The sequence below is a fragment of the Sorangium sp. So ce448 genome (assembly GCF_051520915.1).
Classification (GTDB): domain Bacteria; phylum Myxococcota_A; class Polyangia; order Polyangiales; family Polyangiaceae; genus Sorangium; species Sorangium cellulosum_B.
In genome coordinates, this window is the sequence record NZ_CP150343.1 from 57,256 (window position 1) to 172,598 (window position 115,343).

Genomic DNA, 115,343 nt, shown 5'->3' on the forward strand with positions numbered 1-115,343 from the left:
GCCGCGCCTGCTCGCGTACCAGCGCGCGGTGCTCGCGTTCTCGGAGGCCGTGCGCGCGGCGAGCAGCGAGGCCTCGGGGCAGGTGGACGGCGCGGGCCGTGGTGATGGCAGCGCGCCCCCGGCGTCCGCTCCCTCTTCGCCGCCCGGCGGGTCTGCTCGGCGCCCGGAGCCAGCAGAGGAGCACCTGCGCGCGATCGGCTTCAAGTGCAAGCCGACTCAGGACGTATGGGACGCGGAGCTCGTTGACCTGATCCCGCACCTCTTCCCGGGCGAGTGGGACCCCGTGCACGCCATCCTCCAGGGCATCCAACGAGACGCGATGCTCATCCTGTCGGCCGTGCGAGATCCAGAAGGCGACATGACCCCGGAGGTCGAGATGGGGCTGTACACGTTGAGCCAGCGCGCCGAAGTTGTGCGAGCGCTGTACCAGCGCATCGTGGGGGCGTTCGAGCGACGAGTGCGCGCCGGTGGTGCGGGCAACGATGGAGGCCGCTCGTGAGCCGCGCGTGTGCCGCCCCGCTGCGCCAGCGCACGACATCGAGGCTCACGTCGAGCAAACCGCCCTCGGAGCCGCGCACGGCGCGGGCGCTGCGCCTCGACGCGATCACATACTTCGGCGTGCAGGCCGAGCACGGCGTGATGGTCATCCGGTCCAGCGGAGCGCGCGCCGAGCAGCTGCCCGCGCGCGACGTGGACGGCACCCCCGTGCCCCTCGGGTGGGGCTACTTCGGTACGGGGCCGCTCGAGTTGGCGAGCGCCCTCCTCTCCGACGCGATCGGACCGGAGGCGGCGCGGCGGTTCGGGTGGAGCTTCTGCGTGCTCGTGACGGCGCTGCTGCCAGGCGACGGCGGGTGGTCGCTGACGAGGAGCGAGGTGCGGGCGCACGCGCGCGCCGCAGGGTGGAGGTGACCATGCGGGCGATCTTCGCGAGGAAGTTCAAGAGCGGGTACGAATGCTGGCCGGACGAGGCGGAAGGCCTGTCGGAGCTGGCCGAGTCCTTCCCCTCGCTGGCGGACGCGCCTGGCGTTCGACCGTTCCGCCCGCTGAAGCTCGCGCGGTGGGCGGACGAGAGGCTCCGGAGCGCGAAGGAGCCGCACGAGGCGGAGGGCCGGTCGCTGCTGGCGAGGCATCCGGAGCGGTTCGCGGTCCTGCACCGGGGGCGGCTCGAGGCTTCGCTTCTCGCAGCGGAGCGCGCGTATCAGTCGGCCGCATTCGTGCTCTCGCTCTACCCGGAGCACTACGCGCACGGCGCTGACGAGGATGTGCGGCGCGTGGTGGCGGGCTTCTCGCTGCTCGAGGCGACGCGGCTGCGCTGGAGCACATCGACCGATCCGGCGACCGACGAACCGAGCGACGCGCTGCGGGTCTGGGATCGGGCGCACCGCTCGGCCTTCGCCGCGTGGGCTGCCGAGGCGTGGCGCCCGCGGGGACTCATCCAGCGCTGGACCACGGAAGGAGAGCGGTAGCCATGCCGCGACGCGCGACGGGCAACGTCTACTTCAGCGCGGGGCGCTGGTACGCGCGGGTGAAGCTCGGGGAGAAGCTGCGCCCTAACATCGCCCTCCCGACCTGCACCACGGAGCAGCAGGCGATCGCCCGCAAGGACGTCCTCGCCGCTCTCGCGACGAAGCTGCGGGCCGCGCCTCACGTCGCCCAGGACGTCGCGCGGGGGCTTCTCGAGCGCGCCGCGCAGCGCGACGGGAAGGCGCTCACAGCGGTCGTCGAGGCCGTCGAGATGGTCTGCCGAGCTCACCCGGGGGATCTCCCCGCGGTGGGCCCGGCAGGGCTCTCCCTGTCGCCCTCGATGTCGTTCCAGGCCTTCGCCACGCTCTGGACCTCGGGGGAGCTGGCGAAGCGCTACCCGGACCACGTGAAGCTCAAGCGCAGCGTCTCGGACGACGTCTACCGCCTCGAGGCGCACGTCTACCCGATCGCCGGCGCCGTTCCGGTCGGGTCGTTCCAGCTGGACGACGCGGAGCGCGTCATGCGCTCGCTGCCGAGCGCCAGGGCGGCGAACACGCGGCGGCACGTCGCGCAGCTGATCGGGCGGGTGATGTCGCTCGCCGTCTTCCCGGCGCGGCTCATCACCGCGAGCCCGATCCCGAAGGGCTTCCTCCCGAAGCTCGGCGCGGCGAAGGCCATGGCCTACCTGTACCCGGACGAGGACGGGCGTCTCATGGGCTGCCGGGCGGTCCCGCTGTGCTTCCGCGTGCTGTACGGGTTCCTGAACCGTGAAGGCCTCCGGGCGAGCGAGGCCGCCGGGCTGACGTTCGGCGATCTCGACCTCGAGCGCGGCGCGATCCGGCTGGACGTGAACAAGACGGATGAGCCCCGCGCCTGGGGTCTCGGGCCTGACGTCGTGAGGGCGCTGAAGGCATGGCGCGCGCTCCGGGGCAACCCGCCGGCCGACGCGCTCGTGTTCATCGACACGGTGGGCAGGGCGATCAACGTGGACCGCGGCGCGGAGCGCTTCCGGGGTCACCTGCGCGCCGCGAGCGTCGACCGCGCGGAGCTGTTCGAGCGGAGCGACGCGCGACAGCCCATCAGGATCCACGACGCGCGGGCATGCTTCATCACCGTGAACCTGGCCAACGGCCGCTCCGAGACGTGGATCGCTGACCGGACCGGACACCGCAGCTCGATCATGATCAACCGCTACCGGAGGGCGGCGCGCACCTTCTCGGAGCTCGGCTTGGGGCAGCTCGCGCCCCTCGACACGGCCATCCCGGAGCTCTCACCCAGCGGCGGCGGAAAGGGCGCGGGAAAGGGCGGAGAGGGGGAGAGCGCCGCGAGCGGTTCAGCGCGAAACAGCGGCAATCACCGTGTGGTGCACGAGGGGGGACTCGAACCCCCAAGCCTCCCGGCGCCGGAACCTAAAACCGGTGCGTATACCAATTCCGCCACTCGTGCGCGCGGACGCTTGTGGCACCCTACGCCAGCCTCATCAAGCGGGAAAATCAGTTTGCTGCGTTGCGCCGAACGCGTCAGGGCGGGGCAGCGCGAGCGGTCTGGACATGTGACCCGCGGTACGTCGAGCCTGGAGCAACCGGCGGATCGGCGGACCGCGCCGCCTTGGCGGGGCCGCAAACCTGGGCTGGCCCGTGCGCACGAACCGCCCACCGACGGCGAGAGACGCGGTGGGCAAGCCGACAGGGTGGGGGGGCGCTCTTCGTCGGGGCGGAGAGGCGCTGCGGAGGGAGCGCGAAATGGGCACAGCGGCGGCCCCGGGGTCAGCGGGGCAGCCTCACCGGCAGCGACGCTCGAACGAGCGCGTTGCCGCCGAGAACAGGGGGAAACGAGGCCCAGGCGGCGGCGGCGCCTCGCCTTCGGCACGTGCGTTGCGAAGGGGGGACCGTCCGCGGACGCGGATGCTGCCGCTGAACGACGGAGGGGGCGCGCTCATCGCCGTCCTCGTCGATGCGGCGCAATTCGACTGCAAGCCGCAGGGATACCCGATGACGTACCAACCGAACGTTCTCCTCCTCGATCAGGACCATGTCCTCCGGAGGGCCACGGCGCTCCTCCTCTGCAACCGCGGCGCGCTCGTCAGCCCGGCCGCGACCCTGGAGGAAGCGATCTCCCTCTCCCGCGAGCGCGTCTACGACGTCGCGTTGATCGATCTCGCCCCCGGAACGAAAGGCGCCCGGGAGATCCTGGGCCGCCTGCGGCGCGAGGGCACGATGCCTCGGCGGGTCATCTTCTGTGCCGACGAGCCGGTCTCGTGCGACGGCACGGACGACGTCAGCGAGGTCCTGCTCAAGCCGTACGCCTTCGGTCGGCTGCTCAGCACGATCTTCGTCGACCTCAGCCCCCGTCCATCCACGCAGTCCGGGGTCTTTCCTCGCCTCCGCCTGGTCCAGGGCGAACGCGCCGACCTCGAGGGGAGCCGCCCGAGCGCGCCTGGTGCTGCGGCGGGGGGCGCTGCGGCCGGTCTGGAAGGCGTGGAAGGCCACCCCGCCGAGCGGCGCACCTTCATCGAGCCGAACGGCGCCGCGGTGTACCGGCTCCAGCGCAGGCCACGCAGCGGCCCCTCCGGGCGGACGCTCAGGCCGTCGCGGCGAGCGCCTCGAGGTGCTCGCCATCCCGGATGACGATCCGCCGCCGGTCGAACGCGATCAGGCCGGCGCGCTTCAGCTTGCCGAGCAGCAGGGTGACCGTCTCGCGGGTGGACCCGATCAGCAGCGCGATGTCCGCGTGCGTGAACGGGGCCGACACCAGCTGGCCGGCGGTGTGGGGCTGCCCCCATCGCCGCGCAGCGGCGCGGAGGAACTCGATCAGGCGCGCTTCGACCGTGCAGAGGAGCAGCGAGCCGAGGCGCGCCTCGGTCTCGAGCTTGCGCGCCACGAGCGCCGCCGCGAGCGCGCCGCGGAGCGCTGCGTCGGAGGCGAGCTGCCGCTCGAGACCGGCGAGCGGCACCACGAGCGCGTCCCCCTCGTCGAGCACCGTCGCGCTCTCGGAGGAGACCGCCGCGCCCGCGAGCGCGCCCTCGCCGACGAGGTCGCCAGGCCCGCGGTGCCCGAGCGGAACCACCCGGCCGTCGGCGACGCGCTCGACCTTCACGCGACCCGCCCCGATCAGGAACAGGTGCCTCGGCGGCGCGCCCTGCTGGCAAAGGCACTGCCTGCGCACGAGCCGCTCGACCCGGCCAAGCTCGAACAGCACCCGCCGGCTCGGCGAGGCCAGCGAGGCGAGGGGCGAGCGAGACAGGATCCGCTCCTTCTCGACATCCTGCGAAGCCCCGCCGCGCACGCCCTCCACCTCCATCCCGCGCCCGTGCGTAGGTCCGCGCACCTTCGGCTTTCCCATCGCGCCTTCGCCCAACCTTTCGGGATTTCAAGCCTCCCGATCGGCGGCCGATAGTGCAACGATCGGCAGATGGGGGCCAATCCGAACTGGCTGCGGGCAGCGCTCCGCGCGGGGCGAAAAATCTACCGCGGCGAAGGCTGAAACCATGTTCAGCGGTGTAGGATGCAAGCCCTGCGCTATTTTTTGGTGCAGACGTGAAAGCAAGACCCGGGCCGCTGCCCAGTTCGATGCTACGTTGGGGGTGAGGCCACCAATGAGACACTCGATGGCACGAACCTCGCGCAATGCCCCGGCCCCCGTTCGGCGGGTGGCGCTGGCGGCGAACTGAGAGAAGGAGCTCCTCATGGGCATGGAGATGAAGCTCCAGTTCAAGCTGTCGCAGCAGCTTGTGATGACCCCGCAGCTGGTGCAGGCCATCCGGCTGCTGCAGCTCTCACGGCTCGAGCTGGTCGACGAGATCAGGAAGGAGCTGGACGGCAACCCTGTCCTCGCGGACGACATGACCGACCCGAAGGCGCGGGACGGCGACAAGGGGGATCAGCGGGGGAGGAACGCGGACCTGCCGACGGAGCAGCGGCTCGAGAACGGCGAGCGGTTCGACCGAGACACCGACATCGCGGCGCGCGAAACGGAGAAGCGGGTCAAGGAAGTGGACTGGGAGCAGTTCCTGGAAAACAGGCAGCTCCAGCAGGCCATGCCCGCGCACCGGGGCGGCTTCGAAGAGCTGCCGCCGATCGACCAGAACCTGACCAAGCCGTCGAACCTGCGCGACCACCTGCTCTGGCAGCTCCAGATGAGCGATTTCGTCGAGAACGAGCGGCAGTTCGCGCTGCTCGTCATCGGCAACCTCGACGAGAAGGGGTACCTCGACCTCAAGGGGGGCGAACGTCCGGACGGCACGAAGGGGCCCGACATCAGCCTCGTGGACCTGGCGCGGGAGGCGGAGCTCCACCCCGAGGACGCCGAGGAGGTGCTGTCGATGATCCAGCGCTTCGATCCGGTCGGGGTCGCGGCCCGCGACCTGTCGGAGTGCCTGCGGGTGCAGGCCGAGGTGCTCGGCTTCGACGCCATCGAGATGGCCATCATCAAGGACCACCTCCACAACGTGGAGCGGCGCAACTTCCCCGCGATCGCGAAGGCGCTGAAGATCCCGCTGGAGGACGTCTACGACGCGGTCCAGGAGATCCAGAAGCTCGAGAGCGTGCCGGCGCGCAACTTCGCCGAGGTCGACGAGAAGACCATCGCCATCACCCCGGACGTGTACGTCATCAAGGACGGCACCCAGTTCGTCGTCACCGACAACGACAAGGGGCTCCAGCGGCTCTACATCAACGAGAACCTCGCCCAGCGGATGCTCAGGGACCCGAAGGCGAAGGAGTTCATCAGCGAGAAGCTCCGGAGCGCGCAGTGGCTGATCCGGGCCATCGAGCAGCGGCGGCGCACGATCATCAAGGTGACCGAGTGCATCGTCGAGAAGCAGCGCGAGTTCCTGGAGCGCGGCGTGGGCTACCTGAAGCCGATGATCCTCAGGGACGTCGCCGAGTCGGTGGGCATGCACGAGTCGACCATCTCCCGCGTGACGTCGAACAAGTACGTGCACACGCCCCAGGGGCTCTTCGAGCTGAAGTACTTCTTCAACTCATCCATCCACAGGGTCGCCGACGAGGACATCGCCTCGGAGAGCGTCAAGCAGGCGATCAAGAAGATCATCGTGGCCGAGGACAAGTCGAATCCCTACAGCGACCAGGCGATCGTCAAGATCCTCGAGGAGACGGACGGCATCAAGATCGCCCGCCGCACCGTGGCCAAGTACCGCGAGATGCTCGGCATCCTGAGCTCGTCGAAGCGCAAGAAGATGTTCTGAGCCGCGGCGGCCGGCCGCGGCCGCCCGCCCCTCTGCCACGCCGATCCTCACGGCCCCGAGCCATGCCCGCCGAACCGATCACGGCCGCCCAGATCTTCGAGCGCTTCTTCGCGCCGCACTACCCGCCCGACGCGCTCGCCGACCTGGCAGGCGCGCGTTCCACGGACGCGAACCCGGCTGGGAACCCGTCGATCCTGGCCCAGATCGACCACGCAGCTGAGGTGTTCGCCCGCCTCGCGCCCGCGGCGTTCGGCGCGCCCGATCTCGGGCTCGACTTCTCCGATGCGTCGGTCCACCGGCTCGGCGCGGCGCTGACGCGCGAGCGACGCGACGCCTGGCTCGCGCCGGCAGGCGGCCCTTCCGATGCGCGCGGATCGAGCGGCGCGTCGTCGGCGAGCGCGGGCGGAGAGCCTCCCATGCTCGTCACCCTCGTGACGCACGGGGCGCTCTACGTCGGGGCGTGCGTCGTCAAGAATCACGGCGGAAAATGGCAGGTCCGGAGGCCCCTGTGGGAGTCGCTGGTCCGGCTCGAGTCGAGCGCAGGGACGGGCGATCTCGCGATCTTCCAGTGGTGGCTCAAGGCGCTCAGCGACGAGGAGATCGGCCGCGGCAGGCTCGTGGATCGCTACCGCACCCACGTCGAGGTGCCGACGTTCGACGCGGAGCGGCTGCCGATCCTCGCCGCGGGCGACCGGCGGATCCCGAAGCTCGCGAAGGTCCGTTACGACACGCTCTACAAGCACCTCCGCGCGCACCTGCCGGAGCTCAGGTCCGTGGGCGACGATTTCCCCTCCCCGGAGCGCTTCGAGGAGCTGGGCTTCAAGAGCATGGAGTTCGCGTTGCTCGGCGGCGGGCGGATGCTCCTCATGCACGGGGCGACCGCGGACGGGGTGCACCTGCTCTGGCTCGACGCGAGCGGCTTCGTGAAGTCGCTTTACTACCCGGCGGACAGCTTCCCCGCCCACGTGGTCCAGATCGAGGGCCAGAAGATCCGGGTGATCGTGCCCGTCCGCGGCGAGAGCCAGGTGCACGAGATGCTCTGGTGGGGGGCGTAGCCGGCTCGCGCACGGAGCGCGCCGGCGGTAGGCTCGGCCCCGTGCTCTCGCCCGACGTCCGCTTCGAGGGGTTCACCGCGACCGACTGGGTTCGCGTGCTGTCGTTGTTCCGGCCCAGGCGCGCGGGCATCGACGAGCGCGAGGTGGGCCGGCCGCGCGGCGGCGTCGTCGCGGTCCACGCGGGCGGCAAGCTGAGAAAGCTCGTGCACACGGACGCGGGCCGGCTCCGGATCGACGACGCGCAGCGCGCCCTCCCGCTCTCGGCGGAGGAGCTCGCCGCGAGCCACCACGCGAGCTGGGCCGCCGTGCTTGAGGCGGGTGTCCTCGAGGCCATCGTGGAGCGGTTCGGGGCGCGGGTGCGGCGCGGCGACGATCTCATCGGCCAGTCGCTCCTGCTGCTGCAGCTCGCGCGCGAGGAGCTCCTCGCGGGGAGGATCGATCTCTGGCCGGCGAGGCTGCGCGGCGTGCCGATGCCCTCGGCGGGCGTCGTGCGCGGCACGCTGGAGTCGCTCGCGGGGGTCGGCAAGACGGTGGTGATCGGCCTGTTCGAAGGCGGGGAGCTCTGGACGAGCGTCGCGCTCCGCCGCGACGCCCGCGGGATCAACCTGATCCTCGGGCCGGACGAGGTGCGGGAGGACATGGGGCTGCTCGCGGGCGACTGGCGGCGCGACTACCGGCACCTGTCGCGCGCCATCGAGGAGCGGGCAGGGGAGCTGTCGCTCGGCTGCTTCGCGGAGGCGGAGACCATCCGGCAGCTCGAGGTCGACCCGAGCCCGGGCGCCTGGGCCAGGGCGGTGGCGGTGCGCGACGTGATCCTCGCGCCGGTGCCGGCGGCCCTCGCCATCCCGCTCGGGATCGACGCGGGGCGCGCGGCGCTCAGCGCGCTCCGCGCGCTCGTGGAGCGGATCGACCCGATGGGGATCGTGGCGCCAGCGGTGCGGGCGGTGCTGGAGAGGGCCGGGACCGACAGCGACATGGCCGCGATGCTGCCGTTCCACCCGCTGGAGCTCCTCCGCAAGCTGATCAGCCGGGATCGCTGAGCCGGCGCGGCCCCGCCGCAGCGCGGCCGGCTCCTCCAGCGCGGCGCGCATCTCCAGCGCGGCCGCGCTGCCTGGCTCAGGGGTGCGCGGTGCTCGAGTCGCCGCCCTGGACGGCGGGCGCGAGCTGGAAGCGGCGCTCCTCGCAGGCATACGCCGTCGGGGTCAGCTCGATGACGGTGTGCAGCGGGATCGGCAGCGTCGGGCACGAGGGCGCGGGGCGATCCACGAGGTAGGCGTAGAGCGCGCGCAGCACCGCCTGGTGGCCGATCACGAGCACGGGCGAGCGCTGGCGCTCGAGCTGGATGATCAGCGGGTCGAGGCGCTGGATGACGTCCTCGTACGACTCGCCGCGCGGGTAGCGGTAGCGGAACTTGTCGGCCGCGCGCGCGTTGAAGACCTCGGGCATCTGCTGGCGGATCTCCTCGTACGTCATGCCCTCGCAGACGCCCGCGTCGATCTCGTCGAGGGCGCGCCAGGCGACGTGGTTCTGCGTCATCGGGCGCGCGGTCTGGATGGTGCGGCGCAGCGTGCTCGTCCAGACGTTGACGTGCTCGTCGCCGGCGCGCTCGCGGATGAACGCGGAGAGGTTCTTCGCGTACTCGTCGCCGCGCGCGCTGAGATCCGAGTCGCCGCCGAGCAGCCCCTTCTCGTTGAACACGCTCTCCCCGTGGCGCGTCAGCCAGATCGGGTGCGGCGTGAGGTGCATGTTCATCAAGAGCGGGACGAGGCGCGCCGGCAGGTAGCCGTGGATGCGGTTCAGCACGACCTGGCGGCCGACGTCGATGATCTTGATGTAGCTCCGCTCGGGCTCGCCGAGCGGCTCGTACGCGCGGGCGTAGTGCGCGATGCGCGCGCGGAAGTCGCGCAGCGCCGCCTCCGGGTCGACGCCCTGGTAGTCCGGCGAGCGGAGCTTCGTCTCGCGGACGTTGGTCTCGATGATCGACTCGTCGTTGCAGATCGACTCGATGAAGACGACCGGGAAGCCGTGCGCCTGGCAGCGCTCGGTGACGAGGTTCCGGCGAGCACGCGTGCTGTTCGTGGCGTCGTAGATCGCCACCTCGCCGCCGGAGCTGAGCCAGCCGATGAGGTCGTCGAGGGCGGTCATCGCCATGCCGAGGAGCGCCTGGCGTCCCGCGGTGTTGTTGGGGTCGAAGAACTGGTGCGGCTGCGCGGTGCCGAGGTGCGCGCGGCGGTAGTTGCCCACGTTGAAGAGCCGCGTGGGGTGGCCGAGCCACGACAGGTACCTCGCGATCTTGCGGGCGATGGACGTCTTCCCACGGGCGGGCAAGCCCACCATGGCGAGCACGATCGGCGAGGAGTCGCGCGCGAGCGAGACCATGGGAGCGTTCTAGCCGATGACGGTACGGCCGGCGACGATGACGGAGAGCAGGCGGCCGCTGCGCTGTCCGTCGCGCCGGTACGAGAAGAAGCGGGCGGGGTCACACGCGGTGCAGCCGGGGACGTCCTCGACCGAGGTTGCGTCCAGGCCGACCTCGGTGAGCTGGGCCCTGAGGATGCGGCGGACGTCGACGTGGGGGCGCGCGCCGGACGCCCGGCGGACGACGGCGGCGGCGCCCGCGCTGGAGCACGCGGCGAGATCGGCGGCGACGTCGTCGCCGACCTCGAAGCAGCAGGCCTCGATGTGCGGGCCGATGGCCGCGACGAGATCCGCGCCCGGGCCGGCGAGCGAGCGGAGCGCGCGGGCGGCCTCGACCACGACCCGGCGGACGGTCCCACGCCAGCCGCTGTGGACCGCGGCGACGGCGCCGGTCCGGCGATCGGCGAGGAGGATCGGGGCGCAGTCGGCGCTGCGGACACCGCAGCCGACGCCGGGTACGCGCGAGAGGGTCACGTCTCCGACCTGGCGGACGACGTCGTCGCGATCCTCCTCACCTGTGAGGACCCGCGCCTCGACGCCGTGGACCTGGCTGAGGAAATAAAGGCGCGCCGCCGGGATGCCGAGGCGCCGCGCGGCGCGCTCCAGGTTCTGCCGGACGGCGGCGGGGTCGTCGCCGAGGGCGATGGCGAAGCTCAGGGTGTCCCACGGGGGGGCGCTGACGCCGCCGCGCCGCGTGAAGAAGGCGTGCGAGAAGCCGGCGGCGGCGAGGAGCGGGCTCTCGAGCGCCTCGGCCGCCCCCTGGGCGTCAATTTTTACGGTCATTTTGGCTCCACGGCGGGATCCGCTGCGTCGGCTGCTTCGGTCATAGACGATACGGGTGGGTTGCGTGGTATTTTCCGGCTCCACGCATGGCTGCCGGTCCGGACCCGAATATCGGTCGAGATCTGCTCGGAGGGCAGTTCCAGATCCTTCAGAAGATCGGCTCCGGCGGCATGGGGTCGGTCTACAAGGCCGCACAGCCGGCGATGAACCGGATGGTGGCGGTGAAGATCCTCCACCCCAAGCTCGCGAACCGGAAGGATCTCGTCTCTCGCTTCCGCCGCGAGGCGCGGGCGATGAGCCACCTCACGCACCCGAACACGGTCAAGGTGCTGCTCTACGGCGAGCTCGAGGACGGCTCGCTGTACATCGTGATGGAGTACCTGGAGGGCAAGAACCTGAACCAGGTGGTCCGCAAGGAAGGGCCGCTGCCCGTCGAGCGCGCGATCCCGGTCCTCATCCAGGTCTGCGGCGCGCTGCAAGAGGCGCACATCCAGGGGATCGTGCACCGCGATCTCAAGCCCGAGAACATCTTTCTGTCGACCAACGGCGGGCTGAAGGACTACCCGAAGGTGCTCGACTTCGGCCTCGCGAAGGTGACGGAGCGCGAGCTCAGGCCGGGGTCGGTGATGCTCACGCAGGAGGGCATGGTCTTCGGGACGCCGGAGTTCATGTCGCCCGAGCAAGCGCAGGGCAAGGTGCTCGACGCGCGGAGCGACATCTACTCGCTCGCGACCATCCTGTACGAGGTGCTCACGGGCAAGCTGCCGTTCGAGGCGCGCACGCCCATGGAGTACATCCAGCACCACGTAACGAGGAACCCGATCCCGCTCGATGACCGCGTCCCCGGGAAACAGTTTCCGCCGGGGCTCAGCGCGGTGCTCGGCAAGGCGCTCGAGAAGCGGCCCGAGGATCGGTTCGAGTCGGCCGCGGAGTTCGCGGACGCGCTCAAGCCGTTCGCGGGCGGCGCGGGCAAGGGCTACACGGCGATGATGCCGAAGAAGGCGAACGCGGTGCTCGAGCAAGCGTCGAAGCAGCACGCCGCCGCGCTCCAGGCGAACAAGTCGTCCGCGCCGTCCGCGTTCAAGTCGCCCGCGAAGACGGTGAAGATGGTCCAGCAGCCGCCGGCGCCGTCCGCGAAGCCAGCGCCCGCGCCGGTGCCCCTCGCCAAGCCGCCCAGCAAGGCGCCGGCCAAGGCGGAGGCGAAGCCGCTGCTCCTCGTCGGCATCGCGGCGGGCTGCCTGATCGCAGGCATCCTGATCACCATCGTGGCCATGCGGCTGTTCCAGGGCTGATCCTCCGCGAGCGCGCCCCGGATCCAGGCGGGCCTCCGTGGGCGTGCTAGCGTCGCCGCGCCGGCGCGCCGGGCGCTCTGGATGCGCATCGCCTGCGCCAGCGTTCACGGGGACGGCGTCATGGCCTCGGAGCAATCACGGAACCCAGGGGGAAACGAGAACGATCCGGTCAGGAAGACCGATGCGCCGGATCGGGCGTCGGAGCCGCTGCGTCAGGCATCGGACCCGCTGCGTCAGGCATCGGAGCCGCTGCGTCGAGCGTCGGACCCGCTGCGTCGAGCGTCGGATCCACTGCGTCAGGCGTCGGACCCGCTGCGTCAGGCGTCGGAGCCGCCGGCGCGGCGGTCGGGGCCGCCGGGGCGAGGGAGCGAGCCGCCGGAGCGGATCAGCGGGGCAACGCGGCCGGCGAGCGCGCCGCACCTCGAGGGCGCGCAGCGCTTGCCCAGCCAGCCGGACGGCGCTCCCCCGCAGGAGAGAGGCCCCAGGATCGCGACGTGGGCGAAGCGCATCGGGATCGCGCTCGCGGCCCTGCTCGTCCTCGCCGCCGCCACGATCGCGCTCGTCATCCGGCACTACGAGGCGGATCTCCCCTCGACCCACGAGCTCAAGGACTACCGGCCCCCGCAGGTGACGCGCATCCTCGCGCGCGACGGGACGCGCCTCGGCGAGGTCTTCACCGAGCGGCGCACCGTTGTGCGCATCGGCGAGATCCCGAGCCAGGTGAAGCTGGCCGCGCTCGCCGCCGAGGACGCAGGCTTCTACGAGCACGCAGGGCTGAACTACCTCGGCATGCTCCGCGCGCTCGCGGTGAACCTCCGCTCGACCCGGGCCCGGCAGGGCGCGAGCACCATCACGCAGCAGGTCGTGAAGAACGTCCTGCTCACGCCGGATCGGACCTTCAACCGCAAGGCGCGCGAGATCATCCTCGCCCGCAAGATCGAGCAGGAGCTCACCAAGGACGAGATCCTGGAGCTCTACCTCAACAAGATCTACTTCGGCCACGGCCGCTACGGGGTCGAGGAGGCGAGCCGCTACTACTTCGGGAAGGGCGTGCGCGACGTGACGCTCGCCGAGGCCGCGCTGCTCGTCGCCATCGTGAAGGGGCCTTCGGTGTACTCGCCGCGGGTGAACCTCGAGCGCGCCGTGGCGCGGCGCGACTTCGTGCTCGATCAGATGCAGCGCAAGGCCTTCGCGGACGAGATCCAGGTGGCGCAAGCGAAGCAGGAGCCGGTCGTGCTCGCCATCGAGACCGAATCGCTCGCCGAGCTCGCGCCCGAGGTCGTCGGCGAGGCGCAGCGCCTGTTGCGTGAGCTCGTCGGGCCCGCCGCGCAGCAAGGCGGCTACACGATCACGACCACGATCGATCCGGCGATGCAGGCGGCGGCGCGCGCGTCCGTCCGCAAGAACCTCGACGCCTACGCGAAGCGGCACAAGCTGCTCGGCCCGCTCGCGCGGAGCAAGAAAGAGCCGCCGGCCTTCGAAGGGACGCCCGCCGGCCACAAGGTCTTCCGGGGGGTCGTGACGGGCGCCGACGACGCCCGAGGGACGCTCTCGGTGCGCGTGGGCACGCTGGAAGGCACGGTCACGCTCCGCGGCGCGCAGCGGTACAACCCGAACGGGCTCCCGCCGAGCAAGTTCGCCGACGTCGACAAGGTGGTGCGCGTCAGCCTGATCGGCCCCGCGCCGGAGCCGGTCGTCGAAGCAGCCGCCGCAGGCCAGGAAGAGGACGAGGACGCCGCTGGAGAGGCAGGGCGCGCCCCGCCCGCGGGCAAACCGGGGAAGCCCGCGGCTCCGGTGCCGCTGCGGCTCGAGCTCGGACCCGAGGGGGCGCTCGTCGCGATCGACGTGCGCACGCGCGAGATCGTCGCCCTCGTCGGCGGCTACGAGGCGGTGCGCGGCGGGCTCGACCGGGCGACGTTCGCGCGGCGGCAGCCAGGGTCGACGTTCAAGGCGTTCGTCTACGGCTACGGCATCCACGCGCGCACGCTGACGCCGGCGACGATCCTCGACACCGATCCGCTGGCCATCGCCGGGTACAAGCCGCAGAACTACGACGAGAGCGAGGGGAAGTCGCCGGCGCGGCTCCGGGAGGCGGCGGCGCACAGCGTGAACGTGGCCGCGGTGTCGGCGCTGTCGCGCGTCGGCGCCTCGAACGTGGTCGCCTTCGCCGGCGCGCTCGGCGTCCAGTCGAAGCTCGGCGCAGACCTGTCGCTCGCCCTCGGCGCCTACGAGGTCACGCCGCGCGAGATGGCCGCCGCGTACGCGAGCATCGCCGCGGGCGGCGTCCACGAGCAGCCGGTCCTGATCACGAAGATCGTCGGGCCCGGCGGGGTGGAGATCCCGCTGCCGCCACGCCGTCCGGGGCACCGCGTGATGGAGGAGGCGGAGGCCTACGTGCTCACGAGCGTGCTGACGTCGGTCGTGCAGAGCGGGACCGCCAGGCAGGCGCGCTCGCTTGGGCGGCCGATCGCCGGCAAGACGGGGACGACGAACCAGTCGAAGGACACCTGGTTCGTGGGTTACTCGACCGACATCGCGTGCGCCGTGTGGACCGGTTACGACGACGCGGCGCCGCTCGGGAGCGGCGAGACGGGCGCCATGGCGGCGCTGCCGGCGTTCGTGGACTTCATGAAGCAGGCGCACGCGAAGCGCCCGGCCGCCGATTTCCCGGTGCCGAGCGGCGTCGTGCGCGTGAAGATCGATCCGCTGACGGGTCTCCTCGCGCGCGAGGGGCAGGAAGACGCCATCGAGGAGGTGTTCGTCGCCGGGACGGAGCCGACCGAGGAGGCGCAGGTCCCCGAGGCGGACGCGGGCGCGGAGCCGGCGGACGGCGGGGCGCCAGCCGAGCAGCAGGGCACCCCGCCGGCGCCAGGCGAGGGGCCGCGGCCGGTGGAGCCAGGGGCCGCGCCAGCGCCTGTCGAGTCGGAGCACGCGCCGGAGCCGGGTCCGCTGCCGGCCGGCGAGACGGCGCCGCCGCCGTTCTGAGCGGCGCGGGCGCACGAGCGCCCTGATCGGCGAGAGGGGCGGGGAGGCCGAGGCGGAAGGAGAGTCCGCTCCGCCCGGCGCTCCAGGCGCTCGGACCGGCCGCCGCCCTACCCGGTGCCGGGCGCCGACATGCCCGCTCGGATCGTGGCGCCGGCGCCGGCGCCGACCTCGGGAAACGGGCCCATGACCGCCAGCGTGAGGCCGTCCTCCTGCAGGTTCACGAAGAGCGCCTTGCCGTCGGGCGAGGAGCACACGCCGGAGAGCTCTCTCATGCTCCGCGCGTTGCGCGCGAAATCGAAGATCTGCCCGTCCAGCGTCACGCCTCGAAGGTAGTTCCCTCGATAGCCATCCTCCGCCATGAAGAGCTCTCGAAACCAACACATGCCGTCCGGCCGGCCGGGAACTCGGTGCCGAAAGGCACGGAAGGCAATTGCCACATGGGCGCTGCGGGGCCGATGCACGAGAGGAACGCAGGGCCGCGCGCGAGGAGAGGTCGAGTCGGTCAGCGCGCTGGCCGGGACACACGCCACCTTCGTGGCGTCATCCCACCTGGCCTTCGTCACCGACGTTACGGGCCAGGACCTTCGAGGACACCCGGCCGACGAGCCGCCGCAGGACCTGCTTCGCGCCGATCGCGCCGCCAGCGCCCACCGCGAAGACGAGAGGCGCCGCGGCGCCGCCGGTCACCGCGACGAGGCCCGCCGCGAGCAGCACGCCGGCGCCGGTCGCCACCGCGCCTGTCGAGGCCTCCTGCGCCGCGTGCGCGAGCGCTTCCTTCTTCGTCATCTCGCCTCGCTGGTAGGCCGTGACGCCCTCGTAGGCACCGAAGGCGCCGTCGAGCACGAACCCGATACCGGCCGCCTTGCCCGCGCCCTTCAGGATCTCCCGGCCCGCGGCCCTCATCGCCTCGCGGGCCAGCCCCTTCGCGACCGTGGCCGAGACGCCGTCGGTGAGCGCGGCCTGGCCCGCGTGCCGCCCCGCTGCCTGCACGACGATCGCGGCGGCCTGCGTTCCGCCCTGATCCCCGATGATCTTCGCCGCCGTCTGCGCGCCCAGCGAGAGCCCGGGCGCGAGCGCGTCTACGACCGCCGTGGTGTTCTCGACCATCACGCGCCGCAGGCCCTCCCGCGCGCCGTCGTCGAGGAGCCTCTTGCCCGCCGCCGAGAACAGCGCCTCCGCCGCCCCGCGGACGGCGACCGCGCCGCTCCCTGCAATCGAACCAAGGATCTTGTTTCGCTGTGAGCTCATCTCGACCTCCCCGCCTCGCGCGCCCTCGCCTCGATCATGGGGTAGCGCCCGGGTGCGGAAAGACAAGCTCAGCGACGCGCGCTCCCACGCCGCCGTGTCGCGGCGCCGGCCGCGTCCGATCGCCAGACCTCAGAACCTCACGAGCAGGCGCGAGCCAAGGCCGCCCGGGGCTGGCGTGAGGACGAGCTCTGCCGCCGGCTTGCCAGCGGCCGGCGCCGTCGGCTCGGAAGGGCTCAGCAGGAGCAGCGTGACGCCGGCGCCGATCCCGACGAGGCCGACGCCGGCGAAGACGCCGGCGAGCGTCGAGGCGGTCTTGCCCGTGTCGTAGTCGCCCTGGAGCGACGGCGGGCACTCGTAGGCGCCTCCGCCGGCAGGGGAGCACCCCTCCTCGACCGCAGACAGCGCGCCGGCGCGCACGGCCAGCGCCACGACGGTCGCGATCGCGCCAGCGCCGCCGACGCCGAGCGCGACGTAGCCGCCCATGCGAATGCCGCTGGCCGGCGTGCCGGAGGCGCTCGGCGCGGAGAGCGCGTCGCGCGCCGGGAGCGGCGCGGGCACGGTCAGCGTCACGACCTGACGGGCGCCAGGCGTGAGCTCGGCGCGCTCCGCGATCGGCGCGGCGCCGCCGTAGAACAGCTCGACCGTGTGGGCGCCGAGATCGCGCTCGAGCTCGACGCCGAGGAGCCTCGGGTCGAGGGGCTTGCCGTCCAGCACCACCTGGACCGGCGGCCGCCCCTCGGCGCCTTTCAGCCGGACGGTCAGCGTCCCGACCTTGCCGCCGAGCGCCCGGTAGCGGGCCTCGGCGTCATCGCTCCACCCGGCGTACTTCGCCTCGTTGGACTGGAGCGCGGCGCGCCGGAGATCCCACCAGTCGCGCCTCGCCGAGGCATAGCGGCCGAGCTCCTCCTCGCACTCGGCGATGTTCCGGAGCGCGCCGAGCCCCTCGGGGTAGATCTCCAGCGCGCTCCGGAAGGCGAGGACCGCCTGCTCGCACTGCCCGGTGCTCCGCAGCTCGCGGCCCCGGGCGAACAGCGTCTTCGCGTCCTCCTCGGCCCCGACGGCGAGCGCGCGCGCCGGCGCCGCCGCGAGCATGGCGACGCTGCAGAGCGTGATGAGCCGCCGCTCAAAAGGTCTCACTCTTGTCGATCTCCTTGCGGCGCCGGGGCACCGTGGGCGCGGCGGTCGCCGTCGCGCGCGGGGCGGCCTTGTCAGCCCCGAGGCGGCGCTGGGACGAGCGCGGCTGCGCAGGCGCTGCGGAGGAAGGCGGCGCAGGCGCCGCTGCGGAGGCCGGCGGCTCGGTCGTGGCCGGCGGCTCGGCCGCGGCGGGCTGCTGCGGTGGGGGCGGTGAGCGCAGCGCGACCGCCTGGAGCGCGCCCCGCACGCCGGGGGCCATGAGCCGCGCCGGCTGCTCCAGGCGCGGCCGATCGAGCAGGCGCGCCGCCAGCGCGGCGGTCCCCCCGAGCACGCTCAGGCAGGCCAGCACCACGGCGGGCGCCACCCGGGGCCGCCGCGGCGGCGCGACCTCCGCGGGCGGCTCGGGCGGCGGCGCAGAGAGCGCGGCGTGGTACGCCCCCACCATCTCGCGGATCGAGGCGAACCGCTGCGCCGGCCCCTTCGCGAGGGCGCGCGAGAACCAGGCGTCGAGCCCCTGGGGAAGCGACCGCCGGACCTCCGTGGCAGGCTCGAAATCGCGGGTGCTGACCGCCACGATGATCTCCGCGATGCTGTTGCCTTGAAAAGGCGTCCAGTCCGTCAGCACCTCGTAGGCCAGCACGCCGAGCGCCCAGACGTCGGCCCGCGCGTCGACCGCGAGCGGCGAGGCGAGCTGCTCCGGGCTCATGTAGTTCGGCGAGCCCAGCATGACGTCGGCCTCCGTCTCCTGCGGCCGATCCAGGCCCAGATCGCCGTGCAGCGCCTTGGCGATGCCGAAATCCGCGACCTTCACCGTCAGCTCCGCGCCGGGCGTGTCGACGAGCATCACGTTCGAAGGCTTCAGGTCGCGGTGCACGATGCCCATGTCGTGCGCCACGGTGAGCGCGTCCCCGATCTGATCAAGGATGTCCCCGAAGCGCGCCGGATCGATCGGCCCCTTGTGGCGCACCTCGGCGAACAGCGTTCGCCCCGGGATGTACTCCATCACCAGGTAAGGGATGTCGTCGTGGACCCCTGCGTCGTGGACCGCGACGATGTGCCGTGTGCGCGCGCTCAGGCGGGCCGAGATCTGGGCCTCGAACCGGAACCTCTCCAGGACGGTGCGGCTCCGCTCCGCGTCGCCGGTCAGCGAGGCGCTGAGGAACTTCACGGCGAGCTCGGTCTTGAGCGTGACGTGCACGGCGAGCCAGACCTCGGCCATGCCCCCGCGCCCGAGCGGTCGAACCAGCCGGTATTTGCCGTCGACGACCTCGTCGGAGGTGTGCTGCCAGATGTCCGACTCGTCGGCGCCGGCCTGACGAGCCGCCGCGCTCGGGCTGATCCGCACGGTCGGCGGTATGCGGGGCGTGGCGGCGTCCACGCCCGAAGGATAGTGGATGCCGCGCGCGGGACTGGCACTTTTCGACAGCTTTCGCCGCCGTCGCCCTCTGGCCAGCGCGGGATGGCGGCCAGAGGCAGCCGCGCGCCCGGCGAGCGCACGGAGCGCGCGGCCGTTTCACTCGGCGGCGTCGGCGAAGAGCTCCGCAGGCGGCGCGTCGATCGGCGGGGCCGCCCGCGAGGCCGCGCCGCCCACGCCGCGGTCGAGGGCGTCGCAGAGGAGCGCGCCGACGCCGGGGACGACGTTGGCGATCGCCTCGTCGGCCTCGCGCGGGTTCAACCACCAGAACGGGTTCAGCAGCCGGCGGATGTCGCGGAAGGAGCGTGCAGGACGGCTGACCTCCACCGTGAAGGCGAGCGTTCCGAGGTTGGCGTCGAGCCAGTCGTCCATGTCGCCGATCGTGGGGTACCAGTGCGCCGCCTGGCGGATCTCGTACCGCTCGCGCGGCAAAGCCCGGCAGAAGGCGTCGCCGAGGGCCCGGTACAGCGGCTCGCGCGGGTTGGGCATGTCGGTGTGCGCCCACGGGTAGAGCAGGAGGTTGCCGCAGCTGTGAAAGCCGATCGCGAGCGCAGGCCGCGTCTCCAGCGCGACGTCGCGCAGGGCGCGCGACTCGGGCTCCGAGAACGCGTGAGGCCCCGTGTAGTGCGGCGACCACCGGAGCCGCGAGCCCGCGAACGGGTGCAGCGGCCGCGACGAGGACAGCGGCGCGAAATTCCGGTTCAGATCCACGCCGCGGGCGTTGCAGCGCTGCGACGCCCGCCGCTCGCCGCGGAGGCGCTCCAGGTTGTCGGCGAACGCGTCGGGGTTGACGACCGGCACCACGACGAGCCGCGCCCGCGCCGCCGCGCCCGTTCGTCCGCTCGCCAGGATCGACCGGACCGCATCGAGCAGCGCGAGCCCGCCGATCACCTCGACCCCGTGCATGAGCGACGTCAGCAGGAACGTCGGACCCAGCGGATTGCCGAAGTCGTAGCGCCGCAAGGGTCGTCCGCTTGCGGACGTCCCGATCGCTATTTCCCGTCCGCCGTGGGTGCGCGCGAGGCGCGCCCAGGCATCATCGAGCTGCGGGAGCTCGGCGTAGCGGCCGCATAGATCGGGCGAGCGTGTCATCCCAGTGTCTCTTATGTGACACCGGAATGGCGGCGGGCGCCAGCGGATTGAGCGGATTCATGTGTCGCGATTCCGCGGTTCCACGATTCGCGTGGATTCGTCGATTCGCGTCATCCGCGCTGGTCGCGCTGGTCGCCCTTGCGCGTCGCGAGGAGAGCCAGGCCCTCGAACAGGAGGTGCGCGCCGAGGTGGAGGGTGATGTCGGCGTGATCCAGCGCGGGGCATACCTCGACGAGATCCATGCCCACCAGGTTGATCCCCGCGAGGCCGCGGAGCAGCTGGATCGCCTCGCGTGAGGTGAGCCCGCCGGGCACGGGCGTGCCGGTGCCCGGGGCATAGGCCGGGTCGATGCCGTCGATATCGAAGGAGATGTAGACGGGCGACTCGCCCGCGGCTGCCCTGATGGCGGCGGCGATCGCAGGAGCGCCGTCGCGGTCGATCCGATCCATGCCGTACAGGGTCGCCCCGGCGTGCGCCGCGAAGGCGCCTTCCTCCGGGTGGCCCCACGTGGCACGGATGCCGATCTGGTGAAGCGCGCTCCGCCCGATCAGCCCCTCTTCGATCGCGTTGCGGAACGGCGTGCCGTGGTGGAACGGCTCGCCCCACACCTCCGAGGTGCTCGTGTCGAGGTGCGCGTCGACGTGAACGACCGTGACGGGGCCGTGGCGCCGCGACAGCGCGCGGAGCACCGGGAGCGCGATCGAGTGGTCGCCGCCGACGACGAACGGGGCCGCGCCGGCCGCGAGCACCTCGTCGACCGAGGCCTGGATCAACTCGCGAACGGAGTCTGCGTGAAACGGGGGGAAGGGCACATTGCCCCCGTCGAGCACGTCGATCGCGCGGAACACGTCGATGCCGTGGCCGGGGTGATACGACTGCACGAGCGCGCTCACCCGGCGCAGCTCGTAGGGCGCGAACCGCGCGCCCGGGCGGTACGTGACGCTCCCGTCCCACGGGACGCCGAGGAGCACGGCGTCGGCGCCGGAATAGGCGGACGCGCCGGCTTCGTGGAATCCCGCCGTCGGGAGGCGAAAGAACGGAGTCTGCCCGTGCCGCAGGTACGCGGCTGCTCGTTGTTGAGACATGAGATCTCCTACAGGCTCAAGAGGTCCAGGATCACGGCGCGGGCGCGGTCCGCGAGATCCGCCGCGCCGCCGTGATCGCCGAGCGACGGGCCGAAGGCGATGCGGGCGCTCGCCTCTCGGCGGCTGGAGAAGCGGAGGAAATGGGGGAGGAAGGTGTCGTCGCCCGCCCAGCAGAGCTCCGGATCATCGTAGGTGATGGCCGCGGGCACGATGGGGACGCCCGCGAGCCGGGTGACGCCGAAGATGCCTTTCCGGAACGGGAGGACCTTCTCTCCGCGGGTGGTCGAGCCCTCCGGGAAATTCAGCACCGGGACGCCATGGCGCAGGGCCCGGAGCGCGCTCCGGAGCACGCGCGCGCCGCTCGCCGGGCGCTGCCGATCGACGAGCAGCACGCCGAGATCGCGCGCGCGATCGCCGATGATCGGCCAGCTGCCGATCTCCTGCTTCGCGATGGCGGTGCAGGGGGTGAGCGACGCGAGCAGGATCGGATCGAGGTAGCTGACGTGGTTGGCCACGACAACGAACGGCGACGCGGGGAGCGCGCCGGTCACGCGGACGCGCAGGGAGTGCAGCGCGCACAGGTCCCGCGCGATCCCGTGAAGGAGGCGCGCCCTCTCGCGGTGGCGCGAGGCGGGCAGCGTGGGCAGCAGGCTGGTCCGGAACACGGTGTCGAGCGCGAGCCCCATCACGCCGGAGACCCGGCTGGCGATGGAGAGCGCCTCGGTCCAGGGCCGATCGCCCGCCGCCGGCGCGCGGCGGCCGTGGTCGAGCGGAGCGGTGGTCGTCATGGTCCGTCGGCCTCAGGCCACCGCGGCGATGGTGCCGCTCTCCGCCGCGCGCGGCTCCTTCGCCTCGGCCGGGCGATCGACGAGCCCCACCTTCTCGAAGCGGGCCCGGAGCGCCATGAACGCGTCGCGATCGATGCGCGAGATGATGCGCGGGTGTCCGGTTCCATAGAAATCGGGGCGCACCTCGATCTCCTTGGCGCCGAGCATGGCGTGGAGCGCCCGCGCGGCGTGGTTGTCCTCCTCGACGGTGAACCAGCACGACTCCGCCCATCCAAGGATCGACCCGACGAACGCGCGGAGCAGCGTGTGCGTCGCGCGGGAGCCCTGATACTCGGGCAGGACGGCGAGGGTCGTGCAGTAGACCTCCTTGCCGCGCGTGAAGGAGAGCAGGTAGCCCGCGGGCTTGCCCGCGGCCTCGACCATGAAACAAGAGTCCTTGAAGAAGTCGCAGCAAAGACGGATGTAATACCGCCCGAGCTCCCCTTCGCCCGCGCCGCCGAAGAGGGTCGTCTCCAGGTCCATCAGAGTCGAAAAGTCATCGCTCCGGAGCGTGCGCGCCACATAACGGCTCATTGTTGCGCCTCCTTATTTCAATTGAATCGTTGCTATGGGCGCAGCATGCCGGGACTCGGTGGAGAACACGTCACAGGACCCCCGAGGTTGAGAGACACGTCGGGGGCGATGGCGCGTCAAGATGGCTGGGGAATCGCGTACGGAAGGTGCCAGGACGGCAATGTCATCGTGGCCTGAGGCGCTCTGCCGCCGTGGACGGGAGTGTGAGCGCGAGGCCGGCGAAGGCCCGGACGGTGTCGAGGAGCGCGGCGACGCCCGAGGACGCGCGCCATCCGCCGGTCACGCCGGTCCAGTGCTTCATGGGCACGAAGAGGTTGCCGTCGGTGTGCGGCGCCGCGCGATCCAGGAAGGTCGCGCGGAGCGTGTACGCCGCGAACAGCCGCTCCATGAGGCCCGGGAAGGCGACGAACGCCGCGGCGGTGATGCGGCCGGCGGCGCCGACGTAGACATCGCGCCGCGGCCGCTCGGCGAGGGAGACCATCGCCGCCGCGACCCGCTCGGGGTCGACGATCGGCCGGATCGGCTGGACGGCGCGGCCGGTGAAATTGCCGGCGTGCTGGTAGATCGGGGTGTCGATCGTCGCGGGCAGGAGATTGCAGACGTGGATGTCCGGCGTGCTGGAGAGCTCCTGTCTCAAGCAGGACGTGAGTCCGAGGACCCCGAACTTGGAGATGACGTAGGCGCTCATCGTCGGCGCGCCGAACTTGCCAAGAACGGAGACGTTGTTGATGAGCACCCCGGCGCCCTGCGCGCGGAAACAGGGCAGCACCGCCCGCGCCCCGTGCACATAACCGAGCAGGTTCGTCTCGATGACCTGGCGGTAGGCCTCGTAGGGCGCCTCGTCCGCTCGCGTGTAGAGGAACACGGCGGCGTTGTTCACCCAGACGTCGATCCTGCCGAACACCTCGAGGGCGGCGCGGGCGAGCGCCCTGACGGCGTGCTCGTCCCTCACGTCCGTCGGGACGGCGAGCGCCCGCGCGCCGACGCTGGCGCACTCGGCGGCGACCTCCTCGAGGGCCGCCTCGTTCCGAGCGGCGATGACGACCCGCGCGCCGCGCCTCGCGAACGCTAGCGCGGCCGCCCTGCCAATGCCCGAAGATGCCCCGGTGATAACGACCACCGCGTCACGAATGCACTTCCGCATGACTGGCCCCCTCCCGCGCGGTCTGTCCCTCGCCGAGAGGAGAGCAAGGCGCGGGCCATCAGGGCCCGGGGGCCGGGTCGGATGTGGCCGCGGAGCTCGATTGAAACGGCGAGCGTGATGGATGGATGAAGAATTTACAACGCAAAGACGCAAAGGCGCAAAGACGCAAGGAGAAGAAGAAATGAATCTTTCTCTCTCCCTTGCGCCTTTGCACCTTTGCGCCTTTGCGTTTTTTTCTTCTCTCTCTTCAGCCGTAGAAGGGCTTCCCGGTCCTCGCCGCCTCGACGAGCGCCGGGGCGGGCGTCCAGCGCTTGCCGAAGCGGCGCTCGTAGATCTCGATGCGGCGGAGCACCTCCGCGGCGCCGAGGCCGTCGACGTAACGGAACGGCCCGCCGCGGAACGGCGGGAAACCCAGGCCGAAGATCGCGCCGATGTCGCCGTCGCGCGGGCTCCGGAGGATCCCCTCGCCGAGGCAGTGCAGCGCCTCGTTCACGAGCTGGAGCGAGCAGCGCAGCTGGATCTCCTCGACCGGCACCGGCGGGCTGTCCTTCGCCCTCGGCACCGGCAGCCCGAGCACGCCATAGACGCCCTCGTCGGCGTGCTTGCCCTTGCCCTTCTTCTTCGCCGCCGCGCCGTACAGGTACATCCCCCGCTCGTTCTTGCGGCCCCTCCGGTCGTCGGACACCAGCCTGGCCATCGTGGGAGGCGGCGCGAGGCGGTCGCCGAACGCCTCGAGCATGATCGGGCCGACGTGCGCCGCCACGTCGATGCCCACCTCGTCGAGCAGCGCGAGCGGGCCGACCGGCCAGCCCCACGCGACGAGCGCCGCGTCGACCTGCTCGATCGCGACCCCCTCGGCGAGCAGCCAGCTCGCCTCGTTCATGTACGGTCCGAGGATCCGGCTCGTGTAGAAGCCGACTCCATCGTTCACGACGATGACCGTCTTGCCCTGGCGCTTGCCGACCGCCACCGCCGTCGCGACCACCTCGGGCGACGTCGCCTCGGTCCGGATGACCTCGAGCAACGGCATCTTGTGCACAGGGCTGAAGTAATGCATCCCGACCACGTTCTCCGGCCGCCTCGACGCGGCCGCGATCCGGGAGATCGGGATCGACGACGTGTTCGACGCGAAGATCACCCCGTCCTTGCCGTGCTGCTCGACGTCCCGCAGGACCGCTTGTTTCACCGCGAGCTCCTCGAACACCGCCTCGATCACCAGATCGGCGCTCCGGAGGCCCGAGCCGTCCGTCGTCGCGGTGAGCAGCGCGAGCTTCTCGTCGCGCTCGAGCGGCGTGAGCTGCTTCTTCTTCACCCGCTCGCCGAGGATGTCGGCCACGACCTTGAGCCCGCGGCCGATCGACGCGTCGTCGCGGTCCCGGAGCCGCACGGAGATGCCGGCGTTCAGGCTGACATAGGCGATGCCGGCCCCCATCAGGCCGGCGCCGATCATCGCGATCTTCTCGACCTTCCTCGGCTGCACGGCGGGGTCGTCCACGCCGGTGTCCTTCTTCATCGCGTTCGTCGCGAAGAAGAGCTCCATCAGCCGGTGCGCCGTGCTCGACGCGACGAGCTCGCCGAACGCGCGCGCCTCGACCTCCTTCGACGCCTCGAAGCCCTTCTCGGCATAGGTCCTCAGCACGTCGATGATCCGCTCGGGCGCCGGGTAGTGCCCGCCGGTCTTCTTGCGCGTCTGCCGCGCTGCCTGCTGGAAGAGCAGGGCACGGCCGATCGGGTTCCGCTCGAGGGCAGCGCGGGTGAGCGCGGCGGAGTCGAGCTTCGGCGCGCTCGCCCGCTTGGGCCGGAACGGCGGGCCGGCCGCAGCGAGCTTGAGCGCGAGCGCCGCGGCCGTCTCCCTCAGGATGGCCGCGGGGACGACGTCGTCGGCGACGCCGAGCTGCCGCGCCTTCGAGGGGCGCATGTTCTTGCCGGTGAGGCCGTGGTCGAGCGCCGCGTTCAGGCCGGCGCGCTCCGCGAGCCGCTGGAGCCCGTTGATCCCGGGGAGCAGGCCGAGCTGCACCTCGGGCAGGCCGAGCACCGTCTTCCGGTCGTCGCTCAGCACCCGGGCATGGCAGGCGAGCGCCACCTCGAGGCCGCCCCCGAGCGCGGCGCCGTGGATCGCCGCGACGATCGGCTTCGGCGAGCGCACGATCCGCAGGATCGCCTCGTGGCCGGCACGGCACATCGCCTCGGCCTGGGCCGCTGTGGAGACGCTCTTCAGCATCTCGATGTCGGCGCCCGCGATCCAGGTGTCGGCCTTGCCGGACACGAGGATCGCCGCCTTGATGAGCGGGTTGCTCGCGATCTGGCCCGCGATCCGCTCGAGATCGCCTGTGAACGTGGGCTTCAGCGTGTTGACCGCCTCGCCCGGGACATCGTAGGTGACGACGGCCACGCCGTCGGGGCGCACCTCGAGGGACAGCGGGCTCGCGGCCGCGGGGGCCGGCGTGGCGGCGGCGGATGTCGTGGTCATGCGGCCTCCAGGACGACGGCGGCGCCGAGGCCGCCCGCGGCACAGACGGTGAGGAGCGCGTGGTGCCCGCCGCGCTTCTTGAGCTCTCTGAGCGTGGAGAGGACCATGCGTCCTCCCGTGGCCGCGAAGGGGTGGCCGAGCGCGATCGAGCCGCCGTTGACGTTGAGCTTCTCCGGATCGATCTCGCCGACGGGGGCGGACCGGCCGAGCTTCTCCGCGGCGAACGACGGCGACGCGAGCGCCTTCAGGTTGGACGCGACCTGGGCGGCGAAGGCCTCGTGCATGTCGACGAGGTCCATGTCGGCGAGCGAGAGGCCGGCGCGCTCGAGCGCCCGCGGCACGGCGAGCACCGGGGCCATCAGGAGCTGCCAGCCAGGGTCGACCGCCGCGTAGGACCACGACTTGACGTACCCGAGCGGCTGGTAGCCGAGCGCCTTGGCCTTGCTCTCACGCATCAGGAGCAGGGCGCTCGCCCCGTCGGTGAGCGGCGACGCGTTGCCCGCGGTGATCGTGCCGTGCCGCCGATCGAAGGCCGGCGACAGCTTCGCGTAGGCGTCGAGGGTCGAGTCGTCCCGGACCACGTTGTCGCGCTCGACCGGCTTGTCGTAAGGCGGGGGGATCACGTGCATGACCTCGGCGGCGTAGGTGCCGTCGCGCCAGGCGCGCGCGGCGTTCGTGTGCGAGCGGTGGGCGATGGCGTCCTGCTCGGCGCGCGAGATGCCGTTCTGCTTCGCCATCTTCTCGGCGGCCTCGCCCATCTGCTCGCCCGTGGTCGGCTCGCGGGAGAAGCCCGGGATCGGGGGCACGAGGTCCTTGAGCGAGAGGCGGGAGACGATCTCCAGCCGGGCGCCGAGCGTCCTGGCCTTCTGGAAGTCGGTCAGCGCGGAGGCGAGCTTCCGGGAGACGCCGAGCGGCACGTCGCTCATGCTGTCGGCGCCGCCGACGAGGGCGACGTGGTGCTGGCCGGCGAGCATCGCCTCGGCGGCGCTCGTCATGGCCTGGAGCGACGTGGCACACGCGCGCGAGACGCTGAACGCGTCGGTGTCCTTGGGCAGGCCGGTGCGCAGCACGACCTCGCGCGCGATGTTGAGCCAGTCGAGCGTCGGCACCACCTGGCCGTAGACGACCAGCGTGACGTCGCGCGGGGTCACCTCGCTCCTCTGGAGGAGCTCCTTGACCACCGTGGCCGCGAGATCGACGGTGCGAAGCGCCTTGAGCGCCGTGCCCGCCTTGGTGAACGGCGTGCGCAGCCCGGCAACGACCGCCACCCGGTCCTTGCCGCCCTTCCCATTCTTGCCTGAAGCCATGTCGACTCCTCTGCTGCCGGAGAGCCCATCGCGAGCCCGCCCCGCGCGCCCCGCGCAGCCCCCCGGATCCCGGCGTGCCAGCGCACACCGGTTGGGGGTATTCCCTTAGGTGTGCTAACGCGGCGTGTCAACCGTGGGCGGCGAGGGGGTCGCAGGCGGCGAGGCGCTCCACGAGGAAGCGACGTGGGAGGAAGGACGGTTGGGGCAGCCTGGGCGCTAATTTGGCCCACGGTTGAGCTTGCCGATAGCGTGGTTGGCCATGCGGAAAATCATTCTATGCAGTGCGTTGCTCTGCGGCGCTCCGGCGCTCGCCGGGTGTGCGACATTTGCAAGCGACTCGGCGCCGGCGGCGCCGGGTTATGTGTATGTGGCCGGTCACAAGAACAACCAGCCTGCGATGTGGATGTGCCCTGACGCGCCGGGCAAGGCGGAGTGCACCGAGGTCGAGGTAACGACGGAGGCAGGCGAATGAAGCGTTCTTTGATTTTCGGGCTCCTGCTCGCGAGCTTCGGCGCGATCGGCTGTCAGGGGAGCTACACGAGCATCCGGCAGATCGACGGGACGCGGTACCACGTCACGCGCACGAAGCAGGGCTTCTTCAACGCGTACGGCACCGTGTTCGACTGCCAGGCCAAGGGCGACGCGATGACGTGCGTCGAGATCAGCGATCTGTGAGCTCCGCGCGGGAGCGCTGCTCCCGCAGGGTCTCTAGATCGCCGGCCGGTCGAAGAATCAAAAACGCAAAGGCGCAAAGACGCAAAGGCGCAAAAAGACGCCGAGAAGGATTTTTTTTCTCGCTTCTTCTTGCGTCTTTGCGCCTTTGCGCCTTTGCGTTTCATTCTCTCTCTGCAGCTCCGGCGCGCGCGTCACGGGCAGCCACGCCCGCTCACGCCTCGCGCAGGAAGGCCTCGAGCAGCGCCGCCGAGACGTCGAGCAGATCGCGCTCCGTCACGATGCCCACGAGCCGCTCGCCCGCGACGACGGGCAGGCAGCCGACGCGGTGCTCGCGCATGATCCGCATCGCCTCCAGCGTCGGCGTGTCCGGCGCGACGGTCACCGGGTCGGGCCGCATGATCGACGCCACCGTGGGCGGCGCGGATCCGCTCGGCGCCGCTGCGGCGCCGCGGGCGATGAGCCGCAGCAGCGCGCGGTGGGAGACGACGCCGACGAGCCGGCCCTGCTCGTCCTCGACAGGGACATGGCGCACGTGCCGCCAGGCCATGACGCTCGCGGCGAAGTCGACGATGTCGGTGGGACGCACCGTGAACAGATCGGTCGACATGAACTGGCCCACGGTCCGGTAGCTGTCGCGCACGAGGCCGAGGTCGTCCTCGAGCGTGGCGGGCTCCCACGCGTGCACCGGGCGCCCGGCCCCGCCGCCCCGGGCCTCTTCCCGCTGGCGGGCGAGCATCGCGGCGCAGAGGGCGCGGCTTCGCAGCTCCGGGGTGCCCCGCCCGGCCATGGCCGCGAGCGAGCCGAGCGTCCATTGCGCGCCCGTCTGGCCGCGGCGGACCCGCTCCTCGACGACGCCGAGGTACCGGTCGACGTCAGAGGCGTCGATGCCCGCGGCCGAGAGGCCCGCCCGGGCGGCGGGGAGGAGGTGCGAGAGGATGAGCTCCGGGGCAGGGAGGCTCCGGCCGCCGAGCCACGTGAGCTGCGCCTTGAGGCCGTGGCGGGCCGCCGCGAAGAAGTTCGCCTTGGCGTCCTCGAACGGCATCTCGAGGTCGATGCGCGGGTGCTCGTCGGCGAGGCCGGTCATGAGGCCGAAGAAGAAGGCGGCGTTCGCGACCTCGTCGAGGACCGTGGGCCCCGAGGGCAGCGCGCGGCTCTCGATGCGCAGGTGCGCGACCCCGGCCAGGGCCCCGTAACAGGGGCGGTTCCAGCGGTAGACGGTGCCGTTGTGGACCCGCAGGGCCTTGAGGTCCGGCACCTCCCCGCGCGCGAGCACGGCCGCGGGGGGCTCGCCGGGATCGGCGGTCATGATCACGCGGAACCGCGCGATGTCCTCGCGGAAGAGATCGAGCACGCCGCCCTGCACCCAGCCGTCGCCGAAGTGGACGCGGGGCCTCTGCTGCCGGCCCTCGAGAGCGCTCGGGCGGGTGTCGACCGAGGTCTCGAAGAGGGCGATCCGCGTCTCGTGCCAGAGCCGCTGCCCGAGGAGCAGCGGCGAGTTGACAGCGGCGGCGAGGACGGGCGCGGTCACCGCCTGGGCGAGGTTGTAGAGCGACGTGAACTCCCGCGCCCCGACCTGGAGGTGGACCTGGAAGCTCGTGTTGCACGACTCGAGCAGGATGTTGTCGTGGGTCATCTCGAGCTCGTCGAGCCCGTGGATCGAGACGCGGAAGTCGCCCTGGCGCAGCCGCAGGAGCGCGCGGTTGAGCTCGTGGTAGCGAGGCGCCGGCGTGAGGTTCTCGAGGCGGAGGTCGCCGGCGCGCAGGGTGGGGAGGATGCCCGTGAGCAGGACGTCGGCGCCGGCGGCGCGCGCGGCCTCGGCCGCCCGCCCGATGACCTCCGACAGCTCGGCCTCGAGCCGCCGCAGGCAATCGCCGCCGAACGGCAGCGGGGTGAGGTTCGCCTCCAGGTTGAAGCGAGCGAGCTCGGTCGTGAGCCGAGCGTCGGCGGCCCGCTCGAGCACCTCCAGCGCGAGCGGGGCGGGCCGGAGCGCTCGGTCGACGAGGAACATCTCCTGCTCGGCGCCGATGCGACGCACGCCGGACTCGATGCGATCCTCCAGGAGGAGGCGCTCGAGCGCCTCCACGTCGTCGAGCAGCGCCCGCATGAACGCCTTGTGCTGCTCCTCGCTCGCCTGCTCGGAGACGTGCTGCTCGCCCATGGTGATCGCCCCGCCTTTCGCTCGCTCCCGCCCCAGGGAAGCCTACGACGGCGAACGGCAGGGGGCGCGGGGGATCCCCCCGGCGGGGACGGCGGGCGTCTGACTCGGCGCGGACGGCGCGGCGGCGGCCCGTCGCGGTCAAAAGCTGCGGCCGGCCGCGAGCCGCAGGGTGGCGACCTTGTCCTCGGCAAGGCCGAACCCGAGCGGCGCGTCGAGCGCCACGAGCAGCCCTGCCCGGGCGTAGTAGCCAGGCTGCTTCAGCGTGTAGGTGAAGAACGGCTCCATCGCGAGCTGCATCCTGTCGTCGCGGGTGAGCGTCAGCGCGGCCTGGAGGCGGAGCCCGCCGCCGTAGGGGCCTCGGCCGCGCAGCTCGAGCTCGTCGCCCTGCTCGACAACGAGCTCGACGCCGGCCTTGCTGGTCGGGAGGGCGAACATCACCGCGGTGTCCGCGCGGTAAACGAGCCGCGCGGCGAGCTCTGCCTCGACGCCGCCGCGGGCCCTCAGGGGCAGGTGCCCGACGGTGAGCCGGTGCAGGTCGAAGGAGGCGCGCGCGGGGGCGGTCGCCTGCAGCGTGGCGCGGGCGTCGGCGTCGGGGGCGCTGAGGACGGGGATCGAGAGCGCGCCGCCGCCGAAGACGGTGACCTTGCGCGAGAGGGCGCGGGCATAGTGGGCGCCGACCGTGGGGTTGCCGAAGAGAAGGCTGCCGGCGCTGCTGCTCTCGTCGACGCCGAGCCGGGTGGACCGGAACGAGGCGGAGACGTCGCCATAAGCGAGCGGGAGATCCACGTCGAGGTGGAGCCGGCCGAACCACTCGAGCTGACCTCGAAGATCGAAGGTCAGCCCGAACGTGCTCACGTCGGAGGTGACATCGTCCATGGCCCATGAGGCCGACTTGCTCAGGACGTCGAGCTCGAGCTCCGCACGCGAACCCTGGGATTTAGCCCAGCTGTTCTTTTCTGCCGGAGCGGCAGGTGGTGCTGTGAGCCAGAGCGAGAGCAGGAGAGCGGAGGAGAGCAGCGATCTCGCGTTCAATCAGGCCCACTGCGAGGACTACCATGGCTCGGCTCGGCCGTGGTTATCGAACGGCGCCCTCGGCGCCCGCGGCCTCGTCGTCGTCCTCCTCGTCCTCGTCGTCGTTCTCCTCGTCGTCGTCGTCGTCGTCAGCGTCAGCGTCAGCGTCGGCGCTGTCGTCGAACAGCAGGGAGGGAGCGCCTTCGTTGCCGTGCTCCGCGAAGATCGCGTCGGCGGCGATCACGAGCTCCTCCATGCGGTCGGCGTCGACGGGGCCGTACACGGCGAGCGCCATGGCGCGATCCTGCACGAACAGCCACGCGTCGGGGAAGTCGAGCAGGGCGTCGCGGATGCTCTTCGAGAGCCACCGGCCGATGGCCTTCGCTTCGGGTCCCTCGACAAGGAACTGCTCCATGAACTCCGGGTCCTTCTTGAACTGGACGCCGGTGTTGGGGGCACGCCTGCCATCGACGATGGGCAGCGGGCACACGGTGAGCCGGGGCGCAGCCTTGGCCAGCTTTGTGAGGACCACCTGGTACTCGCTGCCGTTCTTCGCGTCCGGGCCCACGACCGCGACGTAGGCGAGCTTCGGGACGAGCTCGTAGCGGGCGAGGACCGCGCCGCCGCCCGTCTCCTGCAGCGTGTGCTCGAGGCTGGACGGCAACGAGCGCACCGGACGAGGGCCTTCGCCGCCGGCGCCGGCCTTCCGGCCGCCGGGCTTCGCGCCGGGGCGGGACGGGGCCGCCTCGGGGGTCATCAGCGCGCGCCAGCGCGCGAGCTCGCGGTCGCGCCGCGCCTCGTGCCGACCGCGCAAGCCGGTCAGGAACCAGACGACGAGCAACGCAAGGGGACCTACGTACCAGAGCCAGGGCATGGGGCGGTGATGCTAGCAAACCTCGCGGAGCTGCGGTGGGGTCGCGCGCGCCCGCGGTGAGGCGAGGCTGTCGTAGCCAGCCTCGCCGCTTCGCGGCGACGCTCAGGGCGCGGGGGCCGGAGCGGCGTCGTCCGGCCGCTCGAAGACGCACCAGTAGCCGTTCTTGCTGTGGCGCACCATCCCGGCCACCTCGTACACGCCCCGGAAACGCCGGTCCTTGCGGAGCTTCTCCTGCGCCGGGAACGGGAGCTTGTCGCACGTGTCGGCGCCGCCGACGAACACGAAGTAGCGCGGCATCTTGTCGAAGACGTGCTGCACGTAGCCGGGGCCCGTCTTGCGCGTGTAGCCGCCAGGGAGCTTGGAGATCACGGGATCGACGAGGCCGAGCAGATCGAGCACCGGGTAGTCGGTCACATACCCGATGTACCCGATGTCGCCCACGGCGACCTCGCCGGGCTTGCCGTGCTCCACCAACCAGTTGGCCACGCCGCCCGCGGCGCTGTCCCAGAACCGCTTCTCGTCGTCGAGGATCCGGTGCTGGGCGCGCTCGATCCGCTGCGCCCGGAAGGCGCCCAGCGCGATGAGGCAGCCGAGCGCGAGCACGCCGGCCCCCGCGGCGAGGGCGATCGCCCCGCCCTCGGGCGCGTCTGCGGCGCGGGCCGAGAGCTGGGCGAGCAGCGGCTCGAGCAGCGCGCGCGCGCCGAGGCCCGCGAGGAGGAAGCAGAACGGCTCGAACGGGCTCATGAAGCGGTAGTACGGCATCCAGTCCCCGCCCACGAGGAGCACGTAGCCGCCCACCGCGAGCGCGAGGGCCGCGACGCAGAGCGCGTCGCGGTGGCGCGCGACGATCGCCACGCAGAGGCCGAAGAGCCCGAGCAGCAGCGCCGGCCACGTGTGCTCCGCGTACTCCGCGAGGTAGTGCTGCCCCCCGGCCAGCTGCTCGGCGAGGCTGCCGGTCTTGGCGCTCAGCGTGTTCGGCAGCCACGTGCCGTAGTAGCTGTGCCGCCAGAGCATGTGGCACGCGATGGGCGCGGCGAAGACGACGCCGCGCAGGAGGTTCTGCCGCCCGAAGAAGCGCAGGCCGAGGAAGAGCATCGGTATGCCGATGAACATCGGCGCTTCCGGGCGCGTCAGGCCAGCGAGCCCGAAGACGAGGCCCGAATACGGGAAGCCGGTCCCCCGGTCGCGCTCGCGGAACATCATCTCGGTGCCCGCGAGGACGAGCAGGACGAACAGCGGCGTCTCCAGGCCGAAGACGGCATATCCGCTCTGCACGATCGAGCTCGCGAACAGCCACGTGGCGATGCAAGGGACCGCGCCGTGCGGGCGGAGCCGGGCCGAGAGGAGGTAGAGCGCGCCGAGCGAGCCGCAGGCGGCGAGCCCGCCGAGCACCTTGGCGACCACGTCGGGGTCGAGGCCGAGCTTGATGCCGCCCGCGAGCAGCACGGTCCAGAGGAAGTTCGTGTACCCCTCGATGCGCTCGCCGGCGTTGTAGACGAGCCCGAGGCCCCGGGCGAAGTTGCGCGCGTACCGGTACGAGATGTACGCATCGTCGATCGTGAACGAGCGCACGCGCACCATGTTCACGACGAGCAGGAACGCCGGCAAGACGAGGCCGAACGCGAGGTGCAGGCGCTCGGAGAGCGGCGCGCCTCGCAGCCAGTCGCGCCAGCTTCGGGCCGGGGGCGCGCCTTCGACCGCGCCGTCGCCCGCCGCTTCCATGTCGCCGTCGGCCTCGCCGCTCGGAGGGGCGACCCCGAGTTGCCCGTGCTCTGCTTCTTCCGGTTCCAGGAAAGCCATGTGAAGCCTCTCCCTACCATGGATGGTTCATTTCGGGGTCGTTTCTTGGTCGAGGCGCTCATCCCAGCTATCCTCGCGACATGCGTGCAGCCATGTTCGCTCTTGCCGCCTCCTCCGCCCTTTTCGTCGCGCCCCCGGCGCTCGGTGCCCGAGGCGTGCCGTGCGGCTTCTATGGCATCGATCCAGGGGCGCCCGTCGACGCAGGGGAGGTGATCCTCGACGACGATCACGCGAAGCGGCTCGCGCGCGCGGGCGCCGGCGCCGTGCGCGTCGAGTTCCTGCTCGATGACGCCGAGGCGTGGGACGACGACAAGCTCGAGCAGTACGACGCCATCATCGACGCGGCGCGCGCCGCGGGCCTCGAGCCGGTCGGGCTCCTCTCTCACCGCACGATCGGAGAAGGACAGGACGTCTGGAATGACGATCCGGACCGGGACGGCGACAACGCGTACGTGGAGGCGTTCGCCGAGACGGCAGAGGCGCTCATGACGAGGTACGCCGGGGACGTCGTCCAGTGGGAGATCTGGAGTCAGCCGAACTGCTCCGAGCTCCCCGACCCCGCGCTCGACCCGGAGCACGCCGGCTGCACCTTCATCCTGCCCCGGGTGCTCGCGCAGATCCTCGCCCAGATCCGCATCCGCAACGAGGCGCTCTTCAATGTCGACGAGCTGTCGCTGACCACGGGCGGCCTGCTCGCCTCGGACGACGCGGCCGCGCCGTTCTCGGGGGTCGATTACCTGCGCGAGCTCTACGCGCAGCCGGTGTGGGACGAGCTCGAGGCGCGCTTCGGCGAGCGCACGCCGTGGTCTCGCCTCGGTCAACAGCTGTTCTTCCATCAGGGCACCGAGGTCGATCCGGTGACGCTCAACGATTATCTCGACGCGCTGCGCGACCTCGCCGACGAGGAGGGGGACGAGAGCCCCTTCGCCGTGACCGGGATGGCGTGGTCGAGCGCGCTCGCCGGCGAGGAGCTCCAGGCGGCGAACCTGACAACGTCGTTCGACGTCCTCTCGGAGCGCGAGGACGTCGCCGGCGTGGTCTGGGCCAGCTTCCAGGACGCGCCGCTCGACGAGCAGCCCTTCGGCCTCGTCGACGAGGCCGGCGTGGAAAAGCTGGCGCTCGCCGCGTTCAGCGAGTCGGCCGACAACTGCGAGCCGACGGAGCAAGGCGGAGGGACGGGGAGCGGCGGCGGGGGGAGCGGATCGAGCGGCGGCGGTGTTGCTGCCGGCTCGCCGCCCGGCACCAGCGGACAGATGGGGCGGCCGATCGACGGAAAGCGGCGCGCGAGCTCCTGCAGTTATGCCGCGGGCGCGACCAGCGGAGGCGGAACGCGGTCCGATGGGGGGTGGCTCGCGTTGTTCGCGATCGGCGCGATCGCGATGGTGCGCTGCCGCCGCGTCGTTTGAAGGCAACTCGAGCGCTCTCGTCGCCGACAGGGGAGGCATGCCTCACAGCTCGGCGCGCTTCGCGCGGCGGATGGCCGTGCACGTCGGACTTTTTCTCTTCAATGGTTGCGGGCGCGACGGCGCGGGCGATCGCTTCGGCGTCTGCGGCGACGGCGTCGTCGACGAGGGCGAGGCGTGCGACGACGTCAATACCGCCGAGGGCGACGGCTGCTCGCCGACGTGCCAGCGCGAGGCGCCGGCGGCGGCCCGCTGCGGCGACGGCGCGCTCGACGCGGGCGAGGCGTGCGACGATGGCAACACGGCGGCCAGGGACGGCTGCTCGGCGGCGTGCGAGATCGAGGTGCCCCCGCGCTGCGGCGACGGCGCCATCGATCCGGGGGAGCAGTGCGACGACGGGAACGTCGCGACGGGCGACGGCTGCGAGGTCGATTGCGCGAAGACGCCGGCCGAGGAGACCGTCTGCGAGGAGCTCTTGCCGCTCGCGCAGGGGACGTGCGAGGTGGTCGCCGGCGCGGGAGCGACGCTGATCCGGGGCGTCGTGCTGGCCCCGGGCAGGGTGTACCGGGGTGGGCGGGTGCTCGTGGACGAGCGGGGCGCGATCGCGTGTGTCGGCTGCGATTGCGAGGCGGCGGGCGCGACGGAGATCCTGTGCCCGAGCGGCGTCGTCTCCCCGGCGCTGATCAACACGCATGATCACATCACGTACACGCAGAACAGCCCGTATACCCCGACCGAGGAGCGCTATGAGCACCGGCACGACTGGCGCATCGGCAACAACAGGCACACGAGGATCGACACGCCCGGCATGGCCAGCGAGGCACAGATCCGCTGGGGCGAGCTCCGCTTCCTGATGGGCGGCGCGACCTCGATCGTGGGCTCGGGGAGCGCGCCAGGCCTCCTCCGGAACCTGGACCGGGCCGACCAGGAGGGCCTGGGCCAGAGCGCGGTCCGCTTCGACACGTTCCCGCTCGACGACGCGGGCGGCCGCGAGCTCGTGAGCGGTTGCGGCTACTCGGCCGACATGGTGAGAGGGAAGGAGGTCGAGGGAGAGGACGCCTATTGCCCGCACGTCGCCGAGGGGATCGATGCGTCGGCGCGCAACGAGTTCGTCTGCCTGAAGGCGGAGCCGAACGACGTGCTCGAGCCGCAGAGCGCGTTCATCCACGGGATCGGCCTGACCGCGCCCGACTACGCGGCGATGGCGGCGGAGGGCACGGCGCTCATCTGGTCTCCCCGCTCCAACATCACGCTTTACGGCGACACCGCCGTGGTCACCGCCGCCGCCCGCCTCGGGGTGCAGATCGCGCTCGGCACCGACTGGATCGCGACCGGATCGATGAACCTCCTGCGCGAGCTCCGGTGCGCGTCGGCGCTCAACGAGACGTACTACGACGGCTTCTTCACCGACGAGGAGCTGTGGAGGATGGTCACCGCAAGCGCCGCCGCGGTCACCGCGACGGACGACGTGATCGGCGCGCTGTCCACGGGGAAGGTCGCCGACATCGCGATCTTCGACGGCAGTGAGCGCGAAGGCCACCGCGCTGTCGTCGCCGCCGATCCCGAGGACGTCGTCCTCGTGATGCGCGGCGGAAAGGTCCTGTATGGCGACGCGGCCGTGGTGTCCGCGGTCCGGGGCGCGGACGCATGCGACGCGGTCGATGTGTGCGGCGTGTCGAAGCAGGTCTGTCTGCGGGACGAGATCGGGATGACGCTGGAGGATCTCGAGCAGCAGGCGGGCGAGATCTACCCGGCCTTCTTCTGCGGCGAGCCCGAGGGCGAGCCGCTCTGCACCCCGTCGCGCGCGGAGAGCGCGCCCCTGAACGCCTCGGTGAACGGCTCGACCGTCTACACCGGGCAGCCGACGGACGCGGATCTCGACGGTGACGGCATCGAGAACGGCGCGGACAACTGCCCGAGCGTCTTCAACCCGATCCGGCCGCTCGACGACGGGGGCCAGGCCGACTTCGACGGCGACGGCGACGGCGACGCCTGCGACGCGTGCCCGCTCGACGCGGGCAGCACGCTCTGCTCGCCGCCGGACCCGAACGACGCCGACAACGACGGCACGCCGAACGGCGCGGACAGCTGCCCGAACCTCCAGAACCCGGGTCAGGCCGACGCGGACGGCGACGGCAAGGGCGACCCGTGCGACCTGTGCCCGGACCAGGCGAACCCAGGGGCCCTGGGCTGCACGGTGGCGATCTACGATATCAAGGACGGCACGCGCGCGGAGGGCGACACGGTGGCCCTGGAGAACGTGCTCGTGACCGGCAAGCACGCGAGCGGCTTCTTCGTCCAGGCGAAGTCGGGCGACCCGGGGTACGCGGGGCCGGCGCACTCCGGCGTTTACGTGTACAGCCCGCAGAGCACGGTGCTGGCCGGCGATCGCGTGCGGATCACGAGCGCGGTGATCTCGGATTACTTCGGGCAGATCCAGCTCGGGTCCGCCGTTGTCGAGGTGATCGCGTCGGTCGGCGAGGCGGCGCCGGCGCCGGAGCCGGTCGCGCCGGCCGACATCGCGGCGGGCGGCGCGCGCGCCGCCGAGCTCGAGGGGGTCCTCGTCGAGGTGGAGGACGTCACGGTGATCGGGCTCGATACGATGTTTCATGAATTCATCGTCACAGGCGATCTGCGCGTGGACGACCTCCTGTACCGGTCCAGCCCCTTCCCGGCGAAAGGCCAGCATTTCGCGAGCATCCGCGGCATCCTCACCCACCGGAACGGCGACGCGAAGATCGAGCCGCGCGGCGTCGATGACCTCGTGACGACCCTCGGGGCGGCGGCCGCGACGGCAGGGCTCGTGATCAACGAGGTGGATTACGATCAGCCGGGCGGAGATCGAGCCGAGTTCATCGAGATCTACAATGGCGCCGGCGCGCCCGTGGATCTCAGGGGCCATGCGCTCGTGCTGGTCGATGGATCCAGCAGCGCGCCCTCCGCCTACAGGACGCTCGATCTGAGCTCCGCCGGTACGCTCGCGGCTGGCCAGTACCTCGTCGTCGGCAGCACGGCGGTGGTCGGCACCGACACCATGCCAGGCGTCGTGGCGGAAGGTGCGGTGACGATCGCCTTCTCGGGCGCGCAGACCGACCGGATGCAGAACGGGGCTCCCGACGGGATCGCGCTGATAAACACGATGACAGGGGCCGTGATCGACGCGCTCTCCTACGAGGGGAGCGTCCCCGCCGTCACGATCGGGGGCGCCAGCGTGAGCCTCGTCGAAGGCGACGCGTTGCCGGCCACGGTGGCGGACGGCGGCATGGCGGCTGGCTCGCTCTGCCGCCTGCCCGACGGGTCGGACACGAACCAGGCCGCCGCCGACTGGGCGCTCTCCGCGACGATCACCCCTGGTGCGGCGAACGTGCCGTGAGCCCGGCCGAGACGCTGTGTTCTTCAGCGCAGCGCGCCTCGACGCCCGCCGTTCGCCCGGCGCCACGCGGTCCACGCCGCGCGCGCCGGTGTATTCGTCCTGTCAGCTGTGTCCGGAGAGAGTGAAGAGAATCTGAGGAGGAATGAGCCGTGAGCGGGCGCTCACAGGCAGCCGCAGAGCGGGTCGCCCGCCTTGCACACGCACTTCCCGCCCTTCTTGGCCGGCGCCGCCGCGCTGGGGCCCCGCGCCGCGCCGGCGCCCCGCACCGCCTTGCCGGACGTCGCCGCTCGGCCGCGGAGGGTTGCGGCCCCCTTGATGTTCGACGTCTTTGCGTCGGCCACGTCCTCGCCCTGCGCCAGCGCCTTGGTCGCCTCCGTCGCCTTGTAATCGGAGAACGCCTTCTGCGCCTTCTCAGCGTCGCTCTTGGCGGCGTCGAGCGCGAGGGTAAGCTCGGTGATCTTCCGGTTGCGCTCGTCGAGCTGGAGGTTGAGCTGCGCGATCCTGTCCTGCTCGGCGACGCGGGCGGCCACCGCCTCGGCCTGAGCCGCCTCGGCTTCCTTCACCTTGCCGGCGAAGGCGGTCACCGCGACCGCGGCCACGGCCGCCACGACCAGACCCATCCCGAACACGAACCGACCCCGCCGCTTCTGCCGAACCCCCTGGGCGATCGCCTCGAGCTCGCGTTCAAGGTCCCCCGTGCCCGACATGGGCGGCACGCTGGCAGCGACCGGCGCGATGCTGGCGGGCCCTCTCGTCCCCTGGTAGAGCACTCCCGGGCTTTGTTGCGTGTTCATCATCGCGCGAGACCTCCTCCTGCGTGAGCGAATCCTCCTCTAAGCAAGTGGGGGGGCCTCCAAGCAAGTGGGGTGCCAGGTGAGCGCGCCCCGATTTGGCACCGTGGGCATCGTCCGTGAAGCAAACGGCGGTGCAAAGCGAGGACTCACACCGCAAAGCGGTGGCTCGCACCGCAAAACGAGGACCCACACCGCAAAACGACGACTCTCGAGGTGCTCCAGAGGCGAGTCCCGGGAGATCCGGGTGGATCAGTTGTTCTGGTGCATGGATCGCTCACCGGACCTCGATGCGTCCCCTGGTCCAGCGGAGGTCCTGCACCACGCGCCGGCAACACCGGTGCTGCCGGCGGGGAGGGAGGGCCGCCTCAGGCAGCGACCGCAATCGCTCCAATTGAGCCAACGATTCCGGCTACTTGCGTCCGTAGACCGGCCACCGCCGCGCCTCCGCGGATCCGAGGACGAGAGCGCTTCGTGGCGAGGTGGCCGTCAGGGCTGCAGCTTGGCGACGAAGGCGTCGGGGCCCCCGGAGCTCATCATGGGGTCCCCCCCGAGATCGATCCTGCCGCTGAAGCTGCCCGTCAGCGCGATGGCTCCCAGCTCATCCACGGCGACGGCCCGGGCGCGCTGCTCCGCCGCGTCGCCGAACGATTTGGCCCAGGCCGTATCGCCGTTCGGCGCGACCTTCGCGAAGAAGGCGTCGTTGCCGCCGAGGGACTGGAGCCTCGGGCTCGGGGGGCCGAAGTCGATGGCGCTCTCGAACTCTCCGACCACGATGACGTTGCCCGCCTGGTCGACCGCCACCCCCAGCGCCTTCTGATCTTCGGCGTCCCCGTACAGACGGTTCCAGAGGTGCTTGCCGTCCGCGTTGAAGGCGGCGACGACCGCGTCGTTTCCTCCGGCGTATCTCCGCGGCGCTCCGTCGAAATTGATCGTTCCCCCGGTGCTCCCTGCGACGACGATGTCCCCCTTCGCGTTCACCGCGACCGCCGTGAATTCCTGGCTCATGGTGTCGCCGAACGTCTTGGCCCAGAGCGGCGTCCCGCCCCCGTCGAGCTTCGCAATGAAGGCGTCGTCGCCCTGAGCAGTGAGGAGCGTCGTCCCGAAGTACACCCTGCCCGCGATGCGGCCGACCAGGACCACGCCTCCGTCGGGCGTGACGGCAGCGTCGTTCGCGACCTCGGCGGTCGTATCGCCGAAGTTCTTGCTCCAGGCGAAGTTTCCGAGGGTGTCCATCTTCGCGACGAAGATGTCCTCTCCACCTTTGCTCGTCAGGCGGTCGCCGCCCAGCGGTCGCCCGCCCAGCACGTCGGCCCAGTCGGTGAAGCTGCCAGCGACGACGATGTTGTCGTCCGAATCCACCGCGAGCCCATAAACTCTATCGACGCTCGGACCGGCGATGGTATTGACCCAGTCCAGGCCGCCCTCTGCGTCGAGCTTTGCCACGAACACGTCCGAGCTGCCTTGGCTCGTGCGCGACATCCCGTCGAAGTTCACTGTGTTTTCGAAGGTCCCGGCCACGATCACGCCGCCGTTCTTGTCGAGCGCCACGCGATTGCAAGAATCCGAGCCGTTCCCCCCGAGCGCCTTCGACCATTCCGTCGCGCCGCCAGGAGCGAGCTTGACGACGAAGCCGTCGTACGCTCCCTGGCTGCTGGCGACGGAATCCAGGCTGGTGCTGAAGGCACCCGCGATCAGGAGGTTTCCTTCCTTGTCGAAGGTGACGTCATAACCGATCTGCTCGCCGTTCACTCCGATGTGGGTGCTCCACTCGTGCGTTCCGGTGCACTCCGCCACACGATCGCAGTTCTCGTCATTCGCCTTCGTCGTACAGGCCTCGGTCCTGGGGAGCACCTCGCCGACGCACGAGCCGCCGCGCAGGCAGCCGTCCTTGCACTCGCCGACTCTCCTTGTCGACTCGGGGCCTGTATAACAAGGATCGCAGGGCTCGCTGCCGCCTGCGCCGCCTGCGCCGCCCGCACCTCCCGCGGCGCCCGCGCCTCCCACGCCGCCTGTGCCGCCCGCGCCTCCCGCGGCGCCCACGCCGGCCATCCCGCCTTGCGCGGCGCCGCCGCCGCTGATGGCGCCCGGCACGAGCACGCCTTGATCGAAGCACCCGCCCAGCGCGCCGGCCACGCCGAGCGCGCCGCAAAGGACCATGAAGCCGTTGCGTTTCATCAAAACACCCCCGCGATCCCGGCACCCCACGGCGATATCCACGGACGGACCGCTGCGCCCTTGGGCCTCGCCGCCGCGGACGGTGCGGTGAGGAGCAGCGCGACGCCGCCCGCGGCGAGCGCCCCGCCCACGATGAACGCCGGCGCAGGGACGAGGCGCAGGTCGTTGTACGAGCCCAGCTTGGCCCGCGTCTTCGGCGTGTCCGGGCACACGACGTCGTCGGTGCACCCGAGGTCGATCAGCTCGCTGCGCCGCGCGCTCGTGATGCCGAACGTGATTCCACCGACCACGAGCGCGGCGGCGCCCGTACCGACGGCGGTCCAGCCGAGCACGCGCTGCGTGGTGCCCGGCGCCGGACCGGTGGGCGGGGGGAGGACGACAGGCGGGGGGGCACCGACGGGGAACTCGAGCGCGAGCGCCGCCTCCTGCCGCTCCTGCAGCGCGACCTCCCGCCGGACGGCGCGCCCCGCCCACGCGGCCTCGACGACGTGCTTGCCAGGATCGACAGGCTGGCTGACCCCCACCAGCGCGGGTGGCATCGGCTTGCCGTCGATGGTGATCTGCACCTCGCGCTCCGGGGCGCCGCGCACCCCCACAGAGAGCCTGGGGATTCGTGGCTTGAGCTCGTCGTACGCTTTCCCGGCGTCGGCGACCGCGGCCTTGAAGACGTCGCTGGCCGAGGCGTCGAGCGAGGTGCGGCTCACTTGCAGGTAGCGCTCGGAGGCCTCGATGAGGCGCCCGAGCTGCTCGAGGCACCGCGCGGCATAGAAGTCGATCGTCGGCGCCTGGATCAGCTGGTCCGCGCGCCCGAACTTGTCGAGCGCCGCCGCGTACTGGCCCTTGTCGAAGAGGTCGAGTCCCTCTTCGGCGAGGGCCCGGGCGGCGTTCATGGTGGCGGGGTCGACGTCGGCCGCCCGCGTGGTGGTCGCGAGCGCGAGCGCGAGCGCGAACGCGATGGTGGCGGTGCCCGAGACCCTCGATCGCGCGCGCATTCGTCTCCTCAGAAGCCGAGGCGGTCGGACCTGGGGCGCGTCGCGCTGGAGGCCGCGGGCGGGGCCGCGGACGAGGGCCTGGGCCGCGGCGAGGAGGACGCGGCCCTGCCCGGGCGAGCGGGCGTCGCCTGGGCGGAGGAGGCGGCCGCGGCCGGAGCGCTGGCCGCCAGCGCGGAGCCGGCGCGGGGCGCAGGCGTCGAGGTCGCCGCGGCCGTCGTGTCCTGGGGAGGCGCGAGATCGGGCGCCCCCCTGGGCGAATTCGCCTCCGCCGGCGGATTGTTCGCGGGGGCGGCGACAGGCGGTGTCTCGAGCGTCCCCGGCGGCGAGGCCGCGCCGGACAGCGGCGGTGCGTGCGGGATCGGGTCGTCCCCGAGCGCGCGCCAGCCGATGAAGAGCACCCCGCCGAGGACCGAAGCCGCGAGGCCGAGCGCGACGGCCGGGATCGGCATCCTGCGGCGAGGTCTCGAGTCGGCCCCGGCCTCGTCGTAGAGGCCCGGCGGCGAGGCGACGCTCCCACCCGGCGAGACGGAGAGCGGGGAGGTGGAGATCGGCGGACCGGAGAGCGGCGAGGCGGAGAGCGGTGCGGCGGAGAGCGGCGCGGCGGAGAGCGGCGGGACGGAGGGCGACGTGGTGCCCGCGCCCCCGGGGATCGAGCTCGCCGAGGCCCGCCCGCCCTCCTGCGCGTCGCTGGGCGGAAAGAGCGCGTCGCGCAGCGCGTCGACCATCGCCGTCGCCGAGGCGAACCGCCCGTTCGGGTCACGGCTGCACGCCTGCATGAACCACTCGTCGAACGCCGGCGGCACGGGCACAGACGCCACCTTCGAGGGGACAGGCAGCGGATCACTGCATATCTCGAGGATCATCGCGCCGGGCGCCTCGGCCGTGATCGCAGCCCGGCCGCACACGCACTCGAACGCGATCACCCCGAGCGCCCAGAGGTCCGACCGGTAATCGACGGTCGCGCCCTGCGCCTGCTCAGGGCTCATGTACGGCAGCGTCCCGATCAGCACGCCCGCCTGCGTCCCGATGCCCTCTTTGCCGGACAGGCGCGTCTTGGCGACGCCGAAATCGAGGACCTTGGCCACCTCCCGGTCGTCGTCGCGGGCGAGGAAGATGTTGTCGGGCTTGAGGTCGCGGTGGACGATGCCGGCGTCGTGGGCCTTGCGCACGGCGCGCGCGACGTCGGCGAAGATGCGCGCCGTATCGGCCGGCTCGAGCGCGCCGACACGCTCGAGCCGGTGCGCGAGGTCCTCGCCCTCGAGGAGCTCCATCGCGATGAAGGGGACGTCGTTCTCGACGCCGTGATCGAGGATCTGCACGACGTTCGGGCTGCGGAGCGCCGCCGCCGCCTGCGCCTCCTGGTAGAAGCGCGCGCGGACCGTCTCGTCCTTCGCATAGAGAGGCCCGAGCATCTTGATCGCGACCGGCGAGCCCAGCGTGAGATCGTCCGCGCGCCAGACGGTGCCCATGCTGCCCGAGCTGAGAGGGCGGAGCAGCCGATAACGGCCGACCAGCACCTGTCCCTCCAGCCCGAACGCGTTCGTCGTCATTGTCGCAGGACCTGTGGTGCGCGCGTGGCCTTCCCTACGCTGGTGGTTGTTCAGTGCTGGTCAAAACAACAACGGGTAGACTGAAAGTCTACGGGGCGTGGCGCGGAGCGTCAATCGGTGCACCCGCCGCGTGCTCGCAGGACGTCGCCAGAGCACCGAACAGGTTGAAACGCCGCGCGAGAGAGAGTTTGAACCACAGAGACACAGAAGCGACAACAACAAAACCTCGGCGCATCCGTGGTTCGTTTCGTCAATTTTTCGATCGGCTCGGTACCCTAGATCAACACGAAGTCCTCGGCCACGGAGACCTCCTCGGCCATGATGCTCGTGGTCTCGTCGTCGCGCTGGACGGCGAGCTTGTAGAGTTGCGCCAGCACGGCCGGGTGATCCTCGACCAGACCCATGAACTCGGTGGCCGGAAGGTACAGCGTCACGGTGGGGTGAACGGCGATCACATCGGCGTTCGCCGCGCGGCGGAGGACCATCGCGATCTCGCCGGCGACGTCGCCGGGGCCGAGCGTCGAGAGCACGAGCGGCTCGACGCGGGCGTCGTCCGCCGCGTCGCGCCGGACGACGGCGACCTCTCCGGAGGCGATGAGGAACAGGCCGGGGGGCCGCTCATCCTGGACGAGCAGCCGCTCGTTCTTCTCGAACGTGCGCGTGCGGAACCGCTTCACGAGCGCGGGCCGGTTGGCCTCGGGCACGACGCGGAGCACGTCGCTCATCCGGACGAGGTTCTCCACCATGCGGTCCCGGCAGTAGGCTGCCAGCTCCAGGCCCACCTCGGGCTCGCGCTGCGCGATGTCGTCGATCGCGTCGCGCTTCACCTCGAGCACGATGGAGGGCCGCGTGGCGACGACGCTCCCGGTGCGCGGGGCCCGGGAGAGCAGCGCCATCTCGCCGAACATGGCGCCGTTCGTGAGCCGGGCGAGGAGGATCTCCTCGTCCCCGCGCCGGCGCCGCGCCTCGAGCTCCCCGCGGGCGACGAAGTAGGCCTCGCTGCGTGCGGCGCCCTGCTCGATCACGGTCGTCCCCGCCGCCACCCAGACGGGCGTGAAGGCGGCGCACAGGGCGCGGAGCGCGTCGCGCCCGACGGACGAGAAGACCGGCTGGGGCGCGATCCCGGGGTGATCGGCCTGGGCGGCCAGCCTGCGCGTGGCGTCGTGGAGGATCTCCGTCGCCTTGTTGAGCAGGAGCGCGCCGGTGAGCACGGAGGCGAGCGGCTGGAACGCCTCGGCGGCCGGCAGGGGGGGCGGCGGCGGCGCGCCCTCGCCGAGCCGCGGAGAGTCCCGGCAGAACGCCTCGGCGATCTGGTCGAGCCCGGGCCCGGCATCGCCGCCGAAGCGCTCGCTCTCGCGCGCGGCCGCCACGGCGAGCGGCAGGTTCTCGAGGTCGATCGCGCGGGCGATCGCGGTGGAGCACGCCTCGCGCGCGGCCTCGTGCCGGTTCAGCTCGCCGAGCAGGCGCCCGCAGAGGCAGAGCGCCGACGGCATCGTCGGGTCGTGCCGGACCAGCGCAGCGGCCCAGCGCAGCGCGGCGTCCCGCTCTCCCGCGAGCGCCAGCGAGAGCGCACGGTCGATCGGCGACTCCGCCTGCTGGATCGAGCCCGGGAGTACCGGGGGGAGGGCCATGTAAGCGTGTATATCAGGGTTCATTGCGCGGCGGCAAAGAACGCGCCTGGTTGACGGCGCGCGCGGCACGCACGGCACGCGCGCCCCGCGCGGATTACCCCGGGAAGGACCGAGGCGTCGTGCTCAGGCGAGGTGCTGCTTCAGGAACGCGATGCTCCGCTCCCAGGCGAGCTTCGCGGCCTCGGGGGCGTAGACCTCGGGGCGCGTGTCGTTCGCGAACGCGTGGTCGGCGTCATAGACGTGGAGCGCCATGGATTGGCCGCGGGCGGCGAGATCCTTCTGGATCGCCTCGGCGGCGGCCGGCGTCGCCCAGCCGTCGCGCGCGGCGAAGTGGGCGAGGATCGGCGCCTTGACGCGCGTGTAGTCGGGCGCGGGGCTCGGGACGCCGTAGAAAGGCACCACGGCCGCGAGCTCGGGGATCGTCGCGGCGGCGGCGAAGCTCAGCGCGCCGCCCATGCAGAACCCGATGACGCCGACCTTGCCGGTCGACCGCTCGTGCGCCGACAGGAAGCGGGCGGCGCCGGCGATCTCCTCCAGGGCGCGCGGCTTGTCGAGCTCGGTCATCAGCCGGTTGGCCTCGGTGGCATCCTTGGTGGTCTTGCCGTGGTAGAGGTCGGGCGCGAGGGCGATGAACCCGGCGGCGGCGAGCCGGTCGAGCAGGGAGCGGATGTGGTCGTTCACACCCCACCACTCCTGGATCAGGACGACGGCAGGCGACTTGTCCCCCTGCTTCGGCCAGACGATCTCGCCGGTCGCCGAGGACCCGTCCTTCGCGGGGAATGAAACCTTCTCGGACATGCGACTCCTCCCTTTCGAGACGGGGATGGGCTGCGCCGTCCTCGTCAGCCATCGGGGATCGGCGTCCGCCGTCCCCGTCAGCCATCGGGGATCGGCTTCGCCGTCCCCGTCAGCCATCGGGGATCGGCTTCGCCGTCCCCTCATGGCGCGGCGCAGGATAACCGCCCCGCGCACGTTGCGTAGCGCAAATTGCCTGGCACGCGCTCCACGCCGGGACGCCGGCGATGTAGATTGACGGCGTGGATGCGCTGGCGGGGCGATGGAGGCGAGCCGTCTCGTCCTTGAAGGAGCTCCGGCTGCGGGTCGCGTTCCTGCGGAGCGAGGTGCTGCGCGCCGATCTCCCCTCCGTCGCCCGCGCGCTCGACGACCTCTGCCGCGACGCCGAGCAGGCCAACCCCCTCGCGCGCGACGTGCTGGGCGCCGTCGTGCCGGTCCTCGTGGATCCTGCGCTCTCGGAGCGCGTCGAGCAGCTCCGCGAGCTCGCGTCCTCCCATGCCCTGCTGCCGCTCTCGCGCCTCCTGCGCCGCAAGGCGCGGCGGCCCGAGGCGCAGCCGGCCTCGACGGCGCCCGACGAGCGGCTCCTCGCCACGTCGAGCGCCGGTCGCACGCTCACGCTCGGCGAGCGGCGCGCGCTGGCCCGGCGGCCGACCCGCGCGGCCTTCGACGCCTTGCTCCGGGACCCGCACCCGCTGGTCATCCGCAACCTGCTCGCCAACCCGCGCTTGACCGAGGATGACGTCGTCCGGCTCGCGGCGCGCCGCCCGGCGAACGCGGAGGTCCTGACGGAGATCGCGAAGCACCCCGAGTGGCCGCAGCGCGCGCGGGTGCGCATGGCGATCGTGCAGAACCCAGGCGCGCCGCAGGAGATCGCGGTGCCCATGGTGCGCCTCCTGCTGCGGCCCGAGCTCCTGCGGCTCGCGGCGGCGGCGGACGTGCCCGCGGTCGTCCGGGCCGCGGCGCGGGAGCTGCTCGAGCGCCGTCCGCCCGTCCCGCACAAGCCAGGCGGCCCGCTGGCGCAGTGAGGCCGCGCCCTGCGCGGGCCGGCGGCGTGCGCGCAGGCCGCCGCCGCGGTGTCGCGATCGGAGAGCAGGAGAAGAGAGCAGAGAGGGAGTGAAGGAGAGAGGGAGTTGAAGGAGAGAGGGAGAGAGGTCGTGCAGGGCGCTCTCGTGAATCGGCGCTCGCTGGCGACGCTACGCGACCTCGGCCCAGCACCGCGCGAGGCGGCGCACGCCCTCGTCCAGGTCCTCGTCGCACGCCACCGAGGAGAAGCAGAGCCGGAGGGCGAACGGGCTCACGGCGCCGTGAGCCCGGAACAGCGAGCCCGGGTCGAAGGCGACGCCGTTCTCGATGGCGGCGGCCAGGAAGAAGGCCTCGTTCGGCTCGGCGTCGGGCTCGACCCAGATCGCGAAGCCGCCGACGGGCGGGTCGAACCGCCAGCCGGGCAGGTGCTTCCGGAGCGCCCGCTCCATGCGGGCGGCGCGACGACCGTAGAACTCCCGCAGGCGCACGAGCCGCTGATCGAAGTCCTCTGTGCGGAGGTAGTCTTCCAGGATGGCCTGCGGCAGGCTGGCCGCCCGCTGATCGGCGGATTGCTTCAGCCGGAGGACCTCGGCCCGGAGCGACCGCGGGGCACGAGCCAGCCGACGCGGAGGCCGGGGCAGAGCGTCTTCGAGAACGTCCCGACGTGGAACACGCGATCGGGCGCCTCGGCCAGGAGCGGCCGCGGGGCGGCGCCGTCAAAGGACAGATCCGCGTAAGCGTCGTCCTCGATGATGGGCCGGAGGGTCGAGAGGACCCTGGCTCGATCGCTGCGCGACAGCATGCGTCCCCGCGGATTGGAGACGGCGGGCATGAGATAATAGGCATCGACGTTGCTGCCGCCATCGACGACCGTCGCGCCGAGCTCCTGGAACCGATCGAGCGCGCCGGGGGAGCTCTCGCGGTCGACGCCGATCCTGGCGCGCGATCCGCGGACCAGCTGCGCGGCGAGGGACACGGCCTGCTGTGCGCCGCTGGTCACGATGACGTCGTCGCGAGCCACCTGCGCGCCGCGCCGGCGCAGCTGCCCGGCGATCCAGGTGCGGAGGTCCTCGTCGCCCTCGGGCGAAGCACACGGGAGCGCCGGGCAGGAGGGGTTCTGAAGAGCGCGAACGAACGAGGCCGCGAGCTTCGAGCGCGGGAACTCGCCCGGGGCGGGCAGCCCGCCCGCGAAGCTGATGAGGCCAGGTGTGTCCGCGGCGCGCCGCTTCAGGGGGTCGAACGGATCGAGGCCGTGTCCGAGCCGCGGTCCGCTCCGCGGCGCATCACGCGAGATCGGGGCCTGCACAGGACGGGTGTGGGACGACGGGGGAGGAGGCGTTGCGCGCGCGGTGGCATCCATAGAGTTCAGGGTCCGAGCGAGGCCATTCAAGGATGGTGCCGCCCGGGCTGCCCGTCTCCCGATGGAGCGGAAGCGCTCGCGTCCCATGATGGGACGGAATTCCATGGAAAATTGGTTACATCGCGGCAACCTGGGACGGGCCGGGGCGTGTAACGGCATGTTGCGGGGTGTGGCGTGCCCGCGCGGCGAGTCAGGCCGCCACTGGGCATCGAAGGGCGTGGAGGGGTGCGCGTCCGCACAGGGCGGTAGGCCCTGGAAGCCAGGTCGGGCTGGTCTGGCCGGCGGGGGCCCCGTCCTGAGATCGATCTCCGGAGCGGACCGTGCGCCGAGGTCCGGCGAGCGTTCGCCCGGGGCGGCTATCGATCTGGAGCTTGCTCCCGCAGGACGTGGAGCTCGTTCTCGTGGCCAGTCAAGGCTCTGTTCCCCAGGCGAGCACGCCGTCGTGGTACACGGTGACCCGCTCAAAAGGCATGAAGGCGGTGTTGGTGCCGAAGGAGTAGTCGTCGGTCTGCGTCATGCGGTCGTAATTGTCGCCGTTGTAGATGCGGATCTGCACATTCCCGGACGTGACGTTCGGGGCGATGCTCCCTGCGGCGGCGAGGAAACCGAGCTCGAGATAGTGATCGGCCTTCGTGCCCGATGCCACGCCGAACGTCCTTGTGACGTTGGCGCATCCACCGCTGATCGACGAAAAGTCGCACATGCTCTTGAGATCCACCTTCTCGACGTCGGCCGTGAACCAGTAGCGAATCGTCAGATCGCTGAGCGCGATGCTCGCATCGTCCGTGTTCTTGACCTGCACCATGAACGACAGATGCTGGGACTCGACCATGGTTTCCCTCGCAGCATATTGCAGCTCGAGCCCCGGTGTGGTCGCGCCGCCGGTGGTGGAGCTCGCGGTGGTGGAGCTCGTGGCGCTGCCGCCGCCGGCGCCTGTCGTGCTGCTCGTCGTGGAGCTGGCCGAGCTGCTCACCGAGGAGCTGGCCGAGCTGCTCGCCGAGGAGCTCGCCGAGGCGCTCACCGAAGAGCTGGCCGAGCTGCTCGCCGTGGAGCTCGCAGCGTCGTCCCCGCCAGCGCCGCCCAGACCCCCAGCGCCGCCGGTACCATCGGCGCCACCTGAGCCCGACGAGCTGCTCACCGTCGCGCTCGTGACATCGCCCGCAGCGCTGGACGAGCCGCTCGTTGCAGAGCCCGTCGAGCTGCTCGTCGCAGACCCGATGGAACCAGCGCCGGTTGAGGAGCTGGGCGAAGGTGCCCCACCCGAGCTGGCGGAGGCGCCGCCCCCACCTCCTGTGTTCTCGCCGTCCAGGCTGGAGCCTTGGGCACATGCCACGAGCGTCAGGAGCGAGATGGCACAGAGCGCGGTGGCTCCCTTCGGCCAGGAGCTCGATCGGTTGACTCGGTTGACTCGATTGCCGCGACTGCCCAGCTGCGGCGGCGCTCCTGCCCTCGTCGACACCTTTCCTCGGGAACCCCAGATACGAGCTGCTCCCGAGGTCATCGGGCCGAGCAGCGACGCACACCTTGCTATCGGTCGCATCTTGAACACCCCTGCGACAGCTCGACCAAGTCGAACGCCGAACGGAAGGAAGTTGAGGTCAACAGCTTATAGAGAACCGCCTGGCATCAGCAAGAGGCTTGCCATGGGAACTTTCCGTTGATGTCGTAGATGATAGGGTATTCGTCTACATGCATTGCCCTCCGATCGTGCGGAGGAATACTGGCCATGCACTGGACGACGTTTCATGTGTTTTGCGGGCGCCGCGCCACGCCGCGCCAGCGGCGTCGGTGGGGCACCCCCCGGGCGTCGGTCATGTGAAGTGACGGGGGCCGCGCTGCGCGTCCTCCAGCGGTGGCGGTGCGTGGGCCAGTTGAACTCGGAGTCCACAATGAACCGCGTTGACCACGGCGCCGGTCTCTCCCCGTCGCCAAACGAGAGCGCCGAACCGCAGAGCGGGTCGCCTGTGCCCTCTGTGGAGGGCGCCCTCCAGCGAGAATATCGGTCCGCCCAGCCGTAGTTCTTGTCCAGTGGAAGGGGGGCATGAAGACCACAGCGATCATCGGTCGACTGGCAGCGTGGGCCCTGAGTGACCTCATCTTGAGCGCGTGCTCGCGGAAGCAAGGGGGAGACGCCGCGGGGGACAAGGGCGGTAAGCCGGGCGGGCGCACGATTGCGCTCCTCCTGCCGGAGTCGAAGACGGCGCGCTACGGGTCCAAAGATCACCCCTTCTTCGAGGCGAAGGCGAAGGCCCTCTGTCCGGACTGCCAGGTCCTCACGAGCAACGCGAACCAGGACGCGTCGCAGCGGAAGGCCGAGACGACGCGGCGCTGACCAACGGGGCCCGGGGGCTCGTCCTCGACGCCGTCGACAGCGCCTCGGCGGCCGTGGAGATCCGGCCGGCAGCCGCCCGTACGCGCCTGAGCGCTGCCTGCCGGCGAGCGCGCGAGGGGGTCAGGTGGCGCGCGCGGGCTGCGAGACCTCGAGCCGCGCCTTTTCGGCGAGCAGCAGTTCGGTGAACGCCGCGATGAACATGCGCCTGGCGAGCGATCCGAGCGGCTTGCCGACGAACGGCAGCGGGATATCGAAGCGCGATGTCCAGTTGATCTCCGTGCCCTCGCCGCGCGGGGTGAAGCGGAGACGCGAGCCCTGGTGCCGGAGCGGCTGCGTGCTCTCGATGATCTGGTAGCCGAACGAGGACGGCCGCTCGAAGGCCGTGATCTCCTCGACGTAGCGGATCCGCTTCCCGACGCGCACCTCGCGGACGGCGCCGAGGCCGTTGTGCTCGGTGAGCCCTGGCCGGACGACCTTCGTGTGGGTGCCGTCCCCGGAGCGCAGGAAGCGTTCGTGGTCAGCCACCGCATTGAAGACCCGCTCGACCGGGGCGTGGATGTAGACGTTGACGTGGACCTCTTGCATGCGGCGACCATCGCACGAGGACCTCGCCGAGCGAGCACGCGGGCGCGGTCTGCCGAGCGAAGGCGGGTGGGGGCGGGTGAGCGGAGAGTTCGCTGGTGAGCTTCAAGATCCGCCCCTGTTGAATATGACGGCGTCGCGCTGAGCTCAACCACGGGGGCGATCGTTGGTCCCCTGTCGGCGGCTCAACCTCGGTCGGCGGCTCAACCTGTCGGCGGCTCAACCTGCGGCTCAACCTCGGTCGGCGGCTCAACCTCGGTCGGCGGCTCAACCTCGGTCGGCGGCTCAACCTCGGTCGGCGGCTCAACCTCGGTCGGTGGCTCAGCTCCGGCAGCTCAACCTCGGTCGGCGGGTCAACCCCGGTGCGGTCGAGGCCGCAGCTGGGCGAGCTGAACCAGGGGGCAGTTGACTGTGGGATGTGTGTCAATGTGAGACATGTTTTGCCTTGATGCCTTGCCAACCGCCCGGGCCCCCCACATAAGGTGAGTGAATGCTCACTCACCAGTCCGGAGGCGGCCTATGACAGAAGCTGTGGATGCGCTGGTCGTCGGTGGTGGTCCGACGGGGTTGACGATGGCCGGAGAGCTTGCTCGGCGCGGGCTCACCGTGCGGATCGTCGACAAGGCATTGGAGCCGCCGCCGGATCACTCGCGAGCGCTCGTGGTGCAGACGCGGACGATGGAGATCTTCACCAGCATGGGGATCGCAGACGCCGCGATGGCGCACGCCACGCGCGTCGGAGGGCTCAACGTCCTCCTCTCGAACGGCCAGCGCGCACGCTTGCCGATCTTCGACTTCCCGGAGCTCTCCACGCCCGTTCCTGGCATCTTCGTCATCCAGCAGTTCGACACCGAGCGCGTCCTCGGATCGCGGCTCTCGGAGCTGGGCGCGACGGTCGAGCGCGGCGTCGAGCTCGCTTCCTATACCCAGGACAGCGCCGGCGTCACATGCACGCTCCGCCGGGTCGACGGGAACACCGAGGTGGTGCGCGCGAAGTGGCTCCTCGGTTGCGACGGCGCGCGCAGCGCCGTCCGCCAGGGCGCAGACATCGCCTTCGAGGGCGACTCCTACGACGATCACTGCATGCTCGGCGACCTCGTCATCGACTGGCCGCTGCCGGACGGCGACATCTATATCAGCCCTTCGCGCCGGGGCCTCGCAGCGGCCTTCCCCGTGCCTGGAAGCCACCGGTTCCGGATCGTCCTTATCCTGCCCGAAGCGTCGCCGGCGCGCGGCGCGTCGCTCTCGCTCGAGGAGTTCGAAGGCGTGATGCGCTCGATGATCCCCACGCCGTTCAAGATACAGAAGGCGATCGTCCTCTCGCGCTACCGGCTGCACCACCGCGTCGCCACGCGGCTGCGCAAGGGGCGCGTGTTCCTCGCCGGCGACGCGGCGCACATCCACAGCCCGGCCGGCGGGCAGGGGATGAACACCGGAATCCAGGACGCGTACAACCTGGCGTGGAAGCTCGCGGCCGTCGAGCAGGGCAGGATGCCAGCGTGGCTGCTCGACACCTACGAGACGGAGCGGCTGCCCGTCGCGCGCCGGCTGATCGACTTCACAGACCGCCTCTTCGGGCTCATGGCCGGACACGGTCTCATGGGCCGGGCGCTGCGCCTCGTCGCGCCGCGCCTGATGATCCGCGCCATCGGCGTCGCTGCCGTGCAACGCCGGATGCTGGGGTTCGTCTCGCAGCTCAAGATCCGATACCGGAAGAGCCCGCTGTCCATCCAGATCGGGCACCCGCCGGAGCGCGGGCCCCGCGCCGGAGATCGCGCGCCGGACGCCTTGCTGAGCAGCGCGGCAGGACAGCAGGTCCACCTGTTCGAGCTGATGTGCGGCGCCGAATCCACGCTGCTGCTCTTCGCCGGTCCACCCCAGGGCAGCGCGAACACCGAGGCGCACGGGCTCGTCCGGCGGCTCGCCGCGGAGCTCAGCAGGCCGGACCTCAAGGTGCTGGTCATCAACGCGCCCGAGGCCGGAGGGTACGCAGATCCGGACGGGCGCGCCCACGCGGCGTACGGCGCCGAGGCGGCAGCCGCCGTCCTCGTCCGGCCGGACGGCTACGTCGGCGTGCGCTGCGATCCGCTCGACGAGCGCGAGCTCAGGAAGGCGCTCGACCGGCTCTTCACCCGCAGGGCCGAGGCCGCCTAGCGCGCGCCGCCCGCAGCGCGCCCGAGCCGCCGCGCGGCGCTGCTAGAAGTCGAGGAGAGAGGACACCGATGAGCCGACGCGCGCGCCCGCACGACACGTTGACCGAGGCGCAGAAGAAGATCGTCGACGCTGCGGTCGCCGCCTTCGCCGAGCAGGGCTTCCACGGGACCGCGACCAAGGAGATCGCGCGGCGCGCAGGGGTCGCCGAGGCGACGATCTTCAAGTACTTCCCGAGCAAGCGGGACCTCCTCCTGGGCGTCATCGGCCCCGCCGTCGAACGGCTCGTCGGGCCCGCGCTGGCGCGGTCCATGGACCCGCTCTTCGACGCGACGTACCCGACCTTCGAGGCGTTCTTGCGGGCGCTCCTCGCCGAGCGCATCGCCTTCGTGCGCGCGCACCCGCAGCTGGTGCGCATCCTCGCGCAGGAGCTGCCGTTCGACGCCGAGCTGCGGCTCGGCATCGCCGGCAGGGTGTTCGCGCCGCTCCTCGAGAAGGGGCTCGCCTTGATCGAGCACTTCCAGCGCGAAGGGCAGATCGTCGGGTGGCCGCCGCCCCTCGTCCTCCGCTGCGTCGCCTCGACGTTCGTGGGGTACATCGTCCACCGCGTGTACATCGCTCCCGATGCGGCGTGGGACGACGAGGCGGAGATCGAGCGGGTCATCACCTTCGTGATCCGCGGCCTCTCGCCCCGCGATCCCGCGTGACCCCGTGCGTGGGTGTGGAGGCCGCGCGGGCGCGCGGCCGCTCAGCTCGTCGTCAGCAGCGAGCGGAGCTGCGACGGCGACACCTGGTAGTCCTTCCCGCAATAATCGCAGCGGATGTCGAGGACCTTCCCGTCCGTGACCATCTCCTCGATGTCGCTCCGCGGCAGGCTCGCCAGCGTGGCCATCACCCGGAGCTCGCTGCAGCGACAGCTGAAGCTGAGCGGCGAGTCCTCGAGCCGTGAGAACGGCATGCCGTAAAGCAGCTCCCCGAGCAGCACGTCCGCCGAGGCTCCCGCGTGCGCGAGCACGTCGTCGAGGCGCTCGAAGTCCTTGAGCCGCTCGGTCATCACCATGAGCGGACCGCGCTCGACCTCCGGGAGCAGCTGCACGAGGTAACCGCCGGAAGCGCCGACGCCGTCCTCGCCGATCAGCGTCGCCACCGCGATCATCGAGACGACCTGCTCCGATTCCTGCATGTACGTCATCAGGCCCGCGGAGATGCCGCCCTCGGCCGGGATCTCGACGACCCCCTGGTGGAGCATGCCGCTCGGCAGCGTGCGCATGACCTGTAGCAGCGACCCTTCGCCGATCTCCACCGCGCTCTCCGCCGTGGCCCCCTTGCCCAGGTTGACCAGGCCGCGGCTCGTGCCGTCCGGGTGCGAGTCGGCCACCAGGCTCCCGTGACCGGCCGCGCCCTTGACGATCGCCTGGACCCGCAGGTTCGGCGCCATCGCCTCGCGCACGAGGATGGCGCCGGTGATCAGCTCTCCCAGCCGCTGCGCGGTCGCGCCGGTCGCAGATTGCACCGCGATGGCCCCCCGCACGGTCTCGGTGGTCAGCGCGGTGATGACGCGAAAAGCGCCATCCATCGTGATGGCGCGGACGACGGAATCAGAAGGTCGGGGCAAGATGCACTCTCCCGTGGGAAAACATCGTTAGGCCACGGACGGCCGATGGCAACCCGCGGCGCATCGGTCGCCGCAGGCGGAGGCGCCCCGCAGGCGGGCGCGCCTCGCATAAAAGCATAGTTATTCCGTTGGCTTGTAGCACAGGCGCCCCCTCCTGCGCGGCGCGGGGGCGCCGCCCGGGGGGGAGAGCTCAGCTGCGCCGGCGGCGCCGGTGCAGCACGGCGGCGCAGGCGCCGGCAGCGAGCAAGGCCCACGGCGCCGAGCGGCTGCCGTCGCCCTCCGCGCCCACCGTGCAGGCGCAGCCGCCGCCTTCCACCACGACGCCCTCACCGGGGAGCGGCGTGGTGCACGGGCCGATCGTGTTGTCGGGGTTGCGGCAACCCGGGACGCACTCCTTCGTCTCCTCGTCGCACACCATCCCAGCGCCGCAAGCGCTGTCCTCCTCGCACTCCGCCGGCTGATCGTCCGCGGGGTTGTTCGGATCGCGCTCGCCCGCGTCGACCACCCCGTCGTGGTCCGCGTCCTCGTCGCCGTCGCTCGCTCCGCCGCCATCGGTGTCGGCCTGCGTCGGCGAGGTCGTCGTCGCCCCGTCGTCGCCGTCCGGTACGCAGGTGGCCGCGTCGGCGTCGGTGTCCTCGTGCGAGCAGCCCTTGCCCAGCTCGGTCCCGTCGAAGAGCCCGTCCCCGTCGCTGTCGGGATCGAGCGCGTTGATCTTCCCGTCTCCGTCCGTATCGACGCCAGGCTCGACCTCCTCGCCGTCGAGCGCGCCGTCGTCGTCGCTGTCGGCGTCGTCCGGATCGGTGCCGATCGCCGTCTCCTCGCTGTTCGAGAGGCCGTCGCCGTCGCGATCGCCGAGATCGTCCCCGGCGTCGTTCGGATCGGTCTCGCCCTCGTCGACCTTGCCGTCGTGGTTCAGGTCCTCTTCGCCGTCGCTCTGGCCGCCGCGGTCCGTGTCGGGATTCACCACGCTCGTCGTGGTGGTCCCGCCGTCGGCGTCGGGCGTGCAGCTCTCGGCCGCGGCATCGGTGTCCGCGTCCGCGCAGTCCTTCCCCGCCTCGGTCCCGTCGAAGAGCCCGTCGCCGTCGCTGTCCGCGTCCAGGACGTCAGCCAGGCCGTCGCCGTCGCCGTCGTCGCTGGGGTTCGGCTCCTCGCCGTCGAGCAGGCCGTCGTCGTCGGTGTCGCGATCTTCGGGATCCGAACCGAGGAACACCTCGAGATCGTCGCTCAGCCCGTCGCCGTCTCCGTCGGCGTTCTGGCTGTCGTCGGCGCCATGGCCGGCGGTCGGGTCCGTCTCGCCGGCCTCGAGCGCGCCGTTCAGGTTGGCGTCCTCCGAGCCGTCGCTCGCGCCGCCCCGGTCGCTGTCGCGGCTCAGCGCCGACGTCGTCGTGGCCCCGCTGTCCCCGTCCGCCGTGCAGTGCCTGGCGTCCGCGTCGGTGCCGGGGCCGTCGCAGGCGAGGCCGAGCTCGGTCCCGTCGTAGAGGCCGTCGTCGTCGCTGTCCACGTCGAGGGGCTGGATGAGCCCGTCGCCGTCCGCGTCGTCCGACGGGTTCGGCTCCTGCCCGTCCTGCACGCCGTCGTCGTCCGAGTCCGCGTCGCCCGGGTCCGTGCCCAGCGTCTTCTCCAGGTCGTCGCTCAGCCCGTCGTCGTCCCGGTCGTTGTTCTCGTCATCGTCGTCGGCGTGCCCGCGGGTCGGGTCGGTCTCGCCGTCGTCCGCGACGCCGTTCAGGTTGGCGTCCTCGGAGCCATCGCTCGTGCCGCCGTTGTCCGTGTCCGCGTCGAGCGGCGACGTCTTCGTGGCGCCGGCGTCCTCGTCCGGTACGCATCGTCGCGACGGCGCGGTGCCAGGGCCGTTGCAGCCCAGGCCGAGCTCGGTGCCGTCGAAGAGGCCGTCGTTGTCGCTGTCGGCGTCGAGCGCGTTGAGGAGCCCGTCGCCGTCCGTGTCGTGAGCCGGGTTCGGCTCGCGCCCGTCGCGGACGCCGTCCCCGTCGGTGTCGGCGTCGTTCGGGTCCGTGCCGAGCGAGACCTCGAGACCATCGCTCAGCCCGTCGTCGTCGGTGTCCGTGTTCTGCGGATCGTCGTCTCCGTGACCGGAGCGGGGATCGGTCTCGCCCGCGTCGAGCACGCCGTTCAGGTTGACGTCCTCGGAGCCGTCGCTCGCGCCGCCGCGATCCGTGTCGGCCTCGAGCGGCGACGTCGTGGTGGCGCCCGCGTCGCCGTCGGGAGCGCAGCTGCCCGCCGCCGCGTCGGTGCCCGGACCGTCGCAGCCCAGGCCGAGCTCGGTGCCGTCGAAGAGGCCGTCGTTGTCGCTGTCGATGTCGAGCGGGTTGATGAGCCCGTCGCCGTCGTTGTCGTCCGTCGGGTTCGGCTCGTCGCCGTCGCGCACGCCGTCGTCGTCGCTGTCGGCGTCGTTCGGATCGGTGCCGAGCGTCCTCTCGAGAGCGTCGCCGAGCCCGTCGTTGTCGGCGTCGGCGCGCTGGTCGTCGGCGCCGTGCCCGGCCGCCGGGTCGGTCTCACCCGCGTCGAGCACGCCGTTCAGGTTGGCGTCCTCCGAGCCGTCGAGCACGCCGCCGTTGTCGGTGTCCGCGTCGAGCGGATCGGTCGTCGTCGCCCCGGCGTCGCCGTCGGGCACGCAGTGCCCCGCCAGCGCGTCCGTCCCCGGACCATCGCAGTCCGTCAAGCCGATCTCCGTCGCGTCGAGCAGCCCGTCGTCGTCGCTGTCGACGTCCCGCGCGTTGACGAGGCCGTCGCCGTCGGTGTCGCGATTCCAGAGCTGCTCGTCGCCGTCGGCCACGCCGTCGTCGTCCGTGTCGGCGTCGTTCGGGTCCGTGCCAGCGGCCTTCTCGTCGCCGTCGCTCAGCCCGTCGCCGTCGCTGTCGACGAGGATCTCCGTGGGCGGCGCGCCCGGCTCCGCGCCGTTGCCGTCCGTCGGATAGTCCTGGGCCGCGCCTCCCTCGGGGCTCCGCCCGGTGATGATGGCCTGGTTCGCGATCCCGCCGCCCGTGCCCGGATCGATGGTCACGCGGAACCGCACCGTCGTTGTCTCGCTGACGCCGAGCGACCCACCCTGGGCCGCGTCGGCGCCGTCGCCGAGCCGGACGCGGACCGTCCGCGTGCCGGCGACGTACTCGCCCTCGTCGTCGCCGGGCGCGTCGGTCACGCCGCCCATGTTCGGGCCCGAGGCGATCTCGAGCGAGCCCGGCACGAAGGTGACCCCGGCGGGCAGCGGGTCGTTCAGCACGACGGCTGCGGCGTTGTCATCCCCGGTGTTGGCGACGAGGATCGTGTATTCGAGCGTGTCGCCAGGCGTGACGCCGCCGCCGTTGAGGTCGAGGACCGACTTGGTCGACGTGGAGAGATCCGGGAGGCGCGTCGGCACCGACGTGATGAGGCCGCCGAGCAGGTAGCTGTCGGCGCCGTTGACGGCCGCCCCGACCTCGGCCTCCGTGTCGCCGGCCATGAGCAGGTTGGCCGGCACCTGCGTCACGTCGATGTCGATGCCGCTCATGCTCAGCGGCCCGCCGGTGAGCCTCGGCAGATCGCCCACCGAGGACATCGGCGCGCCCAGGAACGAGCGGGAGCTGTTGAAGAAGTTGTTCGCCGGGTTCTGCGCGTCGAACAGCGCGGTCCCGTTCCACTCGAGCGCGTCGCCGGTCGAGCTGTCTCCGTCGTACCCGATCACGCCGAGCTTCGCCTGGCCGCCGCCCGAGGGGACGACGAACCCCGAGATCCGCCAGCCGACGGTCGCGCCGTCGATCACCTGATCCAGCCCGTCGAAGACGGCGAGGTTCCGCGCGGGCGCGGTCGTCAGCTCGTAGAGCACGACCATCCACCAGCCGGCGAACGCGATCTGCTGGCTCACGCTGTCCAGCTCGGTCCCGTTGGAGATCCCGCTCAGGCGATACGCCCCCGCGCCGCGCGTCTGCACGATCGACGTGACGTTGGCGACCGTCTGGGCGTGGGCGAGGCCCAGGATCTCCGTCTGACCCGAGATCGTACCGGTCACGCTCGAAGAGAAGCCGCCAGGCCGATCCAGGGTCACGGTGAGATCGGCCGAGGTGCCGCTGTCGCGGCTCACCGTCCAGTAGAGGTACGCGTGGGTCACCCGAGCGCCCGTGGGGAGGCTGAGGACCGCGGTGCTGCGGGCAGCCGCTGGATCGATGGTGTTGTTCGCCTCGGCCTGGCCGGCGAGGGGGCTGTCGCCCCGCCAGTAGATATCGGGCGCGGAGTCCCCCAGCGTCGCGGCCGTGCCGCACGCCCCGACCGTGCCCACCAGCGGCGCGGGCGTGGACGACGCGCAGTCGTGCGCGAGCGTGTTGCCGATGAGGACGAAATCACCCCGCTGCGCCACCTGGACTCGCCGCACCGGAGCCGCGCTCGCGGTCCCATAGAGCGCCCCGAGCAGCGCGGCGCTTGTGAGCCCCGTGAATGCCAATCGCTTTGCCATCGACGCCTCCAGCCTAGGGCTGCTTCTTTTCCTTCTCGATGATGTTGAACTGGACGCGCCGGTTCTTCTGGCGACCCGCCTCGGTCTTGTTCTCCGCGATCGGGACGTCGGGGCCGTAGCCCTTCGCCTGCAGGCGCTGGGCCGCGATGCCGCGCTCGACGAGCGCCTTCTGCACCGACTCGGCGCGGGCCTGGCTCAGCTTCGTGTTGAACTGGCGCGTGCCGCGGTCGTCCGTGTGGCCCTGGACCTCGATCTTGAGGATCTCCGGGTGGTCCTTGAGCACGCCCGCGACCTCGTCGAGCAGCTCGTTGCTCACCGGACGGATGGTCGCCTTGCCGGTGTCGAACTGCACCTGCTGCAGGATGACGATCTCGGTCTCGGTCACCCGGACCGCCACCGGGCACCCGTTCTGCGTCGGATCTTCGTTCGGCTTGCCCTTCTCGTTCGGGCAGGCGTCCTTGTCGTCGCGGATGCCGTCGCCGTCGGTGTCGCCCGGGCAGCCGTTCGTGGCCGGGTCGGTCGTGATGAGGCCGGGCAGATCCGGGCAGGCGTCCGACGCGTCGGGGACCTTGTCGCCGTCGCGATCGGGCGGCGGCGGGCACCCGTGCTGCTTCGGGTCGTCGTTCGCCGGGCCGGCCTGCTCCGGGCAGGCGTCGACGTCGTCCGTGATGCCGTCCTTGTCGCGGTCCCCTGGCGGCGGGCAGCCGTTCTTCTTCGGGTCCGGCGAGGCGACGCCGGCCACGGCGGGGCAGGCGTCGACCGCGTCGAGGATGCCGTCGTGGTCCGCGTCCTTGGGCGGCGGACAGCCGTTCTTCGTGCGATCCGGGCTGCGGACGCCCGGGGTGTGCGGGCACGCGTCGTCCAGGTCGGCGATGCCGTCGGCGTCCTGGTCCTGCACGGGCGGCTTCACCTCGGGCGAGTAGGCGACCATGGCCACCGCGCGGAACGAGGGCGTGCCGACGCCGGGGGTGAGGCCAGGGCCCACGCCGAGCCCGGCCTCGAAGTCGTCCGCGAAGCGGTAGCGCCCGCCGAGCAGGGCTTCCAGGTTGGTCGTGCGCTGCTGGACGTCGGTGACCGTGATCGCGCCGGTGATCTCAGGGCCGATCTGCAGGCGTCGCTCGTCGTCGAGCAGCAGCCCGACGCCGGCGCCCCAGTGCACCGTCATCCCCTGCTCGATGTTGGCGAACTGCTTCGTGGACCGGAACTCCGGCCCCGCGGCGAGCGACCACACAGCGCGATCCAGGTGGCCGCCGAGGAGGAGCTGCGGACCGCCGCGCACGCTGCCGTCGCCTGAATACGCGTCGGGGTCGCCGGTCGGCAGCCACACGTAGCCGCCGAGGGCGATCTGGAACGGATCGAAGTAGCCGCCGAGGAGCGTCGCGCGCGCGCCGAGCCGGAGATCCCCGAGGGCGCTGCTGGTCGGCGGCGGCAGCAAGGCGCCGGAGGCGGCGCCGCCGTCGCCCGACTGGAGCGCGATGGGCAGATCGACGTTCACCGTGAGGCGCTCCCACAGAGAGAGCGATGCGCTCAGGTGGAGCAGGAGCTGGCTGCCGACGACCTTGCCGTCGCCGATGTCCTCGTTCCCCGACAACCGCCGCAACACGAGCGGATCCTGGGCATAATCGCCGAGGAGCATGATGTGGGGTGCGGCGCTTCCTGCCGTGTAGGCGGACTGGACTCCGAACATCCTGTCGCCGGCGGGTGCAGGCTGGAACCTGTCGAGCGCGAAGCCTTCGGGTCTCTCGGGTTCCTGCGCCTCGGCGTGAGCCGCTGCGCCGAGCAGGCACAGCGCCGCCGCGAGCGCGGCCGTCGGATGGGTCCCCTGTGTACGAGCCGGCATGAACGAGGTCGCCTCCTTGCGCGAAGGAACAGCAAGCACCAGGAGTATCGACCGAAACGGCGGCGGCGTTCAACGTTTCACGAGGTTTTTGGGCGCGCGCCGGCCGATCGGGCCAGCTCGGGCGCGGCGCCCTGCGGCGCGGCGCGAGCCGGCGTCCGGAGTTTCCTGCGCGGAAGCTCAGGCCCGATGGCGTCGTGAGTCCGCGGTGTGAGTCGGCGGTGTGTCACGTCGCACGGCAGGGTTGCTACCAGAGAGCGGCAGCGGTAGAGCGGCCACCTGACGCCGCGGCACGCACGGCTTGCGGTGCTCGTTCAGGAGGGACCATGTCACGCGAACCCAAGAGTTTCGACAACCTCCTCGGCGGCAACGCCAAGGGTTTGAGCGACCTGCAGCTCAAGGCGCACTTCACGCTGTACCAGGGCTACGTGAAGAAGCTCAACGAGATCCGGGAGCAGCTTGGCAACGCCGACCGCAGCGCGCCGAACTACTCGTACAACGCGTACAGCGAGCTGAAGCGCCGCGAGCCCGTCGCCTTCAACGGCACGGTGCTCCACGAGCTGTACTTCGAGAACCTCGGCAGCGGCGCGACGCGGCCGGGCGCCCAGTCGAAGAAGCTCATCGAGGCGTCGTTCGGCAGCTTCGACGCCTGGCTGGCCGACACGAAGGCGGCGCTCCTGAGCGCGCACGGCTGGACGGTGCTCGTGTACGACTACCAGGAGCAGAAGCTCTTCAATAACCTCGTCCGGACCGAGCACGATGTCGGTCTGTTCGCGAACACGCATATCATGGTCGCCATCGACGCCTGGGAGCACGCGTACTTTGCGGACTACCAGACCAAGAAGGCGGACTACGTGGCCAACGTGCTCTCGGGCCTGAACTGGGACGTGATCGAGGCGCGCCTCGCGCAGATCGGGCCGCCCGCTCAGCAGGGTTGATTCGTTCCACGGCGGGGGCACGCGCCCCCGCCGGCGAGTTCGGCGCTCCCGCGCCACGCGACGACCACCTTCCCCTCGGGCCGGACTGCCCGGAGACGCGGCTTTCCAGATCATGCCCCGCCCCCAGTGCCCCGCCCGCGTTCGTCCTGTAGACTGGGCGCGGCGATGAGCAAGGCCGAGTCGAGCACCCGCGCCGCCGGGGAAGAGAGCCTCATCTACGTGCGCCGGATCCACCGGCGCGACCTGAACCGGGTCTGGGAATTCCTCAAGAAGGTGTTCCGCGACGTGAACCGGGAGACGGTCGAATACCAGCGGCCTCGCTCGAAGAAGCGGTTCCTCGAGGTCTACGAAGAAGAAGGGGTCGAGCAGCTCCTCTTCGAGGTCCGGGCGGCGCATGGTCAGGAGATCGTCGGCTACGCGGAGTGCGCCTTCGAGATCACCGGGACCGATAACTGGATGAACGAGCGCTACTTCACGAAGCACGACATGCGCCCGCTCTTCGTCGAGGAGCTCGCGGTCCACCCCGAGTACCAGGGCCGCGGCGTCGGCGCCTTCATGCTCGAGCAGCTCGAGCACCTCGCGCGCATCCACGGCTGCACCCACCTCGTGCTGGAGGTGGCCGAGAACAACGACGGCGCCCTCAAGTTCTACCGGAAGCGCAGCTTCTACCGGCTCGACGCCGCGATCTTCATGGCGAAGAAGGTCGCTGTCGACGCGGAGCTCCTGCCGCCTCGGGCGCTCAAGAAGCCCCGCAACCCGGAGGCGCTCGGCGCGCCCGCGAAGCCGAAGCGAGCGCCGCGGCGGCCGCTGAAGGCGCGCGCCGGCGAGAAGAGGTCGAGCGCCCCGCCGCCGGCGTCGCGCCCGCTGCCGGCGTCGCGCCCAGAGGGCCCCCCGACGGACGAGTCGATCGATCCGCTCGACGAGGCGGAGGACGACGGCGGCGGCGACCCGCGGTGAGCCCGAGCGCGGCGAGGCGCGCTCGCCACGGCGGGTCAGGGCCGGGTCAGACCGTGCCGTGCTGGCGCAGGGTTGCCGGCAAGGACAGCGCGTGATCGATGCAGGCGCGGATGTCGTCGAAGCTCGACAGGCCGTACCAGAACACCGTCCAGTTCTCGTTGCGGTAGCTGCCCTCGGCCTGCTGGAAATACCAGGGGTTGATCTCGTTGCCGTTCCGGGCGCGCCAGAACAGCTTCGGGTTCTCGCTCTTCATCCGCGTCCAGAGCGAGCCGCCGATCCCCACGCCCTGCGCCTCCGAGGTCACCGCGAACTTGTCGAGGTACGGAGTGAGCGGGGCCCTCCCGCCCGGATCGAGCGTGAGGATCGCCGTCGCCCGGTAGGAGTCGGACAGGTAGATGCGATAGAAAGGCTTCTTGTCGAAGTAGTGCTCGTCGAGCTTCCGCAGGAAGCACGCCTCGAGCAGATCGCGAAGCCGGTCGCGGTCGATGCCGTCCAGCGTGTCGTGCCGGAGGATCCGCTCGCCGCGGCGGACGAGCGTGCCAGAGCCCGTGTGCGTGAAGAGCTCCTTCGCCAGGTGATCCGGCGACGTGATCGAGACGGAGGAGGTCGCCGGCAGCCCGTCGAGCAGGAGCTTGATCTCCTGCAGCTTGAGGCGCATGCCGCCGTTCAGCGAGGGCTGGGCCATGAGGCCCGCGAAATCCTCCTCGAGGTTGATGGCCGAGATGATGCGCCCGTGCTCGTCGAGGAGGCCACCCGTGCTCGTGAGGAAGATCATCTTGAACGGTTGCGTCGCGAGCGCGAGCTCGCGCGCGGCGACGTCGGCGTTGATGTTGACGATCTGCCCGCCCGGCGTCTCCCCGAGGCAGGCCAGGATCGGCAGGTGCCCGGCGCGGAGGCTGGACCTCACCGCGTCGACATGGACGCGCTCCACCTTGCCCACCAGCCCGAGGCGCGGCTCGTCGAGCAGCGACGCCTCGAAGACGCCCGCGGTGATCGGCCGCGTGCGCGTGCCCATCTCCTCGAGCGCCTCGACGAGCCGCAGGTTCTCGCGGAGGAAGACGCGGCGGGCGATCTCCAGGATGCGGGGCGTCGTGACGCGCAGGCCATTGACCCGCTCCGTCGGGATGCCCGCCTGGGCGAGCGCCCGGTCGAGCTGCGGCCCTGCGCCATGGATGACGACGGGATACAGCCCGACCTGGTTGAGGAACACGAGCGAGGTCGCGAGCGCCTCGAGGTCCTCGTCGAGGATGGCGCCGCCGACCTTGATGATCGCAAACTTCTGCTGATCGACGGCCGCGTACTGCTTCAGGTACTGCTCGACCTCCTTGCGGCTGCCGAGGTTCCTGAGCAGGCGGACGATGACGTCTTGCGTCGAACCCATCGTTGTCACCACCCGTTGGCCAGCACGTCCATCACGGCCTTCTGGACATGCAGCCGATTCTCTGCCTCGTCGATGACCATCGATGCTGGCGAGTCGATCACCGCGTCCGTGACCTTCACGTTGCGCCGGACCGGCAGGCAGTGGGAGAAGAGCCCCCCCGCGGTGAGCGCCATCTTCTGCTCATCGACGATGAAGTGCTTGTTCTTGTCGCGGATGGGCTTCTCCTGCTCCCAGCGGCCGAAGTACGGAATCGCGCCCCAGCTCTTCGCGTACACGACGTGGGCGCCCTCGTAGGCGGACTTGATGTCGTAGGTGATCGAGAGCTTCTGCCCGTTGCCTTCGGCGCTCTTCCTGGCGGCGTCGAGGTAGCGCTCGTCGAGGTGGTACTCCTCGCTGGGGCAGAGGAGGGTGACGTCCATGCCGAGCTTGGACGCGATGAGGACGGCCGAGTTGGCGACCGCGGTGTTGAGCGGGCGCGGGTGATACGTCCAGGTGAGGACGAACTTCTTGCCGTCGAGGCGGCCGAGGCGCTCCTTCATGGCGAGCGCGAGCGCGAGCTCCTGGCAGGGGTGGGTGATGGTCTCGAGGTTGATGACCGGCACGGTGGCGTGGCGGGCGAAGCCCTGGAGCACCTTGTCCTGGCGATCGTCCTCCCAGCGCTGGAACTTGGGGAACGCGCGCACGCCGATGAGGTCGGCGTAGCGGGAGAGCACGCGAGCGACCTCCTGGATGTGCTCCTCCGGCTCGCCATCCATCGCGATGCCTTCCTCGAACTCGATGGGCCAGGCGCTCCGGCCAGGCTCGAGCACGACGGCGTGGCCGCCGAGCTCCCGGATGCCGACGTCGAAGGAGGTGCGCGTTCGCAGCGACGGGTTGAAGAAGACGAGCGCGATGGTGCGGTCCTTGAGGCGCGGGTCGATCGGCCGCCGCTTGAAGCGCTGCGCGCGCTCGAGGAGGCCCTCGATCTCTGCGCGGGTGTAGTCCATCGTGGTCAGGAAGTGCCGCATCGGATGCCTCCTCGTGTGAACGGCGCGGAGCGGGCACTCGCATTGGAGCAAGCCTGGCGGTGATGTCAACGCTGCTCGCGGCGCGCGGCGCGGGCGGGCGATTCAAGGGGGCGGCGCCTCGCCTCCGGCGAGCGGGGACGGCTGCGCGATGCGACGAGAAGCCGGTGAGCGTGGTTCGCTTCGAGACGATGTCGCGAGCGGGAACCGACGCCGGTGGCGGGCACGGTCTCGCGCCGACAGGGCACGGCCTCGTGCCGGCTCCACCACCACCCGCTGGACGGGCTCCGCGGCAGTGTCGGGGATACCAGGATTGCAGGTGCTGATTTCAGGAACGAAAGGAGTACGCAGGTCCCCTAGGGAAAGACTCGCGGAAATCGAAGGTGCAATCCTTGGCCTGCATCCTGCTAAACAGGTAGGGCAGAGCGCCCGTGACGGTTTCCCCCCCCACCGTCGAATGGGCGCTCTTTTTTTTGTGCTTTGGTTGTGGGGTGGCGTGAAGGAGCGCCTGTTCCTGTGACGCTGGTCGTGATCCTCACGGTGCGGTGCGAGGCGCTCGACGCGTTTCGCGCGTACGAGAGGAAGGCCGCGGCCGTGATGGCGCGGTACGGCGGCGCGATCGAGCGGACGGTGGTGACCGCGCCCGACGGCGCTGGGCTCACCCTGAAGGAGATCCACCTCGTCACGTTTCCGGATGAACAGGCCTTCTCGGCCTATCGCGGCGACGCCGAGCTCGGGGAGGTGGCGCACCTGCGGAGCGCGTCGGTCGTTCATACCGAGATCCTGCGCGGGGAAGAGGGACCGGACTACCACGTCGCCCCTGTCTGACCGGCGCCGCGGCAGGGCGCCGCATCACGTTCCGGGGACGGCGCCGCTCTCCGCTTGCGGGGGCGGTTCTGCGATGCACGCGGTGGCGACGCGCCGGAACCCGACCCGCTCATAGACGCGCGCGACGCGGTCGTTCTGCGCGGACAGGAACACGGTGCGGAGCCCGGCGTCCAGCGCATGGCGGGCCAGAACCGCGGTGACCGCGGCGGCGAGGCCGCGCCCCCGGGCCGCCGGCAGCGTCCCCACGCCGACGATCTCGGCGACGTCCCGCGCGTGCTGGTAGCTGCCGGCGCAGAGCGGACCGGCGAGCGCTCCTTCGCGGCCCCGAGCGGCCGCGTGCACAAGCGTCCCCTCGACCAGCGACGCTTGCCACGCGGCCGCCTGTCCGGCCGGGAGCACGGCCGCGGCGGCCTCCCGCTCGGCCGGTCCCGCAGGACCGACCGCGGTGTCGAGCGCGCCGAAGGCGACGGGCGCGACGGCCTGCACTTCGGCGAGATCCGGGTCCTGGGCGGTGATGATCGAGAGCGAGACGTCCTCCGGCAAAGGCGTCTCGTGGGGCTCGCCGCAGAGCACGAGCAGGGGGCAGCGCCGGACATGCAGGCCGGCGGCCTCGGCCGTGGCGTCGAGCCCAGGGGTGGTCTCCAGCACCCACTCGAACGCCTCCGGGATCGAGAGCTCCCGCTGACGCGCGCGCACGGCGGCCACGTCCTCGACCGATACGGGGCCGGGATGGCCGAGGGCGGGGCGGGCGTAGTAGGGCCAGCCGTCGCCGCGGCGAACGAAGAGGGTCAGCGGTCCGTGATCCTCTGCGTCGGCGCACCAGCGAGGGACGGCATCGTAAAACCGCTCGATGGCGGCGAGGAGGGCGCTCACAGGCCGCGATTGTGTCACCGGATGCGCTCCGGTGCGAGCAGCACCGGGCTCCTCGGAGAGGCCCTTGGGTGCTGGCGTCGAGCGGCGCCGGCGCCCGCCGTACACCGCGCGTCCAGGGGGCCGACTCCCGCGGCTCGGGTGTAGACTCGACTCATGTACCGACGTGGCTTTTGCGTGACCTGCGCCGCCCTTGGGCTCGCGACGCTCCACTCCATCGGCTGCGGTCCCTCGCCAGCTCAGCTGTCGTCTGGGGCCGCCGCCCCGGTCGAGCTCGTCCTCCCGCCCTCGCGCCCTGGCGCGCCCGAACCCAAGCAGGCGGCGGATGAGCCGGAGTCCCGGAGGGACGAGACACAGCGCCTGCCCTTCGTGGGCACGTGGGTCAGCGAGGATGACGGCTCGCTCATCGAGCTGAGCGCGACGAGCTTCCACCACCGCTTTCCGTACATGGGCGCTCCGCGTGACCTCTACGCGCGCGTCACCTCGTACAACACCGAGCGTGGCCACATCGTGCTCGAGTACACCCGCATCCTGCAGGATGGAGTCGAGGAGTCGATCCAGGAGCTCGTCGTGTACATGCGCTACGAGATCCGCGACGGCGACCTGTACAAGCACGTCGACGCCGAGGATTTTCCCACCACCGTGGACGACGAGCGGTACGTGCGGACCCCCGGCCGGCGGTGAGCGCCCGTCGGACCCCGGCGCCCTCGGCTCGCCGGGTGACATGTCACAGCCCGCCGGGTGACATGTCACAGCCCGCCGGGTGACATGTCACAGCCCGCCGGGTGACATGTCACAGCCCGCCGGGTGACATGTCACGCCCTTGCAGTGCAGCTGCTCGCGCGGGCAGCGCTCCGGCTTCATGGCGCGACGCGAGGAGCTCGCTTCGGGCTGGATTTCCCGTGTCGAAGAGCTGTGCCGGTCCGAGCTCGGGTGCTCCGCGATGGCCTCGAGGCACAGGGGGCCGGGCTGGGCATCGGCGTTGCTAAGCGCCGCTGCGGCGACGACGAGCCGGGCGAGAGGGTGCTCAACGCGGCCTTGGCCATCTCGGGCCGGACCTGGCTTGATCTGGGTAAGCACTTCATCAATTTCGGTGAAACTATGTTGAAGATTTTGCAAACGACGACACTGGCGGCCATCTTGCTGGCGGGCTCCAACGCGATGGCGTGGTCCACGACCACGATCTCCGGCACCGGTTGGACCGTAGGGAAAAGCGTGCAGCGCTATGCGTGGAGGGACCTGGGGGGCGGCGCCTGGCAGAAGTGGAACAACGTCGCCTTCGCTCAAAACAGCGGAGGTCTCTCGATCGCCCGCCGGTCCGCCTCGAACACCAGCTCGGCGTGGAGCTCCTGGACGGTGGAGGATATCGATACCACCACGCACGACATCGTCGGAGTTTCGGGCGCGATTGGCGATCGGGACGGCGCCGAGTTCGTCTCGTACGTCGATGAATCCACCGATGATCTGATGTTCGCCAGGCGGGTCGGCTCCGGCGCCGGCAATTGTTTCTCCGGCAGCAACTGGGACTGCGTCACGCTCGTTTCCACGCCCGCGGGACAGCGGGTGATAGAGAGCTCGATCGGGGTCGTCTACGACACCTCGATCCAGGATTACGCGATTCACATCGTCTACCATCGCTACAATGACAGCACCGGCCAGTCGAGCCTAGGGTACGCACGGAAGCTCGGCGGGGCCGCGTGGTCTACCGCATCGATCCGTAACACGGCCTTCTTGACGCTGGGTCCTGACGCGCTCGCCATGGTGGGCTACTCGCCGGTCGTCGCCTACGGCGAGAGCGGGCAAGGGCTTCAGGTGAGCGAGTTCCAGGGGCCCGCCATGGGGGACTGGGACACGACCACGGTCGATTCGACCGTCAGCGTCTCCTATGCTGCCATGGACACCTCGCTCCTTACTCGCGAGGTCGCTTACCTTTCCGGCGCCCCCGTGAGCTTGAAAGCCGCCCGGTATAACTGGGTCGTCGGCAGCTGGAGCAAGACCACCGTTGACACCGGCGTGGAAAACGAGGTGTCCGTGGCATTCGATGGCAGCGGGGATCCGCACATCGGCTACAAGAAGGGCGGCCTCCCCAGGCGAGCGAAGCAGGTGAGCGGCGTGTGGAGCACCGAGACCGCGGACTCGACCTCCAGTACGGGCTATGGCCTCAGCCTTCAAATCGACACGCAGCTTGCGGTCGACAAGGCGATCCTGGTCCACAGTAACGGCTTCGGCTCGGTCCGCGTCTCCACGGAGTAGGTGGTCACCTGCGCGCGACGTCGCTGCCGGTAGGCCGCTTCGCCGCTCCTCGGGCGCCTCGCCGCTCCAGGGCAAATCAGGGGCGGGCGCACTACCGACGCTGGCTCCGCCCTTCGAGCCGCAGGTCGCGTTCGCGAAGGCCCTCGCGCACAGGGGCGCCCTCCTGCCCGGATCGAGCAAGGCGCTCTCTCACACCCTGAGCACCACACCTCTGGCTCGCTCCCCCGTCGCCTCGGCGATCGCTCGTACGTAGAGGCGCACCTGCGCCTCCTGCGCCGCGCGCGCCGTGCCCGCGTCGGAGCCGGTCTTGAAATCGACCACGGTCCAGATCCCCACGTCGCCCACGCTCTCGCGGAACGAGAGATCGACGACGCCCTCGGCGATCGTCCCGTCCTCGAGCCGCAGGAGCAGCGGCGTCTCCCGCTCGCACGCGCCGCGCGCCGCGCTCTCCGCCGCGCGCCGGAGCAGCGGGTGATCGAGCGCCGCCACCGCCGCCGAGACCGCCGCGTCGATCTCCTCGGCCGGCGCCCCGAGCATCCGCGCCTGCGCCGCTGCCACCGTCCTCACCTCGTCCTCGCCCGCCCGGAGGTCCACCTCGGCCAGCACCGCGTGCACCAGCGTCCCGAACCGCTTGCCGTAAGGCCGGCCCTCGCGCGCGATCGCGGTCTGCTCGAACGAGATCACCGGCAGCGCGTCCGCCCGCTCTCCCGGCGCCCCGGCGCCTCTCGTCTGCGCGTCCGCCGCCGCTGCCGCCTCCGCCGCCTCGTGGCTGATCTCCGTCGCGGTCTTCACGCGGACCGCCGCCACCGCGCCGTCCAGGATCGCCCGCTGCCGCGCCTCCAACCACACCTCGTGCCCGCGCTGTCCGAGCTCTCCTCCGAGCACGGCGCTCGCGGTTGCCCCGGCGCTTCCGATGATCCCGGCGCCCGCCGTCGCTGCGCCCGCCGCCGCTACGCCCGCCGCCGCTACGCCCGCCGCCGCGCCGCCCGCGTCGGCCTGCAGGATCCGCTGCTGCCGCAGCCCCGCCTCCGGCTCGCGATCCAGATCCAGCGCGCCAGGATCCCACCACACAACGCGGTGCGAGCCCGCCATCGGCGCGTGCTCCCCCGGCGCGACCGCGTCCCGCTCGTCGGCCTCGCACCGCGCCGGGCGCTCCAGCACCGTGTCGGTCCCGAACGGCGGGCAGCCGAGATCCTCGCAACGCCGAGGGCTCCGTCGCTCGCGCGGCGCCGGGTAGAGCACCGGGTGCAGCACGTCGAGCCAGCCGTCGCTCGTGCCGTCGCCCGGACGCGCGTCGCCCACCGCGGGCACGACCAGCAGCTCGCGCGCCCGCGTGGCCGCCACGTACGCGAGCCGCACCGCCTCCTCGCGATCGCGGCGCAGCACCTCGTCGCGGCGCTCGACGAGCTCCGCGGGCACGCAGCCGGCGATGGGCTCCGCCCACAGGCCGAGCTCCGGATCCACGTGCCGCGACGGGAGCTGGTGCGCCGCCGGCGACGCCGGATCCGCCAGGATCACCACAGGGAACTCGAGCCCCTTGGCCCGGTGCACCGTCATGATCCGCACGCCCTCCGTCCCCTCCTCGACCACCGGCGCCTCGGCGACCTCACCCCGCTCGGCGTCCAGCTCGAGCCGCTCCACGAACGCGCGGAACGACGTCGCGCCGGCCGCCTCGAAGCGCCGCCCGAGATCCATCACCCGCAGCACGTTCGCGAGCGCTTGCTCCCCCGTCGGCCAGATCGCGATGCCCGCGTGCGCGCGCGTCTCGTCGAGGAGCCCGCCGAGGGTGTCCGCGATCGGCCGCCGGTTGCGCTCGCGGTGCAGCCGCCCGAGCACCGCGAGCGCCTCCGCGACCTCCCGGAGCGGCCGCGCCCCGCCCTCCACCGCGAGATCGAGCGCCCCGTCGTCCGGCGGTTGAAACAGCGGGTGCAAGCGCCGGAAGCGGTCGCGGTAGAGCAGGAGCACGTCGTCCGTCAGCGCGAACAGGGGCCCGCGCAGCGTCGCGTAGACGCTGAGCTCGTCGTCCGGCCACTCGATCGCGAGCAGCGCGCTCCGCACCGCCATCACCTCCTCGCGATCGTGGAACGACCGCCCGCCCACGAGCACGTGCGGGATCCGCCGCGCCTCGAGCGCCCGCACGTAGGCGCGGGTCGCGTCCTCTCCGAAGGTCTGGAACCGCTTGAACAAGAGGCAGATGTGCCGCGCCTCGAGCGGCACCCGCTGGCCCGGGCGCTCGCGCTCCGTCACCGTCCAGCGCCGCGCGCCGTCGCCGTCCAGCGCCGCGCCCGCGCCGCCGTGGATGAGGTGGTGGACGAAGGCGCCGACCGCGTCCGGGATCGACTGCCGCACCCGGAAATCGGAGATCTTGCCGAAGTCGCCGTAAGGCCGCGGCACCGGGAGCGCGATGACCGTCGGCTGCTCCGGCGGATCGTCCCGGAACCGCTCGAGGGCGACGTACCGCGCCTGGGTCGCCGCGCGCTCGCCCTCCGCGGTGCCTCCCTGCATCAGCGGCGCGAACGCCGCGTTGACGGCCTCCTGGATCGACGGGGCGCTGCGGAAGCTCGTCGACAGGTACAGCACGCTCGCGCCGCACGCGACGAGCCGGGCCTTGGTCGCCTCGTAGAGCGCGACCTCGGCGCGGCGGAAGCGGTAGATCGACTGCTTCGGATCGCCGACGACGAAGAGCTTGCCGGGCACCGGGCGCGCCCGCGTCCAGTCGGCCTCGGAGAGGTCGTCGGCCGCGAGCAGGAGCAGGATCTCCGCCTGGAGCGGGTCGGTGTCCTGGAACTCGTCGACGAAGAGGTGCGAGAAGCGGAGGTTCAGCTCCTCGCGCACGCCGCGGCTCGATCGGAGGAGGTCCCGGGCGCAGAGCAGCAGGTCGAGGAAGTCGAGCTTGCCGGCGCGGGCCTTGAGCGCGTCGTACGCCTCGATCGGCGGCCGGAGCTCGCGCGAGAGGCAGGCCGCGAGATCGGCGCTCGCGGCCGTGAGCACGGCGTCGAGCTCGAGCTTCACGCGGTCGCGCTGCGCGAGCACCTCGGCGCGCGTGAGATCCCCGCCGAACGCCTTGCCCGAGCCCTTCCAGCGCCATTCCTTCCAGCGCGCGACGTCGCCGAGCTCGGCCTCCAGGCCGTCGTGGTCGCGCCCGCCCGTCACCTCCTCGCGGCGGCGGAGCTCCGCGAGGTAGCGGTCGAGGTTCCGGAGGCTCTGCGCGAGGTAGTCGCCCTCCCGGTCGGCCTCGGCGCCCAGGTCCGCGAGCGCCGCGAGGCGGTCCAGGATCTCGTCGATGGCGCGCTCGCGGTCGAACGGATCGCGCCGCCAGGGGCGCGTGAAGTCGCGGTGCTCGGCGAGCCTCCACGCCGCGCTCCGGAGCAGGTCGCGCGGGCCCTGCGCGCCGTCGCGCGGGCGCCGGCGAAGGATCCGGCGCACGCCCTCGGGCGGGTCGTTCAGGGTGCGCTGGAACCAGGCGTCGAAGGCCTGGTCGAAGAGCGCCTCGGCCTGATCCGCGGCCGCCACCTGGAACAGCGGGTCGACGCGCGCCTCGACCGGCCACTCGCGCAGGAGGTCGGCGCAGAAGGAGTGGATGGTGCCGATGCGCGCCGCCTCCAGGTGCGCGAGCGCCTCGTCGAGCCGCGCGCGCTCCGCCGGGCCTGCGCCCGGGTCGCTGCGCGCCCGCTCGATCTCGGCCCGGAGGCGCAGCTTCATCTCGCCGGCCGCCTTCTCCGTGAAGGTCACCGCGACGATGCGATCGAGCGTCCCGCCGCCCTCCTCGGGCGCCCTCCGCAGCACGGCGACGATCCGCGACACGAGCGCGGTGGTCTTGCCGGTGCCCGCGGCGGCCTCGACGACGAGCGTCGTCCGCAGATCGTCGCGGATGCGGCGGCGGGCGGGCTCATCCGCGAGCTCCCGCGCGCCGCGCGATCGGACCGCGTCGGCGGTCACGCGCGCCTCCGCGCGGGCTCGAGGCGCTGCCCGGGGGCGCGCGGCAGGAGCGCGCCGGCCAGGCTCGGGGAGGGGAGGAGGACGTGCCGCACTGGGTCGCGTGGGGAGGCTGTCGGGGGAGTAAGGTGGCGCAGATCGGCGTGGAAGGAAACGCTGCCGTGCCCGGCGGAAGGCGGTCCGTTTTCCCGGACGGGCTCATGTAGCCCCGAAGCGTGGATGTTCTTGTGCTAGCAGCAGGGGGAGCTGATCCATGCGCCTCGAGTCGATGAGCCCTGGAGCGCGGTGGGCGTACGCGCTCAAACCCGCGAGCTGGCCCAAGGTGCTCGTCCCGGCCGCATACGGGCACGCGGTGGGCGCGGCCGTCGCCGGCCGGCTGTCCGCAGGGGCCCTCGCCTTCGGCGCGCTGTGGATGATGGCCGACGTCGCCTTCGTCGTGCTCCTGAACGACTGGGGCGATCGCGAGGTGGACGCCCTCAAGCGACGCATGTTCCCGGACGGCTGCTCGCCGAAGACCATCCCGGACGGCATCCTTCCCGCCAAGGCCCTCCTGCTCGCCGGGCTCGGGGCCGGTGTCTCCGCCTTGCTCATGGCCTGGGGGGCCGGCGTCGCGCTCGATCGCCCGCTGCTGCTCCCCCTGGCCGCGCTCGGCCAGGTCGTCTTCGTCGCCTACACGCTGCCGCCGATCAGGCTCAATTACCGCGGCGGCGGCGAGCTCCTCGAGATGGCCGGCGTCGGCGGCGTGCTCCCCGTGCTGCACGCGTATGCCCAGTGCGGCGTGCTGGCGCCGGCGTGGCTCGTCGCGCTCCTGCCGGGGTTGCTCCTGCTCGCGCTGGCGAGCGCGCTGGCCAGCGGGCTGTCCGACGAGCAGAGCGACCGCGCCGGCGGCAAGCGCACCGTGGCCACGCTGCTCGGCAATGCGGCCACGCGCCGGGCCACCGAGGCCCTCGCCGGGCTCGGCCCGCTCCTCTGGCTCGCGGCGCCCCTCCTCGCCGAGGACGCGCCGCCGCTCTGGTCGGTCGCGCCGGCGGCGGCCGTGGCGCTCTTCTTCAGGGCGCGGCTCCTCGAGAAGAGCCCCGAGGCGGTGACGAACGCCTTCGCCGCGCAGGCGGCCTACAAGCGCGAGCTCCACCGCGCGATCCAGTGGGGCATCGTCGTCCTGTCGGCGGCCGTGCTCGCCGCCGGGCTCCGCGCCGGGGGAGGGCCGACATGACGGGCGTCGCGGTCATCCCCCCGGAGGAGCGCGACGCGCTCGAGCGGCTCACGCTCCTCCTGGGCGCGCGGGCCTCGGTCGCGCCGGGCCGGCCGTGCGCGCCCACCCCCGTCGCCCTGGTCGAGCAGATCGTGAACGGCAGCGAGGACGCCGAGCGGGCGCGCGCCTTTGCCCGCGGGCTCGGCGAGGTGATCTGCGCCGTCGCCGACAACTTCCCCGACAACATCTTCTGGGATGTCGACTACCTGGCCTGCTGCCTGTGGCAGGCCGGGAGCGCGCCCGCGATCGGCGACTTCGCCCGCCGCGTGGTGTCGCTCTGCCTGGGCTTCGGCAACAAGTCGAAGCTGCGCTTCCGCTACGCGCACGACTTCCTCTACGGCTACGACTGGGCGCGCTGGGTGATGCGCAAGCCGGAGGAGCGCGCGGGCATCGGGCCCTTCGACGTCTCGTTCTTCGACTACCTCGACGGCCGGCAGAGGACGCTCGTCGAGCTCGTGGCCAGCAACGACCGCAAGTACTCGCAGCTGAACGGCCGGGAGTACCGCAACCCCTTCTCGTTCATCCGCGAGCCGCCCGAGGAGTCGCAGCTCCACTGCCTGCTCGCCCAGGTCGACCTGATCCCGCTCAAGGCTTGGCGCCTCGACGGCGAGCGCCGCTGGGACCTGCCCTTCACCGATCTGCGCGCCAAGCTGGCCGATCGCCTCGGCCTGTCGCGGGGCGAGGGGCGATGAGCGTCCGGCCGGGCGCGCTTCGAGCGTGGCTCGATGCGTCGCGGCTGGCCTCGCAGCCGAGCATCGCGCTCCCGCTGCTGCTCGGGCAGCTCGTCGGCGCGCGGGCGGCCGGCCGACCGCTCGACGTGGGGACGCTCGCGGCGGTCCAGCTGTTCGGCCTGCTGAACCAGCTCTTCATCGTCTACGCGAACGACGTCGCCGACCAGGAGACCGATCGCCGCAACCGGACCGCCACGCCCTTCTCGGGCGGCTCGCGCGTGCTTGTCGAGGGGCGCCTCTCGCCCCGCGCGCTCGGCGCCGCGACCGTCGTGTGCGCCGCGGCGCTCGTGGCCGTCTCGGCGGCGCTCGCCGCGGCGCTCGCGACGGCCGCCGCGCCGCTGCTCGTGCTCCTCGCGATCGCGGCGCTCCTGCTGCTCTGGGCCTACAGCTACCCGCCGCTTCGCCTGTCGTACCGCGGCGGCGGGGAGCTGCTCCAGATGGTCGGCGTCGGCGCGGTCCTGCCGCTCTACGGGTACATCGCCCAGGGGGGCGACCCGGCGCGCTTCCCCTTCGCGCTGCTCGCGTTCCTGCTGCCGAGCCACCTCGGCTGCGCGATCGCCACCGCGCTTCCGGACGAGCCCTCGGATCGCGAGAGCGGCAAGCGGACGCTGCCCGTGCGCGTGGGCGGCGAGCGGGCGGCGCGTTGCGTGGTCCTTCTGAACGGGCTCTCGCTCGTGCTCGCGCCGGTCGGCCTGGGCGCGGTGGGCCTGAGCCCTGGGGCGGGCCTGCTCGCGCCGGCGGCGGCGGCGCTCGTCGTGCTGCTGGCCCGCCCGGCGCCGCCGGGCTCGCGCCTGCTGCTGGTCCGGGTCGCGGCGGCGGGCGCGGCGACGCTGTCGCTGGTCGGCTCGACCGTCATCGCCCTCGCCGCGCGCTGAGGAGCGAGGGCGCGATGTCGCACGAGTTCCTGCTGCTCTCGTCGCTCTTCCTCCTGCCAGGGGGCGTCATCTGGCTCGCGCGCCCGGATCTGCGCCCCTTGATGAAGCGGATGGCGCTCGCCTCGCTGCCGTTCGCGGCGACCGAGCGGCTGTTCTACCCGAGGTACTGGGCCCCGAAGTTCCTGTTCGACCTGGCCGATCGGATCGGGTTCGGCATCGAGGACGTGCTGTTCGTCGTCGGGCTCAGCGGATTTTCGTCGACCGTCTATGCCGTTGTGTTCCGCCGCGCGCCCGTGCCCTGCGCGGCGCAGGGGGCGCCGCGCGCGCGACCGTGGTTGCGGGCCGGGGTGGTGATCGCGCTCGCGCTCGCCGCGGCCGGGGCGCTGGTCGCGGCGGGGGTGCCCGTCCTCTACGCCGCGGTGGCGGCGATGACGGCGTTCGCCGCGGCGCTCGTGGGGGCGCGCCGCGATCTGCTCGTGCCGGGCCTGCTCGGGGCGCTCCTGTCGGCCGCGCTCTACCTCGGCCTGTGCCTCGTCTTCGCGGCGCTCGTGCCCGGCGTGTTCGAGCGCACCTGGCGGCCCAGCGTGCTGCTGCCGGGGAGGGCGCTGTTCGGCGTGCCGCTCGACGAGGTCCTCTACGGGCTCGGCGCGGGCTTCGCGGCCACGGTGTTCCCGGCGTGGGCGTTCGGGTTCAGGTACGGGCAGGTTGGAAGCGACGGGGATTGAAATTCCCTCGACAGCCGTCGCTCAGTTCGCGGTTACAACGACCTCTGAGCCATTGTAGGTGACCACTTGATCTGGAGCAGCGGTGACGTCGACGCCGACGCCATGATTGGCGCCCACCCGCACGACCCTGAACGTCCTGCTGGCCGGCATTCCGGTATAGCTCCCCTTCCGTGCGCCGATGGTCAACCTCTTGGTAGACTCGTTCCATGTGAATGGAATCGTCGAATATTGGCCGCCCTCGTAGTTGTAGCTGTCGCCCTCGTCCTCGTAGAGGGTGAAGGACCCGTCTTGGCCTGTATAGATCCGGATCTCCAGGGGGTCGATGCTCTGCGTCGCATACTGGATGCTGGGACCCATGGGCACGATCGAGCCCGCTTTGACGAAGAGCGGCATCTCGCTCAGCGGCGCGGGAACTGAGGCCGTACGTCCGCCGTCTGTCGTCGAGCCTGTCCAGAAATCGTACCAGGTCCCCGCGGGGAGATAAACGGAGCGGCTGGTAGCGCCCGCGGTGGTCACGGGGTTGACCAGGAACGCAGGGCCGAACAGGAACTGATCCTTGATGTTGAATACATTCGCATCGCTGGGATAGTCGAAGACCAGGTGCCGCATCATGGTGTAGCCCTCGCTGGTCACCTTCCATGCCAATGAGTAGATGTAAGGCATCAGCCGGTAGCGCAGGTTGTCGATCTTGAGGAGATTGGCCTTGGTGGCGGCGCTCCAGCTGTTGCTGTACAGCTCCCTCGAGCCGCCTCCGTGAATCCGGAAGATCGGGGAGAAGGCCCCATACTGGAACCAGCGGGTGAAGAGCTCATTGTTCGCGCTGGTGGTCCAGTCCACGTTGTGGCCCCAGTACCCGCCGATATCCGTGGTCCAGTAGGGCATCCCCGCGAGCGAGAAATTGAGCCCGGCGGGGATCTGCTTGGCGTAGGTCGCGAAATTGCTGTCGATGTCCCCCGACCAGCACGTCGTGGCGTATCGCTGCTGGCCGGCGAAGGCGCTGCGGGTGAGGACGTAGACCCGCTTCTGCTTGGGGCCGATGCCACGCCAGTGCTCGTACACTCCTGCGGCGTGTGCCAGGGGATAGGCGTTCAGGTACAGCGCCCCCTTGCCGAGCGCGGTATCCGCCGCCCGCACGTTCACGGGGTCCGGGTAGGCCTGGGGTTCGGTGTTGTCTGCCCAGATGCCGTCCCAGCCGTGCGGCCCCAGCAGGCGATCATGGATCTGCTGGTACACCAGGGCTCTGGCGGCGGGGTTGAACGTGTCGTAGAAGCGGTGTGTGCCGCTGCTGGGGTACAGGGCCCCAATTTCATCGAGCGCGTTGTAGTTGCCCATCTCTCCCGCCTTCCGCTCGGTGTTGACGCGTTGATACACCGGCCAGATCGATATCATCGTGTGGACGTTGGCCTTGTGCATCTCGGCGATGAGAGCCGCCGGATCCGGATAGCGGCGTTCATCCATGAAGTGGGAGCCCCACGCGTACGGGGTCCAGTAATCCCAGTCTTGAACGATGCAGTCGACCGGGATATCGTTGTTGCGGTAGCCGTCCTTGATCCTCAGCAGCTCGGCCTGGCTGCCGTACTTGTCCTTCGACTGGAAGAGCCCGTAGGCCCACTTCGGGAACAACGGGGCTGCGCCGGTCGCGGTGCGGTACCGGGCCACCACCTGGTCGATGCTCGGACCATAGAAGAAGTAGTAGTCCACCATGTCGCCGGCTTCGGACGAATAGCTGTACTTGCTGTTGCTCGACCTGGTCCCGTCGAAGTTCGAGGCGGAATAGTTGTCCCAGAAGATCCCGTAGCCCTTGTTGGACACCAGTACAGGAACGTTGATCTCTGTGTTGACGTTGACGATGCGCCGCGTCGTCCCTTTGCGGTTCGCCACGTTGTCCTGGTGCTGGCCAAGACCGAACAAGGCTTCGTCGGCGGGTGAGTTGAAGACGGTCTCGACGCGGTTCGTTCTGACCCCCTCGACGGTCACGGGTGTCAAGGTCTTGCTGTCTTCCGACAGGATGACGCCGTCGTTCAGGTCGGCATAGGTGACGAGGCCGCTGGTCGTGTCGACGTTGACCTTCAGCCGTGAAGTGGTGATGGTCACGGTCCCCTGATTCTCCGCGACGCAAAAGCTCGGTTTGTCCCACTCGTTGTTGACGGATAGCGAGTTCTTGTCAGGGGGCGAAGAGGCGGTGGTGTACTGGACCCTGATGATGCTCTCGTTGCAGACCTCCAACCTCAGCAGGCCGGCCTCCAGGTTGAAGGTGACGCCGGTGGCGTCGGCGGCATAGAGCTCGGTCTCAGGAGGAGCAGGCGGGCATTCCAGCTGGTCGTCGTCGCCTCCCTGGCCTCCGGAGCCGCCGCCGCCGCCGACCCCGGCCGCGCCGCCGACCCCGGCCGCGCCGCCTGCGCCGGCTGTACCGCTGGCGTCCACCCCGCTGGTCGTGGTCGTGCCAGCGGCGCTGGCTGACGCACCGCCGGCGCCCGGACCGGGGTTGCTCGACCCGTCCGAGCACGCGCCGCCCAGCGGCAAGAGGCCGATCAGCGCCGCGCAGAGATAACGGTCCATCAAGTTTCGCATGATTCCTCGCAAGCAACAGAGTTCATGAGTGCTCCCGACTTCAATGGTTCATGCCAGCTGTAAGAGCGCGGACTGTCTCCATGCGGTCGCGGCGCGGAGCTGTCTTCGCCCGCGCTTCGCGCCGCTGAATCAGCATGAGAGCGCCTGGCGACAGCCCGCTTGGCCCCTCGCCCGGGAGAGGCGGAGCGCGCGGCGGAATACGGCACGGAGAAGCCGCTGGCGCCGGACGAACGCTGGGGGCGACCCGAACCGCTGCTTTCGGAGACGGAGCCGAAGGCGCAGTGCGGCCGGCCGCGTACTCGTGATCAGATCGCCCTGACGGGGATCTCGTTCGTGCTCAAGGCGGGGCCATCGAGAGCGCCGACCGCTAGAGATCCGCTACAGCGGCGTGGCTCGCTGGCGCGGACTGAGCGGCTGGCAGCAGGCTGGCGCCCTGGGGCGCACCCGAATACGCGATGTCTGTCGTGTCCTCTGGCGGATGGCCCTTGGCAAAGCGCCAATCACCCTCGATCAGCAATCGCTTTCTCGAAGGCCAGACGAATCGAATCGGTGCAAAAATCGATGAAGAGCGAACAGATGACGAAGATCTCGGTGCCCAAGGCGACCGAGGAGGCCGAAGCGAAAGGATGCCCCTCGACGGCAATGTGAACGTTCACATTGCCGATGTCAATTCCAATCAACCGGCCCGCGGGCATCCTCGAATCCGGGGAAGGACGAGGCTGGCGGGGCTCCTCCGGAGCGCCGCGTCAAGAGGGCGAGCGCTGGATCGCGGTCATCGCCGGACCGCCAGACCCGCCCGCAGCGTCGGAGGCAGCCCGATCAACCGTCAAGAAGGCGTGCGCGAAGAGCGCGAGGGGATGTGGCGGTGCCCGCCGGTGAAACAGCGAGCCTCATCGTGGTGACGGCGGACCTCGCCCATCGCCCTCTCTCGAAGCGCTCTTCAATGGACCAGCGGCCGTCGACGGCACGGATCACGTCGATCGAGCAGGCACGCCTCAGGGCCTGCTCCACCGTCTTCAATGCGGGTCGCGGCCTGGTCCCGAACGTTGTGCTCTCGGGCGCTCCGTGCGTTGGTATCGGGTACGATCCTCGGCGGATGACAGCCGCGCAACGCCGCGGCGGTGCCGTCCTGGAACGCCGAAACGCCGGGAGCGCCAGGGGATCGTGCTTCCCCTGGCGCTCCCGGCGCCTTCGTCATCGGATGGGAGCGGCGGCGCTCCAGCCCGCGGGCGGCGGCGTTTCGCTCGCGAAACCTCCCGCGGTCGGGGGGATCGCCCGCGCCCGTCGCGTCACGGCAGCATCAGGACGCACTCGGTCCGGCAGACGGGGCCGCCGGCGCCGCCGCCGCTCGGCTCCTCGCAGATGGTCCGGATGATCGCGCCGGGGGGGCAGGTGGCTCCCTCCACGCACTCGATCCAGCAATCGCCGGGGGGGTACGCGTCGGCGCCGCCCATGCCGGTGCCGGTGCTGCTGCTGCTGCTCTCGCCGGAGCAGACCTTCTGCTCGATCATGCCCGCGGGGCAGTAGGGCTCGACGGGCACGCACTCGGTCCAGCAATCGCCGGGGTAGGGCATGGCGCCCGCGCCGCCGCCGGTGCTGCCGGAGCTGCCGACAGAGACGGAGCTGCTGCCGCCGCAGACGGTCTGCGGGATGCTGTTCGGCGGGCAGTAGGGCTCGGTGGGCACGCAGTCGGTCCAGCAACCGCCGCCGGGGAAGGGCATGCCACCCATGCCGGTGCCGCTGCTGCTCGTGCCGGGCACGGGCTCGCCGTCCTCGCAGATGGTCTGCTGGGTCGTGCCCGGCGGGCAGTAGGGCTCGACAGGCACGCACTCGGTCCAGCAGTACTCCTGGCCGGGGTACGGGCTGGCGCCGCCGGCGCCGCCGGCGCCGCCGTAGCCGGTGCCGGTGCTGCCCGAGCTGCCGACCGAGACCGCGCTGCCGCCGCAGACGGTCTGCGGGATGCTGTTCGGCGGGCAGTAGGGCTCGGTGGGCACGCACTCGGTCCGGCAGCCGCCCCAGTCGCCGTCATAGGCGCCAGTGCCGCCGACGCCGCTGCTGCTGCTGCCGCTGCAGACGGTCTGCGGGGTGGTGCCCGGCGGGCAGTAGGGCTCGGTGGGCACGCAGTCGGTCCAGCAGCTGCCGCCGGGGGGGCGCGGCGCGGCGAAACCTGGATCGGAGCCGCCCATGCCCCCGCCAGCGGTGCCCCCGCCGGCGCCGCCGGTACCCGCCCAGCCACCCGAGCCGCCGACGCCGACGCTGCTGCTGCTGGTGACGGAGGTGCCGCCGTCGCAGTAGGTCTGCGGGGTGGTGCCGGGCGGGCAGTAGGGCCCGGTGGGCACGCACTCGTTCCAGCAGCCGCCGCCGGGGTACGGCGGGCTCGCGCCCGCATCGGCGCCGCCGGTGCCCGCCCAGCCACCCGAGCCGCCGACACCGACGCTGCTGCTGGTGACGGTGGTGCTTTCGTCGCAGAAGGTCTGCAGGGTGGTGCCGGGCGGGCAATAGGGCTCGACGGGCACGCACTGGGTCCAGCACGGCTCGGAAGGCATCGGCATGCCGCCGGTGCCCCAGCCGCCGGAGCCGCCGACGCCGACCGTGGTGGTGCCGCCGCACACGGTCTGCTCGATCGTGCCCGGCGGGCAGTACGGCTGCGGCGGGATGCACTCGGTCCAGCACTCGCCCGGATCGACGGGGATGGCGGTGCCGCCGGCGAAGCCACCCTGGCCCGAAGAGGTGGTGCCGCCGCTGCAGATGGTCTGCTCGCTCCAGTCAGCAGGACAGATGCTGTCGGGCACACACTGCTCCTCGCACATCTCGCCGATCTCGCACGGTGAACAGACCGTCTCCCAGTGAAAGCCAGGACCGCAGTCGGGCTCTGGTGGCTGTGGGGGCTCGTCCACGCCCCCACAGCCCTGCCCCTTGGCGCCGGTGAGCACAACGAGCGCGGAGAGCGCAATGAGACCCTGGAGAGAGGAGCGAGCGGCTGACGAACGCGAGATAAGAGAGGAGAAGATCGCGAAACGCATGGGGGTACTCCATCCTGCGTGCCTGTGCGAGACACGCGATCAAGGAACGATGGCTCTGCGCCGCAGCATGCGAGCGCTGCTGCGCGCGGCGTCTCAGCGCCGACTCGGAGAGCTCGCGTGGAGATAAAGCACTGGACATGCCAGGCGCGTCCGCCTGCTCGGTGGCGTCGCCGGCCGCACAGAGCGACGCGTATCGGCCGGCTTTTCGCGGTCGCGGGGCGTCCGCTGCGCGCCCAGCCGCGCAGCGAGACGGGGCCGCAGTGTGACGGGGAGCGCTGGCTACGTGTCACGTTGAGCCAACCGGCGCCATGGGGGGTGTCCGGCAGGTAAGGGGACGGAAGGATGGGGGAATTTTCTTCTTGAGTGAGCTGGACCACGCGACCTAGGGGGTGACCTGGATGACCCGACCCAGGTTGAGGTTTGGATGCCCCGACCCTGGATGACCCGACCCAGGTTGAGGTTCGGCGGGGCGTGGGCGTGGTGGCCGGACCCGGGTTGAGGTGCTCGGGGGCGTGGGCGTGGTGGCCCGACCCGGGTTGAGGTGCTTGGGGGCATGGGCGTGGTGGCCCGACCCAGGTTGCGGTGGTAACCCAGGTTGCGGTGGTAACCCAGGTTGCGGTGGTAACCCAGGTTGCGGTGGTAACCCAGGTTGCGGTGGTGCAGGTTGAGGTGGTGAGGCGGTGCTCGCGAGGTGCTCGCGCGCCCCAGGTTGGGGCAGCGCCCCGATCGAGCGCGGAGCTACTGCGCGGAGGCGGCCCGCACGTAGGGCAGCCGCGCCGCCACCTGCCGGACCTCCGCGGCGCCCTCGAGCAGCTGGGCGATCGGATCCCAGGTGCCCCGGATCAGCGACTCGCGCGCGCCCGGCTTGATCGTGAAGGGCACCGCGAGATCGCCCCCCGCCCGGACGACCTGCTCCTGCAGGTCGACCGTGACGGGGGTCTTCGGGTCGGCGTTCACGCGCGCCACGAGCGCGGCGCGGTCCTCGCGGCTCACCGAGACGCAGGGGATGCCGAGCGTCGTCGAGTTGCCGAAGAAGATCTCGGCGAAGCTCTCGGCGATGACGGCCTTGAAACCCGCCTTCGCGATCGACTGCGGCGCGTGCTCGCGCGACGACCCGCAGCCGAAGTTGCGATCGGCGATCAGCACCGTGGCCCCCGTGAAGCGCGGGTCGTTCAGCGGGTGCTCCCGCTTCTCGCCGCGCTCGTCGAAGCGCACGTCCTTGAAGAGGTGCTCGCCGATGCCGTCGAAGGTGACGCACTTCAGGAAGCGCGCCGGGATGATGCGGTCCGTGTCGATGTCGTCCCCCGGAACGTGAACGGCGCGGCCAGTAACGGATTGGATCAGTTCGAGTGCCATTGGGATCTCCCTCGGGTGCGAGCGTCGTCAGATTCCGAACACGTCACGAGCGTCGGCGATCTCGCCGCGGACGGCGGCCGCCGCGACCATCACCGGGCTCATGAGCACGGTGCGCCCCGTGGGGCTCCCCTGCCTGCCCTTGAAGTTGCGGTTGGACGAGGACGCGCACAGCTCATCCCCGATGAGCTTGTCCGGGTTCATCGCCAGGCACATCGAGCAGCCCGGCTCGCGCCACTCGAAGCCCGCCTCGCGGAAGACCCGGTCCAGCCCCTCGGCCTCGGCCGCGCGCGCCACATCCATCGACCCCGGGACGGCCAGCGCGCGCACGTGCGGCGCGACCTTGTGCCCCTGGATGCGCCGCGCGACCTCCCGGAAATCCGAGAGGCGCCCGTTCGTGCAGCTCCCGATGAACGCCACGTTGATCTTCGTCCCCTCGATCGGCTTGCCGCCCTCGAGCCGCATGTACTCGAGCGCCTCGCGGATCAGCGCCCGCTCGGACTCGTTCGCCACGTCCTCGGCCGCAGGGACCTTCTCCTTCACCGAGATCGCCTGCCCCGGCGTGATGCCCCAGGTGACCGTCGGCGCGATCTCGCTCGCGTCGATCCGGACGACGTCGTCGTAACGCGCGTCCTCGTCCGACGCGATCGAGCGCCAGTACTCGAGCGCCTTCTCCCACGCCTCGCCCTTCGGCGCGTACGGACGCCCCTTCATGTACTCGAACGTCACCTGGTCCGGGTTGACATAGCCGACCCGGGCGCCGCCCTCGATCGACATGTTGCACAGGGTCATCCGCTCCTCCATCGAGAACCCCTCGATGGTCGACCCGCCGTACTCGTACGCGTAGCCCGTGCCGCCGGACACGCCGAGCCGGCGGATGATCTCGAGGATGATGTCCTTCGCGTAGACGCCCGGCCCGAGCTTGCCTTCCACCTGGATCCGCCGGACCTTGAGCCGCTGGAGGCTCAGCGTCTGCGTGGCGAGCACGTCGCGCACCTGCGTCGTCCCGATCCCGAACGCGATCGCGCCGAACGCGCCGTGCGTCGACGTGTGCGAGTCGCCGCACGCGATCGTCATGCCCGGCTGCGTGAGGCCGAGCTCCGGGCCGATGATGTGCACGATGCCCTGCTTCCCCGACTCGAGATCGAAGAAGGTGACGCCCTGCTCGGTGCACGCCTTCTTGAGCGCGTCGACCATCCCCTCGGCCAGCGTGTCCTTGAACGGCCGCTTGCGGTTGTCGGTCGGGACGATGTGATCGAGGGTCGCGAACGTCCGCTCGGGCATGCTCACCCGCAGGCCGAGATCGCGGAGCATCCCGAACGCCTGGGGGCTCGTCACCTCGTGGATCAGGTGAAGGCCGATGAAGAGCTGGTCCTCGCCGCTCGGCAACGTGCGGACTTTGTGGAGGTCCCAAACCTTGTCATAGAGACTCTTACCCATGATGGCCTCTCGCGGTGCGCTGGAATCGGGTGAAGGGGGGTGAAGGGGACGGCGTGCGAAGCGAAGCGGACCGGCCCGACGCCGGCGCCAGGGCGCGCCAGCGGCCTCCCTCGAAGGCGGCCGGCCGCCGCCGGTCTGGCGGTGCAACGTCGGGCGAGCGGCATGACTATGCGGGCGCGAGAGAATTAAGTCGAATGAAACTTTTTTCACGATCGATTAAGTAAGGCTACATGGACGCGTCGCTGCTCCCCGCGCTCGAGGACGTGCTGATGGTGGCCCGGTCGGGCTCGGTCGCCGAGGCGGCGCGGCGGCTGCACAAGACGCCGTCGGCGATCAGCCAGCAGGTGCGCCGGGTGGAGGAGCGCTTCGGGGTGGCGCTGTTCGAGCGCGATGGGCGCGGCGTGCGGCTGAGCCCGGCCGGCGAGGCGGCGCTCGGCGCGATCACGCGGCTGTTCGATCAGGCGGAGGGGGTGTTCGAGCTGCTCTCGGAGCTGGCGGGGGAGCCGTCGACGACCCTGCGCGTGGCGGCGAGCGACTACCTCGGCAAGGGGCTGCTCGTGCCCGTGATCCGCCAGATGCTCGAGAAGCGCGCGCCGGTGCGGTTCGCGATCACGACGGCGAACTCGGTCGACGCCGCGCGAGGGGTGGAGCGCGGTGAGGTGGATCTGGGCCTCGCGTCGGCGTCCTCGGCGGGCGGCGACCTCGTGAAGCTGCCGCTGTTCGTGCAGCCGTTCCTCTGGGTGGGGCCGCGGCTCAAGGGCACGGCGCCGGCGCTGCGCGAGCGGCTCCGGCACGAGCCGCTGCTCCGGCTGGCGCCCGGCAGCGTGGGGCGGCGGATGCTCGACGCGTACCTGGATCGCGAGCGGATCCGGCCCATCTCGACGATCGACGTGTCGAGCGTGTCGCTCCTTGTCTCGTACGTCTCCGGCGGGCTCGGCATCGGCCTCGCGCCGGCGCTCGCGCTGACCGAGGTTGCGCGCTCGCGGCTCGACGTCGAGGTCGCGGAGGTCGACCCGCTGCCCGTCGAGCTGATGACGCGCGAGAATTTCCGGCGCAATCCGATCGTCGAGCGCTTCGTCGAGCGGCTCGCCGCCGAGGGGCGCCGCGCGGAGCAGCGGACGCGCGCGCTCCTCGGCGGCTGACACCGCGCGAGGCGCGCCGCCGCCCGTCAGGTGGGCGGCGGCGCGACACGAGGGGCTTGCTTCGTCGACCGGAGCGCGCGCCCCGGGGCGCCAGAGGGACGGCCGGCGCGGCCGGCCTGCGTGGATCAGGGCTCGCGTGTGTTGCCGCGCGTGTCCTTCAGCATCACGTCGTGGACGCCGCCCTCGTGGATGCTCACCGCGGACGCGACGGTCAGGCGCGCGCGCAGGTACAGGTCGCGCAGCGAGGTGGCGCCGCAGTTGCACATCGTCGAGCGCACCTTGGCGAGGGTGACATCGAGGTTGTCCTTCAGCTTGCCGGCGTACGGCACGTAGCTGTCGACGCCCTCCTCGAACTCGAGCTGATCCTTCTTCTTGCTGGTATCGCCGTGGTCGTAGCGCTGCCAGTTGCGGGCGCGGTTGCTCCCTTCGCCCCAGTACTCCTTCATGAACTGGTTGTTCACGCGGACCTTGCGCCCGGGCGACTCGTCGAAGCGCGCGAAGTAGCGGCCCATCATGACGAAGTCGGCGCCCATCGCGAGGGCGATGGTGATGTGGTAGTCCTGGCTGATGCCGCCGTCGGAGCAGATCGGCACGTAGACGCCGGTCCGCTGGAAGTACTCGTCGCGCGCCTTGGCCACCTCGATCACGGCCGACGCCTGGCCGCGGCCGATCCCCTTCTGCTCGCGCGTGATGCAGATCGAGCCGCCGCCGATGCCGACCTTGACGAAGTCGGCGCCGGCCTCGACCAGGTAGAGGAAGCCCTCGCGATCGACGACGTTGCCGGCGCCGATATAGGCCGGCTTGCCGAGCGACTTCACGAAGGCGATGGTGTCGCCCTGCCACTCGGAGTAGCCGTCCGACGAGTCGATACAGAGCACGTCGGCGCCCGCCTCCACCAGCGCCGGCACGCGCTCTCTGTAGTCGCGCGAGTTGATGCCGGCGCCGACGATCAGGCGCTTCTCGTGATCCACGTTCTCGAGCGGGTGCGCCTGGTGCGACTCGTAGTCCTTGCGAAACACCAGGTACTGGAGGTGCTGTCGCTCGTCGATGACGGGCAGGGTGTTGAGCTTGTGACGCCAGATGAGCTCATTCGCCTCCTGCAGATCGAGGCCGACCTTGCCGCAGTGGATCGACTTGAACGGCGTCATGATCTCGCGCACCGGCGTGCTGAGCGGCGTCTTGCCGAGCCGGTAATCGCGGCTCGTGATGATGCCGACGAACCTGCCCGTGGGCGTGCCGTCCTCGGTGATCGCAATCGTGGAGTGGCCCGTGCGATCGGTGAGCGCGAGGACGTCGCCGAGCGTCGCGTCGGGGCGCAGGTTCGAGTCGCTCACGACGAACCCGGCCTTGTAGTTCTTCACGCGCCGCACCATGGCGGCTTCCTCCTCGATGCCCTGCGAGCCGTACACGAACGACAGGCCGCCGCAGCGCGCGAGCGCGATCGCGAGCTCGGCGCCCGAGACCGACTGCATCATCGCGCTGGTGATCGGCACGCTGATCGTGAGCGGCGCGAGCCTCGGATCCGGCGGCGTCGCGCCCGGATCGGCCTTGAACCGGACGACAGGGGCCGTGAGATCGACGTTCGCGGGGACGCAGTCCTTCGTCGTCAGATTCGGGACGAGCAGGTACTCGCCAAACGTCCTGCTCGGCTCATCGTAGATGAATGCCATGTCGGCTCCTAGTGCAGGGATCCCCGGCTGTCAAACGCGAGCGGCGCCGCTCTCCCGTGAAAGTCGTGTGATATCGATGGCTTGTGGGGGCAACGGCGGGCTCTGAAGGGCGGCCCGAGGGACGAGGCGACCGGGGGCCCGGCCGCCCGCCAGCGTTGCGGCGAGGCGGTGCAGGAGCCCGGGCAGGATGACCGGGCTCCCTGGGGGCGCAGCTAGAGCGGGCGCACCGGCAAGCAGAGCTCGCAGCGGAAGTTGTTGGTCTTGGGATCGTGGAACTCGCCCTGGTAGAGCTCGAAGCAGGGCCGATGGTCGGGCTGATAGCCGCTCTCAGGGAGCCACTTCCCGAAGAGCTGGTCCCAGGCGGAGCCGATCGCGCGCGCGTCGCCGACCCATGCGCCCGCGGCGTACTTGCCGCCGGCGATGTCGGTCACGTTGACGTCGCCGTCCGCCTTGAAGTCCTGCGGGATCACGATGGCGGCGTCGAGGCGGCACTTGGCAGGCTCGGTGACCTTGGGGTTGTCGTGCGCGATGTTGAGGCAGATGCGGTCCGGGGTCCACAGATCGCGGGCGCTCGCCCAGCGGATGAGCCGTTGCCAGGCCTCGCCGACGCTCCCTTCCGGGCCATAGGGGCCGACGGTTCGGACATAGGCTACGTGGTAGCTCGGCAGCGTCTTCACGGTCACGTTCATGATCTCCTCCTCGTCTTGGCGGGCGTCCGCGCCCGACGAGGAGGCATCTTGGTCGGGCGCGCAGGGCGCTGCTTTGCACGGATTGCGCTCGACTTCACCCGGCTTGCGATCCGCTTGCCGCGGCTTGCACGCGTCCGTGCCGCCACCGTTGCGCCAGGCGGACGCGCTCATGCCGAAGCGCTCCTTGAAGGCGCGCGCGAAGGCGCTCGCCGAGCTGAAGCCGTTCTCGAGGGCGATCTCGAGGATGTCGGCGCGCGGCCGCTGCACGAGGTGGCTCGCCGCGGTCTCGAGGCGCGTTCGCTGGATGAACTCGCGAAGGTTCTCGCCCGTCATGGACTTGAACACGCGGTGGAAGTGAAAAGGCGAGAACGCCGCCACAGCCGCCAGTGTGTCGAGGGAGAGGTCCTCCGCGCGATGGGCCTGGATGTAGTCGACCACGCGGTTGACCCGCCGCTGGTACTCGGCGCGGCTCCTGTCTGACGTTGCCACAGGCGGAGGGTAGCTGATGGCTGGTGGCAGAAAAAAGTGCCTCGGCGGCGACGGCGACCGCACCCAGGTTGCGGCGACCGCACCGAGGTTGAGGGGGGCACGGCCGCACCCAGGTTGAGGGGGGCACGGCCGCACCCAGGTTGAGGTGATCGGGCAGAAGACGACCACACCCCGGTTGCGACCGACGACGGTCGAGGCCAGGCGACCACACCCAGGTTGCGCGCACCCACCCAGAGCGCGCCTCGGTTTGTGTGAGCCGCAGGTTACGCTATCCAGCCAATGGCGCCAAGGCTAGCAGCCGTCGCTGCGACAGCGGTCCAGGTGGCGGACCACGTGGCGGCCGCCACCCGTCGCACCTGTCGCGTCGGCGTAAGTTGTTGAAATGATTGATCACGATCCCTGGTACGGCATTTGTTCGTATGCCCCGGCCATGAGCCAGCCTCGTGAAATCGCTCCAGGCGCCACCTACCTCATCACCCGTCGCGTCCTGCGCCGGCATCTCCTTCTCCGCCCGGATGCTGCCCTCACCCAGTTCCTGGTCTACTCTCTCGCCGTTTCGACCCGTCGATTTGGCATCGAAGTCCACGCTCTTTGCGCGATGTCAACGCATCTGCACCTCGTCGTGACCGATGTGCAAGGCGTTCTGCCGCGCTTCTTGCAGTTTTTTCACCGCATCGTTGCGCTTGGAACGAAGGTCCTCCGCACGTGGGAAGGACCGGTGTGGGATCACGAACCCACGAGCGTGGTGCGGCTGCTGACGCGCGCGGCTATAGTGGAGAAGATCGCCTACGTCCTCGCGAACCCCGTAGCCGCTGGCCTCGTCCGCCACGCGCACGAGTGGCCGGGGGCCAAGTCGGATGTGAGCGAGCTCGGCGGTGGCGTGCTCCGTGCAGCGCGTCCCTCCGTGTATCTTGATCCAGAGAATCGGCAGTGGCCGGAGGAAGCAACGCTTTCGCTCGCGCTACCACCCGCCATCGAGCACGACAACGCGGAAGGCTTTCGCCGTGAAGTCGCGGTCGAGCTTGAGCGACAGGAAGCGCAAGCCCATGCGGAGTTGCAGCGGCAAGGGTTCCGATTATTAGGCAACAAAGGCGCCAGTACGGTCTCCCCTTACAGCCGCGCGACGAGCTTCGAGGCGCTGCGCGATCGCAATCCGACGTTTGCCGTCGGCCGTGACCAGGGCGATGCATGGCGAATCGCTGGTGCCGCTGTGCGAGCGTTTCGTGCGTCATACCGTGCGGCGCTCGAACGATGGCGTGCCGGGGTACGAAGCGCCGTCTTTCCGGCGGGGACGTGGTGGATGCATATCTATCACGGCGCCAGCGTGGCGGACGTCGTGCTCATGACGTAGGCACCTCGGCTGTGCGGCACAGCGCCACAGCAGGGCGGGCTAAGGCGCCGTCGTGGGGAAGGTCCGTCCGGGGAAGGTGAAGCGAGCGGCAGCGTTCACGTGGCGCTGGGGATGGATTGCCGCGCCGGGCTCGCGCGAAGCTGGGTTAAGGTTGTGGTCGGCTGGGCCTGAGCGAATGGCACCTTGGGTGCCGGTGACGTAGACCTGCCCAACCGACGAAGCAATCCGGCTGGGGCCATTCGGGTTAGGTTCATGGCGGATGGTCGACCGAGCCAGGTCGTCTCGAACCCGGTTCGACCGTCTTCAGCTGGCCCTCTTTACCTAATCGGGTGGTCTCGGCAGCCCGGCAGCAGACCTCAACCTGGGTCGGGTCGTCAGGCCTCAACCTGGGTCGGGTCGTCTGGGTCGCAGGCCTCCGCAGGCCTCAACCTGGGTCGGGTCGTCTGGGTCGGGTCGTCTACTGGAGCTCCAGCTCGACGAGTCGGAGCTCTCCCTCCAGGAACCCCGTCTCCCGGAAGTACGTCACGTACTCTACCCGCCCTCCTTCCCGCGCAAGCTCCGCGTGCACGAGGCCGGCATATGGCCACGCCTCCGGGGTAGGCGGGCCCTCGGCGGTGAAAACCACCGCGCTGTCCGACCATGGCCCCTCCGGCGCCGGCGCCGTCCGGAGCGAGATCTCCGACGATACCGGCTCGCTGTACAGCGCGATGTACCTGCCGACGTGCTCGTTCCAATGCACCGACATCATCGGTGCCCCCGCCATGACCGGCTCCGCCTCCTCATGGCCCTCCACCCAGCGCCCGTCCGAGAAGAACCGCCACGCGTCGCGCTCCGTTGCCTCCGCGAGCGCGGCGCGCGCGACGAGGCACGGGCACGTGAGACCCGAGCACGCACAGGCGTAGGCGTAGAGCATGCCCTCGCGGACGAGCGCCGCCGACGTGAGCGAGGGCTCATCCGCGCCGAAGAGGAGCGTCGGATCCGCAGCGCCCGGGCGTACCTCCGGGCGTGCGAGCGGCGCATCGACGCTCTCCCAGACCGCGATCGACGAGCCCTGCATCTCGAAGTCGAACACCCCGAGCCGCCCCGTCACCTTGCTGTAGAAGACGAGCGCACGGCCGGTCGCCTCGTCGACGACGATGGGGCCCGGCCACAGCGCATAGCGCGCTCCGCAGTCCTCCTCGCACGCCTCCTCCGCCCGAGGGTCGGAGTGCGCGAGGTTGAATGCGAGCTCCTCCTCGGTGAACGGCAGGAACTCCCGCGGCGCGCCGGCCGCGTCGAGCGGCTCGGTGAGCGACGAGAGCCCATCCGACGCATCCAGATCGTCGGTCGCGCAGAAGGTGCTCGACCTCCACAGCGCTCCGTCTTCCCCCGGCATCTCCAGGGTCGTGTCGCCGAACACCCACACCGAAAGGTCGCCCCACCGCGCGCTGTAGCCGCCGTCCCGCCCTCGAATCGCCGGGGCAAACTTCAGCGCATCCAGGTCGCGCACCGCGCGCACCGCAGCCTCGGGCGCGTCCCCGCCACACCCGGCGCACAGGAGAGCGAAGCCGGCGGCTCCCATGGTCCTTCGATAAAGCATGCGCGCGAGGGTACCATGGGGAGCCAGAACGCCGCCGCTGTCGGCGTCGCTCCGCCGCCGGACCACGCGCGACCGCGGCGCCGACGGGCCGCCGCGCGCGCGGGCTCTGGCGGGGAGGATGGCGGCGCTCCGCACAAGGCGAGGGGAGCTACTCCGCTGCTCGGCTCACCGTCCGGAGGACCACCATGCCTCCGCCGCTCTCAGATCTGCCGGCAGGCCGCGGCGCAGCGGCGGCACTCGTCAGCGCACGTCTTCATCTGCGTATCACCAGTGAGCTTATCGCAGCTCGCCGCGCACTGTTCGCAGAGGCTCGCGCACACGCTCATCATCTGGGTGATCTGCGGCGAGCTGCGCAGGAGGAGCTTCGACGTCGCCTCGCAGATGTCGGCGCAGTCCTGGAGCGTCCGCATGTGCGCGGCGCTCACGTGAGAGCCTCCCATCTCGAGGCAATACTGAGCCGCGTGCGTGCAGATCGAACCACAATCCTGGGTGAACCGGGCCACCTCCCGGAACGATCTGTCCCCCGGAAACTTGATCATGAGAACCCCCTTGAGCCAACTGGCCGCCTCTCGCCGCGAGCAGGCCTCGCGACAAGGCGGCAACTTTGGTATCTGGAGGGTGCATGGATTCGATGGCTTTCGCATGTCGGGCCATCCCGCATATAGGCCTCGGAACAGCGACCGACGCCGAGACCGCCGTGTCCTGAACGCGCCTCGCGAACAGCCGGGACGCCGCGAGACATGGGCGAACGCCCCGCCCGAACGGCTGTTCCCGCCCCGGTCGCTCTCGCTGCGCGACAGCGCGGCACCACGACACGCTAGCTCGCGATCGACGCCCGGACGTCGACGGTCAGATCGGCGGGCCGCATCGGAGCGGCTGGATCGAGCATCGTGGCGGTCCGTCAGGACCGTGCCTGAGCACTAGCACCCAGGCGCGCGGCAGATACCCATCTTCAGGCGGGCGATCTCCTGGAGCTCCTCGGCGATCTCGAGCGTGCGCATCGCGGCGGCGCGCGCGAGCGCCTGGGCCTCCTCGGTGACCGCGAGGCGCGTGAGGAGCCGCCGGCCCATCTCGTGGTGATGGCCCTCGTCCGGCTGGATGACCTCGCGGTAAAGGCGCGCGGTCTCGGCGTCGCCTTGCGACTCGCAGTAATCGATGAACGCCTGGTTGTGCACCTTCGCGAGCGCCTCCCGCGTGAACTGGCCCGCTGCGACGCGCTCGACCGTCGAGCCGAGCCCCTTCAGGTACCCGAACATCGGCGTGGGCGGCCCGAACTTCGCCGGGATGGCGGCGGGGTCGACGCCGAGCGCGCGCAGCCGCTCGGCGATGAGCCGGTAGTGCCTCGCCTCATCGCCGCACTGGCGGGCGAGGGCGAGCTTCACCTCCACGTCGGTCTCGGTGGTGAGCCAGAGCGCGGCCTCCTCGGTCGCCTCGAGCTCCTTCTTGAGCGCGGTCGCGAGCAGCGCCGGGATGCCGACGCCGCTCGCCGGCTCCGCCGCGCGGGCCACTGCGCCGATGTGGGCGAGGCGCTCACCGACCTTGCGGTCGAGCTCGTCGAGGAATTCCTCTGGCTTCATGCGGGGCATGATGGGCGCGCCCCGTGCGGCGGGTCAATAGGCCGCGCTTCCGGCGACCAGGGGGGTGTACCCTCCTCGAATGGCCTGGAGCTTCCTGCCGTCGTGGGTCGATCTCGAGTCGGTCTCGATCTCGTTCGACCTCCCCGCTCGCACCGTCCTGAGGCGCACCGGAATCGCCGCGCTCGCCACCTCGAGCGCGACGGCGCTCCGCCTGACGCTCGCGCCGGCGCTCCTGCGGATCACCTTCGAGCCGTACCTCGTCATCAACCTGCCGCCGCCGCTCGGCGACATGGGGCTCCAGCAGGTCGAGTACGACTTCCGTTCAGGCGCGATGACGCCCAACGTCTTCTACACGGGAGGGCTCGTCCGGGTCGGAAAGGGATCGGCGGAGGACGAGGCGCGCGCCTTCATGCGCGGACTGGTCACGTCGACGCCGATGGCCATGCCCCCGTACGACCCTACCAGCGATCCCGATCTCGTCGTGACGGTGCGTCAGGTGCTCTCGAACCTCGAGGCCGGCGGCAGCACCGCCGTGCGGGGCGCCCGCTTGTCTGCGCGGCTGACGCTGCACCAGGAGCTCGCGGGCGGGGTGGGCCCGGACGGGTTCCGCATTCCGGCCGGCGCGACCATCGCGGCCAGCGTCGATATCGAGGGCACGCGGCAGGAGATCGAGACCGCGCCGCGCGTGCAGCGCATCGAGGTCGACTGCTCCTCGGCGGTGCTCCACAAGAGGGGAGTCGACCAGGCCGACGTCCGTCGCTTCGTCGTGAAGCGCGGCGGCGAGATCGCCGTCGAGCGGGTCGAGCCGCTCGGCGCGGCACGAAACGCAGCGGGCGCCGAGTCGCTCGTGCGCCTGTTCAGCGCCCTGGTCGCGGGCGGCGGCGTCGCCCTCGACCCGCAGCGCCTCGGGCCGAGCGTCGTGGAAGGGCTCGTCAAGGAAGAGATCGCGCGCGCCCTGCGCCCCGCGCTCGTCGAATGGGTGCAGCAGAACGCGGACGTCGTCGTGGGGATGGACCTGCGGCAGGTGCTCGGGATACCGGCGTCCGGAGGCGACGTGGCATGACGACGGGGAGCGCGGGCGCTCGGAACGTGCGGGCCGCGCTTCTGCGGGCGCCGAGCGCCCGAGGGGTGTTATAAGCTCCGGAATGCGACTCTCCGCGATCCACATCTATCCCGTCAAAGGTTGCCGGGGCCTCGCGGTCGACGAGGCCGCCGTCGACGCGCTCGGCCTCGCGGGCGATCGGCGGTTCATGATCGTCGACCCCGAGGGAAAGCCCCTCACGCAGCGCCCGCTGCCGCGCATGGCGCTCATCGAGACGCAGCTCTCCGAGAGCGCGCTCACGCTCGGCTTCGCCGGCCGGCCGCCGATCTCCGTGCCGCGCAGGGCCGAGGGCGCGCGCCTGCTCACGGTCGAGGTCTGGAGCAGCAGCGGCCTCCTGGCCGAGGATTGCGGTGACGAAGCCGCCGCGTGGCTCAGCGGCGTCCTGGATCACCCGGCGCGGCTCGTCCGCATCGGCGAGGCGTTCCGGCGGCCCGTCCTCAAGGCCTCGGTGGCAGGCCCGGAAGACGTCGTGTCGTTCGCCGACGAGTTCCCGCTGCTCGTGATCTCCGAGGCCTCCCTCGCCGATCTGAACGCTCACCTCGAGGGCCGGGGCGCCGCGCCGTTGCCGATGGATCGCTTCCGGCCCAACCTCGTCGTGAGCGGCTGCGCTGCCTTCGACGAGGACCGGTGGGGCCGCGTCCGCATCGGAGACCTCGTGCTCCGCGCCGGCGGCCCGTGCGGCCGCTGCGTCGTCACAACGACCGACCAGCGCACCGCAGAGCGCGGCCCGGAGCCGCTCCGCACGCTGGCCACGTACCGGCGCGATGCGCAGAGGCCCGGCGAGGTGAACTTCGGACAGAACTACATCCAGGAGACGAAATCCGGCACGTTGCGCGTGGGGGACGAGGTGACGGTCGTGTGACCGAGCGCCCGAACGGCTCCTGCGTGGCGGCTCCTCAGGTGTCGCGGCGGCTCCGGGGAGGGGATGCGGCGGGCCTGCCTGCGCGGCGTGGATCGCGGCGCGGTCGTGATACAAAGGGCCCATGAAAAAGCACGCGCTTCGTTCATGGATCGTCTCGCTCGCCGTTGTGACCCTGCTCTCCTTCGTGTCGCTCGGCAGCGCGTACGCCGGAGAGGCGGAGAAGAAGCTCGCCCTGGAGCTCACGCACCTCGTGATGCCCAAGGACGTCTACAATGCGCTCCTCGATCAGCTGATGAGCAACATGGGAGCTTCGATGCAGCAAGCGGGCGCGAAGATCTCGCCCAGGGACGCCAGCAAGCTGAAGGCGGTGGTCGCCGAGGTGCTGCCGTACGACGAGCTCGTCCAGTGGAACGTCGAGATCTATGCGTGGAAGTTCACCGCCGATGAGCTGAAGGAGCTCATCAAGTTCTACGGCACCCCGGTCGGAAAGAAGGCCGCGAAGCTCCTCCCGGAGATCAGCGGCGAGGTGGGGAAGAAGGTCGGGACGGTCATCGTCCAGCGGATGCCCGCGGCGATGAAGAAGGCCGGTATCCAGTAGAGGGCGCGGCGCTCGGCGGTGCGCTCTGCGCGCTATTGCCTCTGAGCCAGGAAGCCGGCGACGGCGTCGAGCAGCGCCCGCGGCTCGTCAGCGCGCACCCAGTGGCTGCTGCGCTCGAAGATACGTAGATCCGCGCCCGGGATGAGCCGCGCTATCTCCTCCGAGAGATCGGGTGGGCAGATCCAGTCGTGTCGGCCGGCGAGGACGAGCGTGGGCACCGCGATCTCGGGGAGGCGCGGCGTGAAATCGAATCTCCGCATGAACCCCTCCAGGCCGACGTTCCACGCGTCGACGTTGTAGATGGTGCGCGCGCGGGCCTCGGCCGCCTTCTGTGGATCGAAGGTGGTCGAGTAGAGCGGCCCCAGGATCTGGAGGAGGTCGGCGAACCGCTCGTCGCTCTCGATCTCGCCGGCCCAGAGGCGTTCGCACGCCGCTCTCTGCTGCTCCGTGCCGCGCTCCGCGACGATCTGCTTCGCCCGGTCGATGAGGCGATGGCTGGCCGCCGTGGCTACCAGGATGAGATGAGAGATGTTCCGCTGGTATTCGAGCGCATAGGCCATGGCCACCATGCCGCCATAGGAGGTGCCCATCACCACGATACGATCGAGGCCGAGGTGCAGGCGTAGCGCCTCCATGTCCTCGACGTTGCTCTCGAGGGTATACGTTTCCTTTGGCCCGCGCGCGGAGCGGCCCTGTCCGCGATGATCGAAGTAGACGAGCTGCGCCTGGTCGGCGAGCGGCGTCATCCCGCCCTTGTGCGAGGAGTGATCTGCGCCAGGTCCGCCATGTACGACGAACATCACCGGCTTTTCGCGCATCCGCGGGCCGTCGGGGACGAGGCCCATGCCCTCGACGTCGAAGTAGAGCTCGGTGTCTCGGATCCTGGCGCGCACCGCGTCAGGGTATCCGATCGCGGGGCGCGGTGGCGCGGGCGGGGTGCGTAAGGAGTAGCAGTGGAGGCGCAGCTTGTTGCCGGGGCAGCAGGGGTCGCCGGGGCGCTGTCGCGGCCGGTCGCCGTCAGGCGACGCCGTGTCGGGCCAGCCAGTCGAGCTGGCGCTGCCAGGCGTCGGCGGCGGCTTCCGGCCGGTAGCTCGGCCGGTAGTCGGCGTAAAAGGCGTGCGGGACGTCAGGGTAGACCCGGATCTCGGAGTGCGCGGCGCCGGGCGCGCTGGCGGTCTCGGAGGCGGCACGGAGCGCTTCCTGGAGCGCGGTCACCGTCGGGAGGGGGATGCCCTGGTCCTGTCCGGCATAGAGGCCCAGCACGGGCGCCTGCAGCGCGCTCGCCACGTCGATCGGGTGCTTGGGCTGGGCATCGGTCCGATCGCCGGTCAGGCGTCCGTACCAGGCCACCGCCGCCTTCAGCGCCGGGTTGTGCGCGGCGTACAGCCACGTGATGCGCCCGCCCCAGCAGAAGCCGACCGCGGCCGTTTTGCGGACGTCGGCCTTTCCGGAGGCTTCGGCGAAGGCCACGCTCGCATCGAGGTCCGAGAGCACCTGACGGTCGGGCACGCGGCTCGCCAGAGCCCGGAACTCGTCGACGGTGCCGAGGTGGCTCGGATCGCCTTGCCGAACGAACAGATCCGGGGCGAGGGCGTAGTAGCCGCGGTGCGCGAAGCGACGGACCACGTCGCGGATGTGCTCGTGGACGCCGAAGATTTCCTGGATCACCAGCACCAGAGGGAAGGGGCCACCGGAGGCGGGGTGGGCGCGGTAGCCGGGGAGGTCACCGGCGGGCGCGGGAAGGGTGATCGCGCCGGCGATGAGTCCGGCGTCGTCGGTATGGACGGGCTTCGGAGCGTTGCTCTCGGCGATGGGCGTGGAGGCGGTCATGGCGGGCGCCCAGCAGCCTCCGTGCCATGACGGGACCGACCCGACCCAGGTTGAGGCTCGAGATTCCGACCCGACCCAGGTTGAGGCGCCAGACCCGACCCAGGTTGAGGCGCCAGACCCGACCCAGGTTGAGGCGGAGGTTCCGACCCGACCCAGGTTGAGGCGGAGGTTCCGACCCGACCCAGGTTGAGGTTCCAGACCCGACCCAGGTTGAGGTGCCTGAGGTGCCTCCAGAGCCGACCCAGGTTGAGGTGCCTGCCAGAGCCGACCCAGGTTGAGGTGCCTGAGGTGCCTGCCAGAGGTGCCAGCGACGGAGCCGCAGCTACCCTGCAGCGCGCACACCCTCGCCGGCGACGGCCTGCGGCCGCCATTGCCCGACGTTGCCGGTGCGCTCGGCGAAGAACTCCCGCGTGCGCCGCCACGAGAGCTGCGCCGCGTCGGCGTGGTACACCGGCCGCGTCTCGTTGAAGAACCCGTGGCGCGTCCCAGGGTACACGAACGAGATCAGCTCGCGCCCCGCAGCCCTGAACGCCTCCCCCACCGCTGGCGCCCTCGGGGTGATCGCCGGATCCTCCTCCGCATAATGCACCTGCAGCGGAAGCCGCACGTTCTTCACCTGCTCCAGAGCCGGCGCCTGCCCATAGAACACCGCGCCCGCCGCGAGCGCCACGCCTGCGACCGCGAGCTGCCCCACGAGCCCTCCGCCCAGCGAGAACCCGACGGCGGCGACGCCCCCCGGCCGCACGTCCGACCGGCCGACGAGGTGCGCCGCCGCCGCCCTCGCGTCGGGCAGGTACGTCGACGTGTCGCGGCTACCGAACCAGGTGAACACCTTCTTCAGCCGCTCCTGTTCGTTCGCCGGCAACCGCGCGACCACCTCGTCACGGTCGGCCGCGCGCAGCAGGCTCACCCCCCGGGCCACCTCCGCCTCGGTGAAGGTCCGGTGCGTCGCGTCGTGCGAATACAGGTTCGGCGCAAACGCGAGGTACCCTTCCTGCGCGAAGCGCCTTGCCAGCTCGATCGTATGGACCGTGAGCCCCAGCCCCTCGTGGAGGATCAGCACCGCCGGCACCGGCGAGCGCCCGCCCGACGCCGGGCGGACCTGCACCGCCTCCACCGGCCCGTGGGGCCCCTCGAACGACGTCCTCTCGACGCCTGCGCTCGCGGCGCTCATGCCTGCACCTCCGCCTCGGGCGCCTTGTCCTTGCGGGCGGGCTTTAGCTTGCTCGGGGGCCGCTTGCCGAATGGCTCCCCGGCCACGATCTCGGAGCGGACTCCGTCGACCCCCACCGGGATGTCTCCGGTCAGCGTCACCCGGTAGAGGACGCGCTCGACGTCGAGGTGCCCGAGGTCCTGCGGCACCAGGTGCGCCGTGGCCCGGTTGTCCCAGAACGCAATGCTGCCCGGCTCCCACCGGAACCGCACCGTGTATGCCGGGCGGCTGATCTGCTCGAAGAGCAGGTCGAGGATCGCGCTGCTCTCGCGCGGCGACAGCCCGACGATGTGGCTGGTGAAGCCCGGGCTGACGAACAGCGCCCGCTCGCCGGTCTCGGGGTGGACGCGCACCACGGGGTGGATCGAGATCAGCGGGTTCTCGCGCACCGTGCGCAGGTACGGGCTGTCCTGGTCCTGCGGCGCGAACCGCAGCCCGAAGCGGTGCTCCGCGCGCAGGCCATCGATGAGCGCGCGCAGCGGCGCGGACAGCCCCTCGTAGGCTGCCACGAGGTTCGTCCAGGTCGTGTCGCCGCCGTAGTGCGGCAGGATGTGCGCCCGCAGGATCGACGCCGCCGGCGGGTTCACGGCCGCGGTGACGTCGGTATGCCAGCGGTTCTCGTAGCTGAAGCGCCTGCCGTAGCGGCGATCGTAGCGGCGGCTGTCGATGGCGAGGATCTCCGGGTGCTCGTCGAACGGCTCGTCCTCGTGCGGATGGGCGTAGGTCACCTCGCCGAAGCGCGCGGCGAAGGCGATCTGCTCGGCGTGGCCGAGCGGCTGGTTCCGGAAAAAGACGACCTTCCACTTCAGCAGCGCCGCGCGGATGGCCGCCACGGCCTCATCGGGCAGCGGCTTCGAGATGTCGGCGCCGTGGATCTCGGCGCCGATGTGCCCTGCGAGCGGCTTCACCTGGATGGCTTGATCGGATGCTCTCTGGCTCATGGGTCTCCTCCGCGTGGTCCCCCCGCCACGTCCTTCGTGACGGTCGGTATGCGGGCGCCGTGCCAGGGAGCGAGCGGCAGCGTGCGCGTGGGGACACACGAGGCCGGGCGCGCGTGCGGAAGTTCGTTTGGCGGGGATCGAGGTCGCCGGGGGGGGGCAGCGCGCGATCGTGTGTCGATGCGCACCGGCGCATGAGTCCATGGACAGAGACCCCTGAAACGAAGCCGCGATGATGCTGCACCTGCGGAGAAGGCCGCGCCCGGATGCTCGCTATCCGAGGCGGACGCTGCTTGCTGTGCCATACTGCGTGGCCATGGTGGCCCCGGCACATCGCATCCGCTACACGTACGCCGAGTACCTGGCCCTCGAGGCGTCCAGCAACGTCAAGCACGAGTACCTGGACGGCCAGATCGACGCGATGGCGGGAGGTACGCCCGAGCATGCCGCGCTCGCTGCGGCGGTCATCGGCCTCCTCTTCCCCGAGCTTCGCAGAGGTCGATGCCGTGCTTACGACGCCGCTCTTCGCGTGCGTGTACCGTCGACAGGCCTCGCCACCTACCCCGACGTCACGGTCGTGTGTGGGCCGCTCGAGCGCGACACCCAGGACGACCAAGCCGTGACGAACCCCACGCTCATTGTCGAGGTGCTCAGCCGCAGCACCGAGGAGTACGACCGTGGCGACAAGTTCGAGCACTTCAAGCGCCTCGCCTCCTTGCGCCAGTACGTCCTGGTGTCGCACCGGGAGCGCAGCGTGGAGGTGTGGACTCGCGACGTCGGCGGCGACTTCACGTCTGCCGTCGCGCGGGACGGCGACGTCGCGCACCTCGCGTCGATCGGCGCTCGGCTCGACGTCCGCGAGCTCTACGAGGTTGCGGCCCAGCCGGAGGCCTGAGGACGGCGCTATCGACAGGACGTTGTGACAAGCTGGCGGTCGAGCGCTCGGGCGGCGCACGCCCCGTGAGCCATGATTGCCCTCCGCCTCTGGAATGCGAGCGTCGGCCCTCTATCGAGGCAACCTCGGCCCGCGCTCACCCGTCGAGCTCATCGCGGATTCAGGCGTCGAGTGCAGGGACGCCACGCTCTGTCAACCTATCATGGGCTACAGCATCCCAGCACATTTCTGCGTGGCAGCGGGTATTGACTCCGTGGCTCGTTGGGCGACCATCGCATCATGCCGCGCACGGCTCCGGCTCCGAACATCCCCGCGATCCCTGGCATGAACCCGGGTGTCTTCATCCTCGGCGGCGGCGGCACCGGCGGTGGCAGCGGCGGGCGGGGCGGCAACGGCGCCGGCGGCGATCAGGGCGCGGGCGGCAAGAACGGCGGCAACGGCGCCCAGGGCGGCGGCCGCAACGCTGGCAGCTGCGGTCAGGGCAGCGGCGGCGGCTGCCCCAACCCGACGCATGGGGGCGGTGGAGGAACGCACGCGGGGCACCCCATCGATCCCGTCACGGGCCGCGTCTACACGCTCGCCGTCACCGACATGGCGCTGCCGGGAGCGTTCCCGCTCGTGATCGAGCGCGCCTATAACTCTGCGCAGCGCGACCTCGACTACGGCCTTGGCTACGGCTGGAATCATTCGCTCGGCTGGCGCGTCATCGAGCTCCGCCGCCGCAGGGTGCGCGTGGTCACCGCGACGGCGCTCGCGTGCGAGGGCCGCTGCCCCTACGAGGGAGAGACCGTGAAGCTCCCCGTCGGCTTGCTGACGCGCACCCGCGACGGCTATCTCCTCAAGGCGGACGACGGGATCACGCGGGTCTTCGAGGACGTCTTTGCCATCGACAACGAGTTCCGCCTCAGCGCGCTCCTCGATCACAACGGCAACCAGGCACGGCTCTTCTACGAGAACGGCACCGGTCCGCTCCAGCTCGTGAACGACAGCGTGGGCCGCCTGCTCCGCGTGCGTCGTCACCGCGACGGCCGCATCGCCGCGTTCGAGGTGAAGAACGCGTCATCGAGAGGCGCCTGGACGTCCTTCCGCACGTACGAGTACGATGAACGCGGAGATCTCGTGGTCGCGCGCGATGCCCTGGGGCACGCGATGACCTTCGCGTACGACGCAGACCATCGGCTCGTGCTGGAGCGCTGGCCCACGGGCCTCGAGGTGCAGTACCGCTATGATGACCGCGGTCGCTGCGTGGAGACGTGGTGCAACGATCCCAAGGAAGGCGCGCTCCTGGCCGAGGGCGTGCCCGAGGTGCTGGCGGACGGAAGTCGCGCGAAGGGGTTTCTGCACGCGAAGGTCGAGTACTGCGGGGACGAGAACAACGTCATCACGTCGCGCGCCCTGCGGAGGATCGGGGTCAACGCTTTCGGAAAGGCGGACCGGATCGTCTGGGCGGGGCAGGTGCACGAAAATGTGTTCGACGATGCAGGCGAGCTGGTGGGGTATCGCGACGGCCTCAGGCGCATATGGCGGATGGGTGAGGCCGACGGCGCGTACCGTGTTGTCGATCCGCTCGCTCATGTGACGGACTACCGCTACGACGATCGCGGCAATGTCGTGACCACGCGCGGTCCTGAGGGCCTGGAGACGCAGCACGCGCGCGATCCGAACGGCAACCTGATCTACCTCTCCGACGCGATCGGGCTCGTGGCGAGCTTCCGTTACGACGAGCGCGGCTGCCTTGTCCACGCCGAGACCGCTGACGGCGGCAAGACGGCGATGACGTACGACGCGCTCTGCAACCGCGTCGGGATCGTCGAGCCGGACGGCGGCGCGCGGGCGCTCCGCTACGATTTCCTCGGGCGACTCGTGGAGATGCGGGATGAGAAGGGCGGGGTCCACCGCTGGATCTACGACGCGATGGGGCGTGTGGTCGAGCACCGCTCGCCGCTGGGCGCTCGCACGGTCACGAACTACGACGAGGCCGGCCGCTTCGCCGGCGAGCGTGACGCGGATGGCCGCTGGTTCCGGCTGATCTACGCGGGCCTCCGCGAGGTGATCGCGGTCGAGCGGAGCGACGGCACGCGCGTCTCGTACGCCTACGACCGAGAGCTCGACATGGTACGCATCGTCAACGAGGAGGGCGACGTGCACACCATCGAACGGGACCTCGAGGGGCGGATCCTCTCCGAGCGCACCTTCGACGGTCGCTGGCTGCGGTACAGGAACGACCAGGCCGGGCGGCTGTCGAGGATCACCTTCGACGACGGCGAATTCGTCGAGCTCGCCTACGACGACCTCGATCGGCTGATCGCACGCACCTTCTCGGACGACACATCCCACAAGCTGGAGTACGACGAGCGCGGGCGCCTCCTGAGCTTCGAGACGGAGGCCGTCTGCACGCTCTATACGTACGACGAGCGAGGGCGTTGCATCCGCGAGGACACGGAGCGGAAGGACGATCCCTCGTCCGCGACATCGCTCCGCCACGTCTACGACGCCGGCCTGCATCGCACGAAGGTGGAAGCGCTCGGCGCTTTTTCGATCTCCGCCCCGCGCGACACAGCAGGGCGATGCGCCGCGCTCGTCTTCTCGGATCTCTCGGGTACCCGGGGTGCGGACCAGCCGATCGCGAGGTTCGCGTACGACCCGACGGACGGCGAGACGGGGCGCTTCTTCGCCGGCGGCGGCCGTATCGAGCTCACGAGGGACGCGCACGGCAACGTCCTCCGCTCGGCGGTCTTCGGCGGCGGCACCGCCGTCATCCGACCGGGCGAACCCATGTGGGTCGGCGGCCTGGCCGGCCCGGAGACCCTGCGGTTCGACTACCGATGGTCGCCTGCCGACGAGCTCCAGGTGCTCGCCGATCGCGATCGTGGGGCGCAGTCCTTCCTGTACGACGCGCGCGGCCGGATCGCGCAGAAGCAGCATGAGGGGCGGGCCAGGACCGAGGACTACGTGCTCTCGCCACGAGGCGACGTGCAATGGATCGACGGCCGTGCGCAGTCCCACCTCAGCGGCGGCCGCCTCGTGACCACGAACGGCGCGGCCCTCACGTACGACGCGCGCGGCCGGCTCGTGAAGAAGGTGGAGGGCACCGTGGTGACCACCTACGCATGGAGCGCGCTCGGCTTGCTCTCGGGCATGACGCTGCCCGACGGCACGCGCCTCGAGTTCGTCTACGATGGGTTCGCTCGGCGGATCGAGAAGCGGTTGCTGCGGCGGGACACGGCGATGGTGCGGCATCGCTACCGCTGGGATGGCGAGGACCTCCTGGAGGAGACGGTGGAGCGCCAGGCGAGCGCCACAGGCGCACCTGCGGCGTTCACGCTGGTGGAGCGCCGGCGCTACGCGTACTCGCCGGGCTCGCCGGCGCCGGTCGCGCAGGCGATCGACACCGAGGCGGGCCCGGGTGCCTGGAAGTACTTCGTGCACCGGGACGGGGCGCCTGTGCCGCTCGGGCTCGTCAATGCTGACGGGAATGTCGACCAGGTCTTCGAGACCGATGCGTACGGTCGGGTTATCGCGGGCGACGCTGCTGCCACGCTGGTCCGGTTCCCGGGGCACTGGTACGAGCCGGAGACGGGGCTCCACTACAACCGGTGGCGGTACTTCGATCCGGCGAGCGCGACGTACCTGAGCCCGGAGCCGCTGGGGCTCGAAGGGGGGCTCGAAGCGTACGGGTATGTGAGCGGGAGGCCGCTCGCGCTGGTCGACGCTGACGGGCTGATGCGCTCGACGGTGACATCTCGTCGAGGCGCCGGTCCCACGCAAACTGGGTATTCGGCGCGAGACCCGAGAACACCGCTGACGGAGCCTGGCAGTGATGAACCGTATCAACGGCAGCTTCACCCCGCTGTCGCGGCCGCGCTTCCAGTGCGCAATGCCATGCCGAGAGCAGCCGGTGGCTGCTCCGAGCCGGATGCCGTGAGCCGCTACCTTCAGGACTATGAGAGACGGAATGGAGTCTCGTGTGATCCTGGTACTCCGCAGGGGCAGCGGCATCTGCGGCGTGCTCTTCGTCGGATGGGCAGCATCGGGAGCAACGACAGCGACCCTAACCAGACGGCTTGTGCGCCATGCCCTAACTGTTCGCAGATGCTTGCGCGTCTCCACGCTATGGCGGGCGTGGGGCAGTCTCCTCCTGTCGTCCCAGCGTCCCCGCCGCCTCCGCGAAACGCACCTCCAGGCACCCCACTGCCGCCGCCGACGGCTGCACGCGCGGCGCTCGCCAACACGCAGCTTCGTAACGACATCAACTCGGGGAACCTGGCCGATGCGAATCGCGCAAACACCTCGAGATACGCGGAGGTGTTGGATCAGCAAGTGGCCGCTGGACAGATGTCGCGGGCCGAGCGGGACCGACGCGTGCGGCGGGTCAGCGGCATGACCCCGGGCACGTATGATTATGTGAATGGCCAATGGCAACAGCTATGACCTTACCGCAGAAGATTCAGACGCTTGATTTTCCTGCGCTCCCTGGCGTCCCACCCAGGGACCGCGAGCGGCTCCGTTCGCGCTTCGCGGGCTGGGAGGACAGCTACCTCGCCTGCACGGGCGCCCCCACCGTCGCTCGTGATGAGATCCTCGACGCCGTTCACGCGCGCGGTGGTGATGTGCCGTCTGCTCCGGAGAAGTGTGGCTCATTCAGATGGTATGAGGGCTCCGTGCTGGTCACCGAGAGCCGGGACACGTGGTGCCTTTACGCGCGAAGCGCCGAGCGGCTCATCCCCTGGATCCAAGCTTTCGGCGAGCGGAGGCCACGCAAACCGATCTGGTTCCCTGCCTACTCGGCCGTGCTCGCCGAGGGCGAACCGGTGGAAGAAGGCGAGGGGCTATCGTTCGACGACCGGGAGTGGGGTGTTGAGGGATCCTTTGAGTTGCGCAATGGCAGCGCGGACGTCCGCTACCGCCTCCCTGGCGGAGGGGTATCGCTGGGGCTCGGGAAACGAGCGATCGCACGCTTGCATGCTCCGTGGCAATCGTCGTTTAACGACGTGACTACGGCCCCGCGGTTCGTGGTCGTCAACGACGACGGCATCCCATCTTTCTTCGCGTGGTTCCACGCACAGGGAGCATCCTCCCGCCTTGGCGATGCCGTCTCGGAAGCGCTCGGCCTCGCGCACGGCGTCCGGCGGTTCGATCGAACTGCCATGTGCGGTCCTGTGCTCTGTCACGCCGAGTTCTTCGCAGGCGAGGCTTCCGCGCAGGCGTTCGAATCGCCGCTCCTCGTCTCCGGCGACGCCTGGCTTCCGCCCGGTGAGCCATCGCGATTGCTGGTCGGCTACTGGGACATCGGGACGTCGGACGCGTTCGTCTATCTCGGTGAGGACCGCCGCATCCACCGGTACGCGTTCGAGGAGGGCCTGTGGTCCATCTCGGCATCGAGCTACGCCGCCTACGTCGAGCGAATCCTCCGCTTCGACGCGAGGGTGGCGGCCACGTGCGAGTCGGATCTCCCCATGAACGAGCTCTGCGAGCGCCTGGGGCTCGTGGTCGACCCGATTGGAACGGACGACTGCGCCTCCTTGGCAATCTCTGCCGATCTCGTAGCGTTCCAGCGCTCCGGTGAGCGAGCGCTGTTGAAGTGCTTCACCCCACGAGCCGAGGCACGGGTGTGCGAGACCCTCGCGGGGTAGGTTTTCCGTGGTGGCGGTCTCCACAGCCTTTCGCGGCACAGCAGCGCATGCTCGCGGTCGGCGGGCGTGCGTACGCCTGGCCCGATCACGAGCGCCGAGCGAGCCGCCTGCCGCTCGGCTGCCATCACTCGTCGGGATCCTGGAGGCGCCTTCGAACAGACTCAGTCTCCGCGAAGACATCTCTGATGCTGCTGCGCAGGTACTCGTGGACGGGGATGCCGTCTGGTTCGTCGAGGTGTGCGGCATTCAGTGAATGTCCCGCGGCGTCTCCAGCGTGTCGGAGGTGCTGGCCATTGCAGAGCGCTTCAGGTAGAGGTGGCTCGGATGCGGAGATTGAGCACCGCCGCAATCGTGTGGCCGGAATGACGCCGGATGTCTTCGGAAGCGCCGGGGAGAGCAACGATTGGGGGCGGACGTGAAACCTCGATTCAGCCATCCCCTTCTCGGAACCATCGAGAAAGGTACGTTCAGCCCCCAGCTCCGATCCATCTGCGGTGCCAAGCAGCTCACGGCCTCCCTCGCGCAGCTGAACGAGGTGGCGGAAAGGCTCGATCCGTGGCGTGCTCCGAACTTCGAGCTGCGCGCGCGTGTCGATCTCGGGAACTTCTATCCCGAGACGGGACGGGTCACCGCGCTCGACAAGACGAACGTTCTCGTCAAGGGCGTTGCTCGCCGGGTCGGCCAGGCGGGTCGTCCGTCTCGTCTGCACGGCTTCGTATGGTATGTTTGCGACGGGGTTCTCGCATTGCGCGACGACGTGTTCTTGCGCGTGCTGGGCCCCACAGCAACGAGCCTGCGGCCCTGGGTCGAAGAGTGCGCGGCCCTGCTGTTGCAGTGCGTCTTTCCGGTGGTGCGAGCGGCCGGCGAGTCGCCTATCGCGCCGGACTCTGGCTGGATCGAGTTTCGCGACGATCTCGTCGATGCGACCGGGCGAGCAGCCCTGGACAACGAAGCCTGGCATCTGGATCTCCAGCTTGCGGCGCCAGATGAGCGATTTCGGCAGAGCGTGGTCGGGTTTCTTTGCGCAACCGTCGATCCGGAATCGAAGACGCTGCCGCTGTCGCCTCGCGCGAGGGAGGCGGCATCGCGCTGGCTGTGCCGGCTGCACGATCCCGGCGACCCCGCGCGGCTTGCGTCGTGGGTGCTGGAGAACGGTGGCAGCGAGGCGCTCGCCAGGACGGTCGCTGACGCCGAGGCCTCGTTCGGCGGTCTGCGCAGCGTCGATCGGATCCAGCGCTTCGGCGGGATCCAGATGCTCGATCGAGCCCTCGGCGAAGGGAGCGTCGCCGAATGGCCGCTCCAGCAGACGCCGGATGGCCCCGCGATCCTGGTGAGCCCGCGAGACATCGACAACCCTGACACCCTCGCCTGCGTGACGGAGGACGGCAGGATGTGGGCCTATGGGTTCGGCTGGGACGAGTGGGAGCGAACGAGCGACTCGGTGCGCGCTTTCGTCTCCCGCATTGCGTTGTGGGGACACCCCAAGGAAGTGCCGGTTCATGTCTCGCGGTCGTCGCACGGTCGTGAGCTCGCGCGGGCGCTCGGCCTGGACGAGGTGGAAGAAGCGACCGACTCCACAGGCACGTTTTACGCGGGCGACGCGGCGCTGGTGTTCGAGCGGAGGCTGTCCGAGGGGCGCGCAGTGACATGGCTGCGCGAGCTGCTCCCCGAGGCGGTGCTTGCCTGGGACGACCTCACCTCGTCTGCCTGAGCACCGGGTCGCGGCGGCCGACGTCCCAGGCCCTCCCACGCGCGGATCGACGAGGAACGACGACCGAGCCCGCCACCGACGACACGCAGCCACGGCGTGATCCCGCGGAGCACCCTGACCATGAGCGCCGCGCCGCCCGGCCCGTCGAGTAAGCTGCGCCGCATGAAGGTCCCCCGACTCACCGGCCGCGCGCTCACCGCGGCGCGCCTCGCCGCGGAGGCGCCCGGATCCTCCGCCGCGCTCCGGGAGGTGATGAAGCGCAGTTTGGGCATCGATCGCCTCGCCTCGCTTCCGGACGCCTTCCGCGACGACGTCCCCGCGGAGGCGCGCCCCCTCCAGGCCGCGCCGCCGCGGCGCTGGGAGGACGCCGGGCTCGGCGCGCCCCCCGTCCGCGACTGGCCCAGGCCCTCGGTGGCCTACGCGGCGGCCTACCGCAAGGGCGCCACCACCCCGCTCCGCGTCGCCGAGCGCGCGCTCTCGGCGCTCGAGGCGCTCGCCGCCGAGCGCCCGTGCATGAACATCGCCGTCGCCACCTCGCGCGAGGCCACGCTCAGGGACGCCGAGGCGTCGACCGCGCGCCACGCCGCGGGGCGGCCGCGCGGCCTGCTCGACGGCGTGCCCCTGCTCGTGAAGGACGAGTTCGACGTCGAGGGCCTCCCGACCACGCTCGGCTCGCCCTGCGGCCCGCAGCCGCCCGCGGCGCGCGATGCCGCCGTGGTCGCCCGGCTCCGGCAGGCGGGCGCCGTGTTCCTCTGCAAGACCGTGCTCACCGAGTGGGGCATGTCGCCGATCGGCAACAGCGTCCACCAGCGCATGCCCCACAACCCGCACCACAGGGAGCGCGCCGCGGGCGGCTCCTCCACCGGCTCCGCCGTCGGCGTGGCGCTCGGGCTCGCGCCGCTCGCGGCCAGCGGCGACGGCGGCGGATCCATCCGGGCGCCCGCCGCGCTGAACGGCGTCTTCGGCATCAAGCCGACCTTCGGCCGCGTCAGCCGCGCCGGCGACGGCTTCAAGGGCTCGGTCGCCCACGCCGGCCCGATCGCCAGCAGCACGGCCGATCTCGCGCGCTTCCTCGACGCCGTCGCCAGCGAGCCCGACCCCGACGACGACCTCACCGCATGGGCGCCCCCGCCGCCCGCCGGAGGCTTCGGCGCGCGCCTCGGCGCCGGCGTGCGCGGCCTGCGCATCGGCGTCGACGAGGCGGAGTGGCGCGACGCCTCCACCCCGGTCGCGAGCGTGTGCTGGGGGGCGCTGCGCGCGCTCGAGCGCGAGGGCGCGACCCTCGTAAACGTGAAGATCCCCCTCGCCAGGCACGCGGCCTCCATCGGCTACCTCGTCATCGGCCCCGAGTCGCTCGCGGCGTTCCAGCGCGCCTGGAGGGAGCAGCGCGACCTCATCAGCGAGGACCTGCGCGTCACCTTCAGCCTCCTCTCGGGCGTCACCGCGCTCGAGCAGATCGACGCCGCGCGGCTCCGTGCGGGCATGCGGCGCGAGGTGGCGCGCGCCCTCGCCGGCGTCGACGTCCTCGCGCTCCCGACGACGGCGATCACGGCGCCCCCCTACGCGCAGGCCGAGGAAGGCCGCGCCTTCCTGGATCCCATGGCCCTCGACGGCATGTGCCGCTTCGCCTTCCTCGGCAACCTCACCGGCCTCCCCGCCGGCACGGCGCCCGTCGGCGTCGACGCCGAGCGCCTGCCCATCGGCCTGCAGATCCTCGGCGACGCGTGGGACGAAGCGGCCGTCCTCGCCGTCCTCGCCCACCTCGAGCGATCGGAGCTCGCGAGCGCGCGCCGCCCCCCGGGGGCGATCGATCTGCTCGAGGTGCCCGATACCATCGAGTCCAGGGAGAGGTCGTGATGAGCCGGAGCGCCGGAGGTCATCCTCCTGACGTGAAGCCAGCTCCAGCGCCGTGGACGCTGGCCGGCGATGCGACCATCGTGATGCTCGAGCTCCCGGAGCGGCTGCGCCAGGAGCAGAGCTTCATCCCGGAGGCGCTCCGCCCCCGCTTCGAGGGGCGCTACAGCCTGCTGATGGCGCTCGACTACACGTCGTCGAACGTGGGGCCTTACCGCGAGCTCCTGTTCATCCCCGGGCGCTTCCGCACGCGCCGCGGCCTCTGCTGGTCCATCAGCAAGATCTACGTCAGCTCGTGGGACAGCGTGGTGAACGGGCAGCACAACTGGGCTATCCCCAAGGAGCACGCCGATTTCGAGATCGCGCGCGAGGCGGACGGGAGCGAGCGCTTCCGGGCGTCGCAGGGCGGCGACGTCTTCGCCGATCTGCGCTTCGCGGCCGCGGGCCCGAGCCTGCCCGCCTCGAGCGCGCTCGTGCCCGCGCGCCTCCGCCGGCTTGTGCACCACCGCGACGGGCACGACTATTTCTGCGTGCCGACCGCGCGCGGGAGCGCCCGCCACGCGCGCCTGCTCGAGGCGCGCGTCGATCCGGCGCGCATGCCGCGCGTCGACGAGGGTCGTGTCGTGTTCGCCGTCCGGCTCTCCAGCTTCAAGGCCGAGTTCCCGGTCGCCGACGTCGAGCCCCCTCGCTCGCTCTGATCCCTCACCGCGGGGAGCTGCCCCGCAGCGGCGTCAGGGCGGCTCGGTCGCTCGAGCGCGCAGATCAGCCGAGCGCGATCATCGCGGCCGTCGCCGCGTAGTCGACGCGCTGCGCGCGGTAGGGGTACGTCGGCGGGAAATGCTCGAGCGCCGCGCGGAGGCGCCGGCTCGACGTCCTGTCGAGCGGGTCGAAGCGCAGGCCCACGGCGCGCCCCGGGTCGCCCAGGCGCCGGCCGTGGAGCGTGCGCGCGATCGTCGCCGTCGCGTCGATCCAGACGTTCGTGTCCGGGATCCGGAACGAGACGATCACCGGCTCACCCGTGAGCGGGCGGGCGCTCGTCAGCACGAGCATGCCGTCGATCGACAGGTCGATCGCCCGGGTCCCGAGCAGCCGGAAGCCCCGCTCGCGCACGGCCTGGCACTCCACGATCGCAGCGCGGCGCGTGGCGCGGCGCTCGCTGGCGAGCAGCATCTCCATGGTCGTTCTCCTTGGCGCGGTACGCTACGGAGGACGGCTACAGGTGGACAAGAAACTTACATGCTGGCGCCCGCGCCGCGGGGTGGCGAGGGCGAACGCAGGTAGCAGGTAGAGGAGCGGGTGGGGGATCTCGGCGCCCCTGAGAGGGCGCCCGCGGTGAGAGGCGCCCGCGGCCGCCGGAGGGGTCGCCGCCCCGCCAGGTGGGCGGGGCGGCGCGCGGCCGTGGGCCTCTCTATCCGCCGGTCAGCGGCCCGCGCGGCGCCGGCGCAGGGCGAGGCCGGCGAGGGCGGCGAGCATGGGCAGGAGCGCGGCGGCGCCGCGGGTGCTGCCCGCGGGCGTCGGCCGAGCGGCGCAGAAGCCGTTGCCCTCGGCGAAGATGCCGGTCGGGTCGTTGTCGCTCTCGGGCGCGCAGGTGCCCGCCGTGCTGTCGGTCGAGCTGCACACCTCGCCGGACGGGCAGCTGTTGCCGTCGCTGCCGCGGCAGCCCTCCACGCAGGCGTGATCCTCGCAGATCATCCCGCTCGTCGCGCCGCCGCAGTCGCTGTCCTGCCGGCACGCCGTCTGATCGTCCTCACCGTTGTTGGGATCGGTCTCGCCCGCGTCGATGGCGCCGTTGTGGTTCGCGTCCTCCACGCCGTCGGTCACGCCGCCGTCGTCCGTGTCCGCATCGAGCGGGTTCGTCTTCGTCGTGGGATCGGCGTCCGCGATGCAGGTCCCCGCGGCGGCGTCGGTGGCGGCGTTGTCGCAGGGCAGGCCGAGCTCGGTGCCGTCGAACAGGCCGTCGCCGTCGCTGTCGGGGTCGAGCGCGTTGATGAGGCCGTCGCCGTCGTGGTCGTCGCTGAAGTTCGGCTCATTGCCGTCGATCACGCCGTCGTCGTCGCTGTCCGCGTCGTTCGGGTCGGTGCCGATCTCGTCCTCGAGCGAGTCGACAAGCCCGTCGCCGTCGCTGTCCGCCGGCGTCCCGTCGTCCTCGCCGACGTTGGGATCGGTCTCGCCCGCGTCGACGACGCCGTTCAGGTTGATGTCCTCCTGGCCGTCGGGCACGCCGCCGTCGTCGGTGTCGGCGTCGAGCGGGTCGGTCTTTGTCGCGCCGGCGTCGCCGTCGGGGCGGCAGTGGCCCGCCTCCGCGTCGGTGCCCTCGCGGTCGCAGGGCAGGCCGAGCTCGGTGCCGTCGAAGAGCCCGTCGTTGTCGCTGTCGACGTCGCGCACGTTGATGAGGCCGTCGCCGTCGGTGTCCTCGCCGGGCTTCGGCTCCTGGCCGTCGGGCACGCCGTCGTCGTCGGTGTCGGCGTCGTCCGGATCGCTCCCGATCGCCTCCTCCTCCGCGTCGGGCAGCCCGTCGCCGTCGCGGTCCTCGCCGACCGCGTCGTCGTCGCCGTTGTTGGGATCGGTCTCGCCCTCGTCGATGGCGCCGTCGTGATCCGCGTCCTCCGCGCCGTCGGAGATGCCGCCGTCGTCCGTGTCCCGGTCGAGCGGGTGCGTCGTCGTCGTGGGATCGGCGTCCGCGATGCAGTTGCCCGCGGCGGCGTCGGTGGCGGCGTTGTCGCAGGGCAGGCCGAGCTCGGTGCCGTCGAACAGGCCGTCGCCGTCGCTGTCGGGGTCGAGCGCGTTGATGAGGCCGTCGCCGTCGTGATCGTCGCTGAAGTTCGGCTCGTCGCCGTCGATCACGCCGTCGTCGTCGCTGTCGGCGTCGTTCGGGTCGGTGCCGAGCTCCTCCTCGATGTCGTCGATCAGCCCGTCGCCGTCGGTGTCCGCCGGCGTCCCGTCGTCGGCGCCGTTGTTCGGATCGGTCTCGCCCGCGTCGATCTCGCCGTCGAGATCGAGGTCCTCCTGGCCGTCGGGCACGCCGCCGTCGTCGGTGTCGGGATCGACAGGCGAGGTCTTGGTCGCGCCCCCGTCCGCGTCGGCGCGGCAGTGGCCCGCGTCGGCGTTGGTGTCCTCGTTGTCGCAGGGCAGCCCGAGCTCGGTGCCGTCGTAGAGCCCGTCGTTGTCGCTGTCGACGTCGCGCACGTTGATGAGGCCGTCGCCGTCGGTGTCGTCGGCGGGGTTCGGCTCCTGGCCGTCGAGCGCGCCGTCGTCGTCGGTGTCGGCGTCGTTCGGATCGCTCCCGATCGTCTCCTCGAAATCGTCGCTCAGCCCGTCGCCGTCGGTGTCCGTCGGCGGCACGTCGTCGGCGCGGACGTTCGGATCGGTCTCGCCCGCGTCGACGACGCCGTCGAGATCGAAGTCCTCCTGGCCGTCGGGCACGCCGCCGTCGTCGGTGTCGGCGTCGAGCGGGTCGGTCTTGGTCGCGCCGGCGTCCCCGTCCGCGCGGCAGTGGCCCGCGGCGGCGTCGGTGGCCGCGTTGGTGCAGGGCAGGCCGAGCTCGGTGCCGTCGTAGAGCCCGTCGTTGTCGCTGTCGGGGTCGAGCGCGTTGATGAGGCCGTCCTCGTCGGAGTCCTCGTCGAAGTCCGGCTCCTCGCCGTCGATCACGCCGTCGTCGTCGCTGTCCGCGTCGTTCGGGTCGGTGCCGGCCTCGACCTCGTCGGGATCGTCGATCCCGTCGTTGTCCGAGTCGCAGCCGTTGTTGAACACGCCGTCGCAGTCGTTGTCGATCGAATCGCCGCAGACCTCGGCGCCCGTGGGCACGCACTCGCAGGCGTGCGTGTCGGGGTCGCACGTCGGCGAGAGCGGCCCGCAGTGCGCGTCGGTGAGGCACTCCACGCACTCGTTGGGCTCCGCCGCCGTGTCGCAGTGAGGCGTCGCTGCGGCGCACTGCGCGTCGGTCTCGCACGCGTCGATGACGACCTCGGTCGGCGGCACGCCGTCGGTCGGGCCGTTGCCGTCGGTCGGCGTGTCCTCTTCGGGCGCGCCCTGCTGCCCGG

Annotated in this window: 90 protein-coding genes, 1 tRNA gene and 1 pseudogene (2 of these 92 only partly in view); 39 read left to right on the plus strand and 53 right to left on the minus strand. The window is 71.0% G+C overall.

What is annotated here, in order from left to right; translation table 11 throughout:
* The 3 genes in view from WMF45_RS00245 to WMF45_RS00255 are tightly spaced (at most 2 nt apart) and all read left to right on the plus strand, a layout consistent with a single transcriptional unit that may run on beyond the window.
* Positions 1–499, plus strand: the 3' portion of a protein-coding gene (locus WMF45_RS00245) for a hypothetical protein (protein ID WP_437714964.1). The gene continues 302 nt to the left of window position 1, outside the view; the window shows 499 of its 801 coding nt (coding positions 303–801); its start codon lies off the left edge, out of view; the stop codon is at positions 497–499.
* Positions 496–909 carry a DUF6166 domain-containing protein gene (locus WMF45_RS00250; RefSeq protein WP_437714965.1) on the plus strand — a complete coding sequence of 138 codons (414 nt, stop codon included), beginning with the start codon at positions 496–498 and terminating at the stop codon, positions 907–909. Before WMF45_RS00245 ends, WMF45_RS00250 begins: the two co-directional genes overlap by 4 nt.
* A 2-nt stretch (positions 910–911) precedes the next feature.
* Positions 912–1,466, plus strand: coding sequence for a hypothetical protein (locus WMF45_RS00255; RefSeq protein WP_437714966.1), 555 nt, complete (start codon positions 912–914; stop codon positions 1,464–1,466).
* Positions 1,467–1,923: 457 nt separating this feature from the next.
* Here the strand turns inward: WMF45_RS00255 and WMF45_RS00260 are convergent, their stop codons facing one another.
* Positions 1,924–2,142 (minus strand): hypothetical protein, encoded by a 219-nt coding sequence (locus WMF45_RS00260; RefSeq protein WP_437714967.1) that lies wholly within the window; start codon positions 2,140–2,142, stop codon positions 1,924–1,926.
* A gap of 34 nt (positions 2,143–2,176) precedes the next feature.
* Here WMF45_RS00260 and WMF45_RS00265 point away from each other — a divergent pair.
* Positions 2,177–2,611 (plus strand): annotated as a pseudogene (locus WMF45_RS00265) (tyrosine-type recombinase/integrase); the annotation flags it as partial.
* A 214-nt stretch (positions 2,612–2,825) separates the two neighbouring features.
* On the opposite strand, the gene WMF45_RS00270 reads toward WMF45_RS00265, so the two are convergent.
* Positions 2,826–2,910, minus strand: a tRNA-Leu gene (locus WMF45_RS00270).
* Positions 2,911–3,368: 458 nt separating this feature from the next.
* Between WMF45_RS00270 and WMF45_RS00275 the strand changes: the two genes are divergently transcribed.
* Positions 3,369–4,091 (plus strand): response regulator, encoded by a 723-nt coding sequence (locus tag WMF45_RS00275; protein WP_437714968.1) that lies wholly within the window; start codon positions 3,369–3,371, stop codon positions 4,089–4,091.
* Here the strand turns inward: WMF45_RS00275 and WMF45_RS00280 are convergent.
* Positions 4,045–4,806 carry a Crp/Fnr family transcriptional regulator gene (locus WMF45_RS00280; RefSeq protein ID WP_437714969.1) on the minus strand — a complete coding sequence of 254 codons (762 nt, stop codon included), beginning with the start codon at positions 4,804–4,806 and terminating at the stop codon, positions 4,045–4,047. The genes WMF45_RS00275 and WMF45_RS00280 overlap by 47 nt on opposite strands.
* A gap of 343 nt (positions 4,807–5,149) precedes the next feature.
* On the opposite strand from WMF45_RS00280, the gene rpoN reads away from it, so the two are divergent.
* The 3 genes from rpoN to WMF45_RS00295 all read left to right on the plus strand — a co-directional run bounded on the left by rpoN (position 5,150) and on the right by WMF45_RS00295 (position 8,765).
* Positions 5,150–6,670, plus strand: a complete 1,521-nt coding sequence (gene rpoN / locus WMF45_RS00285; RefSeq protein ID WP_437714970.1) for an RNA polymerase factor sigma-54 — start codon at positions 5,150–5,152, stop codon at positions 6,668–6,670.
* Between the two features lie 62 nt (positions 6,671–6,732).
* Positions 6,733–7,725 (plus strand): hypothetical protein, encoded by a 993-nt coding sequence (locus WMF45_RS00290; RefSeq protein WP_437714971.1) that lies wholly within the window; start codon positions 6,733–6,735, stop codon positions 7,723–7,725.
* Between the two features lie 41 nt (positions 7,726–7,766).
* Positions 7,767–8,765 (plus strand): hypothetical protein, encoded by a 999-nt coding sequence (locus WMF45_RS00295; RefSeq protein ID WP_437714972.1) that lies wholly within the window; start codon positions 7,767–7,769, stop codon positions 8,763–8,765.
* Between the two features lie 76 nt (positions 8,766–8,841).
* Here the strand turns inward: WMF45_RS00295 and WMF45_RS00300 are convergent, their stop codons facing one another.
* Together WMF45_RS00300 and pgeF are read right to left on the minus strand one after the other, a co-directional pair.
* Complete coding sequence (locus WMF45_RS00300) at positions 8,842–10,104, minus strand: bifunctional nucleoside/nucleotide kinase/histidine phosphatase family protein (protein WP_437297096.1); 1,263 nt, start codon at positions 10,102–10,104, stop codon at positions 8,842–8,844.
* A 9-nt stretch (positions 10,105–10,113) separates the two neighbouring features.
* Complete coding sequence (gene pgeF, locus WMF45_RS00305; protein WP_437714973.1) at positions 10,114–10,926, minus strand: peptidoglycan editing factor PgeF; 813 nt, start codon at positions 10,924–10,926, stop codon at positions 10,114–10,116.
* 86 nt (positions 10,927–11,012) lie between these two features.
* Between pgeF and WMF45_RS00310 the strand changes: the two genes are divergently transcribed.
* Together WMF45_RS00310 and WMF45_RS00315 are read left to right on the plus strand one after the other, a co-directional pair.
* On the plus strand, positions 11,013–12,218 hold the full coding sequence (locus tag WMF45_RS00310) for a serine/threonine-protein kinase (protein WP_437714974.1): 1,206 nt from the start codon (positions 11,013–11,015) through the stop codon (positions 12,216–12,218).
* 438 nt (positions 12,219–12,656) lie between these two features.
* Positions 12,657–15,203 carry a PBP1A family penicillin-binding protein gene (locus WMF45_RS00315; RefSeq protein WP_437714975.1) on the plus strand — a complete coding sequence of 849 codons (2,547 nt, stop codon included), beginning with the start codon at positions 12,657–12,659 and terminating at the stop codon, positions 15,201–15,203.
* A 107-nt stretch (positions 15,204–15,310) separates the two neighbouring features.
* Here WMF45_RS00315 and WMF45_RS00320 read toward each other — a convergent pair whose 3' ends face one another.
* The 11 genes from WMF45_RS00320 to fadI all read right to left on the minus strand — a co-directional run bounded on the left by WMF45_RS00320 (position 15,311) and on the right by fadI (position 27,458).
* Positions 15,311–15,562: a hypothetical protein gene (locus WMF45_RS00320; protein WP_437714976.1), complete on the minus strand. Its 252-nt coding sequence runs from the start codon at positions 15,560–15,562 to the stop codon at positions 15,311–15,313.
* A gap of 181 nt (positions 15,563–15,743) precedes the next feature.
* Positions 15,744–16,451, minus strand: a complete 708-nt coding sequence (locus WMF45_RS00325; protein ID WP_437714977.1) for a hypothetical protein — start codon at positions 16,449–16,451, stop codon at positions 15,744–15,746.
* 129 nt (positions 16,452–16,580) lie between these two features.
* Positions 16,581–17,588: a tetratricopeptide repeat protein gene (locus tag WMF45_RS00330; RefSeq protein ID WP_437714978.1), complete on the minus strand. Its 1,008-nt coding sequence runs from the start codon at positions 17,586–17,588 to the stop codon at positions 16,581–16,583.
* Entirely contained in the window at positions 17,575–18,963 is a 1,389-nt protein-coding gene (locus tag WMF45_RS00335; RefSeq protein ID WP_437714979.1) for a serine/threonine-protein kinase, read from the minus strand. Before WMF45_RS00335 ends, WMF45_RS00330 begins: the two co-directional genes overlap by 14 nt.
* Before the next feature lie 135 nt (positions 18,964–19,098).
* Positions 19,099–20,091, minus strand: a complete 993-nt coding sequence (locus WMF45_RS00340) for a M14 family metallopeptidase (protein ID WP_437714980.1) — start codon at positions 20,089–20,091, stop codon at positions 19,099–19,101.
* Positions 20,092–20,201: 110 nt separating this feature from the next.
* On the minus strand, positions 20,202–21,176 hold the full coding sequence (gene speB, locus WMF45_RS00345) for an agmatinase (RefSeq protein ID WP_437714981.1): 975 nt from the start codon (positions 21,174–21,176) through the stop codon (positions 20,202–20,204).
* An 8-nt stretch (positions 21,177–21,184) separates the two neighbouring features.
* Positions 21,185–21,964, minus strand: coding sequence for a lysophospholipid acyltransferase family protein (locus WMF45_RS00350; protein ID WP_437714982.1), 780 nt, complete (start codon positions 21,962–21,964; stop codon positions 21,185–21,187).
* 12 nt (positions 21,965–21,976) lie between these two features.
* Positions 21,977–22,537, minus strand: coding sequence for a GNAT family N-acetyltransferase (locus WMF45_RS00355; protein WP_437714983.1), 561 nt, complete (start codon positions 22,535–22,537; stop codon positions 21,977–21,979).
* Positions 22,538–22,700: 163 nt separating this feature from the next.
* Positions 22,701–23,681: an SDR family oxidoreductase gene (locus WMF45_RS00360; protein ID WP_437714984.1), complete on the minus strand. Its 981-nt coding sequence runs from the start codon at positions 23,679–23,681 to the stop codon at positions 22,701–22,703.
* Positions 23,682–23,928: 247 nt separating this feature from the next.
* Positions 23,929–26,151, minus strand: coding sequence for a fatty acid oxidation complex subunit alpha FadJ (gene fadJ / locus WMF45_RS00365; protein ID WP_437714985.1), 2,223 nt, complete (start codon positions 26,149–26,151; stop codon positions 23,929–23,931).
* Positions 26,148–27,458 carry an acetyl-CoA C-acyltransferase FadI gene (gene fadI, locus WMF45_RS00370; protein WP_437714986.1) on the minus strand — a complete coding sequence of 437 codons (1,311 nt, stop codon included), beginning with the start codon at positions 27,456–27,458 and terminating at the stop codon, positions 26,148–26,150. Before fadI ends, fadJ begins: the two co-directional genes overlap by 4 nt.
* Before the next feature lie 259 nt (positions 27,459–27,717).
* On the opposite strand from fadI, the gene WMF45_RS00375 reads away from it, so the two are divergent.
* Together WMF45_RS00375 and WMF45_RS00380 are read left to right on the plus strand one after the other, a co-directional pair.
* Positions 27,718–27,930: a hypothetical protein gene (locus tag WMF45_RS00375; protein WP_437714987.1), complete on the plus strand. Its 213-nt coding sequence runs from the start codon at positions 27,718–27,720 to the stop codon at positions 27,928–27,930.
* On the plus strand, positions 27,927–28,133 hold the full coding sequence (locus WMF45_RS00380) for a hypothetical protein (RefSeq protein ID WP_012232684.1): 207 nt from the start codon (positions 27,927–27,929) through the stop codon (positions 28,131–28,133). The genes WMF45_RS00375 and WMF45_RS00380 overlap by 4 nt, the downstream gene beginning before the upstream one ends.
* Positions 28,134–28,344: 211 nt before the next feature.
* On the opposite strand, the gene WMF45_RS00385 is transcribed toward WMF45_RS00380, so the two are convergent.
* From WMF45_RS00385 to WMF45_RS00400, 4 genes are all read right to left on the minus strand, one after another.
* Complete coding sequence (locus WMF45_RS00385; RefSeq protein ID WP_437714988.1) at positions 28,345–30,291, minus strand: CBS domain-containing protein; 1,947 nt, start codon at positions 30,289–30,291, stop codon at positions 28,345–28,347.
* Between the two features lie 138 nt (positions 30,292–30,429).
* Positions 30,430–31,167: a hypothetical protein gene (locus tag WMF45_RS00390; RefSeq protein WP_437714989.1), complete on the minus strand. Its 738-nt coding sequence runs from the start codon at positions 31,165–31,167 to the stop codon at positions 30,430–30,432.
* 199 nt (positions 31,168–31,366) lie between these two features.
* The gene (locus WMF45_RS00395; RefSeq protein WP_437714990.1) at positions 31,367–32,176 is read right to left on the minus strand and encodes a hypothetical protein; all 810 of its coding nucleotides are present in this window, start codon (positions 32,174–32,176) and stop codon (positions 31,367–31,369) included.
* A 102-nt stretch (positions 32,177–32,278) separates the two neighbouring features.
* Entirely contained in the window at positions 32,279–33,976 is a 1,698-nt protein-coding gene (locus tag WMF45_RS00400; protein ID WP_437714991.1) for a hypothetical protein, read from the minus strand.
* An 80-nt stretch (positions 33,977–34,056) separates the two neighbouring features.
* Here WMF45_RS00400 and WMF45_RS00405 point away from each other — a divergent pair, with 80 nt between their 5' ends.
* A complete protein-coding gene (locus tag WMF45_RS00405; RefSeq protein WP_437714992.1) occupies positions 34,057–35,382 on the plus strand; it encodes a hypothetical protein in 1,326 nt (441 codons plus the stop codon).
* A gap of 37 nt (positions 35,383–35,419) precedes the next feature.
* On the plus strand, positions 35,420–38,752 hold the full coding sequence (locus WMF45_RS00410) for a lamin tail domain-containing protein (RefSeq protein WP_437714993.1): 3,333 nt from the start codon (positions 35,420–35,422) through the stop codon (positions 38,750–38,752).
* Between the two features lie 161 nt (positions 38,753–38,913).
* Here WMF45_RS00410 and WMF45_RS00415 read toward each other — a convergent pair whose 3' ends face one another.
* From WMF45_RS00415 to WMF45_RS00440, 6 genes are all read right to left on the minus strand, one after another.
* Positions 38,914–39,549 (minus strand): hypothetical protein, encoded by a 636-nt coding sequence (locus WMF45_RS00415; RefSeq protein WP_437714994.1) that lies wholly within the window; start codon positions 39,547–39,549, stop codon positions 38,914–38,916.
* Positions 39,550–40,032: 483 nt separating this feature from the next.
* On the minus strand, positions 40,033–41,721 hold the full coding sequence (locus WMF45_RS00420; protein WP_437714995.1) for an SBBP repeat-containing protein: 1,689 nt from the start codon (positions 41,719–41,721) through the stop codon (positions 40,033–40,035).
* Entirely contained in the window at positions 41,721–42,713 is a 993-nt protein-coding gene (locus WMF45_RS00425; protein ID WP_437714996.1) for a tetratricopeptide repeat protein, read from the minus strand. Before WMF45_RS00425 ends, WMF45_RS00420 begins: the two co-directional genes overlap by 1 nt.
* Positions 42,714–42,721: 8 nt before the next feature.
* Positions 42,722–44,263, minus strand: coding sequence for a protein kinase domain-containing protein (locus tag WMF45_RS00430; RefSeq protein ID WP_437714997.1), 1,542 nt, complete (start codon positions 44,261–44,263; stop codon positions 42,722–42,724).
* A gap of 275 nt (positions 44,264–44,538) precedes the next feature.
* Positions 44,539–45,894 carry a cyclic nucleotide-binding domain-containing protein gene (locus tag WMF45_RS00435; protein ID WP_437714998.1) on the minus strand — a complete coding sequence of 452 codons (1,356 nt, stop codon included), beginning with the start codon at positions 45,892–45,894 and terminating at the stop codon, positions 44,539–44,541.
* 123 nt (positions 45,895–46,017) lie between these two features.
* Positions 46,018–46,692, minus strand: a complete 675-nt coding sequence (locus WMF45_RS00440; protein ID WP_437714999.1) for a dienelactone hydrolase family protein — start codon at positions 46,690–46,692, stop codon at positions 46,018–46,020.
* A gap of 239 nt (positions 46,693–46,931) precedes the next feature.
* On the opposite strand from WMF45_RS00440, the gene WMF45_RS00445 reads away from it, so the two are divergent.
* Entirely contained in the window at positions 46,932–47,714 is a 783-nt protein-coding gene (locus WMF45_RS00445; protein ID WP_437715000.1) for a hypothetical protein, read from the plus strand.
* Positions 47,715–47,882: 168 nt separating this feature from the next.
* On the opposite strand, the gene WMF45_RS00450 is transcribed toward WMF45_RS00445, so the two are convergent.
* From WMF45_RS00450 to WMF45_RS00460, 3 genes are all read right to left on the minus strand, one after another.
* The gene (locus WMF45_RS00450; RefSeq protein ID WP_437715001.1) at positions 47,883–48,200 is read right to left on the minus strand and encodes an aminotransferase class I/II-fold pyridoxal phosphate-dependent enzyme; all 318 of its coding nucleotides are present in this window, start codon (positions 48,198–48,200) and stop codon (positions 47,883–47,885) included.
* 86 nt (positions 48,201–48,286) lie between these two features.
* The gene (locus WMF45_RS00455) at positions 48,287–49,018 is read right to left on the minus strand and encodes an aminotransferase class I/II-fold pyridoxal phosphate-dependent enzyme (protein WP_437715002.1); all 732 of its coding nucleotides are present in this window, start codon (positions 49,016–49,018) and stop codon (positions 48,287–48,289) included.
* A 463-nt stretch (positions 49,019–49,481) separates the two neighbouring features.
* Positions 49,482–49,904 carry a cellulose binding domain-containing protein gene (locus WMF45_RS00460; protein WP_437715003.1) on the minus strand — a complete coding sequence of 141 codons (423 nt, stop codon included), beginning with the start codon at positions 49,902–49,904 and terminating at the stop codon, positions 49,482–49,484.
* Between WMF45_RS00460 and WMF45_RS00465 the strand changes: the two genes are divergently transcribed.
* Together WMF45_RS00465 and WMF45_RS00470 are read left to right on the plus strand one after the other, a co-directional pair.
* Positions 49,903–50,733 (plus strand): hypothetical protein, encoded by an 831-nt coding sequence (locus WMF45_RS00465; RefSeq protein WP_437715004.1) that lies wholly within the window; start codon positions 49,903–49,905, stop codon positions 50,731–50,733. The two genes, WMF45_RS00460 and WMF45_RS00465, sit on opposite strands and share 2 nt — an antisense overlap.
* Positions 50,734–51,113: 380 nt before the next feature.
* On the plus strand, positions 51,114–51,404 hold the full coding sequence (locus WMF45_RS00470) for a hypothetical protein (protein WP_437715005.1): 291 nt from the start codon (positions 51,114–51,116) through the stop codon (positions 51,402–51,404).
* Positions 51,405–51,524: 120 nt separating this feature from the next.
* Here the strand turns inward: WMF45_RS00470 and WMF45_RS00475 are convergent, their stop codons facing one another.
* Entirely contained in the window at positions 51,525–51,989 is a 465-nt protein-coding gene (locus WMF45_RS00475; protein ID WP_437715006.1) for an SRPBCC family protein, read from the minus strand.
* Positions 51,990–52,505: 516 nt separating this feature from the next.
* On the opposite strand from WMF45_RS00475, the gene WMF45_RS00480 reads away from it, so the two are divergent.
* Both WMF45_RS00480 and WMF45_RS00485 read left to right on the plus strand, forming a co-directional pair.
* Positions 52,506–54,140, plus strand: coding sequence for an FAD-dependent monooxygenase (locus tag WMF45_RS00480; protein WP_437715007.1), 1,635 nt, complete (start codon positions 52,506–52,508; stop codon positions 54,138–54,140).
* A 68-nt stretch (positions 54,141–54,208) separates the two neighbouring features.
* Positions 54,209–54,844: a TetR/AcrR family transcriptional regulator gene (locus tag WMF45_RS00485; protein ID WP_437715008.1), complete on the plus strand. Its 636-nt coding sequence runs from the start codon at positions 54,209–54,211 to the stop codon at positions 54,842–54,844.
* A gap of 41 nt (positions 54,845–54,885) precedes the next feature.
* On the opposite strand, the gene WMF45_RS00490 is transcribed toward WMF45_RS00485, so the two are convergent.
* The 3 genes from WMF45_RS00490 to WMF45_RS00500 form a co-directional block, all read right to left on the minus strand.
* Positions 54,886–55,752 (minus strand): Hsp33 family molecular chaperone HslO, encoded by an 867-nt coding sequence (locus tag WMF45_RS00490; RefSeq protein ID WP_437715009.1) that lies wholly within the window; start codon positions 55,750–55,752, stop codon positions 54,886–54,888.
* 190 nt (positions 55,753–55,942) lie between these two features.
* On the minus strand, positions 55,943–60,196 hold the full coding sequence (locus WMF45_RS00495) for a hypothetical protein (protein WP_437715010.1): 4,254 nt from the start codon (positions 60,194–60,196) through the stop codon (positions 55,943–55,945).
* A 13-nt stretch (positions 60,197–60,209) separates the two neighbouring features.
* Positions 60,210–62,036 carry an OmpA family protein gene (locus WMF45_RS00500; protein ID WP_437715011.1) on the minus strand — a complete coding sequence of 609 codons (1,827 nt, stop codon included), beginning with the start codon at positions 62,034–62,036 and terminating at the stop codon, positions 60,210–60,212.
* Positions 62,037–62,359: 323 nt separating this feature from the next.
* Between WMF45_RS00500 and WMF45_RS00505 the strand changes: the two genes are divergently transcribed.
* Positions 62,360–62,971 carry a superoxide dismutase gene (locus WMF45_RS00505; RefSeq protein ID WP_437715012.1) on the plus strand — a complete coding sequence of 204 codons (612 nt, stop codon included), beginning with the start codon at positions 62,360–62,362 and terminating at the stop codon, positions 62,969–62,971.
* A 165-nt stretch (positions 62,972–63,136) separates the two neighbouring features.
* Positions 63,137–63,928, plus strand: a complete 792-nt coding sequence (locus WMF45_RS00510) for a GNAT family N-acetyltransferase (RefSeq protein WP_437715013.1) — start codon at positions 63,137–63,139, stop codon at positions 63,926–63,928.
* A 46-nt stretch (positions 63,929–63,974) separates the two neighbouring features.
* Here the strand turns inward: WMF45_RS00510 and WMF45_RS00515 are convergent, their stop codons facing one another.
* Positions 63,975–65,309 (minus strand): acetylglutamate kinase, encoded by a 1,335-nt coding sequence (locus WMF45_RS00515; protein WP_437715014.1) that lies wholly within the window; start codon positions 65,307–65,309, stop codon positions 63,975–63,977.
* Positions 65,310–65,314: 5 nt separating this feature from the next.
* The gene (locus WMF45_RS00520; protein ID WP_437715015.1) at positions 65,315–66,316 is read right to left on the minus strand and encodes an N-acetylornithine carbamoyltransferase; all 1,002 of its coding nucleotides are present in this window, start codon (positions 66,314–66,316) and stop codon (positions 65,315–65,317) included.
* Between the two features lie 513 nt (positions 66,317–66,829).
* Here WMF45_RS00520 and WMF45_RS00525 point away from each other — a divergent pair.
* The gene (locus WMF45_RS00525; protein ID WP_437715016.1) at positions 66,830–67,141 is read left to right on the plus strand and encodes a hypothetical protein; all 312 of its coding nucleotides are present in this window, start codon (positions 66,830–66,832) and stop codon (positions 67,139–67,141) included.
* 24 nt (positions 67,142–67,165) lie between these two features.
* Here the strand turns inward: WMF45_RS00525 and WMF45_RS00530 are convergent, their stop codons facing one another.
* A complete protein-coding gene (locus tag WMF45_RS00530; RefSeq protein WP_437715017.1) occupies positions 67,166–68,014 on the minus strand; it encodes a GNAT family N-acetyltransferase in 849 nt (282 codons plus the stop codon).
* 153 nt (positions 68,015–68,167) lie between these two features.
* Here WMF45_RS00530 and WMF45_RS00535 point away from each other — a divergent pair, with 153 nt between their 5' ends.
* Entirely contained in the window at positions 68,168–68,695 is a 528-nt protein-coding gene (locus WMF45_RS00535) for a hypothetical protein (RefSeq protein WP_437715018.1), read from the plus strand.
* Between the two features lie 249 nt (positions 68,696–68,944).
* A complete protein-coding gene (locus WMF45_RS00540) occupies positions 68,945–70,264 on the plus strand; it encodes a hypothetical protein (RefSeq protein WP_437715019.1) in 1,320 nt (439 codons plus the stop codon).
* A gap of 189 nt (positions 70,265–70,453) precedes the next feature.
* Here the strand turns inward: WMF45_RS00540 and WMF45_RS00545 are convergent, their stop codons facing one another.
* Entirely contained in the window at positions 70,454–74,203 is a 3,750-nt protein-coding gene (locus WMF45_RS00545) for a UvrD-helicase domain-containing protein (protein ID WP_437715020.1), read from the minus strand.
* A 250-nt stretch (positions 74,204–74,453) separates the two neighbouring features.
* Here WMF45_RS00545 and WMF45_RS00550 point away from each other — a divergent pair, with 250 nt between their 5' ends.
* From WMF45_RS00550 to WMF45_RS00565, 4 genes are read left to right on the plus strand one after another with little or no spacing between them, the layout of a single operon-like run.
* Positions 74,454–75,413 carry a prenyltransferase gene (locus WMF45_RS00550; RefSeq protein WP_437715021.1) on the plus strand — a complete coding sequence of 320 codons (960 nt, stop codon included), beginning with the start codon at positions 74,454–74,456 and terminating at the stop codon, positions 75,411–75,413.
* Positions 75,410–76,144, plus strand: a complete 735-nt coding sequence (locus WMF45_RS00555; protein WP_437715022.1) for a ferrochelatase — start codon at positions 75,410–75,412, stop codon at positions 76,142–76,144. Before WMF45_RS00550 ends, WMF45_RS00555 begins: the two co-directional genes overlap by 4 nt.
* Positions 76,141–77,058, plus strand: a complete 918-nt coding sequence (locus WMF45_RS00560) for a prenyltransferase (RefSeq protein ID WP_437715023.1) — start codon at positions 76,141–76,143, stop codon at positions 77,056–77,058. Before WMF45_RS00555 ends, WMF45_RS00560 begins: the two co-directional genes overlap by 4 nt.
* A gap of 14 nt (positions 77,059–77,072) precedes the next feature.
* The gene (locus tag WMF45_RS00565) at positions 77,073–77,783 is read left to right on the plus strand and encodes a lycopene cyclase domain-containing protein (RefSeq protein ID WP_437715024.1); all 711 of its coding nucleotides are present in this window, start codon (positions 77,073–77,075) and stop codon (positions 77,781–77,783) included.
* Between the two features lie 21 nt (positions 77,784–77,804).
* Here the strand turns inward: WMF45_RS00565 and WMF45_RS00570 are convergent, their stop codons facing one another.
* From WMF45_RS00570 to leuC, 5 genes are all read right to left on the minus strand, one after another.
* Entirely contained in the window at positions 77,805–80,342 is a 2,538-nt protein-coding gene (locus WMF45_RS00570) for a glycoside hydrolase family 31 protein (protein WP_437715025.1), read from the minus strand.
* Positions 80,343–80,854: 512 nt separating this feature from the next.
* The gene (locus WMF45_RS00575) at positions 80,855–81,049 is read right to left on the minus strand and encodes a hypothetical protein (protein ID WP_437715026.1); all 195 of its coding nucleotides are present in this window, start codon (positions 81,047–81,049) and stop codon (positions 80,855–80,857) included.
* 594 nt (positions 81,050–81,643) lie between these two features.
* Positions 81,644–83,377 carry a hypothetical protein gene (locus tag WMF45_RS00580; RefSeq protein ID WP_437715027.1) on the minus strand — a complete coding sequence of 578 codons (1,734 nt, stop codon included), beginning with the start codon at positions 83,375–83,377 and terminating at the stop codon, positions 81,644–81,646.
* Positions 83,378–84,115: 738 nt separating this feature from the next.
* Positions 84,116–84,733 carry a 3-isopropylmalate dehydratase small subunit gene (gene leuD, locus WMF45_RS00585; protein ID WP_437715028.1) on the minus strand — a complete coding sequence of 206 codons (618 nt, stop codon included), beginning with the start codon at positions 84,731–84,733 and terminating at the stop codon, positions 84,116–84,118.
* A 27-nt stretch (positions 84,734–84,760) separates the two neighbouring features.
* On the minus strand, positions 84,761–86,170 hold the full coding sequence (gene leuC / locus WMF45_RS00590; RefSeq protein ID WP_437715029.1) for a 3-isopropylmalate dehydratase large subunit: 1,410 nt from the start codon (positions 86,168–86,170) through the stop codon (positions 84,761–84,763).
* 230 nt (positions 86,171–86,400) lie between these two features.
* On the opposite strand from leuC, the gene WMF45_RS00595 reads away from it, so the two are divergent.
* Entirely contained in the window at positions 86,401–87,312 is a 912-nt protein-coding gene (locus WMF45_RS00595; RefSeq protein WP_437715030.1) for a LysR family transcriptional regulator, read from the plus strand.
* A gap of 125 nt (positions 87,313–87,437) precedes the next feature.
* Here the strand turns inward: WMF45_RS00595 and WMF45_RS00600 are convergent, their stop codons facing one another.
* Entirely contained in the window at positions 87,438–88,982 is a 1,545-nt protein-coding gene (locus WMF45_RS00600; protein ID WP_437715031.1) for an IMP dehydrogenase, read from the minus strand.
* Between the two features lie 212 nt (positions 88,983–89,194).
* Positions 89,195–90,160 (minus strand): AraC family transcriptional regulator, encoded by a 966-nt coding sequence (locus tag WMF45_RS00605; protein ID WP_437715032.1) that lies wholly within the window; start codon positions 90,158–90,160, stop codon positions 89,195–89,197.
* Between the two features lie 430 nt (positions 90,161–90,590).
* On the opposite strand from WMF45_RS00605, the gene WMF45_RS00610 reads away from it, so the two are divergent.
* Positions 90,591–91,511, plus strand: coding sequence for a transposase (locus WMF45_RS00610; RefSeq protein WP_437719678.1), 921 nt, complete (start codon positions 90,591–90,593; stop codon positions 91,509–91,511).
* A gap of 457 nt (positions 91,512–91,968) precedes the next feature.
* Here WMF45_RS00610 and WMF45_RS00615 read toward each other — a convergent pair whose 3' ends face one another.
* The 3 genes from WMF45_RS00615 to WMF45_RS00625 form a co-directional block, all read right to left on the minus strand.
* Entirely contained in the window at positions 91,969–93,090 is a 1,122-nt protein-coding gene (locus tag WMF45_RS00615) for a DUF4185 domain-containing protein (RefSeq protein ID WP_437715033.1), read from the minus strand.
* 200 nt (positions 93,091–93,290) lie between these two features.
* Positions 93,291–93,629, minus strand: a complete 339-nt coding sequence (locus WMF45_RS00620; RefSeq protein WP_437715034.1) for a four-helix bundle copper-binding protein — start codon at positions 93,627–93,629, stop codon at positions 93,291–93,293.
* 381 nt (positions 93,630–94,010) lie between these two features.
* Entirely contained in the window at positions 94,011–94,667 is a 657-nt protein-coding gene (locus WMF45_RS00625; RefSeq protein WP_437715035.1) for a ferritin-like domain-containing protein, read from the minus strand.
* A 79-nt stretch (positions 94,668–94,746) separates the two neighbouring features.
* On the opposite strand from WMF45_RS00625, the gene WMF45_RS00630 reads away from it, so the two are divergent.
* The 3 genes from WMF45_RS00630 (at position 94,747) to WMF45_RS00640 (ending at position 97,229) form a co-directional block, all read left to right on the plus strand.
* Positions 94,747–95,730 carry a hypothetical protein gene (locus tag WMF45_RS00630; RefSeq protein ID WP_437715036.1) on the plus strand — a complete coding sequence of 328 codons (984 nt, stop codon included), beginning with the start codon at positions 94,747–94,749 and terminating at the stop codon, positions 95,728–95,730.
* Positions 95,731–95,812: 82 nt separating this feature from the next.
* Positions 95,813–96,631, plus strand: a complete 819-nt coding sequence (locus WMF45_RS00635) for an MOSC domain-containing protein (RefSeq protein WP_437715037.1) — start codon at positions 95,813–95,815, stop codon at positions 96,629–96,631.
* A 121-nt stretch (positions 96,632–96,752) separates the two neighbouring features.
* Positions 96,753–97,229: a DUF2059 domain-containing protein gene (locus WMF45_RS00640; RefSeq protein ID WP_437715038.1), complete on the plus strand. Its 477-nt coding sequence runs from the start codon at positions 96,753–96,755 to the stop codon at positions 97,227–97,229.
* A gap of 32 nt (positions 97,230–97,261) precedes the next feature.
* Here the strand turns inward: WMF45_RS00640 and WMF45_RS00645 are convergent, their stop codons facing one another.
* From WMF45_RS00645 to WMF45_RS00660, 4 genes are all read right to left on the minus strand, one after another.
* The gene (locus WMF45_RS00645) at positions 97,262–98,122 is read right to left on the minus strand and encodes an alpha/beta fold hydrolase (RefSeq protein ID WP_437715039.1); all 861 of its coding nucleotides are present in this window, start codon (positions 98,120–98,122) and stop codon (positions 97,262–97,264) included.
* 124 nt (positions 98,123–98,246) lie between these two features.
* Positions 98,247–99,059 carry a dienelactone hydrolase family protein gene (locus WMF45_RS00650; RefSeq protein ID WP_437715040.1) on the minus strand — a complete coding sequence of 271 codons (813 nt, stop codon included), beginning with the start codon at positions 99,057–99,059 and terminating at the stop codon, positions 98,247–98,249.
* A 322-nt stretch (positions 99,060–99,381) separates the two neighbouring features.
* Complete coding sequence (locus tag WMF45_RS00655) at positions 99,382–100,233, minus strand: dienelactone hydrolase family protein (protein ID WP_437715041.1); 852 nt, start codon at positions 100,231–100,233, stop codon at positions 99,382–99,384.
* Positions 100,230–101,213, minus strand: coding sequence for a TauD/TfdA dioxygenase family protein (locus tag WMF45_RS00660; protein ID WP_437715042.1), 984 nt, complete (start codon positions 101,211–101,213; stop codon positions 100,230–100,232). Before WMF45_RS00660 ends, WMF45_RS00655 begins: the two co-directional genes overlap by 4 nt.
* Before the next feature lie 313 nt (positions 101,214–101,526).
* Here WMF45_RS00660 and WMF45_RS00665 point away from each other — a divergent pair, with 313 nt between their 5' ends.
* From WMF45_RS00665 to WMF45_RS00690, 6 genes are all read left to right on the plus strand, one after another.
* Entirely contained in the window at positions 101,527–102,105 is a 579-nt protein-coding gene (locus tag WMF45_RS00665; RefSeq protein WP_437715043.1) for a Uma2 family endonuclease, read from the plus strand.
* 279 nt (positions 102,106–102,384) lie between these two features.
* On the plus strand, positions 102,385–106,536 hold the full coding sequence (locus WMF45_RS00670) for an RHS repeat-associated core domain-containing protein (protein ID WP_437715044.1): 4,152 nt from the start codon (positions 102,385–102,387) through the stop codon (positions 106,534–106,536).
* Positions 106,533–107,738 carry a hypothetical protein gene (locus WMF45_RS00675; protein ID WP_437715045.1) on the plus strand — a complete coding sequence of 402 codons (1,206 nt, stop codon included), beginning with the start codon at positions 106,533–106,535 and terminating at the stop codon, positions 107,736–107,738. The genes WMF45_RS00670 and WMF45_RS00675 overlap by 4 nt, the downstream gene beginning before the upstream one ends.
* A gap of 415 nt (positions 107,739–108,153) precedes the next feature.
* Complete coding sequence (locus WMF45_RS00680) at positions 108,154–109,449, plus strand: hypothetical protein (RefSeq protein ID WP_437715046.1); 1,296 nt, start codon at positions 108,154–108,156, stop codon at positions 109,447–109,449.
* Between the two features lie 162 nt (positions 109,450–109,611).
* On the plus strand, positions 109,612–111,306 hold the full coding sequence (locus WMF45_RS00685; protein WP_437715047.1) for an amidase: 1,695 nt from the start codon (positions 109,612–109,614) through the stop codon (positions 111,304–111,306).
* Positions 111,306–112,001 (plus strand): acetoacetate decarboxylase family protein, encoded by a 696-nt coding sequence (locus WMF45_RS00690; RefSeq protein ID WP_437715048.1) that lies wholly within the window; start codon positions 111,306–111,308, stop codon positions 111,999–112,001. The genes WMF45_RS00685 and WMF45_RS00690 overlap by 1 nt, the downstream gene beginning before the upstream one ends.
* Before the next feature lie 64 nt (positions 112,002–112,065).
* On the opposite strand, the gene WMF45_RS00695 is transcribed toward WMF45_RS00690, so the two are convergent.
* Positions 112,066–112,479 (minus strand): PilZ domain-containing protein, encoded by a 414-nt coding sequence (locus WMF45_RS00695; protein WP_437715049.1) that lies wholly within the window; start codon positions 112,477–112,479, stop codon positions 112,066–112,068.
* Between the two features lie 243 nt (positions 112,480–112,722).
* Positions 112,723–115,343 carry the 3' portion of a DUF3344 domain-containing protein gene (locus WMF45_RS00700; protein WP_437715050.1) on the minus strand. The gene runs 1,480 nt beyond the window's last position, so the window shows 2,621 of its 4,101 coding nt (coding positions 1,481–4,101); its start codon lies off the right edge, out of view; the stop codon is at positions 112,723–112,725.

Coding starts and splice junctions, on each gene's coding strand:
- WMF45_RS00580 (WP_437715027.1), bottom strand. CDS start 83,377: ATGCGTTTCGCGATCTTCTCCTCTCTTATCTCGCGTTCGTCAGCCGCT.
- WMF45_RS00670 (WP_437715044.1), top strand. CDS start 102,385: ATGCCGCGCACGGCTCCGGCTCCGAACATCCCCGCGATCCCTGGCATG.
- WMF45_RS00505 (WP_437715012.1), top strand. CDS start 62,360: ATGTCACGCGAACCCAAGAGTTTCGACAACCTCCTCGGCGGCAACGCC.
- WMF45_RS00675 (WP_437715045.1), top strand. CDS start 106,533: ATGACCTTACCGCAGAAGATTCAGACGCTTGATTTTCCTGCGCTCCCT.
- WMF45_RS00320 (WP_437714976.1), bottom strand. CDS start 15,562: ATGGCGGAGGATGGCTATCGAGGGAACTACCTTCGAGGCGTGACGCTG.
- WMF45_RS00625 (WP_437715035.1), bottom strand. CDS start 94,667: ATGAAGCCAGAGGAATTCCTCGACGAGCTCGACCGCAAGGTCGGTGAG.
- WMF45_RS00380 (WP_012232684.1), top strand. CDS start 27,927: ATGAAGCGTTCTTTGATTTTCGGGCTCCTGCTCGCGAGCTTCGGCGCG.
- rpoN (WP_437714970.1), top strand. CDS start 5,150: ATGGGCATGGAGATGAAGCTCCAGTTCAAGCTGTCGCAGCAGCTTGTG.
- WMF45_RS00600 (WP_437715031.1), bottom strand. CDS start 88,982: ATGGCATTCATCTACGATGAGCCGAGCAGGACGTTTGGCGAGTACCTG.
- WMF45_RS00610 (WP_437719678.1), top strand. CDS start 90,591: ATGAGCCAGCCTCGTGAAATCGCTCCAGGCGCCACCTACCTCATCACC.
- WMF45_RS00560 (WP_437715023.1), top strand. CDS start 76,141: ATGAGCGTCCGGCCGGGCGCGCTTCGAGCGTGGCTCGATGCGTCGCGG.
- WMF45_RS00405 (WP_437714992.1), top strand. CDS start 34,057: ATGCGTGCAGCCATGTTCGCTCTTGCCGCCTCCTCCGCCCTTTTCGTC.
- WMF45_RS00565 (WP_437715024.1), top strand. CDS start 77,073: ATGTCGCACGAGTTCCTGCTGCTCTCGTCGCTCTTCCTCCTGCCAGGG.
- WMF45_RS00340 (WP_437714980.1), bottom strand. CDS start 20,091: ATGACACGCTCGCCCGATCTATGCGGCCGCTACGCCGAGCTCCCGCAG.
- WMF45_RS00690 (WP_437715048.1), top strand. CDS start 111,306: ATGAGCCGGAGCGCCGGAGGTCATCCTCCTGACGTGAAGCCAGCTCCA.
- WMF45_RS00385 (WP_437714988.1), bottom strand. CDS start 30,291: ATGGGCGAGCAGCACGTCTCCGAGCAGGCGAGCGAGGAGCAGCACAAG.
- WMF45_RS00390 (WP_437714989.1), bottom strand. CDS start 31,167: ATGGACGATGTCACCTCCGACGTGAGCACGTTCGGGCTGACCTTCGAT.
- WMF45_RS00415 (WP_437714994.1), bottom strand. CDS start 39,549: ATGATGAACACGCAACAAAGCCCGGGAGTGCTCTACCAGGGGACGAGA.
- leuC (WP_437715029.1), bottom strand. CDS start 86,170: ATGGGTAAGAGTCTCTATGACAAGGTTTGGGACCTCCACAAAGTCCGC.
- WMF45_RS00650 (WP_437715040.1), bottom strand. CDS start 99,059: ATGACCGCCTCCACGCCCATCGCCGAGAGCAACGCTCCGAAGCCCGTC.
- WMF45_RS00620 (WP_437715034.1), bottom strand. CDS start 93,629: ATGATCAAGTTTCCGGGGGACAGATCGTTCCGGGAGGTGGCCCGGTTC.
- WMF45_RS00660 (WP_437715042.1), bottom strand. CDS start 101,213: ATGAGCCAGAGAGCATCCGATCAAGCCATCCAGGTGAAGCCGCTCGCA.
- WMF45_RS00630 (WP_437715036.1), top strand. CDS start 94,747: ATGGCCTGGAGCTTCCTGCCGTCGTGGGTCGATCTCGAGTCGGTCTCG.
- speB (WP_437714981.1), bottom strand. CDS start 21,176: ATGTCTCAACAACGAGCAGCCGCGTACCTGCGGCACGGGCAGACTCCG.
- WMF45_RS00480 (WP_437715007.1), top strand. CDS start 52,506: ATGACAGAAGCTGTGGATGCGCTGGTCGTCGGTGGTGGTCCGACGGGG.
- pgeF (WP_437714973.1), bottom strand. CDS start 10,926: ATGACCGTAAAAATTGACGCCCAGGGGGCGGCCGAGGCGCTCGAGAGC.
- WMF45_RS00635 (WP_437715037.1), top strand. CDS start 95,813: ATGCGACTCTCCGCGATCCACATCTATCCCGTCAAAGGTTGCCGGGGC.
- WMF45_RS00440 (WP_437714999.1), bottom strand. CDS start 46,692: ATGTCCGAGAAGGTTTCATTCCCCGCGAAGGACGGGTCCTCGGCGACC.
- WMF45_RS00570 (WP_437715025.1), bottom strand. CDS start 80,342: ATGGACCGTTATCTCTGCGCGGCGCTGATCGGCCTCTTGCCGCTGGGC.
- WMF45_RS00460 (WP_437715003.1), bottom strand. CDS start 49,904: ATGGTCGAGTCCCAGCATCTGTCGTTCATGGTGCAGGTCAAGAACACG.
- WMF45_RS00465 (WP_437715004.1), top strand. CDS start 49,903: ATGGTTTCCCTCGCAGCATATTGCAGCTCGAGCCCCGGTGTGGTCGCG.
- WMF45_RS00430 (WP_437714997.1), bottom strand. CDS start 44,263: ATGACGACGAACGCGTTCGGGCTGGAGGGACAGGTGCTGGTCGGCCGT.
- WMF45_RS00595 (WP_437715030.1), top strand. CDS start 86,401: ATGGACGCGTCGCTGCTCCCCGCGCTCGAGGACGTGCTGATGGTGGCC.
- WMF45_RS00685 (WP_437715047.1), top strand. CDS start 109,612: ATGAAGGTCCCCCGACTCACCGGCCGCGCGCTCACCGCGGCGCGCCTC.
- leuD (WP_437715028.1), bottom strand. CDS start 84,733: ATGGCACTCGAACTGATCCAATCCGTTACTGGCCGCGCCGTTCACGTT.
- WMF45_RS00575 (WP_437715026.1), bottom strand. CDS start 81,049: ATGCCCGCGGGCCGGTTGATTGGAATTGACATCGGCAATGTGAACGTT.
- WMF45_RS00395 (WP_437714990.1), bottom strand. CDS start 32,176: ATGCCCTGGCTCTGGTACGTAGGTCCCCTTGCGTTGCTCGTCGTCTGG.
- WMF45_RS00515 (WP_437715014.1), bottom strand. CDS start 65,309: ATGGGTTCGACGCAAGACGTCATCGTCCGCCTGCTCAGGAACCTCGGC.
- WMF45_RS00520 (WP_437715015.1), bottom strand. CDS start 66,316: ATGCGGCACTTCCTGACCACGATGGACTACACCCGCGCAGAGATCGAG.
- WMF45_RS00510 (WP_437715013.1), top strand. CDS start 63,137: ATGAGCAAGGCCGAGTCGAGCACCCGCGCCGCCGGGGAAGAGAGCCTC.
- WMF45_RS00435 (WP_437714998.1), bottom strand. CDS start 45,894: ATGGCCCTCCCCCCGGTACTCCCGGGCTCGATCCAGCAGGCGGAGTCG.
- WMF45_RS00475 (WP_437715006.1), bottom strand. CDS start 51,989: ATGCAAGAGGTCCACGTCAACGTCTACATCCACGCCCCGGTCGAGCGG.
- WMF45_RS00360 (WP_437714984.1), bottom strand. CDS start 23,681: ATGCGGAAGTGCATTCGTGACGCGGTGGTCGTTATCACCGGGGCATCT.
- WMF45_RS00300 (WP_437297096.1), bottom strand. CDS start 10,104: ATGGTCTCGCTCGCGCGCGACTCCTCGCCGATCGTGCTCGCCATGGTG.
- fadI (WP_437714986.1), bottom strand. CDS start 27,458: ATGGCTTCAGGCAAGAATGGGAAGGGCGGCAAGGACCGGGTGGCGGTC.
- WMF45_RS00350 (WP_437714982.1), bottom strand. CDS start 21,964: ATGACGACCACCGCTCCGCTCGACCACGGCCGCCGCGCGCCGGCGGCG.
- WMF45_RS00615 (WP_437715033.1), bottom strand. CDS start 93,090: ATGCTTTATCGAAGGACCATGGGAGCCGCCGGCTTCGCTCTCCTGTGC.
- WMF45_RS00255 (WP_437714966.1), top strand. CDS start 912: ATGCGGGCGATCTTCGCGAGGAAGTTCAAGAGCGGGTACGAATGCTGG.
- WMF45_RS00665 (WP_437715043.1), top strand. CDS start 101,527: ATGGTGGCCCCGGCACATCGCATCCGCTACACGTACGCCGAGTACCTG.
- WMF45_RS00485 (WP_437715008.1), top strand. CDS start 54,209: ATGAGCCGACGCGCGCGCCCGCACGACACGTTGACCGAGGCGCAGAAG.
- WMF45_RS00325 (WP_437714977.1), bottom strand. CDS start 16,451: ATGAGCTCACAGCGAAACAAGATCCTTGGTTCGATTGCAGGGAGCGGC.
- WMF45_RS00640 (WP_437715038.1), top strand. CDS start 96,753: ATGAAAAAGCACGCGCTTCGTTCATGGATCGTCTCGCTCGCCGTTGTG.
- WMF45_RS00655 (WP_437715041.1), bottom strand. CDS start 100,233: ATGAGCGCCGCGAGCGCAGGCGTCGAGAGGACGTCGTTCGAGGGGCCC.
- WMF45_RS00375 (WP_437714987.1), top strand. CDS start 27,718: ATGCGGAAAATCATTCTATGCAGTGCGTTGCTCTGCGGCGCTCCGGCG.
- WMF45_RS00425 (WP_437714996.1), bottom strand. CDS start 42,713: ATGCGCGCGCGATCGAGGGTCTCGGGCACCGCCACCATCGCGTTCGCG.
- WMF45_RS00555 (WP_437715022.1), top strand. CDS start 75,410: ATGACGGGCGTCGCGGTCATCCCCCCGGAGGAGCGCGACGCGCTCGAG.
- WMF45_RS00290 (WP_437714971.1), top strand. CDS start 6,733: ATGCCCGCCGAACCGATCACGGCCGCCCAGATCTTCGAGCGCTTCTTC.
- WMF45_RS00275 (WP_437714968.1), top strand. CDS start 3,369: ATGCTGCCGCTGAACGACGGAGGGGGCGCGCTCATCGCCGTCCTCGTC.
- WMF45_RS00535 (WP_437715018.1), top strand. CDS start 68,168: ATGTACCGACGTGGCTTTTGCGTGACCTGCGCCGCCCTTGGGCTCGCG.
- WMF45_RS00420 (WP_437714995.1), bottom strand. CDS start 41,721: ATGAAACGCAACGGCTTCATGGTCCTTTGCGGCGCGCTCGGCGTGGCC.
- WMF45_RS00400 (WP_437714991.1), bottom strand. CDS start 33,976: ATGGCTTTCCTGGAACCGGAAGAAGCAGAGCACGGGCAACTCGGGGTC.
- WMF45_RS00410 (WP_437714993.1), top strand. CDS start 35,420: ATGCCTCACAGCTCGGCGCGCTTCGCGCGGCGGATGGCCGTGCACGTC.
- fadJ (WP_437714985.1), bottom strand. CDS start 26,151: ATGACCACGACATCCGCCGCCGCCACGCCGGCCCCCGCGGCCGCGAGC.
- WMF45_RS00355 (WP_437714983.1), bottom strand. CDS start 22,537: ATGAGCCGTTATGTGGCGCGCACGCTCCGGAGCGATGACTTTTCGACT.
- WMF45_RS00260 (WP_437714967.1), bottom strand. CDS start 2,142: ATGGCCTTCGCCGCGCCGAGCTTCGGGAGGAAGCCCTTCGGGATCGGG.
- WMF45_RS00550 (WP_437715021.1), top strand. CDS start 74,454: ATGCGCCTCGAGTCGATGAGCCCTGGAGCGCGGTGGGCGTACGCGCTC.
- WMF45_RS00495 (WP_437715010.1), bottom strand. CDS start 60,196: ATGGCAAAGCGATTGGCATTCACGGGGCTCACAAGCGCCGCGCTGCTC.
- WMF45_RS00500 (WP_437715011.1), bottom strand. CDS start 62,036: ATGCCGGCTCGTACACAGGGGACCCATCCGACGGCCGCGCTCGCGGCG.
- WMF45_RS00280 (WP_437714969.1), bottom strand. CDS start 4,806: ATGGGAAAGCCGAAGGTGCGCGGACCTACGCACGGGCGCGGGATGGAG.
- WMF45_RS00470 (WP_437715005.1), top strand. CDS start 51,114: ATGAAGACCACAGCGATCATCGGTCGACTGGCAGCGTGGGCCCTGAGT.
- WMF45_RS00310 (WP_437714974.1), top strand. CDS start 11,013: ATGGCTGCCGGTCCGGACCCGAATATCGGTCGAGATCTGCTCGGAGGG.
- WMF45_RS00695 (WP_437715049.1), bottom strand. CDS start 112,479: ATGGAGATGCTGCTCGCCAGCGAGCGCCGCGCCACGCGCCGCGCTGCG.